This is a genomic window from Nocardiopsis mangrovi, from assembly GCF_042653925.1.
In the GTDB taxonomy this organism is placed as follows: domain Bacteria; phylum Actinomycetota; class Actinomycetes; order Streptosporangiales; family Streptosporangiaceae; genus Nocardiopsis_B; species Nocardiopsis_B mangrovi.
This window is the reverse complement of the sequence record NZ_JBHSFQ010000002.1, coordinates 229,667-345,009: the sequence shown is the minus strand read 5'-3', so window position 1 is coordinate 345,009 and position 115,343 is coordinate 229,667. Positions and strand designations below refer to the sequence as shown.

At 73.0% G+C, this 115,343-nt stretch carries 96 protein-coding genes and 1 pseudogene (1 of these 97 cut by a window edge); 47 read left to right on the top strand and 50 right to left on the bottom strand.

The genetic code is table 11. The features are described from left to right. On the bottom strand, positions 1–606 hold the 5' end (the start) of the coding sequence (gene dnaG, locus ACFO4E_RS03480; RefSeq protein ID WP_378571460.1) for a DNA primase. The gene continues 2,199 nt to the left of window position 1, outside the view; 606 of the gene's 2,805 nt are visible here — the first part of the coding sequence; it begins with the start codon at positions 604–606; its stop codon lies beyond the left edge, outside the window. A 169-nt stretch (positions 607–775) separates the two neighbouring features. On the opposite strand from dnaG, the gene ACFO4E_RS03475 reads away from it, so the two are divergent. The 3 genes from ACFO4E_RS03475 to ACFO4E_RS03465 are packed head-to-tail and all read left to right on the top strand — an operon-like array spanning position 776 to position 3,860. Then, the gene (locus ACFO4E_RS03475) at positions 776–2,128 is read left to right on the top strand and encodes an extracellular solute-binding protein (RefSeq protein WP_378571458.1); all 1,353 of its coding nucleotides are present in this window, start codon (positions 776–778) and stop codon (positions 2,126–2,128) included. An 11-nt stretch (positions 2,129–2,139) separates the two neighbouring features. Further along, positions 2,140–3,021, top strand: coding sequence for a carbohydrate ABC transporter permease (locus ACFO4E_RS03470; RefSeq protein ID WP_378571456.1), 882 nt, complete (start codon positions 2,140–2,142; stop codon positions 3,019–3,021). Next, positions 3,018–3,860, top strand: coding sequence for a carbohydrate ABC transporter permease (locus ACFO4E_RS03465; protein ID WP_378571454.1), 843 nt, complete (start codon positions 3,018–3,020; stop codon positions 3,858–3,860). Before ACFO4E_RS03470 ends, ACFO4E_RS03465 begins: the two co-directional genes overlap by 4 nt. Positions 3,861–4,037: 177 nt before the next feature. Here ACFO4E_RS03465 and mmsB read toward each other — a convergent pair whose 3' ends face one another. From mmsB to ppdK, 14 genes are all read right to left on the bottom strand, one after another. Further along, a complete protein-coding gene (gene mmsB / locus ACFO4E_RS03460; RefSeq protein ID WP_378571452.1) occupies positions 4,038–5,318 on the bottom strand; it encodes a multiple monosaccharide ABC transporter permease in 1,281 nt (426 codons plus the stop codon). Positions 5,319–5,325: 7 nt separating this feature from the next. Continuing rightward, positions 5,326–6,837 carry a multiple monosaccharide ABC transporter ATP-binding protein gene (gene mmsA / locus ACFO4E_RS03455; protein WP_378571620.1) on the bottom strand — a complete coding sequence of 504 codons (1,512 nt, stop codon included), beginning with the start codon at positions 6,835–6,837 and terminating at the stop codon, positions 5,326–5,328. 61 nt (positions 6,838–6,898) lie between these two features. Beyond that, a complete protein-coding gene (chvE, locus tag ACFO4E_RS03450; RefSeq protein WP_378571450.1) occupies positions 6,899–7,981 on the bottom strand; it encodes a multiple monosaccharide ABC transporter substrate-binding protein in 1,083 nt (360 codons plus the stop codon). Positions 7,982–8,025: 44 nt separating this feature from the next. Beyond that, a complete protein-coding gene (gene arfA, locus ACFO4E_RS03445; RefSeq protein ID WP_378571448.1) occupies positions 8,026–9,537 on the bottom strand; it encodes an arabinosylfuranosidase ArfA in 1,512 nt (503 codons plus the stop codon). Positions 9,538–9,610: 73 nt separating this feature from the next. After that, on the bottom strand, positions 9,611–10,468 hold the full coding sequence (locus ACFO4E_RS03440; protein ID WP_378571446.1) for a carbohydrate ABC transporter permease: 858 nt from the start codon (positions 10,466–10,468) through the stop codon (positions 9,611–9,613). Continuing rightward, positions 10,465–11,430 carry a carbohydrate ABC transporter permease gene (locus ACFO4E_RS03435; protein ID WP_378571444.1) on the bottom strand — a complete coding sequence of 322 codons (966 nt, stop codon included), beginning with the start codon at positions 11,428–11,430 and terminating at the stop codon, positions 10,465–10,467. The genes ACFO4E_RS03440 and ACFO4E_RS03435 overlap by 4 nt, the downstream gene beginning before the upstream one ends. Positions 11,431–11,479: 49 nt before the next feature. Continuing rightward, complete coding sequence (locus tag ACFO4E_RS03430; RefSeq protein ID WP_378571443.1) at positions 11,480–12,799, bottom strand: extracellular solute-binding protein; 1,320 nt, start codon at positions 12,797–12,799, stop codon at positions 11,480–11,482. 143 nt (positions 12,800–12,942) lie between these two features. Next, positions 12,943–14,301, bottom strand: a complete 1,359-nt coding sequence (locus tag ACFO4E_RS03425) for an L-arabinose isomerase family protein (protein ID WP_378571619.1) — start codon at positions 14,299–14,301, stop codon at positions 12,943–12,945. 35 nt (positions 14,302–14,336) lie between these two features. Beyond that, entirely contained in the window at positions 14,337–15,020 is a 684-nt protein-coding gene (locus ACFO4E_RS03420) for an L-ribulose-5-phosphate 4-epimerase (protein ID WP_378571441.1), read from the bottom strand. Positions 15,021–15,028: 8 nt separating this feature from the next. Then, complete coding sequence (araB, locus tag ACFO4E_RS03415) at positions 15,029–16,711, bottom strand: ribulokinase (RefSeq protein WP_378571439.1); 1,683 nt, start codon at positions 16,709–16,711, stop codon at positions 15,029–15,031. Between the two features lie 23 nt (positions 16,712–16,734). After that, positions 16,735–17,763: a LacI family DNA-binding transcriptional regulator gene (locus ACFO4E_RS03410; RefSeq protein ID WP_378571618.1), complete on the bottom strand. Its 1,029-nt coding sequence runs from the start codon at positions 17,761–17,763 to the stop codon at positions 16,735–16,737. A 312-nt stretch (positions 17,764–18,075) separates the two neighbouring features. Next, on the bottom strand, positions 18,076–19,335 hold the full coding sequence (locus tag ACFO4E_RS03405) for a deoxyguanosinetriphosphate triphosphohydrolase (RefSeq protein WP_378571437.1): 1,260 nt from the start codon (positions 19,333–19,335) through the stop codon (positions 18,076–18,078). Between the two features lie 44 nt (positions 19,336–19,379). After that, positions 19,380–20,438: a YdcF family protein gene (locus ACFO4E_RS03400; RefSeq protein ID WP_378571435.1), complete on the bottom strand. Its 1,059-nt coding sequence runs from the start codon at positions 20,436–20,438 to the stop codon at positions 19,380–19,382. A 227-nt stretch (positions 20,439–20,665) separates the two neighbouring features. After that, the gene (gene ppdK, locus ACFO4E_RS03395) at positions 20,666–23,344 is read right to left on the bottom strand and encodes a pyruvate, phosphate dikinase (protein WP_378571433.1); all 2,679 of its coding nucleotides are present in this window, start codon (positions 23,342–23,344) and stop codon (positions 20,666–20,668) included. Between the two features lie 446 nt (positions 23,345–23,790). On the opposite strand from ppdK, the gene trhA reads away from it, so the two are divergent. After that, entirely contained in the window at positions 23,791–24,537 is a 747-nt protein-coding gene (trhA, locus tag ACFO4E_RS03390) for a PAQR family membrane homeostasis protein TrhA (RefSeq protein ID WP_378571431.1), read from the top strand. A gap of 305 nt (positions 24,538–24,842) precedes the next feature. Here trhA and ACFO4E_RS03385 read toward each other — a convergent pair whose 3' ends face one another. Next, positions 24,843–26,231 carry a glycine--tRNA ligase gene (locus tag ACFO4E_RS03385; protein WP_378571429.1) on the bottom strand — a complete coding sequence of 463 codons (1,389 nt, stop codon included), beginning with the start codon at positions 26,229–26,231 and terminating at the stop codon, positions 24,843–24,845. Positions 26,232–26,414: 183 nt separating this feature from the next. Further along, positions 26,415–26,705, bottom strand: coding sequence for an antibiotic biosynthesis monooxygenase family protein (locus ACFO4E_RS03380; RefSeq protein ID WP_378571427.1), 291 nt, complete (start codon positions 26,703–26,705; stop codon positions 26,415–26,417). A gap of 102 nt (positions 26,706–26,807) precedes the next feature. Between ACFO4E_RS03380 and ACFO4E_RS03375 the strand changes: the two genes are divergently transcribed. Beyond that, on the top strand, positions 26,808–27,593 hold the full coding sequence (locus ACFO4E_RS03375) for a copper homeostasis protein CutC (RefSeq protein ID WP_378571425.1): 786 nt from the start codon (positions 26,808–26,810) through the stop codon (positions 27,591–27,593). A 46-nt stretch (positions 27,594–27,639) separates the two neighbouring features. On the opposite strand, the gene ACFO4E_RS03370 is transcribed toward ACFO4E_RS03375, so the two are convergent. Continuing rightward, on the bottom strand, positions 27,640–31,308 hold the full coding sequence (locus tag ACFO4E_RS03370) for a bifunctional glycosyltransferase/CDP-glycerol:glycerophosphate glycerophosphotransferase (protein ID WP_378571423.1): 3,669 nt from the start codon (positions 31,306–31,308) through the stop codon (positions 27,640–27,642). A 609-nt stretch (positions 31,309–31,917) separates the two neighbouring features. Between ACFO4E_RS03370 and ACFO4E_RS03365 the strand changes: the two genes are divergently transcribed. From ACFO4E_RS03365 to ACFO4E_RS03350, 4 genes are all read left to right on the top strand, one after another. Beyond that, positions 31,918–32,235, top strand: a complete 318-nt coding sequence (locus ACFO4E_RS03365; RefSeq protein ID WP_378571617.1) for a DUF6703 family protein — start codon at positions 31,918–31,920, stop codon at positions 32,233–32,235. A gap of 377 nt (positions 32,236–32,612) precedes the next feature. Continuing rightward, entirely contained in the window at positions 32,613–33,461 is an 849-nt protein-coding gene (locus ACFO4E_RS03360; protein WP_378571421.1) for a metal ABC transporter ATP-binding protein, read from the top strand. Positions 33,462–33,474: 13 nt separating this feature from the next. Next, a complete protein-coding gene (locus tag ACFO4E_RS03355) occupies positions 33,475–34,374 on the top strand; it encodes a metal ABC transporter permease (protein WP_378571419.1) in 900 nt (299 codons plus the stop codon). After that, entirely contained in the window at positions 34,371–34,763 is a 393-nt protein-coding gene (locus ACFO4E_RS03350) for a Fur family transcriptional regulator (RefSeq protein WP_378571417.1), read from the top strand. Before ACFO4E_RS03355 ends, ACFO4E_RS03350 begins: the two co-directional genes overlap by 4 nt. Positions 34,764–34,943: 180 nt before the next feature. Here ACFO4E_RS03350 and ACFO4E_RS03345 read toward each other — a convergent pair whose 3' ends face one another. The 3 genes from ACFO4E_RS03345 to recO all read right to left on the bottom strand — a co-directional run bounded on the left by ACFO4E_RS03345 (position 34,944) and on the right by recO (position 37,378). Beyond that, positions 34,944–35,741 (bottom strand): SGNH/GDSL hydrolase family protein, encoded by a 798-nt coding sequence (locus tag ACFO4E_RS03345; protein ID WP_378571415.1) that lies wholly within the window; start codon positions 35,739–35,741, stop codon positions 34,944–34,946. Between the two features lie 75 nt (positions 35,742–35,816). Then, on the bottom strand, positions 35,817–36,650 hold the full coding sequence (locus tag ACFO4E_RS03340; protein WP_378571413.1) for an isoprenyl transferase: 834 nt from the start codon (positions 36,648–36,650) through the stop codon (positions 35,817–35,819). Continuing rightward, a complete protein-coding gene (recO, locus tag ACFO4E_RS03335) occupies positions 36,647–37,378 on the bottom strand; it encodes a DNA repair protein RecO (RefSeq protein WP_378571411.1) in 732 nt (243 codons plus the stop codon). The genes ACFO4E_RS03340 and recO overlap by 4 nt, the downstream gene beginning before the upstream one ends. 307 nt (positions 37,379–37,685) lie before the next feature. Between recO and ACFO4E_RS03330 the strand changes: the two genes are divergently transcribed. Both ACFO4E_RS03330 and ACFO4E_RS03325 read left to right on the top strand, forming a co-directional pair. After that, positions 37,686–38,510: a CAP domain-containing protein gene (locus tag ACFO4E_RS03330; protein ID WP_378571409.1), complete on the top strand. Its 825-nt coding sequence runs from the start codon at positions 37,686–37,688 to the stop codon at positions 38,508–38,510. 97 nt (positions 38,511–38,607) lie between these two features. Beyond that, positions 38,608–39,264, top strand: a complete 657-nt coding sequence (locus ACFO4E_RS03325) for a hypothetical protein (protein ID WP_378571616.1) — start codon at positions 38,608–38,610, stop codon at positions 39,262–39,264. Positions 39,265–39,690: 426 nt separating this feature from the next. Here ACFO4E_RS03325 and leuA read toward each other — a convergent pair whose 3' ends face one another. The 5 genes from leuA to ACFO4E_RS03300 all read right to left on the bottom strand — a co-directional run bounded on the left by leuA (position 39,691) and on the right by ACFO4E_RS03300 (position 46,647). Then, entirely contained in the window at positions 39,691–41,406 is a 1,716-nt protein-coding gene (gene leuA, locus ACFO4E_RS03320; RefSeq protein WP_378571408.1) for a 2-isopropylmalate synthase, read from the bottom strand. A 268-nt stretch (positions 41,407–41,674) separates the two neighbouring features. Next, entirely contained in the window at positions 41,675–42,838 is a 1,164-nt protein-coding gene (alc, locus tag ACFO4E_RS03315; protein ID WP_378571406.1) for an allantoicase, read from the bottom strand. Positions 42,839–42,901: 63 nt separating this feature from the next. Further along, a complete protein-coding gene (gene gcl, locus ACFO4E_RS03310; RefSeq protein ID WP_378571404.1) occupies positions 42,902–44,623 on the bottom strand; it encodes a glyoxylate carboligase in 1,722 nt (573 codons plus the stop codon). Positions 44,624–44,781: 158 nt separating this feature from the next. Then, positions 44,782–45,672, bottom strand: a complete 891-nt coding sequence (locus ACFO4E_RS03305) for a 2-hydroxy-3-oxopropionate reductase (RefSeq protein WP_378571402.1) — start codon at positions 45,670–45,672, stop codon at positions 44,782–44,784. A gap of 171 nt (positions 45,673–45,843) precedes the next feature. Continuing rightward, entirely contained in the window at positions 45,844–46,647 is an 804-nt protein-coding gene (locus tag ACFO4E_RS03300) for a hydroxypyruvate isomerase family protein (RefSeq protein WP_378571400.1), read from the bottom strand. Between the two features lie 338 nt (positions 46,648–46,985). Here ACFO4E_RS03300 and uraD point away from each other — a divergent pair, with 338 nt between their 5' ends. The 4 genes from uraD to ACFO4E_RS03280 all read left to right on the top strand — a co-directional run bounded on the left by uraD (position 46,986) and on the right by ACFO4E_RS03280 (position 50,358). Continuing rightward, positions 46,986–47,522, top strand: coding sequence for a 2-oxo-4-hydroxy-4-carboxy-5-ureidoimidazoline decarboxylase (gene uraD / locus ACFO4E_RS03295; protein ID WP_378571398.1), 537 nt, complete (start codon positions 46,986–46,988; stop codon positions 47,520–47,522). Continuing rightward, complete coding sequence (gene uraH, locus ACFO4E_RS03290) at positions 47,519–47,860, top strand: hydroxyisourate hydrolase (RefSeq protein WP_378571396.1); 342 nt, start codon at positions 47,519–47,521, stop codon at positions 47,858–47,860. Before uraD ends, uraH begins: the two co-directional genes overlap by 4 nt. Before the next feature lie 86 nt (positions 47,861–47,946). Beyond that, positions 47,947–48,843, top strand: a complete 897-nt coding sequence (gene pucL, locus ACFO4E_RS03285) for a factor-independent urate hydroxylase (RefSeq protein WP_378571394.1) — start codon at positions 47,947–47,949, stop codon at positions 48,841–48,843. Positions 48,844–49,065: 222 nt separating this feature from the next. Further along, positions 49,066–50,358: a M14 family metallopeptidase gene (locus ACFO4E_RS03280; protein ID WP_378571392.1), complete on the top strand. Its 1,293-nt coding sequence runs from the start codon at positions 49,066–49,068 to the stop codon at positions 50,356–50,358. Between the two features lie 166 nt (positions 50,359–50,524). On the opposite strand, the gene allB is transcribed toward ACFO4E_RS03280, so the two are convergent. Continuing rightward, positions 50,525–51,883, bottom strand: a complete 1,359-nt coding sequence (gene allB / locus ACFO4E_RS03275) for an allantoinase AllB (protein ID WP_378571390.1) — start codon at positions 51,881–51,883, stop codon at positions 50,525–50,527. Between the two features lie 112 nt (positions 51,884–51,995). Then, on the bottom strand, positions 51,996–53,294 hold the full coding sequence (locus ACFO4E_RS03270; RefSeq protein ID WP_378571388.1) for a DUF6986 family protein: 1,299 nt from the start codon (positions 53,292–53,294) through the stop codon (positions 51,996–51,998). 376 nt (positions 53,295–53,670) lie between these two features. Here ACFO4E_RS03270 and ACFO4E_RS03265 point away from each other — a divergent pair, with 376 nt between their 5' ends. Continuing rightward, on the top strand, positions 53,671–54,405 hold the full coding sequence (locus tag ACFO4E_RS03265; RefSeq protein WP_378571615.1) for an IclR family transcriptional regulator: 735 nt from the start codon (positions 53,671–53,673) through the stop codon (positions 54,403–54,405). A gap of 54 nt (positions 54,406–54,459) precedes the next feature. Here ACFO4E_RS03265 and era read toward each other — a convergent pair whose 3' ends face one another. From era to ACFO4E_RS03235, 6 genes are all read right to left on the bottom strand, one after another. Continuing rightward, complete coding sequence (era, locus tag ACFO4E_RS03260) at positions 54,460–55,431, bottom strand: GTPase Era (protein WP_378571387.1); 972 nt, start codon at positions 55,429–55,431, stop codon at positions 54,460–54,462. A gap of 105 nt (positions 55,432–55,536) precedes the next feature. After that, complete coding sequence (locus tag ACFO4E_RS03255; protein ID WP_378571385.1) at positions 55,537–55,887, bottom strand: cytidine deaminase; 351 nt, start codon at positions 55,885–55,887, stop codon at positions 55,537–55,539. A 78-nt stretch (positions 55,888–55,965) separates the two neighbouring features. Further along, positions 55,966–57,237, bottom strand: a complete 1,272-nt coding sequence (locus tag ACFO4E_RS03250; RefSeq protein ID WP_378571614.1) for a hemolysin family protein — start codon at positions 57,235–57,237, stop codon at positions 55,966–55,968. A gap of 80 nt (positions 57,238–57,317) precedes the next feature. After that, a complete protein-coding gene (gene ybeY / locus ACFO4E_RS03245) occupies positions 57,318–57,818 on the bottom strand; it encodes an rRNA maturation RNase YbeY (protein WP_378571383.1) in 501 nt (166 codons plus the stop codon). A gap of 139 nt (positions 57,819–57,957) precedes the next feature. Continuing rightward, positions 57,958–59,019, bottom strand: a complete 1,062-nt coding sequence (locus tag ACFO4E_RS03240) for a PhoH family protein (protein ID WP_378571382.1) — start codon at positions 59,017–59,019, stop codon at positions 57,958–57,960. Between the two features lie 168 nt (positions 59,020–59,187). Further along, entirely contained in the window at positions 59,188–59,544 is a 357-nt protein-coding gene (locus tag ACFO4E_RS03235; RefSeq protein WP_378571380.1) for a histidine triad nucleotide-binding protein, read from the bottom strand. Positions 59,545–60,083: 539 nt separating this feature from the next. Between ACFO4E_RS03235 and ACFO4E_RS03230 the strand changes: the two genes are divergently transcribed. Together ACFO4E_RS03230 and ACFO4E_RS03225 are read left to right on the top strand one after the other, a co-directional pair. Continuing rightward, on the top strand, positions 60,084–60,614 hold the full coding sequence (locus tag ACFO4E_RS03230) for a SigE family RNA polymerase sigma factor (RefSeq protein WP_378571613.1): 531 nt from the start codon (positions 60,084–60,086) through the stop codon (positions 60,612–60,614). Beyond that, a complete protein-coding gene (locus tag ACFO4E_RS03225) occupies positions 60,611–61,336 on the top strand; it encodes a hypothetical protein (RefSeq protein ID WP_378571378.1) in 726 nt (241 codons plus the stop codon). The genes ACFO4E_RS03230 and ACFO4E_RS03225 overlap by 4 nt, the downstream gene beginning before the upstream one ends. A gap of 175 nt (positions 61,337–61,511) precedes the next feature. Here the strand turns inward: ACFO4E_RS03225 and ACFO4E_RS03220 are convergent, their stop codons facing one another. From ACFO4E_RS03220 to hrcA, 3 genes are all read right to left on the bottom strand, one after another. Then, positions 61,512–62,255 (bottom strand): 16S rRNA (uracil(1498)-N(3))-methyltransferase, encoded by a 744-nt coding sequence (locus tag ACFO4E_RS03220; RefSeq protein WP_378571376.1) that lies wholly within the window; start codon positions 62,253–62,255, stop codon positions 61,512–61,514. A 145-nt stretch (positions 62,256–62,400) separates the two neighbouring features. Beyond that, positions 62,401–63,555 carry a molecular chaperone DnaJ gene (gene dnaJ / locus ACFO4E_RS03215; protein WP_378571374.1) on the bottom strand — a complete coding sequence of 385 codons (1,155 nt, stop codon included), beginning with the start codon at positions 63,553–63,555 and terminating at the stop codon, positions 62,401–62,403. After that, a complete protein-coding gene (hrcA, locus tag ACFO4E_RS03210; protein WP_378571372.1) occupies positions 63,556–64,569 on the bottom strand; it encodes a heat-inducible transcriptional repressor HrcA in 1,014 nt (337 codons plus the stop codon). Positions 64,570–64,741: 172 nt separating this feature from the next. On the opposite strand from hrcA, the gene ACFO4E_RS03205 reads away from it, so the two are divergent. The 4 genes from ACFO4E_RS03205 (at position 64,742) to ACFO4E_RS03190 (ending at position 68,218) form a co-directional block, all read left to right on the top strand. Beyond that, positions 64,742–65,377, top strand: coding sequence for a hypothetical protein (locus ACFO4E_RS03205; protein ID WP_378571370.1), 636 nt, complete (start codon positions 64,742–64,744; stop codon positions 65,375–65,377). Between the two features lie 96 nt (positions 65,378–65,473). Then, positions 65,474–66,328 (top strand): DUF3097 domain-containing protein, encoded by an 855-nt coding sequence (locus ACFO4E_RS03200; RefSeq protein WP_378571368.1) that lies wholly within the window; start codon positions 65,474–65,476, stop codon positions 66,326–66,328. Positions 66,329–66,422: 94 nt separating this feature from the next. Next, on the top strand, positions 66,423–67,451 hold the full coding sequence (locus tag ACFO4E_RS03195) for a DUF4870 domain-containing protein (protein ID WP_378571366.1): 1,029 nt from the start codon (positions 66,423–66,425) through the stop codon (positions 67,449–67,451). A 155-nt stretch (positions 67,452–67,606) separates the two neighbouring features. After that, on the top strand, positions 67,607–68,218 hold the full coding sequence (locus ACFO4E_RS03190) for a DUF4870 domain-containing protein (RefSeq protein WP_378571364.1): 612 nt from the start codon (positions 67,607–67,609) through the stop codon (positions 68,216–68,218). A gap of 32 nt (positions 68,219–68,250) precedes the next feature. Here ACFO4E_RS03190 and hemW read toward each other — a convergent pair whose 3' ends face one another. The 3 genes from hemW to ACFO4E_RS03175 all read right to left on the bottom strand — a co-directional run bounded on the left by hemW (position 68,251) and on the right by ACFO4E_RS03175 (position 71,330). Continuing rightward, positions 68,251–69,483 (bottom strand): radical SAM family heme chaperone HemW, encoded by a 1,233-nt coding sequence (gene hemW, locus ACFO4E_RS03185; RefSeq protein WP_378571362.1) that lies wholly within the window; start codon positions 69,481–69,483, stop codon positions 68,251–68,253. Positions 69,484–69,565: 82 nt separating this feature from the next. Beyond that, positions 69,566–70,246, bottom strand: coding sequence for an MOSC domain-containing protein (locus ACFO4E_RS03180; protein WP_378571360.1), 681 nt, complete (start codon positions 70,244–70,246; stop codon positions 69,566–69,568). Positions 70,247–70,292: 46 nt separating this feature from the next. Continuing rightward, positions 70,293–71,330: a LacI family DNA-binding transcriptional regulator gene (locus ACFO4E_RS03175; RefSeq protein WP_378571358.1), complete on the bottom strand. Its 1,038-nt coding sequence runs from the start codon at positions 71,328–71,330 to the stop codon at positions 70,293–70,295. A 106-nt stretch (positions 71,331–71,436) separates the two neighbouring features. On the opposite strand from ACFO4E_RS03175, the gene ACFO4E_RS03170 reads away from it, so the two are divergent. The 4 genes from ACFO4E_RS03170 to ACFO4E_RS03155 all read left to right on the top strand — a co-directional run bounded on the left by ACFO4E_RS03170 (position 71,437) and on the right by ACFO4E_RS03155 (position 77,110). Beyond that, positions 71,437–73,068 (top strand): glycoside hydrolase family 13 protein, encoded by a 1,632-nt coding sequence (locus ACFO4E_RS03170; protein ID WP_378571356.1) that lies wholly within the window; start codon positions 71,437–71,439, stop codon positions 73,066–73,068. Between the two features lie 315 nt (positions 73,069–73,383). Next, positions 73,384–74,619: a sugar ABC transporter substrate-binding protein gene (locus tag ACFO4E_RS03165; RefSeq protein WP_378571354.1), complete on the top strand. Its 1,236-nt coding sequence runs from the start codon at positions 73,384–73,386 to the stop codon at positions 74,617–74,619. A 2-nt stretch (positions 74,620–74,621) separates the two neighbouring features. Beyond that, positions 74,622–76,241: an ABC transporter permease subunit gene (locus ACFO4E_RS03160; protein WP_378571352.1), complete on the top strand. Its 1,620-nt coding sequence runs from the start codon at positions 74,622–74,624 to the stop codon at positions 76,239–76,241. Next, positions 76,238–77,110, top strand: coding sequence for a sugar ABC transporter permease (locus ACFO4E_RS03155; protein WP_378571350.1), 873 nt, complete (start codon positions 76,238–76,240; stop codon positions 77,108–77,110). Before ACFO4E_RS03160 ends, ACFO4E_RS03155 begins: the two co-directional genes overlap by 4 nt. A 39-nt stretch (positions 77,111–77,149) precedes the next feature. Here ACFO4E_RS03155 and lepA read toward each other — a convergent pair whose 3' ends face one another. Further along, on the bottom strand, positions 77,150–78,991 hold the full coding sequence (lepA, locus tag ACFO4E_RS03150) for a translation elongation factor 4 (protein WP_378571347.1): 1,842 nt from the start codon (positions 78,989–78,991) through the stop codon (positions 77,150–77,152). Positions 78,992–79,149: 158 nt separating this feature from the next. Between lepA and ACFO4E_RS03145 the strand changes: the two genes are divergently transcribed. The 3 genes from ACFO4E_RS03145 to ACFO4E_RS03135 all read left to right on the top strand — a co-directional run bounded on the left by ACFO4E_RS03145 (position 79,150) and on the right by ACFO4E_RS03135 (position 82,041). Beyond that, positions 79,150–80,151, top strand: a complete 1,002-nt coding sequence (locus tag ACFO4E_RS03145) for a glycoside hydrolase family 18 protein (protein WP_378571345.1) — start codon at positions 79,150–79,152, stop codon at positions 80,149–80,151. A 355-nt stretch (positions 80,152–80,506) separates the two neighbouring features. After that, positions 80,507–80,779: a 30S ribosomal protein S20 gene (gene rpsT, locus ACFO4E_RS03140; RefSeq protein WP_378571344.1), complete on the top strand. Its 273-nt coding sequence runs from the start codon at positions 80,507–80,509 to the stop codon at positions 80,777–80,779. A gap of 272 nt (positions 80,780–81,051) precedes the next feature. Beyond that, on the top strand, positions 81,052–82,041 hold the full coding sequence (locus ACFO4E_RS03135; protein ID WP_378571342.1) for a phosphotransferase family protein: 990 nt from the start codon (positions 81,052–81,054) through the stop codon (positions 82,039–82,041). Positions 82,042–83,205: 1,164 nt separating this feature from the next. On the opposite strand, the gene ACFO4E_RS03130 is transcribed toward ACFO4E_RS03135, so the two are convergent. After that, positions 83,206–83,625, bottom strand: a complete 420-nt coding sequence (locus ACFO4E_RS03130) for a hypothetical protein (protein WP_378571340.1) — start codon at positions 83,623–83,625, stop codon at positions 83,206–83,208. A 159-nt stretch (positions 83,626–83,784) separates the two neighbouring features. On the opposite strand from ACFO4E_RS03130, the gene ACFO4E_RS03125 reads away from it, so the two are divergent. Together ACFO4E_RS03125 and ACFO4E_RS03120 are read left to right on the top strand one after the other, a co-directional pair. Beyond that, positions 83,785–84,531, top strand: coding sequence for a helix-hairpin-helix domain-containing protein (locus ACFO4E_RS03125; protein ID WP_378571338.1), 747 nt, complete (start codon positions 83,785–83,787; stop codon positions 84,529–84,531). 712 nt (positions 84,532–85,243) lie between these two features. Then, entirely contained in the window at positions 85,244–87,613 is a 2,370-nt protein-coding gene (locus ACFO4E_RS03120; RefSeq protein WP_378571337.1) for a ComEC/Rec2 family competence protein, read from the top strand. Positions 87,614–87,665: 52 nt separating this feature from the next. Here the strand turns inward: ACFO4E_RS03120 and ACFO4E_RS03115 are convergent, their stop codons facing one another. Together ACFO4E_RS03115 and ACFO4E_RS03110 are read right to left on the bottom strand one after the other, a co-directional pair. Continuing rightward, complete coding sequence (locus ACFO4E_RS03115; protein ID WP_378571335.1) at positions 87,666–88,136, bottom strand: VOC family protein; 471 nt, start codon at positions 88,134–88,136, stop codon at positions 87,666–87,668. A gap of 297 nt (positions 88,137–88,433) precedes the next feature. Beyond that, complete coding sequence (locus ACFO4E_RS03110; RefSeq protein WP_378571333.1) at positions 88,434–88,847, bottom strand: DUF3592 domain-containing protein; 414 nt, start codon at positions 88,845–88,847, stop codon at positions 88,434–88,436. A 314-nt stretch (positions 88,848–89,161) separates the two neighbouring features. On the opposite strand from ACFO4E_RS03110, the gene holA reads away from it, so the two are divergent. Continuing rightward, a complete protein-coding gene (holA, locus tag ACFO4E_RS03105) occupies positions 89,162–90,133 on the top strand; it encodes a DNA polymerase III subunit delta (protein ID WP_378571331.1) in 972 nt (323 codons plus the stop codon). Between the two features lie 135 nt (positions 90,134–90,268). Here the strand turns inward: holA and hutI are convergent, their stop codons facing one another. Together hutI and hflX are read right to left on the bottom strand one after the other, a co-directional pair. Beyond that, positions 90,269–91,477, bottom strand: a complete 1,209-nt coding sequence (gene hutI, locus ACFO4E_RS03100) for an imidazolonepropionase (RefSeq protein WP_378530591.1) — start codon at positions 91,475–91,477, stop codon at positions 90,269–90,271. Between the two features lie 281 nt (positions 91,478–91,758). Further along, positions 91,759–93,270, bottom strand: a complete 1,512-nt coding sequence (gene hflX / locus ACFO4E_RS03095; protein WP_378571329.1) for a GTPase HflX — start codon at positions 93,268–93,270, stop codon at positions 91,759–91,761. Between the two features lie 310 nt (positions 93,271–93,580). On the opposite strand from hflX, the gene aceB reads away from it, so the two are divergent. Next, positions 93,581–95,185, top strand: coding sequence for a malate synthase A (gene aceB / locus ACFO4E_RS03090; protein WP_378571327.1), 1,605 nt, complete (start codon positions 93,581–93,583; stop codon positions 95,183–95,185). A 50-nt stretch (positions 95,186–95,235) separates the two neighbouring features. On the opposite strand, the pseudogene ACFO4E_RS03085 reads toward aceB, so the two are convergent. Further along, positions 95,236–96,112 (bottom strand): annotated as a pseudogene (locus ACFO4E_RS03085) (IS5 family transposase). A 104-nt stretch (positions 96,113–96,216) separates the two neighbouring features. Between ACFO4E_RS03085 and ACFO4E_RS03080 the strand changes: the two are divergent. The 3 genes from ACFO4E_RS03080 to ACFO4E_RS03070 all read left to right on the top strand — a co-directional run bounded on the left by ACFO4E_RS03080 (position 96,217) and on the right by ACFO4E_RS03070 (position 100,640). Next, positions 96,217–97,680 (top strand): FAD-linked oxidase C-terminal domain-containing protein, encoded by a 1,464-nt coding sequence (locus tag ACFO4E_RS03080; protein ID WP_378571325.1) that lies wholly within the window; start codon positions 96,217–96,219, stop codon positions 97,678–97,680. A 136-nt stretch (positions 97,681–97,816) separates the two neighbouring features. Further along, entirely contained in the window at positions 97,817–99,061 is a 1,245-nt protein-coding gene (locus ACFO4E_RS03075) for an FAD-binding oxidoreductase (protein WP_378571612.1), read from the top strand. A 169-nt stretch (positions 99,062–99,230) separates the two neighbouring features. Continuing rightward, a complete protein-coding gene (locus ACFO4E_RS03070; RefSeq protein WP_378571323.1) occupies positions 99,231–100,640 on the top strand; it encodes a (Fe-S)-binding protein in 1,410 nt (469 codons plus the stop codon). Here ACFO4E_RS03070 and dapF read toward each other — a convergent pair. Further along, positions 100,606–101,430 (bottom strand): diaminopimelate epimerase, encoded by an 825-nt coding sequence (gene dapF, locus ACFO4E_RS03065; protein WP_378571322.1) that lies wholly within the window; start codon positions 101,428–101,430, stop codon positions 100,606–100,608. The genes ACFO4E_RS03070 and dapF overlap by 35 nt on opposite strands. A 73-nt stretch (positions 101,431–101,503) precedes the next feature. On the opposite strand from dapF, the gene miaA reads away from it, so the two are divergent. Together miaA and ACFO4E_RS03055 are read left to right on the top strand one after the other, a co-directional pair. Further along, a complete protein-coding gene (gene miaA / locus ACFO4E_RS03060; protein ID WP_378571320.1) occupies positions 101,504–102,469 on the top strand; it encodes a tRNA (adenosine(37)-N6)-dimethylallyltransferase MiaA in 966 nt (321 codons plus the stop codon). Positions 102,470–102,539: 70 nt separating this feature from the next. Next, complete coding sequence (locus ACFO4E_RS03055; RefSeq protein WP_378571318.1) at positions 102,540–103,319, top strand: VOC family protein; 780 nt, start codon at positions 102,540–102,542, stop codon at positions 103,317–103,319. Between the two features lie 112 nt (positions 103,320–103,431). On the opposite strand, the gene ACFO4E_RS03050 is transcribed toward ACFO4E_RS03055, so the two are convergent. Beyond that, positions 103,432–104,112: a class III extradiol ring-cleavage dioxygenase family protein gene (locus ACFO4E_RS03050; RefSeq protein WP_378571316.1), complete on the bottom strand. Its 681-nt coding sequence runs from the start codon at positions 104,110–104,112 to the stop codon at positions 103,432–103,434. Positions 104,113–104,253: 141 nt separating this feature from the next. On the opposite strand from ACFO4E_RS03050, the gene ACFO4E_RS03045 reads away from it, so the two are divergent. Continuing rightward, complete coding sequence (locus ACFO4E_RS03045; RefSeq protein WP_378571315.1) at positions 104,254–105,003, top strand: TetR/AcrR family transcriptional regulator; 750 nt, start codon at positions 104,254–104,256, stop codon at positions 105,001–105,003. Positions 105,004–105,022: 19 nt separating this feature from the next. Beyond that, a complete protein-coding gene (locus ACFO4E_RS03040; RefSeq protein WP_378571313.1) occupies positions 105,023–106,315 on the top strand; it encodes a cytochrome P450 family protein in 1,293 nt (430 codons plus the stop codon). An 87-nt stretch (positions 106,316–106,402) separates the two neighbouring features. Here the strand turns inward: ACFO4E_RS03040 and miaB are convergent, their stop codons facing one another. Further along, the gene (miaB, locus tag ACFO4E_RS03035; RefSeq protein WP_378571611.1) at positions 106,403–107,884 is read right to left on the bottom strand and encodes a tRNA (N6-isopentenyl adenosine(37)-C2)-methylthiotransferase MiaB; all 1,482 of its coding nucleotides are present in this window, start codon (positions 107,882–107,884) and stop codon (positions 106,403–106,405) included. Between the two features lie 265 nt (positions 107,885–108,149). Between miaB and ACFO4E_RS03030 the strand changes: the two genes are divergently transcribed. From ACFO4E_RS03030 to ACFO4E_RS03000, 7 genes are all read left to right on the top strand, one after another. Continuing rightward, complete coding sequence (locus ACFO4E_RS03030; protein ID WP_378571312.1) at positions 108,150–108,893, top strand: amino acid ABC transporter ATP-binding protein; 744 nt, start codon at positions 108,150–108,152, stop codon at positions 108,891–108,893. Between the two features lie 80 nt (positions 108,894–108,973). After that, positions 108,974–109,792 (top strand): glutamate ABC transporter substrate-binding protein, encoded by an 819-nt coding sequence (locus ACFO4E_RS03025; RefSeq protein ID WP_378571310.1) that lies wholly within the window; start codon positions 108,974–108,976, stop codon positions 109,790–109,792. A gap of 68 nt (positions 109,793–109,860) precedes the next feature. Beyond that, positions 109,861–110,535, top strand: coding sequence for an amino acid ABC transporter permease (locus tag ACFO4E_RS03020; RefSeq protein WP_378571308.1), 675 nt, complete (start codon positions 109,861–109,863; stop codon positions 110,533–110,535). Continuing rightward, positions 110,532–111,569, top strand: coding sequence for an amino acid ABC transporter permease (locus ACFO4E_RS03015; protein ID WP_378571306.1), 1,038 nt, complete (start codon positions 110,532–110,534; stop codon positions 111,567–111,569). The genes ACFO4E_RS03020 and ACFO4E_RS03015 overlap by 4 nt, the downstream gene beginning before the upstream one ends. A gap of 177 nt (positions 111,570–111,746) precedes the next feature. Further along, positions 111,747–113,834, top strand: coding sequence for a S9 family peptidase (locus ACFO4E_RS03010; RefSeq protein ID WP_378571305.1), 2,088 nt, complete (start codon positions 111,747–111,749; stop codon positions 113,832–113,834). Between the two features lie 80 nt (positions 113,835–113,914). Next, the gene (locus ACFO4E_RS03005; protein ID WP_378571303.1) at positions 113,915–114,037 is read left to right on the top strand and encodes a hypothetical protein; all 123 of its coding nucleotides are present in this window, start codon (positions 113,915–113,917) and stop codon (positions 114,035–114,037) included. Then, complete coding sequence (locus ACFO4E_RS03000; RefSeq protein ID WP_378571301.1) at positions 114,037–115,191, top strand: methyltransferase domain-containing protein; 1,155 nt, start codon at positions 114,037–114,039, stop codon at positions 115,189–115,191. Before ACFO4E_RS03005 ends, ACFO4E_RS03000 begins: the two co-directional genes overlap by 1 nt. The last annotated feature ends 152 nt before the right edge of the window (positions 115,192–115,343 follow it).

Here is a 115,343-nt window from a genome sequence, read left to right as displayed (position 1 = left end):
CAGGTCGACGTCCTTCTCGGAGTCGAGCTGGGCCATGCTGCCCGTTCCGGACCGCGTTCCGTCGCCGAAGGTGATCCCGTGGGCGACGCCGAACGGCGACGGAGTGGTGTTCTTGACCCTGCTGCCGGGAAACGTCCAGGCCAGGCGCTGGCCGGGGGTGAGATCCCGGGTGACGACCTCGCGCCTGCTGCGCCGGTCCTTCCCGGAGCGCACGAACCAGCGGTGCTCAGGGGTGGCGTGGATCTCCTTGGTCTGGCCGTTGCGGCTGAGGGTGAGCCGCATGAGCGGCTGGTGGCCGAAGGAGTGGAAGGGGGCGTCGACCCAGGTGGCGCCCGGGCCCAGCACGCGGTGGGTCCCCCCGGCGAGTTCGCGGATGGGCTTGACGCCGTCGGAGGTCAGGACCCGGGTCTCGCCCGCGAGGCAGTAGAAGAGTCCGCGGGCCGGGGTGACGTTGAACGAGGGGGACTTTTCGTCGTGGAAGGGGCATAGGCCCTTGAGGGAACCGCCTCCGGCGTTGCGGAGTTGGAGGTATTCGCCGATGAGATCGGCGATCGGAGCGCGCTCGCGGACGAGTGCGACGTCTTCGTCTTTGATCCGGCCGGCCACGTCCTCAGCGTAGTTCGCCGCGCGGGTGCGCCGCGACGGGGTGGTGGGGGCTGTGGACGGGAGCCGCGTACGCGCGGTGGATTCGGCGGCCCACTCCGTGCGACAGTTCGAAGTGATGCGCGTCACCCCCATCCCCATGCGCATCACGCGTTGCAGGAGAGGAATTCCGATGCATCGAGCGCCGATCTCCGTTTCCGCAGCAGCCCTCACCCTCGCCCTGGCCGCGGCCGGGTGCGGGGGATCCGATGACGATCCCGACACCATCACCGTCGCCTACCAGGACTACGGTGCCTTTCAGGCCGCCCACTCCCTGTTCGAGAAGGTCAAGGAGGAGTTCGAGGCCGAGAACCCCGGCACCACCGTGGAGCTGCGCCCGATCGAGGCGCCTCCCGAGGACTACCAGGCCCAGGTCAACCTGATGAACCAGTCGCCGAGCGAGGCGCCGGACATCATCTACGAGGACACGTTCACGATCAACCAGGACGTCGACGCCGGCTACCTCCTGCCCATCGACGACTACTGGGACGCCTGGCCCGACGCCGAGCAGTACAACGACCGGGCCGACGCCGGGGTGACCGCGCTCGACGGCAGCCGCTACGGCGTGATGCTGGGCACCGACACCCGCGGGCTCTGGTACAACACCGCCCTGCTGGAGCAGGCCGGGGTGGAGGTTCCATGGGAGCCCGAGACCTGGGACGACGTCCTCGAAGCGGCGCGCGCGGTACGGGCCGAGCACGGCGACGCGGTCGCCCCGCTCAACCTCTACTCGGGGACCCCCGCCGGCGAGATGGCCTCGATGCAGGGCTTCCAGATGCTGCTGAGCGGCACCGGGGACGCCCTCTACGACGAGGAGTCCCGCGAGTGGATCACCGGCGCACCCGGGTTCCTCGACTCCCTGGAGTTCGTGCGCACCGTCTACACCGAGGATCTGGGCCTCGACCCCCAGGACGCGCTGAACCCCACCGTCTCCACGATCAACAACGAGGAGCGCTTCCCCAGCGGGGAACTGGCGATCAGCCTTGAGGGATCGTGGGCCACCCAGAGCTGGATCGAGTCCGCGAACCAGCCGTGGCCGGAGTGGTCGGACACCATGGCGTTCGCGGCCATGCCCACCCGGGACGGCGGGGACCCCGGTACCACCAGCATGTCGGGCGGCTGGGCGCTGTCGCTCGGCGCCGCGAGCACCAACCCCGATCTCGCCTGGGAGGTCATGGCCCACGCGCTGAACCTGGAGAACGCCACGAAGTTCGCGGTCGAGGGCGCGCAGATCCCGCTCCGCGGCGACGTCGCAGCGTCCGAGGAGTTCACCGCCTCCGACCCCAACCCCGACCTGGCGACGGAGCTGGTCGACGTCACCCACTTCCGCCCGGCCTACGGCGAGTACCCGCGGGTGTCCCTGGCGATCCAGGAGGCCATGGAGGCGGTCATGCTCGGCGACGCCACCCCGGAGGAGGCCGCCGCCACCTACGCCCAGGAGGTCGAGGGGATCGTCGGCGCCGACAACGTGCGGCAGGGCGGCTGACGGTGGCCGCCATGACCGGGGGCGCCCGCGGGGCGGCCCTGCGCCTGCTGCCGCTCGCGCCGGCGCTGCTGTTGCTGCTGGCCTTCTTCGCGGGGCCGATCGTGTGGACCGTGTGGGCGTCGTTCACCAACGCCGCCCTCACCGGGGCCGCCGCGGCCCGGACCGAGTTCGTCGGCCTGGCCAACTTCGAGCGACTGCTGTCCGACCCCGCGTTCCTCGACTCCGCGCTGCTCACCGCGGTGTTCCTGATCGGGTCGGGGGTGGTGGGCCAGAGCGTGATCGGGCTGGCCCTCGCCCTGCTGATGCAGAACCGGGGGCGCGCGGTCCGCGCCACGGTGAGCACCATCGTGGTCGGCGCGTGGGTGGTGCCCGAGGTGGTCGCCGGCTTCATCTGGGTGGCGTTCCTGGAGCGCGAGGGCACCCTCAACGCGATCCTCGCGTCCTTCGGCGCCGAGCCGCAGAACTGGCTCTACACCGCCCCGATCCTCGCGGTGGTCCTCGCCAACGTGTGGAAGGGCACCGCGTTCTCGATGATGACCTACGCGGCCGGGCTCTCCGAGGTCCCCACCGACCTCAAGGAGGCCGCGCGGGTCGACGGCGCCGGCGGCGCCCGGGTGCTGTGGCACGTGGTGCTGCCGCTGCTGCGCCGCACCATCGCCACCACCCTGCTGCTGGTCACGCTCCAGACCGTCCAGGTGTTCACGCTGATCTATGTGATGACGGCGGGCGGGCCGGGCGGGCGCAGCACCACCCTTCCCCTGCTGATGTACCAGGAGGCGCTGCGGTTCGGCGACCTCGGATACGGCACCGCCGTGGCGCTCGCGCTGCTGGTGGTCGCCGGGCTGTTCTCGGCGGTCTACGTTCGCGCGCTGCGCCCGGAGGAGGTCCGATGACACGTTCCGTCGCCTCACCCTCGCGTGCGGCCGGGGCGGCCGTGGTGCACGCGCTGCTGGCCGCGCTGGCGGCGCTGTTCCTGCTGCCCGGATTGTGGATGGTGTTCGCCGCGTTCGACCCCGGGGCGTCCCTGCGCGCGCGGCCGCCGTCGGGGCTCACGCTGGACCACTTCACCGCCGTGCTCACCCCCGAGACCGTGTTCGTCCCGGTGGGCAACAGCATCCTGCTGTGCGGCGGCGCGGCGCTGGTGACCGTGGTGGTGTCGGTGCTGGCCGCCTATCCGCTGTCGCGCTACCAGATGCGGTTCAAGCGCCCGTTCCTCTACACCGTGCTGTTCGCGACCGGCCTGCCGATCACCGCCGTCATGGTGCCGGTCTACAGCCTGTTCGTGCAGGCCGGGCTGCTCGACTCCCGGCCGGCCACGATGCTGTTCCTGGCGGCGTCGAGCCTGCCGTTCGGGATCTGGCTGACGAAGAACTTCCTCGACGGCATCCCGATCGAACTGGAGGAGGCCGCCTGGGTCGACGGCGCGTCGGCCTGGCAGTCGCTGCGCCTGCTGGTGGTGCCCCTCATCGTGCCGGGCATGGCGGTGGTGGGGATCTTCACCGTGGTGGTCACCTGGGGCAACTTCTTCGTGCCCTTCATCCTGTTGAAGAGCCCGGAGAACCTGCCCGCCGCGGTGCGGATCTACACGTTCTTCGACCAGTACGGCACCGTGCAGTACGGGGAGCTGGCGGCGTTCTCGCTGCTCTACACGCTCCCGGTGATCGCCCTGTACCTGGGGGTGTCCCGGGCCCTGGGCGGCAGCTTCAGCCTGGGCGGCGCCATGAAGGGGTGACGGCGCCCCGCGCGTGAGGGAGGGGCCGCGCGCCGCCGCGCGCGGCCCCCTTCTCCGTTCCCCGCCTCACAGGGGAACGGAGGTCCTTGACGCGGCACCACACCGGGCCGCGGAGGCCCGGGTGGCGGTGAGGGCGCCGGTTCGCCGGCCCGCTGTCGCGGGGCCGGTCCGCGCGGGTCAGCCGGGTGTGGCCGATTGCGCGCCGGTGGACGCGGCCGGTCGCTCCTCTCCGTCGGACGGCGGCGAGGAGGCCCGTGCGGCGGCCGCGGAGCCCGCGCTGCGCCCCGATCCCACGCGCTTCTTGTTGTAGATGTCGAAGCCGACCGCGGCGAGCAGCACCAGGCCCTTGATGGCCTGCTGCCAGTCGACGCCCAGCCCGATCAGGGACATGCCGTTGTTCATCACGCCCATGACCAGCGCGCCCACGACCGCGCCGATGACGGTGCCCACACCGCCCGATGCCGACGCCCCGCCGATGAAGGCCGCGGCGATGGCGTCCAGCTCGAACATGGTGCCGGCGCGGGGGGTCGCGGCGTTCAGCCGGGCGGTGAACACCAGCCCGGCCAGCGCCGAGAGCGCGCCCATGTTCACGAACACCCAGAAGGTGGTCCGCTGCGTCTTGACGCCGGACAGCATGGCGGCCTTCTCGCTGCCGCCGACCGCGTAGATGTGGCGGCCCGCCGTCGTGGAGTTCATGACGAACGAGTAGCCGACGATCAGCACGATCAGCAGCAGCCCCACGACCGGGAGCCCGTTGTAGACGGCGAGGGCGTAGGCGAAGACCAGCACGACCGCCACCGTCGCCACGGACTGGGCCGCGGCCAGCCGCGGCGAGGCCACGGGCAGGTCGTAGCGCAGGTTGCGGCCGCGGGCCCGCCATTGCAGCCAGACCAGCACAGCGGCGGCGGCCACGGCCCCGGCCATGGTCAGCAGGTGGACGCCCGCGTCGGCGACGTCGGGGATGAATCCGCTGGCCAGGGTCCGCAGCGACTGCGGGAGGGGGCTGAGCGACTCCCCGCCGAGGACGACCATGGTGGCGCCGCGGAAGATCAGCATCCCGGCGAGCGTGACGATGAACGCGGGGATGCGCACATAGGCGATCCAGAACCCCTGCCAGGCGCCGATGAGCGCGCCCAGCACCAGGGCCAGCGGGACGACCACCGGCATGGGCAGGCCCCAGCTCGTCAGCATGATCGCCGACACCGCGCCGACGAAGGCCACCACCGACCCCACGGACAGGTCGATGTGGCCGGTGATGATGACGAGCATCATCCCGACCGCCAGGATCAGAACGTAGGAGTTCTGCATGATCAGGTTGGTGATGTTCAACGGGCGCAGGAGCAGCCCGCCGGTGAGCACCTGGAAGAGGATCACGATGATCGCCAGGGCGATCACCATGCCGTACTGTCGCGCGTTGTTCCGCACCAGGGTGCGGAGAACGCTGATGGTAGAGGTCATCGTCGGGTCACGCCCTCGTCATGGTCATGAGCTTCATCAGTGGCTCCTGGGCCGCCTCGGAGCGGGGCAGCTCGCCGGTGATGCGGCCCTCGCTCATGGCGTAGATGCGGTCGCACATGCCCAGGAGCTCGGGCAGTTCGGAGGAGATCAGCAGCACGCTCGCGCCCTGCGCCGCCAGCTGCCGCACGATCACGTAGATCTCGTACTTGGCGCCGACGTCGATGCCCCGGGTGGGCTCGTCGAGGATGAGCAGGTCGGGCTCGGCGAACATCCACTTGCCGAGCACGACCTTCTGCTGGTTGCCGCCGCTGAGGTCGCCGGTGGTCTGGAACACGTCGCGGCTCTTGACGCGCATGCGCACGCGCATCTCCTCGGCGGCGACCGATTCCCGGGCGGGGTCGATCACCGACCTCCGGCTCACCCGGCCCAGCCCCGCGAGCGTGAGGTTGCGGCGGATGTCCTCGTCGAGGATCAGGCCGAGTTCCTTGCGGTCCTCGGGGACGTAGGCGATGCCGTTGGCGATGGCGTCGCCGACGTCGCGGATGCGCAGCTCCGCGCCGTCCTTGAGCACCGTGCCGCCGACGTGGCGCCCGTAGGACCGGCCGAAGACGCTCATGGCGAACTCGGTGCGCCCGGCCCCCATGAGGCCGGCCAGCCCCACGATCTCGCCGCGCCGGACGGTCAACCCGGCGTCGTCGACCATGCGCCGGCCCACCTGGGTCGGGTGGTCGACCGTCCAGCCGCGGACCTCGAAGCGGACCTCACCGATGTCGCCGGTGCGCTCGGGGTAGCGGTGGTCCAGGTCGCGCCCGACCATGCCGCGGATGATCCGGTCCTCGTCGACGGTGCCCGCCGCCATGGACAGGGTCTCGATGCACCGGCCGTCGCGCAGCACGGTGATCCGGTCGGAGACCCGGGTGACCTCGCCGAGCTTGTGGGAGATGAGGATGCAGGTGATCCCCTGCCCCTTCAGCTCCAGCAGCAGCTCCAGCAGGTTGTCGCTCTCGGTCTCGTTCAGCGCGGAGGTGGGCTCGTCCAGGATGAGCAGCCGCACCTCCTTCGACAGCGCCTTGGCGATCTCCACGAGCTGCTGCTTGCCGACGCTGAGCGTGGCCGCCGGGACGGTGGGGTCCTCCTCCAGCCCGACCCGGCGCAGCAGCGCGCGGGCCTCGCCGGCGGTGCGGCCCCAGTCGACGACGCCGCGCGAGCGGGTGCGCTCGTTGCCGAGGAAGATGTTCTCGGCGACGGACAGCTGCGGGATGAGCGCCAGCTCCTGGTGGATGATGGCGATGCCGGCCCGCTCGCTGTCGCGCACGCCGCCGAACCGCGCCACCTCGCCGTCCACCAGGATGTCCCCGGTGTAGCCGCCGTGCGGGTACACGCCGCTCAGCACCTTCATCAGGGTGGACTTGCCCGCGCCGTTCTCCCCCATGAGCGCGTGGATCTCGCCGCGCTCGACCCGCAGGTCCACATCGGCGAGCGCCGTGACGCCGGGGAACTCCTTGCCGATCCCGCGCATCTGGAGAATGAGGTCGTTCACGGGCGACCACCGCCTCCCCGCGGGCGTTCCGGGCCCGCGCTCACGCGATGTCCTCGGGCTCGTAGAAGCCGCTCTCCAGCAGCTCCGCCTCGTAGTTGTCGATGTCGACCGAGACCGGCTCCAGCAGGTAGGCGGGCACGACCCTTTCGCCGTTGTCGTAGCTCTCGGTGTCGTTGACCTCGGGCTCCTCGCCGCGGACGACGGCGTCGGTCATGTTCACCGCGGACTCCGCGAGCATCCGGAAGTCCTTGAAGACGGTCTGGGTCTGCTCACCGCCGATGATGGACTTCACCGACGCCACCTCGGCGTCCTGCCCGGTGATCACCGGCAGCGGCCGGTCCTCGGTGCCGTAGCCCACTGCCTGGAGCGAGGAGATCACCCCGATGCTGATGCCGTCGTAGGGCGACAGCACCGCGTCCACCTCCTCGTCGGAGTAGTTGGCGCTGAGCAGGTTGTCCATGCGCGCCTGCGCGGTGGCACCGTCCCAGCGCAGGGTGGCGATCTGCTCCACCTCGGTCTGGCCGCTGCGGACCTCCAGGACGCCGTCGTCGATGTAGGGCTGGAGCACCGACATGGCGCCCTCGAAGAAGAAGGCGGTGTTGTTGTCGTCGGGCGAGCCGGCGAACAGCTCGATGGAGAAGGGGCCCTCCTCGTTCTCCAGGTCCAGGGCCTGTTCGATGTACTCGCCCTGGAGCACGCCCACTTGGTGGTTGTCGAAGGTCGCGTAGTAGTCGACGTTCTCGGTCCCCAGGAGCAGCCGGTCATAGGAGATCACGGGGATGTCGGCGTCGGCCGCCGTCTGGAGGACATCGTTCAGCGCCGAGCCGTCGATGGGGGCGATGACCAGGGCGTCGACGTCCTTGGTGATCATGTTCTCGATCTGGGAGACCTGGTTCTCCACCACGTCCTCGGCGTATTGCAGGTCGGTGCCGTAGCCGGCCTCCTCGAACTGCTCCACCATGTTGTTGCCGTCGGCGACCCAGCGCTCGGAGGACTGGGTCGGCATGGCGATGCCGATGAGGCCGTTCTCGCCGTCGTCGCGCGCGGCGTCGCCGACGCCGCCGCACGAGGTCGCCAAGAGGGTGGCGCCGAGGAGCACCGCGGCCGTGAGCTTTCCGTTCAATGTCGTCACCTCGTTGTGTCGGGACTACTGGGGGTCAGGCGCGCTCAATCGGCGAGCGCGAGCCTGATGACGGTCCAGGACACCGGGGGCAGGACGGCTGTGAGGCGGCCGTCCTGGAGCCGGATGTCCTTGTTGGGCCGGGGCACCACGCGGTCGGGTGCCTCGGCGGTGTTGGCGGCGTAGGCGTCGTCGTCGGACAGGGTCCGGCAGTCGGCGACGCCCCGCGCCTCCAGGCCGCGCAGGTCGATATCGAGGCTCACCTGCTCGGTGGTCGAGCGGTTCACCACGAACACCGCGGCCTGGCCGTTGTCGGGGTCGTGGGTGGCGACCGCGTCGATGACGGGGACCTCGCCGTGGCGGGCGGTCTCGTGGACGGGGGCGTCGGGCTCGACCCGCAGCACCTGTCCGGCCGCCGCCGCGGCGGTGATCGCGAAGGGGTGGAAGATCGTCTGGCGCCAGGCGGGACCGCCGGGCTCGGTCATGATCGGGGCGATCACGTTGACGAGCTGGGCCTGGCTGGCGGCGGTGACCCGGTCGCTGTGGCGCAGCAGGGAGATGAGCAGGTTGCCCACCACCACGGCGTCGGCCACGTTGTAGCGGTCCTCGATGACGCGGGGGGCGATCGGCCAGTCGGTGCGCGGCTCCTCGTCGTGGAAGCGGCTCTGGTACCAGACGTTCCACTCGTCGAACGAGAGCTGGATGCGCTTGGTGCGCTTGAGCCGGGCGCGCACGCTGTCGGCGGTGGCGACCACGGACTCGATGAAGTGGTCCATGTCCGCGGTGGAGGCGAGGAAGCTCGCGAGGTCGCCGTCGTGCTCCTGGTAGTAGGCGTGCAGCGAGATGTAGTCGACGCTGTCATAGGCGAGCTCCAGGACCTCGGCCTCCCAGGCGCCGAAGGTCGGCATCGCGGAGTTGGAGCTCCCGCAGGCCACGAGCTCCAGACCGGGGTCGCCGGCGCGCATGGCGGCGGCGGTCTCGGCGGCGAGCCGGCCGTACTCCCGGGCGGTCTTGTGGCCGGTCTGCCAGGGGCCGTCCAGCTCGTTGCCCAGGCACCACATGCGGATGTCGTGGGGGTCGGGGGCGCCGTTGGCGACGCGCCGGTCGGACAGGTGGGTGCCGCCGGGGTGGTTGGCGTATTCGAGCAGGTCGACGGCTTCCTGCAGGCCGCGCGTGCCGAGGTTGAGGGCCATCATCGGCTCGATGCCGAGCTTGCGCGTCCACCGGATGAACTCGTCGAGGCCGAACCGGTTGGTCTCGGTGCTGTGCCAGGCGAGGTCGCGGCGGACGGGGCGGCCGTCCTTGGGGCCGACGCCGTCCTCCCAGCGGTAGCCGGACACGAAGTTGCCGCCGGGGTAGCGCACGGTGGTGACGCCGAGTTCCCGGACGAGGTCGGCGACGTCCCCGCGGAAGCCGTCGCCGTCGGCGGTGGGGTGGCCGGGCTCGTAGATCCCGGTGTAGACGCAGCGCCCCATGTGCTCCACGAACGAGCCGAACGTGCGGCGGTGGACGGGGGCGATGCGGAAGGCGGGGTCGAGGGTCATCGAGGCGGTGAGCATGTGCGGCTTCCCCTGGAGGTCGGTGGCGGTCGTGGAGCGACGGGCGGCGGGACGGGGTGGGATCCGGGGGCGGTCACTTGAGCCCGGCGTCGGTGACGCCGCGGACGACTTGGCGCTGGAAGAGCAGGAACACGACGATGAGCGGGAGGGCTCCCAGGACGGCGGCGGCCATCTGCTGCGCGTACTGGATGCCGTAGGCGCCCTGCACCGTGCCCAGGCCGACGGGGACGGTCATGAGGGCGGGGTCGGTGGTGGCGATGAAGGGCCACAGGAAGTTGTTCCAGGACTGGACGAAGGTGAAGATGCCGACGGCCGCGAGGACGGGCGTGGACATCGGCAGCACGACGCTCCACAGGATGCGCGCGTGGCCGGCGCCGTCCAGCCGGGCGGCCTCCTCGTAGTCGCCGGGGATGGCGTCGAAGAAGCGCTTGAGGATGAACACCATCATCGGAGCCACCACCTGGGGCAGCGCGACGCCCCAGTAGGTGTCGACCAGCCCCAGGTAGGTCATCTCGTCGAACAGCGGCACGATGAGGACCTGCGGCGGCACCAGGATGCCCGCGATGAACAGGGCGAACAGCCAGGACCGGCCGGGGAACTCGGTCTTGGAGAACGCGTAGGCGGCCAGCGCGCACACCACGAGCGTGAGCACGGTGACCACGGTCGAGATCGCCACGCTGTTGACCAGCCACCGCTGGAGGTCGCCCTGGGCGATGACGGTCCGGTAGGCGGCGAAGGTGGGCCCCAGCGGCAGCCACCGGATGGGCACGGCGGTCGTCTCGCCCTCGGGCTTGAGCGAGGTCAGCACCGCCCAGGCGAGCGGGATGAGCCAGGCCACGGCCAGGAACAGCGCCGAGACGGTCAGGGCGGCGCCGCCGGGGCTCACCCGCGGCCGGGGGCGGGCCGTGCCGCGGGGGGTCGCGGTGGTCACAGGGTGTCCCCCTTCCGGGCGAACACGCGGAACTGGAGCACCGACACGACGACGATGACGGCGAAGAAGAGGTAGGAGATCGCCGACGCGTAGCCGATCCGCAGGCCGGTGAACCCGGTGTCGAACACGTAGCCGATGATCGGCCGGGCGGCGAAGTCGGGCCCGCCGGAGCCCGCCGTCATGAGGTACGCCTGGTCGAACAGCTTGAGCGAGGCCACCATCTGGAGCAGCACGATGAGGGCGGTGGTGCGGCGCAGCAGCGGCAGCGTGATCCGGGTCAGCCGCTGCCAGGCGCCCGCCCCGTCGAGCGCGGCGGCCTCGTGCACGTAGCCGGGGATGCCCTGGAGCGCCGCCAGGTAGAGCAGGAAGTTGAACCCCACCGTCCACCACACGGTCGTGATCGCCACCGCGATGAGCACGACGTTCTCGTCGGTCAGCCACGCCACCTCGCCCAGGCCCACCGCCGTGAGGGCCCCGTTGACCGCGCCGAACCCGGGCTGGTACATCCACACCCAGATCAGCGAGACCACGGCCACCGGCAGCACGTACGGCGCGAAGAACGAGAACCGCAGGAACCAGCCGAGCCGGGCCACGCGGTTGGTGAGCAGCGCCATCGCCAGGGCCACCAGCACCAGCGGCGGCGTGCTGACCAGGGTGAACAGCAGGGTGACCCACATCGACCGCCACATCGCGGTGTCGCCGGCCAGTTCCCGCCAGTTGGCCAGGCCCACGACGTCGGCGTCGGGGCGGGCCAGGCTGCGGTCGGTGAAGGAGGTCCACAGCCCGGCGGCCATGGGCCATACGAGGAACGCCGCGAACAGCACGGTGAAGGGCAGCACGAACCACAGGCCGGTGAGGGCGCCGGTGCGGCGGGCGCGGCCCGCCCGGCCGCGGCGCCCGGGGCCGGTGCCGGGGCGCGGAGGCGGTGTCCCCGCGGCCACGGTGTCGGCGTGAGCGGTCATGTCGGGCTCCCAGCGGGTACGCGGGGCGGAAGGGTGGGGGGTCCGGCCATCACACCGGCTCCGGGGTGTCGATGAGCCGCTGGGCGGCCCGTTTGAGCCGGTCCAGGGCCACTTCGGGGGTGACCGCGCCGGTGTGCAGGCCGCTCATGATCGCGGCGGCCTCGTTCTGCAAGGGGGCGGCCGAACCGCTGAACCACGCCTCGGGGTCGAACTGCACGTCGGCCGCCGCGTGCCGGTATTCGGCCTGGGGCCGCAGGTCGGCGTACTCCGGGCTCTCGGCCACCGGCAGGTAGGCCGGGGTGTGCCCGCCGCCGGCCCAGGTGATGCTGTTCTTCAGCATCCACGCGGCGTACTCCACGGCCGCGCGCACGGCGGCGTCGTCGCGGTCGCGCCGGTGCGGCAGGACCAGGGCGTGGCAGTCCCCTTGGCCGAGCTCGGGCCCGAAGATCGCCGGGAAGGGCCGCATGCCGAAGTCCATCCCCGCGTTCTGGAACGTGGCGATCTCCCAGTTGCCCGTGAGCAGCAGGCCGGCGATGCCGTTCTGGAAGTTGGCGGGGGTACCGGGGGCGTCGGAGGACTGCGGCGCCAGCCCCTCCGCGGAGAGGCGGCGCAGGAAGTCCAGCGACCGCAGCGCCTTGTCGTCGTCGATGCCCAGTTCGCCGTCGAAGGTCATCTCGCCGCCCTGCTGGCGGTAGAGCGACCAGAAGTGGCGCCAGGCCGCGATGGTCTCGATCGAGAGCGCGTACTGGCCGGTGACCTCCTTGACCGCGGTGAGCAGGTCGAAGAACTCCTCCGGGCCCGAGGTGGCGATCAGCTCGCCGCCGGCGTCGAGCACCCCGGCCTCGGCGCAGATCTCGCGGTTGTAGTAGGTGACCGTCAGGTGGGTGTCGAGCGGGACGGCGTAGAGCTCGCCGTCGACCACGCACTTCTCCCAGACGTTGGCCAGCACGTCGGCCTCTGTCACCCCGTACTCGGCGAGCAGGCCGGCGGGCACCGGATCGATGAGGGTGCCCGCGCCCAGGCCGCGCAGCCGCGACAGGTGCAGGGTGCCGATGTCGAAGGCGCGCCCGCCGGCGGCCCCCATGACGAACTTGGTGTAGTAGGGGTTGCCCCACAGGTAGGTGGTGGGCTGGAAGTCGATGCCGGGGTGCTCGCGCCGGTAGGCGTCGTGCATCTCGACCATGCGGGCGCCGTCGCCGCCGGTGAACAGGTTCCACTGGCGCAGCCGCGTCCGGCCGCCGCCCGGCAGGGGCCCGGCGGGGCCGCAGCCGGCGAGTCCGAGGCCGGCCGCCGCCAGCCCGCCGGCGAGGAACGCGCGGCGGCCGGGCCCGGCGGCCGGGGGCGGGGTCGGGGTGCTTCTGGTGCGCATGGCAACTCCTCTGCCTGGTGCTGCGCCGGTGCGGCCGTTCCCCCGGGGGCCGCGGTGGGTGGCGGGGCCGTCGCCCCTCTGTGGGCCGTGGCCCGGCCCGCCCGCCGCTGTGCGCCGCGGGTGGGCCGGGTCCGGTCCGCGGGTCAGACCCGCACGAACTCGATTCCGGTGAGGCGACAGAACACCTGCCAGTCGGCGGCCGTGCGGCCCAGGTTCATGACCATGTGGTGGGTCCCCCCGGCGCGCAGCCAGCCGTCCATGCACCCGCGGATGCCGGAATCGGGCCGGAACTGCCCGTAGGGCATCTCCAGGGACGGCAGCCGCTGGGAGTCGAGCACCTCCCCCTCGGCCACGACCAGCCGGAAGTCCTCCCCGCCGAGGGAGACCAGCGAGGCGATGGTGGCGGGCCCCGGCTTGATGCGGAACAGCAGGGTCGGCGGGTCGGCGAGGCCGCCGATGCCCAGGGGGCGCTTGATGAGCCGGACGGGCTCGTCGTCGCGGGCCACCTTCCAGTTGCCCTCCCCCATGTGGCTCATGAGGATGGAGTCGGTGGGGAAGTCCATCGCGTACATCTCGGTGAAGTGGCCGTCGCCGGCGAGCCGGTGCCCGGCGTGCACGACGGCGGCGGCCAGCACGTCGCCCTCCCCGGCGAAGCCGTAGCCCTCGGCCATGAGGCTGGAGGCGGCGGCCATGGGCAGCCGGGCGAAGCGGCCGTCCTCGGCGATGGCGTCGAAGTGCGTGGAGTACGCGCCGCAGCCGTGCTCGACGAGCAGCTTCTCGATGCCCAGCTGCATGCGGGCGTGGTCCTCACGCTCCTCCTTGGACAGACGCTCGTCGACCTCGAACGCGGCGTCCTCGCGCTCCATGAGCGCGGCCACGGCCGAGCCGGGCAGCTCCGCCATGGTGCGGTGCAGCTCCCCGGGGGCGATGACCTCGATCTCGGGGCCGAGCTTGCGCAGGAGGGCGGTCTCGTCGAACCGGGCGTCGCCCATCCCGTTCATGGCGTAGCCGAAGACGCCCACCCGGAGCCGCTTCCACGCGGTGGCCGCGCGGGCGGCGCGCGCCCAGCGCCCCACGCGTTCGGCGAACGCGGCGCTGGGCCACTCCTCGGTCACGACGTCGAACGGCAGCCCGGCCCGCACCATGGCGTTCGCGGTGTCCTGGGCGCCGTGGATGCCCTGGTTGTACGTCATGTCGTCCATGTCCCACGCCGGGGTGACCGCGGGCTCGGGCTGGATGTTGGCCAGGCAGACCGGCAGCCGCATCTGGTCGAACACGCGGGTGACGCGCAGCGAGGGGCCGTAGGTGAGCATGACGACGAGGACGCCGTCGAGGTCGTCGTTCTCGAACCCGCGGACCGCGCGCTCGGCGTCGGCGCGCCCGCGGACGGGCGCTCCGACCACGCAGTCGGCGACGTCGGCCAGGCTCTCCGCGATGCGGCGCGCGTAGGCGGCCTGGTGCTCGGTGATGCCGGGGATCATGTCGTCGTAGAGCGGCTGCATGATGCCGAGGATCCCGATGCTGGGCAGGCGTTCGGTCACGAGTCAGTTCCTCTTCTCTGGCCGTAGACGTTCTGGTAGCGGTCGTAGAGGGCGTCGATGTGGTGCTGGGGCAGGCGCTCGACGGGACCGTTCTGCCGCGCCAGGTGGACGGTGCGGGCGACGTCCTCGCACATCACCGCGGCCTTGACCGCGGCCTTGGGGTCCGGGCCGATGGTGAAGACGCCGTGGCCGCTCATGAGGACCGCGGGCGAGCGGTGCCCGGAGAGCGTCGCGACGATCCCCTTGCCGATGTCGTCCCCGCCGATCAGGGCGAACGGCCCGACGGGGATGTCGTCGCCGAACTCGTCGGCCATGGCCGTGATGGCGCAGGGGATGGGCTCGTTGCGCGCGGCCCAGGCCGTGGCGTAGGGGCTGTGGGTGTGCACGACCCCCCCGACCTCGGGCATGGCGCGGTAGACGTAGGCGTGGGCGTCGGTGTCGCTGGAGGGAGCGTGCCGCCCCTCGGCCACGGCGCCGTTGAGGTCGCAGACGACGATGGACTCCGGGGTGAGGTCGTCGTAGGTGACCCCGCTGGGCTTGATGGCGATCAGGTCGGTGCCCGGGATGCGGGCGGAGATGTTGCCGCTGGTCCAGGTGACGAGGTTCCAGCGCAGGAGTTCGGCGTGCAGGGCGCACACCTCGGCGCGGGTGTGCTCGGCTGCGGGGGGCAGGGCGGTCATGGCGTCCTTCAGCTGCTGAGGCTCTGGTTGCGGAGGGCGCGCAGGCGGTGCAGGGCGTCGCTGCCGCCGCGGCCGAAGTGGTCGTGGAGTTCGGTGTAGACGGCGTAGAGGTCGTCGTAGGCGGCGGAGCGGCCGGGGTCGGGCAGCACGGCGTCGCGGGTGGTGCTGCCCATGGCCGCGGAGGCGGCGGCGATGTCGGGGTGGGCCCCGGCGGCCACGGCGGCGTGGATGGCCGAGCCCAGTGCGGGGGCCTCGTCGGAGTCGGCCACGTGCAGCGGGCGGCCGAGGACGTCGGCGTAGATCCGCATCACGAACGCGTTGCGCTTGAGGCCGCCGGCGACCGTCAGCTCCGCCACCGGCACCCCCGATCCGGCGAAGGCGTCCAGGATGGTGCGGGTGCCGAACGCGGTCGCCTCGACCAGGGCGCGGTAGACGTCTTCGGGCCGGGTGGCCAGCGTCATCCCGGCGATGACCCCGGAGAGGTCGTGGTCGACCAGCACGGACCGGTTGCCGCTGTGCCAGTCCAGGGCGACCAGGCCGTGCCCGCCCACCGGCTGCGCGGCGGCGCGCCGGGAGAGCACGTCGTGCACGCTGATGCCCTGCTCGCGCGCCTCGCGGACGTACTCGGGCGGGGCGAAGCCCTCGGCCAGCCAGCCGAAGATGTCGCCCACACCGCTCTGCCCGGCCTCGTAGCCCCACAGGCCGGGGGCGATGCCGTCGCGGACGGCGCCGCACATCCCCGGGACCTCGGCGAAGCCGGTGCCGTTCATCACGTGGCAGGTGCTGGTGCCCATGACCGCGAGCATCCGCCCGGGTTCCACGGTCTGCGCCGCGGCCGCGGTGACGTGGGCGTCGACGTTGCCGACGGCGACGGCGGTGCCCTCGGGCAGGCCGGTCCAGGCGGCGGCCTCGGCGGTCAGCCCGCCGGCGCGGTCGCCGAGCTGCGACAGCGGGTGGGCGACCTTCTCCTCGGCGAACCGCGCGAACCGGGGGTCGAGTTCGGCGAGGTAGTCGCGGGTGGGCCAGGCGCCGTCCTGGTGGATGCCCTTGTACCCGGCGGCGCAGACGTTGCGGGTCTCGCGGCCGCACAGCTGCCAGACGATCCAGTCGGCGGCCTCGATCCAGCGGTCGGTGTGGTCGTAGACCTCGGGGTCCTCGCGCAGGACCTGGAGCCCTTTGGCGAACTGCCATTCGGCGGAGACGCGCCCGCCGTAACGGGGCAGCCACGCCTCGCCGCGCCGCCGGGCGAGGGCGTTGATCTCGTCGGCCTCGGCCTGGGCCGCGTGGTGCTTCCACAGCTTGGGGTAGGCGTGGGGGCGGTCGGCGAAACCGGGGAGCTCGCACAGCGGGACACCGGTGGCGGTGGCGGGCAGGACGGTGCAGGCGGTGAAGTCGGTGCCGATGCCGATGACGCGCTCCGGCGCGATGCCGCCGGCGGCCAGTGCCTTGGGGACGGCGTTGCGCAGCACCGCGCGGTAGTCCTCGGGGACCTGGAGGGCGGTGTCGGGCGGGAGCGGGGCGCCGGTCGCGGGCAGGGTCCGGGAGACGACGCCGTGCTCGTAGGGGTGGACGGCGGTGGCGAGTTCGGCGCCGTCGCGGACGCGGACGGCGACGACCCGGCCGGAGAGGGTGCCGAAATCGATCCCGATGACGACGGCATCGTCATTGTTAGCGCTAACATTCGCGTTCACGGGGGGCTCCTCGGTCCGTCGGGCTAGGGTCGGCGGTTCGCGGTACTGGCGCGGGGCACCAGGCGGGCGGGGACGACATGGTGAACGGGCCTGCCACCGCCGGCGCCCGCGGGCTGCCGGAGCAGGTCGAGCAGGAGGCGGATGCTGCGCTGGCCGACCTCGCTGAAGTCCTGGGAGACGGTGGTCAGCGGAGGGGTCAGGAATTCGGCTTCGGGGATGTCGTCGAACCCGGCGACGCTGACGTCCTCGGGGACGCGCACCCCCGCTTCGGCGAAGGCGCGCAGGGTGCCCAGCGCCATCTGGTCGTTGCCGACGAAGACGGCCGTGACATCGGGATCGCGGGCGAGTTCGCGCCCGAGCTCGTAGCCGGATCGGGGCCGCCAGTCGCCGTAGCGGACCTCGGGGACGGGCACCCCGGCCTCCTCCAGCGTCGCCCGCCAGCCGGTGATGCGGCCCTCGGCCTCCAGCCAGTTGCGGGGCCCGGAGATGTGGTGGACGGTGCGGTGCCCGAGGTCGAGCAGGTGGCGGGTCGCCAGGCGGGCTCCCCCGGCCTGGTCCACGCAGACCACGGGCAGGTCGGGTGCGTGCCCGCCCTCGACCGCGACCACCGGTCGGTCGGCGGGCTGGTCGGCCAGCCCCTCGACCACGGTGCGGTGCGGGGCGATGACGATGTAGCCCTCGACGGACTGCTGGGCGAGGTAGTCCATGGCCTCGCGCACGGCCTGCCGGGTGATGGTCTGGAGGGTGACGACGCTGAGGAAGTATCCATCGGCGCGGGCGGCGTGCTCGATCCCGGCGAGGGTCTGGGCCGGGCCGTAGAGCGTGGTGTCGAAGGCGACGGCCCCGATCACCTGGGTCCGGCGGGTCACCAGCGCCCGCGCGGAGGAGTTGCGGCGGTAGCCCAGCTCCTCGATCGCCGCCTGGACCCGCTGCTGGGTCTCGGCCTTGACATTGGGGTGCCCGTTGAGCACGCGGGAGACGGTCTGGTGGGAGACCCCCGCGAGCCGCGCGACATCCGCCATGACGGGGGTGCGCCCGTTGTAAACCGGCATGCGCAACACGACCTCATGATCGTCTCGGATGAAACGTCGACGTGACGTGAGCAACATTGTTAGCGCTAACAAATCCGACCGTCAAGAGGCGTCCACGGCTTCTTTCCCGACGCCCGCGCGCCTCCGCGCCGCAGATCCGCCGGCGACCGGCGCGGTCGGACGGTGCGTGTACGCACGGACACCCGACGCCACCACCGGCCGCCACGCCCCCGGACCCGGCCGCGGACACACCGATCCCGGCCAGGGACCGCGCAGCGGAACCGCACCGGTGCCCGGCCGCCGCCGCGGAGGGCCGCCCGGCGGCCGCGGCGGTCAGGGGGCCGTCAGGCGGGTGTGCCAGGCGGTGGCGGAGGTGTCGGTGAGGGAGGCGACCTGGTCGATGACGACGCGGAGGGCCTCGGCGTCGTCGGTGGCGGCGGCGTGGGCTGCGCGGAACGGGGGTTCGAGGGTGCGGGGCGCGCCCGCCGCCACGGCGTCGACGAGTTCCGCGATGAGTTCGCGCTCGCGCGCCTGGTACTCCCGGGCCTCCGAGCGCGCCATGACGTAGTGCGCGGCCAGCGCCTTGAGCAGCGCGCACTCCAGCAGGGTACGGCGCGGAACCTCCAGCTCGGCGGAGTAGCGGGTGAGCGGGGCGCCGCCGTGGGCCGCGCGGGTGGCGCGCTCGGCGGCCCGGCAGAAGCGCCCGATCAGCTCGCTGGTGAGGTTCTTCAGCGCCGCCAGCGACCCCAGTCCCCCGTCGAACCCGGCCGGCCAGAACGGCTCGGCCAGCAGGTCGCGGAAGACCTCCTCCAGCTCGCCGGCCGGGGCGTCGCAGTAGGCGGAGGCGGCGATGGCGCACACCTCGGCGCGCTCACCGGGCCCGCGCAGCGCGCCCACCCGGATCATCCCCGAGTAGAGCGCGTCCTCCAGGTCGTGCACCGAGTAGGCGACGTCGTCGGACCAGTCCATGACCTGCGCCTCGAAGCAGGTGCGCCCCTCGGGAGCGCCGTCGCGGATCCAGCCGAAGACGGGGGCGTCGTCGGGGTAGTGGTTGAACTTGCGGCTGCCGCCGCCCCCGCCTCGCGGCCAGGGGTACTTGAGGGTGGCGTCCAGCGTCGCCCGCGTGAGGTTCAGGCCGGCGCTGCTCGGGCGATCGCCGCCGCCGACGACGACCTTGCCCTCCAGCCGGGTGAGCAGCCGCAGGCTCTGCGCGTTGCCTTCGAAGCCCCCGCAGGCCGCGGCGGCGGCGTCCAGCGCGGTCTCGCCGTTGTGGCCGAACGGCGGGTGGCCGAGGTCGTGGGCGAGGCAGGCCGCCTCGACGAGGTCGGGGTCGCAGCCCAGCGCGGCGCCGAGTTCGCGCCCGATCTGGGCGCACTCCAGCGAATGGGTGAGCCGGGTGCGCGGGAAGTCGCTCGCGCCCGGCTGCACCACCTGTGTCTTGGCGGCGAGCCGGCGCAGGGCGAAGCTGTGCAGCACCCGCGCGCGGTCGCGCTCGAAGGGGCCGCGGGCGCGGTTCTTGGGCGGTTCGGCGGCCCAGCGCCGCCGGTCGTCCGGCCCGTATCCGGGCGGGACGGCCTCGGAGGTGTCTGCCATGGTGGGTCCTCGGCGCTCGTGCGGTCCGCGGGGCGGAGGCCGCCTCAGCTGGCGGCGTCGACCTCGATGTCGCTGCTGTCGCCGAAGATCCAGTAGTACCAGAGCGACGCGGTCTCGCGGGTGATGTACCAGAGCTGGGTCTCGCGCTCCAGCACCGCGGGACCGGAGCGGGACGGAGAGGTGGCGGCCTCGATGCCGAAGTCGTCGGCCATGACCTTCGACCGCAGGCTGTGCCAGGGGTCGCTGACGATCACCGCCGAGCCCCACCCGCGGTCGTCGAAGACGCGTGCCACGGCCTCGATGCTCTGGAGGGTGTCGCTGCCCTCGCCGATGGCGACGACCTGCGCGGCCGGGACGCCCCGGGCGGCGACCAGCCAGTCGCGGCCGCTGCCGGCCTCGGTGAAGTTGTCGCCCGGCTGGTTGCCGCCGACGGTGACGATGACGGGGGCGACGCCTTCGGCGTAGAGGTCGGCGGCGTGCTGGAGGCGGGCCTCGAAGATCGGTGACGGGTTCCCGTTGTACTGGCTGGCGCCCAGGACGACGATCGCGTCGGAGGTGGGGCGGTCGTCCATGCGGGCCGTGTACCACACCCAGGCCCAGGTGCCGGGGGGCAGGGCGATCGCCACCAGGACGACGAGGGCGACGAGCCGTCCCCACCGGAACCGGCGGCGGCCGGGCCGGGAGCGCGGCAGCGGGGGCCGCGCGGGGCCGCGCGGGGCGCGGCGGGTCTCGGGCCGGGTGAACGTGCGGGTGCGATCGGCGCCCGGATCGTCCTCATAGGGGTCGGCGGGCTCACCGCCGGCCGGCCGGGTGAACACGCGGGTGCGGTCGGCACCCGGGGCGTCGCCGTAGCGGTCGCCGGGGGCGTCGCCGGCGGGCCGGGTGAACGTGCGGGTTCGGAGGTCGTCGGCGGGTCCGCCCCAGGCGTCCGAGCCGCCGGAGGGGCCCTGCGGCGGCGCGCCGGGGGCGCGATCGCGGCCGTGCGCGGCGGTATCGCCTGCTCCGGAGGGGCCGCGGGTGAACGCCCGGGTGGCCTCTGGGCCGGGCGTGGCCGGACCGCCGTCCGGCGGCCCATCGCCGCGCTCATCCCCCGCTGTCCGCACCACTCACCCCCACACAGATGGACGGATGCCCTGACGATAGCCGACACCGGGGGCCGCCGGAGACGTTCCGGCGCCGCCTCCGGCAGGGCTCGCGGGGGAAAGCCGGCTCCCCGCGCGTCGCGGCCAAGTGTATGTCACGGCGAGGTCACGGCGCGATCGCGCGAGGGGCGCGTTCGCGCCGGGGAAAGCGCGGGGGCGCCGCACCGCGCCCCCGCTGGTCCCGCTCGTCAGCGGCGCGCCGCGGCCCGGCCCGCCTCCAGCCGCGCCACGGGCACCCGGAACGGCGAGCAGGACACGTAGTCCAGCCCGACCTGGTGGAAGAAGTGCACGGACGCGGGGTCGCCGCCGTGCTCGCCGCAGATGCCGAGCTTGATCCCGGGCCGCGCGGCGCGCCCCTCCTCCACCGCGATCCGGATCAGCCGGCCCACGCCGTCGATGTCCAGCGACTCGAACGGGGAGATCCCGAACACACCCTTCTCCAGGTACGCGGAGAAGAACGACGCCTCGACGTCGTCGCGGGAGAATCCCCAGACCGTCTGGGTGAGGTCGTTGGTACCGAAGGAGAAGAACGCGGCGTTCTCGGCGATCTGGCCGGCCGTCAGCGCCGCGCGGGGCAGCTCGATCATCGTGCCGACCGGGAAGTCCAGCTCGACGCCGTACTCTTCGCCGACCTCGCGCAGCACGCGCAGGGACTCGTCGCGGATGATCTCCAGTTCCTGCACGGTGCCCACCAGCGGGATCATGATCTCGGGGCGGGGCCGGCCGCCCTGGCGGGTGCGCTCCGCGGCGGCCTGGGCGATGGCCCGCACCTGCATGGTGAACAGCCCCGGGACGACCAGGCCCAGGCGCACCCCGCGCAGGCCCAGCATGGGGTTCTGCTCGTGCAGGCGGTGGACCGCTTGGAGCAGGCGCAGGTCGTTCTCGTGCTTCTCCCCCCGCGCCTCGGCCACGGCGACGCGCACCGACAGCTCGGTGATGTCGGGCAGGAACTCGTGCAGCGGCGGGTCGAGCAGCCGCACGGTCACCGGCAGCCCGTCCATCGACTCCAGGATCTCGATGAAGTCGTCGCGCTGGAGCGGCAGCAGCGAGGCCAGGGCCTCCTGCTGCTCCTTGTCGGTGTCGGCGAGGATGAGCCGCTCCACGAGCTGGCGGCGGTCGCCGAGGAACATGTGCTCGGTGCGGCACAGGCCGATGCCCTGGGCGCCCATCCGGCGGGCGCGGGCGGCGTCCTCGGCGCTGTCGGCGTTGGCCCGGACGTAGAGCCGGCGAGCGGCGTCGACGTAGTGCATGATGCGGTGCACGGCGCGCACGAGGTCGTCGGCCTGGTCGGAGGCGGGGTCGATCTCGCCGTCGAAGTAGCGCACGATCGGGGAGGAGACCACGGGCACCTCGCCCAGGAAGACCTCGCCGGTGGTGCCGTCGATGGAGATGACGTCGCCCTCTTCGATGGTCTCGCCGGAGGGGCCGGTGAGCCGCCGGTTCTTGGTGTCGACGTCGAGCTCCTCGGCGCCGCAGACACAGGTCTTGCCCATCCCGCGGGCGACGACGGCGGCGTGGGAGGTCTTGCCGCCGCGGCTGGTCAGGATGCCCCGCGCGGCGATCATGCCCTCAAGGTCGTCGGGGTTGGTCTCGCGGCGGCACAGGATGACGTTCTCGCCGCTGCGCGACCACTTGACGGCGGTGTAGGAGTCGAAGACGGCCTTGCCCACGGCCGCGCCCGGCGAGGCGTTCATGCCGCGGCCCAGGCGCCGGCGCTCGGCGGTCTCGTCGAAGCGGGGGAACATCAGCTGGGCCAGCTGGTCGCCGGTGACCCGCAGGACGGCCTCGTCCAGCGTGATCATGCCCTGGTCCACGAGCTGGTCGGCGATGCGGAAGGCGGCGGCGGCCGTGCGCTTGCCGACGCGGGTCTGCAGCATCCACAGCTTGCCGCGCTCGATGGTGAACTCGATGTCGCACAGGTCGCGGTAGTGGTTCTCCAGCGTCTCCATGATCGCCAGCAGCTCGTTGTAGCTGTGGGCGTCGAGGCGTTCGAGGTCGGCGAGCGGCACGGTGTTGCGGACGCCGGCCACGACGTCCTCGCCCTGGGCGTTCTGGAGGTAGTCGCCGTAGACCCCCTGCTGGCCGGAGGCGGGGTCGCGGGTGAAGGCGACGCCGGTGCCGGAGTCCATGCCCAGGTTGCCGAACACCATGGAGCAGATGTTGACGGCGGTGCCGAGGTCGGCGGGGATGCGCTCCTGCCGGCGGTAGAGCACGGCGCGCGGCGCGTTCCAGGAGGTGAAGACCGCCTTGACGGCGAGGTCGAGCTGGCGGCGGGGGTCGCCGGGGAACTCGCCGCCGGTCTGCTCGGCGACGATGCCCTTGAAGACCTCCACCAGCTTGCGGAGGTCGGCGGCGTCGAGATCGAGGTCGTTGGTGATGTTCTTCTGCGCCTTGACCTGCTCGATCGCCGTCTCGAACAGCTCGCCGTCGATGTCCTGGACGGTCTTGCCGAACATCTGGATGAGCCGGCGGTAGGAGTCCCAGGCGAAGCGCTCGTTGCCGGACTGGGCGGCCAGGCCCTCGACGGACTCGTCGTTGAGCCCGATGTTGAGGACGGTCTCCATCATGCCGGGCATGGAGAACTTGGCGCCTGAGCGGACGCTGACCAGCAGGGGGTCGTCGGCCTGGCCCAGCCGCTTGCCCATGGCCGACTCCAGAGTGGCGAGCGAGGCGGCGATCGCGTCGTCGAGGCCGTCGGGCATGGCGCCGTGCTCCAGGTAGTGGCGGCAGGCGTCGGTGGTGATGGTGAACCCGGGCGGCACCGGGAGACCCAGGTTGGTCATCTCGGCGAGGTTGGCGCCCTTGCCGCCGAGCAGATCCTTGAGGTCCTTGTTGCCCTCGCTGAATTCGTAAACGTACTTGGGCACGGGAGGCTCCCTGCTGCTAGAAGACCGGCCATGACCGGTGCTGCCACTCGACCTCGAATTGCGCGCGACTCTACCCAGAGCGGTCCGCAAACTCTTCCACGAGAGCCACCTAAACGGCGTTCTCCCAGTTCAGGCATCGTAGACAGGTGTAGACCAATGGTTCAAGAATGATCGCCGAAACCACCCCGTAACGGCGGCGGTGGAACCCCGACGGTCTCGACGAATCCCCAGGTCAGCGAGTTATGTAGCAAAGTAGCAGGCAGTGGGCGCCGACACTGGTCCACGAACCCGAGAGTCGCATCTTCGCTGTGCGGAGGACCACACGGATACCCACTGGTAACCTACGGTCCCGTAAGTAGAGTTCGGGGAGGCGGGACCGGCCGCGCCGGGCACGGCGCCCCCATCCCGGCCGCCCCCCCGCGACGACGCGATGGAGATGAGGACAGGTGCCCGCACAGCAGTCCGGCGACGCGGCCACACGCCACCACGACGACGCCCCCGGCGCACAGCATCCCCCCGCCGACGGCCCGAGGGCCGTCGCGGCCGACCTCCTCGAAGCGGTCAAGCCGCGATTGCGCGGCTGGCTGCACCTGGGGACCGCCCCGGTCGCACTGGCGGCGGGGATCGTGCTGGTCTGCCTGGCCCCCGGGACCCCCGGGCGCATCGCCAGCGCCATCTACGCGCTCAGCTCGGTGCTGCTGTTCAGCACCTCGGCGGTCTACCACGTCGGCCGGTGGTCGCGGCGCGGGATGGCGGTCCTGCGCCGCATGGACCACTCCAACATCTACTTCATCATCGCCGGGACCTACACCCCCTTCGTGGTGCTGGTCCTCGACGGCGCGCTGCGCACCGCGATGCTGGCGCTGATCTGGGGCGGGGCCGTCGCCGGGGTGCTGTTCAAGATGTTCTGGCTGAACGCCCCCCGATGGCTGTCGACGGCGCTCTACCTGGCGATCGGCTGGGTCGCGGTCCTGTTCATCCCCCAGCTGATCGGGGGCACGCACCCCGCGGCCTGGATCCTCGTCCTGGCCGGCGGCCTGCTCTACAGCGGAGGCGCCGTGGTCTACGGGGCGAAGCGGCCCGACCCCGCGCCGCGCTGGTTCGGGTTCCACGAGATCTTCCACTCGCTGACGATCGCGGCCTTCATCTGCCACTACATCGCGGTGTCGTTCGTCGTGTACTCCTCGGGCTGACACCGGGCCGCGGCGGTGCCGGCGGGCGCGGGGCGGGCGCGGTCCGCGTCACGATTCGCTCACGGGATGGGACGCCGGGGCGGAAACCCCCCGCCCCACGGCGCGTACCGGGCTAATTTGGAACCGGTTCTCCCGGCCGCCGCCGCGTGTCCGGGGATCCCCGTGAGGCGGCCGGAGACCACATCCCCCCGGGTCCGGCCGCCTCGCACTCCGGCACCCGCCCCCGCGACGGCCGAGGGGCGGACGGCAGCGAACGGTGGGCCCCGCCTGTGGCGGGGCCCACCGTTCGTGTTGCGAGCCGTCCGCTAGCAGCCGGGCAGGCGCTCGACCAGATAGGTCTCGACCTGGTCGAGTGCGACCCGCTCCTGCGACATCGTGTCGCGCTCCCGCACGGTCACGGCGTCGTCCTCAAGGGTGTCGAAGTCGACGGTCACGCAGAACGGCGTGCCGATCTCGTCCTGGCGGCGGTAGCGGCGGCCGATCGCGCCGGCGTCGTCGAACTCGACGTTCCACCGCTTGCGCAGCCGGGCGGCGAGGTCGCGGGCCTTGGGCGAGAGGTCGGTGTTGCGCGACAGCGGCAGCACCGCCGCCTTCACCGGCGACAGGCGCGGGTCGAGCCGCATCACCGCGCGCTTCTCCAGCTTCCCCTTGGCGTTGGGGGCCTCGTCCTCGCTGTAGGCGTCGAGCATGAAGGTCAGCAGCGCGCGGTCGACGCCGGCGGCCGGCTCGATCACGTAGGGGATGTAGCGCTCGTTGTTCTCCTGCTCGAAGAACGACAGGTCGGTGCCCGACGCCTCGGAGTGGGTCTTGAGGTCGTAGTCGGTCCGGTTGGCGACACCCTCCAGCTCGCCCCATTCGGCGCCCGCGAAACCGAACCGGTACTCGATGTCGACGGTCCGCTTGGAATAGTGCGAGAGCTTGTCCTTGGGGTGCTCGTACAGGCGCAGGTTGTCCTTTGCGATGCCCAGGTCGACGTACCACTGCAGGCGGGTGTCGATCCAGTACTGGTGCCACTGCTCGTCGTCGCCCGGCTTGACGAAGAACTCCATCTCCATCTGCTCGAACTCGCGGGTGCGGAAGATGAAGTTGCCCGGCGTGATCTCGTTGCGGAACGACTTGCCGATCTGGCCGATGCCGAACGGCACCTTCTTGCGCGCGCTCTGCTGCACGTTCATGTAGTTGATGAAGATGCCCTGCGCGGTCTCGGGCCGCAGGAAGGCCAGGCCGGTCTCGTCCTGCACCGGGCCCAGGTAGGTGCGCAGCAGGCCGTTGAACATCCGCGGCTCGGTGAAGGAGGACTTCGCGCCGCAGTTGGGGCAGGCGAGGTCGGCGAGGCCGGTGGCGGGCTCGCGGCCGTGCTTCTCCTCGTATGCCTCGAGGAGGTGGTCGGCCCGGAAGCGCTTGTGGCAGGACTGGCACTCGGTGAGGGGGTCGACGAACGCCTTGACGTGGCCGGACGCCTCCCAGACCTCGCGCGCCAGGATCACGCTGGAGTCGAGGCCGACGATGTCCTCACGCTCCTGGACCATGGAGCGCCACCACTGGCGCTTGACGTTGCTCTTCAGCTCGACACCCAGCGGGCCGTAGTCCCATGAGGCGCGCAGACCCCCGTAGATCTCGCTGGAGGGGTAGACCAGACCCCGCCGCTTGGCGAGGTTGACCAGGGTGTCCATAGCCTCTGACTTTGCGGCCATTGTTGTTCGACTCTCCATCCGGCTGGCGGTCGGCGGATCGCTCATCGCGATGCTCGTGTGTCACCTGACGGCGTCCCGCCGTCATGTGGACACAGCCTAGGACACCTACGGGCGGTGACGTGCACCAACGACGATACGCAGCCGAGGCGCCGGATCCGACCGATTAATCCCTGAAGGCCGGGTTCAGTGGGCGCGACCCGCCACGACCTCGAACGCGGTGGGTTCGTCGTGCGCCTCGGACAGCAGCGGCACGGCCGCCATGCGCACCTGGAAGTCCGACAGCGCGCGCCGGTAGTACCCCGGGCCGTCCCAGTCGGTCACCACGGTCCACAGCCCGGGCTCGTCGGCCGCCCGGCCGATCCACGAGCCCCGCATGCCCGGACGCGCGCGCAGCGCCTCCAGGGCCGTGGTGGCGCGCTCCACGAAGGCGTCGGCGTCCTCGGGGGCCACGGTGTAGCGGGTGATGACGATCACCGCCCCATCTTCTCACCCCGCGGCGGCGGCCGCGCACGCGTGTCGGCGGGGCCACCGTGGTCTACTGGTCCAGACCGGCAACCGATCGGAGGGGGACCGCACGTGGCGCTGACGTTCGAGATCGTCGTCGAGGGCACCGCGGGGGCCATCGCCGCCGAGCGTACCGGGGCCCACCGCGTGGAATTGGTGTCGTCCCTCGTCGATGGCGGTCTGACCCCCAGCCTGGGCATGGTGCGCACCACGCTCGACGCGGTGTCCCGGATCCAGGTGTACCCCATCATCCGCCCCCGCGGCGGTGACTTCGTGTACGACGAGCACGAGGTGGCCGCGATGGAGCGCGACATCCTCGCCTTCGCCGAGGAGGGCGTCCCCGGTGTCGTGCTCGGGGCGCTCACCCCGATGGGGGCGGTGGACCGGTCCGTGATGGAGCGGCTGCTGGCCGCGGCCGAGGGCCTCGCGGTCACCTTCCACCGCGCCTTCGACGTCGCGGCCGACCCGCGGGCCGCGCTGGACGACCTCATCACCCTCGGCGTGGACCGGGTGCTCACCTCCGGCCAGGAGGCCACCGCGGCCCAGGGATCGGCGCTGCTGGGCGAGCTCGTGCGGCGCGCCGAGGGGCGCATCACGGTCATGCCCGGCGGCGGGATCCGGCCCGACAACGCGGCGGGGCTGGTGATCGCCACCGGGGCCACCGAACTGCACTTCTCCGGTCAGGCCACCGTCCCCGCGCCGGCCGGCCACCGCAACCCGCGGGTGCGCATGGGCGCGGCCACGGTGCCGCCCGAGGACCGGCGCCGGGTGACGTCGGCGGAGCACATCGTGCAGATCATGATCGCCGCCCGCGACGGCGCCCGCCAGCGCGAGGCGGTGTCGGGCACGGGCTCGTGACCGCCCCTCGCGGCGCGGGCCGCGCCGCGAGGAAGGGTCGCTGCGGTCAGCCGTCGCCGAACACCCGGTCCACCACGCGGGCGGCGGCACTGCCGTCGTCCAGCGGGCAGAACCGCTCGGTGAACGCGGCGTACTTGCCCGCGTAGTCGGCCGCCACGGAGTCGATGCCCTGGAGCGCGCCGATCACGTCGTCGGACTCCAGCAGCAGCGGACCCGGCGCGGTCTCCTCGAAGTCGAAGTAGAACCCGCGCAGGTTGTCGCGGTAGCCCTCGATGTCGTAGGTGAAGAACAGCATCGGCCGGCCGGTGTTGGCGAAGTCGAACATCATCGACGAGTAGTCGGTGACCAGCACGTCGGTGACCAGGAAGAGCTCCATGATCTCCGGGTACAGCGAGACGTCGTAGACGAAGTCCTCGCCGACGATCGGCACGCTGTCGACCACCCGGGGGTGGCGGCGCACCAGCAGCACGTGGTCGTCGCCGAGCTTCTCGTACATCCGGCGCAGGTCCAGGTGCAGGTCGAGCTTGTGCTTGCCGCGCGTGTAGTACTTGTCGTCGCGCCACGTGGGCGCGTACAGCACGACCTTCTTGCCCTCGGGCAGGCCCAGGCGCGCGCGGGTGGCGGCCGCGATCGCGTCGCGGTCGGGCGAGAAGAAGATGTCGTTGCGCGGGTACCCGGTCTCCAGGATCTCCCCGTCGAACCGGAAGGCGCGGCGCAGGATGGGCGTGGCCCAGGGGCTGGGTGAGACCAGGTAGTCCCACTGCGCGGTCTCCCACGCCAGCTTCTCGTGGTAGTCGCGGGCCTTGCCGCGGATGTTCTCGATGTCGAAGCCGATGCGCTTGAGCATCGACCCGTGCCAGGTCTGCACCACGACCTGGCCGGGGCGGCGGGTGAACCAGGCGGGCTGGCGGGAGTTGGTCACGAGGTAGCGGGAGCGGGCCAGCGACTCGTAGAAGTCGCGCCCGTTGTGGCGCACCGCCGTGAGGTCGTCGGGCAGGTTCACCTGCCCGTCCTTGACCAGCCAGGACATCGCGTGGTCGGCCCAGCGCCCCTTGCGGCCGCGCAGCTCGGCGTAGATGCTGTGCGGGCTGTCGGAGAACTGCCGGCCGGTGTAGCTGTCGAAGAGGATCTCGTCGCGCAGCGGCTCCTCGCGCTGCGCGGGGTAGACGGTCTCGCGCAGGTTCTTCTGGGCGAACGAGCCGCGCTCCTCGGGGCGCAGGTCGGAGCCGACCTTGAGCACCGGGATCTCCGAGCCCGAGTCCTCGAACCCGAACTCGCGCTCGCGGGTCTGCATGCGCAGCGGCAGCCGCCGCACGAAGTCGGGGTCGATCTCGGCGCTGACGTCGCGGGCCTCGCCGCCCTCGGGGTGCACCCGCGCCCAGAGCTGGTAGCCGCCGGACGACAGCGGGAGGGTCCCCGACAGGGTCGGGATGCCGGCCGGCGTGAACGCGGCGGTGAACGCGCCGCCCTCGCGGTGCACGGCGACGGGGTGCTCCTCGTCGCGCCCCCGGGCCTTGAACACCAGCTCCATGCGGGCTTCGGCCGCGTAGTGGCCGGACAGCGACAGTTCGCGGCCGGCCCATCGGGCGTCCTGGATCACCGGGTGCGCCCACCCGGCGCGCAGCCGCAGGTGGCCGGTGCTGGTGCGCTGCACGGCGACCTCGTGGTGGCCGTCGCCGGCGGCGTGCGCGCGGACCTCGATCTCGTCGGGCAGCACCAGCGGCACCGCGTCGCCCGCGGGGGTGACCAGCGCCGCCTTCCAGTGCTCCTGGCGCAGCTGCCCGGGGCCTTCGTCGACGGCCTGGGCCAGCAGGTCGGCCACCGGCACACGGGCGGTGAACCGGCCCCCGGAGATGTCCAGCGGGTACTCCAGCCGCGCGGTCCCCGGCGAGCGGGTGAGGCGCAGCGCGCGGGACTCGGCGGCGGGCGGGGCCACCAGCTCGCCGGAGACCTCCAGTTCGGCGCGCCCGCCGGCGCTGTCGATCCGGTGCTCCACGACCCGGGCGCGCACGGGTTCGACCGCGATGGCGAGCTGGGAGTCGCGGTTCCAGATGGGCCGGATCCACACGTCGTCGGCGACCTTGCGGTAGGGCGGGCGCTCGGGGGGGCCGGCGACGGGGTTGGCGATGATGCGGCGCCGGACCAGGCCGCGGTTGATGACGACCAGCTCCAGCTTCCACTCCGTGGCCCGCCACTCCCCCGAGAGCCGCAGCCGGGAGGGGTCGACGCTGATCTCGAACCCGCCGTAGTCGTGGCGGGCGGCGTCGGGGAGGTCGGGCAGCCGGTACTCGGCCGCGTGCAGGACCTTGACGGGGACGGGGATGCGGCGGCCGCTGTCGGTGTTGACCGCGAAGGCCACGAGCTGCTGCTGCCAGCGGCGCCCCGCCCGCAGGTTGAGGATGCCCACGCGCCCGCCGACCACCAGCCGGCCGTCGCGCCATTCGATGCGCTCGGTCTTCTGGCGCACCTTCAGCTCGGCGTCGAGCCGGTAGACCTCGCGCGGGATCTGCGCCTCGGGGTCTTCGAAGAAGGGGTAGCGGATGAAGTAGTGCAGGCCGCGCCGGACCACCGGGGCCTTCTTCAGCTCCACGCTCTTCTGGAAGGTGATGGCCTCCAGCAGGCGCTCGGCCTGGCGCTTGCGCACCAGGACGTAGTTGAGCCGGTGCACCGGCGGGAGGGAGTCGAGCACCTTGCGGCCGACGGTGTCGAGGTAGGCGTTGACCAGGTCGAAGAAGCGTTCGCGCGCGTCGGGCCCGGCGTCGTCGAGGCGCAGCAGCACCGAGCGGACGTCGGTGCGCAGGGTGCGGCCGTCCCACAGGTCGCGGTCGGCGCCGCTGAGCGAGGCGGACAGCTCGGTGACGGCGGTGAGGCGGCGGGCCAGGGCGGCGGCCTCGCTCAGGTCCTCCCCGGAGGGCCGGTCGCGGACCAGGTACACCGGGGCGGGCAGGACGTCGATGGCGCCCGCCGAGAACAGCATCCGGACGACGGCGAGGTCGCTGTCAGCGTCGGTCGCCAGCGTCTCGCTCTCGGGAACGCGGTCCCAGAAGGAGCGGCGCCAGAGCTTGTTGCCGTAGAGCCGGTCGGCGAGCAGCGAGACGGTGGCGTGCACGTCGACGCCGGTGCGGCCCTTGGCGAAGATCTTCCGGTGGGCGCCGGAGGGGCGCGCCCCGAGGTCGTTGAACCGGTAGACGTTGCCGGTGGCGAGGTCGGAGCCGGAGGACTCCAGGGCGTCGGTGAGGTAGCCCAGGGCGTAGCCGGTCAGCGTGTCGCCGCCCGCGACGAACATCAGGTACTCCCCGGCCGACGCGGACGCCCCGATGCGGCGCGCTTCGGCGTGGCCGGCTGCGGTCGTCGCGTGCAGGCTCGCGGTGAGGCCCGCGGGCGGGTCGGCGGCGAAGCGGCGAGCGGTGTCGAGGCCCTCGGTGCGGGCGCTCTCGACCGCCTCGCTGTCCTCGTCCTCGCCGCCTTTGTCCTGTTCGTCGTCGGCGTCGGCCGCGGCGGTATCGACGTCGTCGGCACTGTCGGGCTCGCCCGTATCGGCGCCGTCGCCCGCGGGGGCGGCGTCCGGAGCCGGCGCGGCAGGGGCGTGGGCCACGGGTACGAGGACGACCTCGGTCCCACCGGGCGCACGGTCCTGCCGGCCCAGGGAGTCCAGGCAGTCTTGCAGATGCGGCTCGGTGACGTCGAAGGTGACGATGACGCTGAGCTTCGGCACGGAAAACAGTCTCCCGGTGTGTCTTCTGCGGAGCGGGTTCACAGAGACCGGGCGGTGGTGCGCCCGGTGGCAGTGGAGGGCCAACCTAGGTCACCGTGAGTAAGTGACCGGTAAACCCCTGTCGCGAACCCGGGGTCCCGGACCGGAACCGACCGCCGCTACAAAAATAGCCGCAGCCGCGAGTGCCGAGGCGCGCGCCACCACCGTGGACGTGCATTCTCCCCCGATCTTGACCGAAATGCTCCCGTGGCGAGACGGCGCACGCGCGCCGCCGCGCACCCCGCGGCGCGCGGCGGAATCCCGGGGGCGGTCGTGCGCGTCGCGCGGCGGGGTCCGGGGAGGGGCCCGTGCCCGGTGCGGGGCCCGGGGAGCGGCCGCGCACCCGTGCGGCCGAGTCCCGGTGAGAGGTCGTGCGCGCGGGGGCGTTGGCCATAGGCTTCGTGCGGGGCCGCCGCCGGGCGGATTCCCCCGCACCACAGCGCACGAGCAGGCCGGAGGAGCCGCGTGTCAGCCAAGGGCAGGAAGCCGCGCAAGAACCGTCCGAACCGCCCTGCCGGAGGCGGACCGACCGGAGGCGGCGCCGGCGGATCCGGCCGCCCGTCCCGGCCCCTGCCGCGCGGGGACAGCTTCTACACCCCCGACGCCGGCCCGCTGCGCGCGGAGATCGAGCGGCGCAGCGCGGTACCCCTGGTGTGGCTGCACAACGCCCCGCGGTGGGTCCTGCCGCTGGCCATGGCCGCGGTATTCGTCTCGGGGCTGCTGCTGGCGGGGCTCGCGGGGGCGCTGCTCCTGGCGCTGCTGGCGGCGTTCTTCGGCTGGCTGGCCTTCCTGGCCTGGCCGGGCCTGCGGGGCGGCGAGCGCGCCATGCGCGTGGTGGTCGTGGCCACGCTGCTGGCGCTCGGCCTCCTGCAGAGCGGCCTCTTCTGAGGCGGGCCGGCCGCGCCGGCGGATGACGGCGCGGGCACTGGCCCGTGGCCGGGCACGAGGCGGGGCCCCGGTGCGCGCGGGTGTCCACGTCCTCCGGGCCGCCGGGCGTCCGCCGGACCTCCTTCGGGCAGCGGGCCGCGCCCGCCGGGCCGGGACCCGCGCACACGGGTCATCCCCCTGAGGTCGCACCGCGACGGCCGCGGCCGATGTCCCGCCACGGCCCGCTCCCGCCCGCAGCCGCAGGCCGTTCGGCCCGGCCAGGGGGGGACGGGTCACCGCACGCCCGAATGACGGCCCCCGCCGACACGGCACTAACGGACATATGGCACGCTGGTGACTATTTTGACAATCATTTTCGTTTTCGGCACACTTGACACGTGTCCGCGCAACTGACCGGAATCCGGAACTCGCCCGCTTCCTCAGGGGCGTCCCGCGATCCGGACGCACCGCCCGCCTTCAGCGTCTCCGGCGCCGTGGTGGCCTACGACCGCACGCCCGTGCTCCACGGGGTCTCCCTCGACATCCGGGCGGGCGAGGTGGTCGCCATCCTCGGCCCCAACGGCTCGGGCAAGTCCACGCTCATGCGCGCCATGCTGGGCATCACACCGCTGGCCGCCGGGCGCGTCGAGGTGCACGGCACCGCTCTGCACCGCTTCCGCGACTGGGGCCGGATCGGCTACGTCCCACAGCGGCTCTCCGCGGGCGGGGGCGTGCCCGCGACCGTGGCGGAGATCGTGGCGTCCGGGCAGGTCGCGCGGCGCCGGCGGCTGCGCCCCGCCACCCGCGGGGACCGCACGGCGGTCGCCGACGCGCTCGCCGCGGTCGGGCTCGCCGACCGCGCACACCACTCGGTCCACGAACTGTCCGGCGGCCAGCAGCAGCGGGTGCTCATCGCCCGCGCCCTGGCCGGGCGCCCCGACACCTTCGTCATGGACGAGCCCATGGCCGGCGTCGACTCCGACAGCCAGCGCGCGCTCGCCGACACCATCACCCGGCTGTCCGGCGACGGCGCGACCGTCGTGCTCGTCCTGCACGAGCTCGGCCCGCTCGAACCGCTCATCGGGCGGGGCGTGGTGCTGTCCGCGGGCTCCGTCGTCCACGACGGGCCGCCGCCGAGCCCCACCGGCGCGTGCGCCCGGCCCGGCCACGAGCACCAGCACCCCCACCCCGGAGACGCGTCGCGCCCGCCCGCGCTCCCCGCCATCGACGTCCCCCGCTACGAATGACCGAGGCCCCATCGTGATCGAGATGCTCCAGCCGGACTTCATGCGCCGGGCGCTGATCGCCGCGGCGCTGGTCGGCCTGGTCGCCCCGGTCATCGGCACCTTCCTGGTGCAGCGCCGGCTCGCGCTGCTGGGCGACGGCATCGGGCACGTGGCGCTGACGGGGGTTGCGCTGGGCTTCCTCACCGGCACCGCGCCGGTGCTCACCGCCGCGGTCGTCGCCGCCCTCGGCGCGGCCCTCATCGAACTCGTGCGGGTGCGCACCCGCACGAGCGGCGACGTCGCGCTGGCCCTGCTGTTCTACGGCGGCATCGCCGGCGGCGTGCTGCTCATCGGGCTGGCGCCGGGCGCCTCCACCGCCACCCTGACCTCCTACCTCTTCGGCTCGGTGTCCACGGTGAGCACCGAGGACGTCTACACCGTCGCCGCGCTGGCGGTCGTCGTGCTCGGCGTGATCGGCTACTTCGGCCGCGAGCTGTTCGTCCTGTGCCAGGACGAGGACGTCGCCCGCGCCCACGGGCTGCCGGTGCGGTTCCTGAGCCTGGTCATCGCCATCACCGCGGCGCTGACCGTCGTGCTGGCCATGCGGGTGGTGGGCGTGCTGCTGGTGAGCGCGCTGATGGTGGTGCCGGTCGCCGCCGCCCAGCAGCTCACCCGGAGCTTCCGGGTCACGATCGGCCTGGCCATGGCGGTCGGGGTGGTGGCCGCCCTCGGCGGGCTGTCCACCGCCTACTATGTCGATGTCGCGCCGGGCGCGGCCATCGTGCTGATCGCCCTGGCCGTCTTCTGCGCCGCCGTCGGGGCCGGGTACCTGGTGCGCGGTGCACGCGGCCGGAGCCGCGCCCCCCTGGGCGGCGGCACGGCCGCTACGGTCGGTACGATGCCCCAGACCGAGCGGGGGAGCGTTTCCACATGAGTACACGACGCGAGGCCGTACGACAGGCCCTGAACGAGAGCACCGGCTTTCGCAGCGCGCAGGACCTCTATGCGGACCTGCGCTCCGAAGGCTCCAAGATCGGGCTCACCACCGTCTACCGGGCGCTTCAGGCGCTCAGCGACTCCGGTGAGATCGACGTGCTGCGCACCGACGAGGGCGAGGCCGTCTACCGCGCGTGCCTGACCGAGTCGCACCACCACCACCTGGTCTGCCGCCGCTGCGGCAAGGCGATCGAGGTCGAAGGGCCGACCGTGGAGAAGTGGGCCGAGGCGGTCGGCGCGCAGCACGGCTTCAGCGACATCTCGCACACCGTCGAGGTCTTCGGCACCTGCGCCGCCTGCCGGGCGGCGCTGTCGTCGACCGGCTGACCGCGGCGACGCCGGCGTGGGCGGCCGTGCCCGGAGCGCTCCGGGCACGGCCGCCCACGTGTATTCCGGCGGGCCGCCGCCGAGCGGACGGCGCGGACACGCGTCCCGACGCCACCGAGCGGCCGGAGGGGGCGGCGCGTCCCCGAGGCCGCCGTTCCGATGCGGTCCGGCGGCGCACGGTCAGCGCAGCGGCTCCAGGTCGGGGCGCTTGGCGGTACGGCCGTCGCCCGATGAGCGGCCGGTGAGGCGGCGGCCGATCCACGGCACCAGGAACTCCCGTGCCCAGTGCAGGTCGGCCTGGCGGGCCAGCCGCCAGTCGGGGGCCGGCAACGCCGGCCACGGCTCGTCCCACTCGCCCTCAGCGGGCACCCCCAGCACCTCGCAGGCCCGCAGCGCGAGCCGGCGGTGGCCTTCGGCCGACATGTGCAGCCGGTCCTCGCTCCACGCGCGGGGGTCGTGCAGCGCGGCCATGCCCCACAGGTCGACGACCGGGCAGCCGTAGCGGTCGGCGATGGCCCGCACGTGCATGTTGTAGGTGGCGATCCTGCCGCGCAGGTGCCGCATGACCGGCTGGGAGACGGTGTCGGCACCGGTGAAGACGACCACGGTCGCGCCCGTGGCCGTCAGCCGCCGCAGCGCCCCCTCGAACACCCGCGCGACCAGATCCGGGTCGCCGCCGGGGCGGAGGATGTCGTTGCCGCCCGCGCAGAAGGTGACGAGGTCGGGACGCAGCTCGACCGCGCGCGGGAGCTGGTCCTCGATGATCTGCCGGATCAGCTTGCCCCGCACGGCGAGGTTGGCGTAGCGCACCTCGGTGCCGGTATCGGCGAGGTGCTCCGCCAGCCGGTCGGCCCATCCCCGGTACCGGACGCGCGGCGTCCCGGCGCCGTCGGGGTAGGGGTCGTCCATCCCCTCCGTGAAACTGTCACCGAGGGCCACATAGGAGATGACGTCCTGCCTGATGTCGAAGCCGCTCATAGCAGACGACTATGCACCCCGGACCCGTGGTTACGCGACAGTAGGTTCCGCTTCCGGACACAGATGTATCCGGCATCACCCCGCCGACCCCGACGGGGAGGGCTCGACGGAGTTGGGGACGGCTCCGCCGTAGCGGCGGTCGCGGCTGGCGTAGATCTCGCAGGCGTGCCAGAGGTGGCGGCGGTCGAAGTCGGGCCAGAGGGTGTCGAGGAACACGAACTCGGCGTAGGCGGACTGCCAGAGGAGGAAGTTGGAGAACCGCTGCTCGCCGGAGGAGCGCACGAACAGGTCGACATCGGGGATATCGGGCTCGTCGAGGTACTTGGCGAGGGTGGCCTCGTTGATGCGGTCGGGGTTGATGCGGCCCGCGGCCGCGTCGCGCGCCATCGCCGCCGCGGCGTCGGTGATCTCGGCGCGGCCCCCGTAGTTGACGCAGAACTGGAGGGTGAGCGCGGTGTTGTCCTTGGTCCTCTCCTCGGCCGACTCCAGCTCGGAGATGACGCTCTTCCACAGCCGCCCCCGGCGCCCCGCCCAGCGGACCCGGACGCCCATGGCGTCCAGCTCATCGCGGCGGCGCCGGATGACCTCGCGGTTGAAGCCCATGAGGAACCGCACCTCGTCGGGCGAGCGCTTCCAGTTCTCGGTGGAGAACGCGTAGGCCGAGATGTTGCGGATGCCCAGCTCCAGCGCGCCTTCGATGACGTCGAAGAGGGAGCTCTCCCCCGCCTTGTGGCCCTCGGTGCGCGGCAGCCCCCGCTCCTTGGCCCAACGGCCGTTGCCGTCCATGACGACGGCCACGTGCCGCGGGATGAGTTCGGCGGGCAGCTCCGGGGGGCGCGCCCCGCTGGGGTGCGGTGTGGGCGGCCGGTATCCCCGCGAGGGATCTGACGAAGAGGTGAACAGGCTCAAGAACGCTCCACAAGACGCAGAGATCGGATTCCGTTTTCCAGGTGCCACTGGAGGTAGGCGGCCACCAGGCCGCTGCACTCGGTGCGGTGCCGGTCCTCGCTGGCGTCGGCCGCCGTCCAGTCGCCGCCCAGCAGCGCCGACATCAGCCGGGTGGACTCGGGGGCCGGAGCGGTGGAGCCGTGCGGCCGGCACACCGTGCACACCATGCCGCCCGCGTGCACGGCGAAGGCGCGGTGCTCGCCCCGCGAGCCGCAGCGCGCGCACTCCGCCAGCGCCGGGGCGTACCCGGCGACCGCCAGCGACCGCAGCAGGTAGGCGTCGAGGACCAGCCGGGGGTCGTGACCGCCCTCGCCGAGGGTCCGCAGGGCCCCGATCAGCAGCAGGAACTGGCGCAGAGCGGGGTCCTTCTCGACCACGATGATCTTCTCGGCGGTCTCCAGCATGGCCGTCGCCGCAGTGTAGCGGGGGTAGTCGGTGACGATCGACTCCCCGTAGGCGCGCACGGTCTCGGCCTGGGTGACGACGTCGAGCGTGCGCCCGGTGTACAGCTGGAGATCGACGTGGCTGAAGGGCTCCAGCCGGGCGCCGAAGCGCGACTTGGTGCGCCGCACGCCCTTGCCGACCGCCCGGACCAGCCCGGTCCGGCGGGTCAGCAGCGTGACGATGCGGTCGGCCTCGCCCAGCTTCTGGGTCCGGAGGACGACCGCCTCGTCACGGTAAAGGCTCACCCGTCCATTGTCGCGGATGCGCGGGCCGCGGTGTGCACAACAGGCAGCGGCGCGAAGGTGCGGCGCGGTGCCGACCCGGAGTTTCGGCCCCGCGGCGCGCAACGCGGGGTGTCCGCTGTCACCGGTCGTGAGCGCCCCCGCCCCCCGCCCGCCCCTCCCGGGCGCGGCCCCGGCATCGCGCACCGCCGTGAACTGGGACATCTCACATCAATCTCCCCTTCCGCCGCATTTTGCTCTACGATCTCGCGCGGGTAACGACACGCCCGGCAACGCATCCCCAGCCCCGACCGAAATGGAGCCGACGCCCATGGCGCGAGGACGACGGAGATACCGAAAACAGCGGGGCGAGCAGCCGCGCGCGCAACGCCGCCGCGACGCAGCCGAGGACCGGCGCCCGCGCCGCCGCTGGAACACGTCGCTGATAGCCGCCCTGGCCGCCGTACCGGTTGGCCTCGGGCTGGCCGCCTCACTCGTCCTGGCCGCCACGCCGCAGGGCCAGGGCCAGTCGGGGACCGCGGCGTCCGGCGCGTTGTCCGACGACCTGCTGCCCCCCGCGGACTCCGGCGACGACTTCTTCGCCCGGGACGACTCCTACACACCCGATCCGGACGAGCCGAGCCCCGAGCGCCCCCCGCGGCCCGACGGTCCCGCACAGGCGGACGGCACCATCACCGCCCCCGCGTCCCCCGCCCCCGAGGACACCCCCGATGCCCCTGAGACCCCCGACGAGCCCGCGGATCCCGCCCCCGGCGGCGGGTCCGGCGCCTCGGAACTGGCGCAGGAGGTCGTCTCCCTCACCAACGCCGAGCGCGAAGAGGCCGGCTGCGGCCCGGTGCGCGTGGACGACGACCTCACCCTGGCTTCGCAGCGGCACAGCGAGGACATGGCCGAACGCGACTACATGGCGCATGACACCCCCGAGGGCATCGGCCCGGCCGAGCGCGCGCTGGAGGCCGGCTACAGGGCCTGGTCCGGCGAGAACGTCGCCGCCGGCTACACCTCCGCCGAGGCCGTGATGGAGGGCTGGATGAACAGCCCCGGCCACCGCGCCAACATCCTCAACTGCGACAACACCGCGATCGGCGTGGGCGAGTCCGACGCCCGGTGGGCGCAGAACTTCGGTCGCGACTGATGCGCCCCTTGTCCGCGGCCCGGCTCCGGGCCGCGCTTTCAGGACGAAAACCCGTGGAACGGGCACGGCGCCGCCTGCTAGGTTCTCGCCCGTGAACATGACCCTCGGAGACGCCTTCAACCGGCGCAAGAAGCTCTCGTCCGACCTCCAGAGCTGGATCAACCGGCTCAACGTCGCCGGCTCCGAGCGGCGCACCTACCGGACCGCCACCCTGGAGGGCGACGCCGCGTACCGCCCCGAGCCGGGCACGGAGAAGGCCACCACGCGCAGCTACACGGTCGCGGAGTGCCGCGAACGGATCGACGCGATCCTCGCCGAGGACGAGCGGCTGGCGCTGCGCATCTCACGCACCAACCAGCAGGCCCGGGCCGAGATCGAGGACCTGAACGGCGACGTCCGGCTGCTCACGATCCCGGAACTGCTCGTCCTCAAGAGCGACACCATCCCCAAGCTGGAGCAGGCCGCCCGCGCGGTCCCGGTGCGCGCCGACAACGTCGGCGTCGTCGACTCCGGCGGCGACTGGGTGCGCTACCGCACCGTCAAGCGGGTCGAGCGCAAGCGCGAGTCCTTCAGCGACAAGGGGCTGAAGGTCGAGGAGACCGAGCTGCTCGGCTTCGACATCGTGGAGGTCACCGACTACGGGCTGCCCCAGCGCGGCCAGTGGGACGAGATCGACCGGATCGGCGAATTCGCCCAGCGGGTGAAGCAGGCGATCAACCGCGCCAACAAGACGGAGCTGGCCGAGTTGGACTGACGTCCCCGCCGGCTCCCCTCAAAGCAGCGGGGCCGGGGCACCGAAGTTTTGGTTTGCAAAAGGTAGCGGCGTAGCACGTCTTCCCGCCTATCCGCCTACCACTCACTCAGAAGGTGTGTCCGTTGCATACCCGTAGCGCGCGGCCCGACGCCGCGTTCGTCATCGGTACCCGGTAACACGTTTCCGGTAGACGGTAACAACCACTGAATGGGCCACCAAACGCCCAGGCCAGCCCCGGTTCCCGCCCTTTTCCCATCGGCGGTCGGCTCTCCGGGGGATCCTCCGGAGAGCCGACCGCCGCATGTACCGCGCACGGGGGTCTCCCTGCGCGGCGGACCATGGGCACGGGCAACGGGCCGCGCGACTCCGGCGGCCCGGGATCGGCCGGGCCGGCGCGGCCGCGCGGCCGCCTCGGTACGGAGTGGGTCAGCCCTTGGCGCGGTGGGCCTGGCCGACGGCGCTGCACACGGCCTTCAGGGAGGCCGCGGTGATGTTGTGGTTGAGGCCGACGCCCCACACGGTGCGGCCGTCGATGTCGGCTTCGACGTAGGCGGCGGCGCGGGCGTCGCTGCCCTCGCTGAGCGCGTGCTCGACGTAGTCGACCACGCGGACCTTGATGTCGATCCCGGCCAGCGCGTCGCAGAACGCCGAGAGCGGCCCCGGGCCGCTGCCCGTGATCTCCCGGATCTCCCCCTGGACCCGCACGTCGGCGGCGATGCGGTAGGTGCCGTCGGAGTCGGTCTGCGAGCGGTGCGCCAGGAAGCCCACCGGCCCGTTGTCGGCCAGGTAGGCGTCGGTGAAGATCTCCCAGATGCGCTCGCCGTCGAACTCGCCGCCCTCGGCGTCGGTGTAGGCCTGGACCTTGTGCGAGAAGTCGATCTGGAGCCGCCGGGGCAGGTCCAGCGCGTGGTCGCGCTGGAGGATGTAGGAGACCCCGCCCTTGCCGGACTGGCTGTTGACCCGGATGACGGCCTCGTAGTCGCGGCCGACCTCCTTGGGGTCGATCGGCAGGTAGGGGACCCGCCACGGGTACTCCGCAACGGGCACGCCGGCCTCGGCGGCGTCGCGCTCCAGGGCGGCGAGGCCCTTCTTGACGGCGTCCTGGTGGGACCCGGAGAACGCGGTGTAGACGAGGTCGCCGCCGTAGGGGTGGCGCGGGGCCACGGGCAGCTGGGTGCAGTGCTCGACGACGCGCCGGATCTCGTCGATGTCGGAGAAGTCGATCTGCGGGTCGACGCCCTGGCTGTAGAGGTTCATGCCCAGGGTGACGAGGTCGACGTTGCCGGTGCGCTCGCCGTGCCCGAACAGGCACCCCTCGACCCGGTCGGCGCCGGCCAGGACGCCCAGTTCGGCGGCCGCGATGCCGCTGCCGCGGTCGTTGTGGGGGTGGACCGACACGCAGACGAACTCGCGCCGGGTCAGGTTGCGGCTCATCCACTCGATCTGGTCGGCGTAGACGTTGGGGGTGGCGCGCTCGACGGTGGCCGGCAGGTTGAGGATGATCTCGCGGCCGGGGCCGGGTCGCCACTCGTCCATGACGGCCTCGCAGACCTCCAGGGCGAAGTCGAGCTCGGTGTCGATGAAGATCTCGGGCGAGTACTCGTAGCCGAAGTGGGCGGTGTCGCCGAGGTACTGCTCGGCGAAGCGCATCACGTGGCGGGTGCCCTCGACCGCGATGGCCTTGCAGGCGTCGCGGTCGACGCCGAACACGACCCGGCGGAACTCCGGCGCGGTGGCGTTGTACAGGTGCACGGTGGCGCGCTCGGCGCCGACCAGGCTCTGCACGGTGCGCTCGATCAGGTCCTCGCGGGCCTGGGTCAGCACCGAGATCTGGACGTCGGCGGGGATGCGGCCGGTCTCGATCAGGCCGCGGACGAAGTCGAAGTCGGTCTGGCTGGCGGCGGGGAACCCGACCTCGATCTCCTTGTAGCCCATGCGGACCAGCAGGTCGAACATCTCGCGCTTGCGCTCGTGGTCCATCGGCTCGATCAGCGCCTGGTTGCCGTCGCGCAGGTCGGTGGAGAGCCAGCGGGGCGCCGCGGTGATGGTCTTCGAGGGCCACGTGCGGTCGGCGAGGTCGATCGCCGGGAACGGACGGTAGCGCTGGAAGGGCATACCGCTGGGCTGCTGCTGCGGGACCATGGTGGAAGAGGCTCCTCTGGAGGGTTGCTCGCACTGTCGTGGCCGACGAAGAACACGCCGATTTCCCGCGGCGAGGGAGCCGACCGTTTAACGACCCCCGCCGCGGCCACTAAGGAGGAGCAGCTCACGCAGCATGACGCCACTTACGTTAGCAGATGGCGGGCTTGTCCCGCCAAACGGCGGTCGCCCGGACGGCCGCCCGACCTGGGCGGGCGCGGGTGCGGGTGCGCGGACGCCGCCGCACCGCCCCGCTCCGGCGTGGCGGCGGCTACCGCGGGTCCTGCGCCGCCAGGGCGGCGGGCAGGTCGCCGCGCGCGGTCACGGGCCGGGCGGCGTGTCCCGATGCCGTCTCGGCCGCCGTGGCGCCCAGCCCGGTCAGCGCCGCGTGCGCCTGGGCGTCGGGCAGGGTGTTGATCCAGCGCAGCCAGAGGTCCGCGTGCCCCGCCGCCGACAGCGTGCCGAAGGCCCGGAAGCGGGCGATGCCGCCGTCGGGGTAGACGTCCAGCCGCAGCCGGGTCGCCGCGCGGGGCCGGTCGACGACGAACCGGTGCCGGGTGTCGGGGCGGACGCCGGTGCGGTCGAGCAGGGTGAACCAGGAGCCGGGGTCGGCGGGGTCCGCCGCCGTGGTGTCGCACGCGCTGACCCGCACCGCGCCGGGGGCGTTGAACAGGAAGTAGGAGGTGTCGACCTCCAGCAGCCGCGCCTCGCCCGCTGCCGCGAGGGCGATCTCGACGTGGTCGTTGCCGTCGTCGCGGCGGCGCGCGTTCTCCCAGCCCTCCCCCATGGAGCGGGTGAGCCCGGGGGCGATCACGTTGGTGGGCGAGGAGTAGAACTCGTTGCTGCACGCGACCACACGGCCCCCGTTCTCCAGCGCGGCCAGGTCGAGGCCGCCGGTGACGAGCAGGCGCGGGTCGGCGACGGCTTCGCCGTGCACCCGGAAGCGCGCGATACCGCCGTCGGGGTACATGGTCAGCCGCAGGTGGGTGTAGCGGTGGCCGTCGTGCACCTCGAAGGCGTTGGCGGTGTCGCCGGCGACCGGTGAGCGGGGGACGAGCGTGGTCCACTCGGCGGCGTCGAGGTCGGCGGGCGCGGGATGGCCGTCGAGCCCGGCCGCCTCCACCGACACCTCGGGCGGGAAGTTGCCGGTGAACCAGGCGGTGTCGACGACGACGCCGCGCACGATCCCGGGGACGCCGAGCCGGACGACCGCGTGGTCGTGGCCGGGGGTGCGCCGGCGCCGGGTCTCCCAGCCGTCGTAGACCTTGCCCTTGTGCCCGAAGGCCGCGGGGTCGAAGCCGGCGGGGCCGGGCTTGATCAGGTTCTCCCGCTCGGCGAAGGACTCGTCGTTGGCGTGGACGACGGCGCCGCCGTGGCCGCGGAGGGCGAGGTCGGGGTACCGCAGGAACTCCTGGCCGCTCACGTGCTGCTCCATCTCCTCGTCGGACGGGCTCTCGGGCCGGGCGGCGGGTGCCGCCCGGCCCGAGAGGGACCGCGGTCAGGGTACGGGGTCGGGCAGCGGCTCGAACTCCTTGACGGCGTCGATGGCGGGTCCGTGCGGGGTGTTGGCCTCGCGCTCGATCATGATCTCCACCAGGACCGGGCGCGATGTGCTCACGGCCTGCTTGCGCGCCCATTGCAGGGCGTCGCGGATCTCGCCCGGAGCGGAGACCCGGCGGCCGGAGCAGCCGTAGGCCTCCATGATCTTGACGTTGTCGGTGCCGACCTCGTCGTAGTGGATGTCGACCTGGAAGTTCATGTCGAAGGGGATCTCGGCCTGGCGGATCAGGCCGAGGTACTCGTTATTGATCATGATGAGGACGATGGGCACGTCGTACTGGGCGCCGACGGCGAGTTCCTCGACCATGTACTGGAAGCCGTAGTCGCCGACGACGCCGACCACCTCGGCGTCGGGCTCGGTGTCCTTGAGGGCCTTCTTGACGCCGATCGCCGCGGGGATCTCCCAGCCCAGCGGGCCGGCCTGGCCGCAGATCTGGTAGTGGCGCGGCTTGTGGGCCTTCTGGTGCTGGCCGCCCCAGATCTGGTAGAGGCCGATGGCGGTGACGAAGTAGGTGTCGGGGTCGAAGACCTCGTTGATCTCCTTGTAGACGCGCGGGGCCTTGATGGGGACGGTGTCGAAGTCCTCGCGGCGGCCGAGGGTCGCCTTGAGCTCGTTGACCCGCGCCACCCACGCCCCGGGGGCGCGGCGCGGCCCCCGCGCGCGGGCCCGCTCGGCCAGGGCGCGCAGGAACAGGCGGGCGTCGGAGACCACGCCCAGATCGGGTTCGAAGACCTTGCCGATCTGGGTGGGTTCGATGTCGACGTGGATGAACGCGCGATCGCCGCGGTAGACGTCGAGGACGCCGGTGTGGCGGTCGCCGAAGCGCGCGCCGACGGCCAGCACGAGGTCGGACTCCAGGAAGGAGGCGTTGCCGTAGCGCTGGGAGGTCTGCACCCCGGTCATCCCGGAGTACAGCGGGGAGTCCTCGTCGAAGCCGCCCTTGCCCATGAGGGTGACCTGGACGGGGATGCCGAGGTACTCGGCCACCTCCTTCAGCTCCTCGGCGGCGTCGGCGATGATGACGCCGCCGCCGGCCAGGATCAGCGGGCGCTCGGCGGCCAGCAGCAGGTCCAGGGCGCGGTCGACGCGCGGGAGGTGGGGCTCCACGGCGGCCACGGGCAGCGGGGCGTCGATCGCGGGGTCGTACTCGATGGTCCGCTGGGAGATGTCGAGCGGCAGGTCCACCAGGACCGGCCCGGGCCGTCCCTCGCGGGCGATCCGGAACGCCTCGCGGAAGATCCACGGGGCCTGCCCGGCCTCCTTGAGCTGCACGGCCCATTTGGTGACGGGCTTGGCGATCTCGACGATGTCGACCGCCTGGAACGCCTCCTGGTGCAGCCGGGTGGACACCGCCTGGCCGGTGATGCACACGATGGGGATCGAGTCGGCGAGGGCGGTGTAGAGGCCGGTGATCATGTTGGTGCCGGCGGGGCCCGAGGTGCCGATGGCGACACCCACCTTGCCGGTGGTGCGGGCCCATCCGTCGGCCATGTGGGTGGCGCCCTCCTCGTGGCGCACGACGAGGTGCTCGATCCCCCCGACCTCGTCGAGGGCCTTGTAGAGGGGCAGGATGGCCGCGCCGGGGCAGCCGAAGGCGGTGTCGACGCCTTCGGACTTGAGGACCTGGACGACGGCGTTCATCGCGGGCATCTGTACCATTCGAATGAACCCTTCAGTGCTAGGGGGGTTGCGGGTCCGCCAGCGGGAACCTGGGTGCGGCCAACACCCGGGCCACCGGACCTCGCGCGGAGTACACGTCAGCCGCGAGGGCCGGCCGGCCAGTCCCGCCGGCGGATTCCGTCTTTCGCGGATGCCGGTCAGTCGGCGGTCGCCGACAGCTCCAGGACGATCTTCAGCAGCGCCGAGTGGTCCAGGCCGCCGTGGCCCTGCGCCTTGAGCGCGCCGACGAACTGCGCCACCAGGGCCCCGAGCGGGATCGCGACCCCGGCCTCGCGGGCGGCGGTCGTCACGATCTTCATGTCCTTGTCGTGCAGGGCGATCCGGAACCCCGGCTCGAAGTCGCGGGCGCGCATGGCGTCGCCCTTGCGGGTGAGCACGGTGCTGCCGGCCAGGCCGCCGTTGAGGACCTTCAGCCCGGCCTCGGTGTCGACCTCGTGCGCCTCCAGGAAGACCAGGGCCTCGGCGACGAGTTGGATGTTGCCGGCCACGATGAGCTGGTTGGCGGCCTTGACCGTCTGCCCGGCGCCCGAGGGGCCGACGTGGACCGGGGTGGTGCCCAGGACGCCGAACACCGGCTCGGCGGCGGCGAACACCTCGGCGTCGCCGCCGACCATGATGGACAGCTTGGCCTCGATGGCGCCGGCCTCGCCGCCGCTGACCGGGGCGTCGAGGACCCGGAAGCCCTGCCGCTCCCCTTCGGCCGCCACCGCGCGGGAGACGTCGGGGCGGATGGTGCTCATGTCGATGACGAGGGCGCCGGGGGCCGCGTTGGCGAACACGCCGTCGGGGCCCAGGAGGACGGCTTCGACGTCGGGGGAGTCGGGGACCATTGTGATGACGGTGTCGGCGCCGTCGACGGCCTCGGCGATGGTGGCGGCGGCGCGGCCGCCGTTGGCGGCGAGCTTTTCGGCGGACTGGGGGCTGAGGTCGTAGCCGGTGACGCGGTGGCCGGCGGCGGCGAGGTTGACGGCCATGGGCAGGCCCATGATGCCGAGCCCGATGAAGGCGATGGTGCGCGCCTGGGACATGTGGTTTCCCTTCGATGCGGCGGGTTCGTGGCGGGGTCGCGGTGGGGCGGGGCGGGCGGATCCGTGCCGGCGGGCGGTGCGGTGCCCGGGGCCGGCCGGCGGCGCCCCGCCGGGCGGCCCGTGGCGGGGCGGTCCGTGGCGGAGCCGGTCGTGGCGGAGCGGGGGCGGTGGTCAGCCGGTCTTCAGCCAGCCGAAGCTGTCGGCACTGGGCACGGTCGGCGCGTACTCCAGCCCGACGCGGCCGGTGTAGCCGCCGTCGCGGGCGGCGGCCAGCAGCGCGTGGACCGGCAGCGAGCCGGTGCCGGGCTCGCCGCGGCCGGGTGCGTCGGCGATCTGGATGTGGCCGAACTCGGCGGCGTGGTCGCGCACCACGGCGGCGACGTCCTCGCCGTTGACGGCGAGGTGGTAGAGGTCGGCGAGGAGGGCCACGTTGGGGGCCCCGGCCGCGCGGGCCCGTTCGACGAAGGCGAGTGCGTCGGCGGCGGTCTTCAGGGGGTAGTCGTCGGCGCCGCTGATGGGCTCGATGAGGACGGTGCCGCCCAAGGGGGCGAGTGCGCGCGCGGCGGCAATGGTGTTCTCCAGTGCGACGCGGTCCTGTTCGGCCGGGTCGGTGCCGTCCCGGCGCCGGCCGTAGAGCGCGTTGAACCCGGTGCACCCCGTGCGCCGGGCGATGCCGGCGACGGCGTCGATGTTGTCGCGGAACTCCCCGACTCGATCGGGGTGGGAGAGGACGCCGCGGTCGGGGCCGGGGAGTTCGCCGGCGAAGAAGTTGAGTCCGGTGAGGCGCACGCCGGCGTCGTCGATGGCGGCGATGAACGCCTCCGCCTCGGCGTCGCCGGGGACGGGGGCCGCGAAGGGCCACCAGAACTCGACGGCCTCGAACCCGGCGGCGCGGGCGGCGGCGGGGCGCGCGTGCAGGGGCAGTTCGGTGAACAGCAGGGAGCAGTTGACCGTGGGGCGCAGCGCGTTGCTCATCTCTCGCCTCCAAGATTCTATTCCGTATCATGGAATTTAGTTTTCACTTTAAGGAATATGATGAGTTTGCGTCCCCCGAGATGCCATGTCAACCACCCCTCCGCCTCCTCTCCCGCCCAGGGGAGCCCCGCGGCGGGCGACACCTCCCGGAATCACCGCGGTGACGGTTGACAACCGCACCTCAGCGGGGATTAGAGTCCGATATGCAGAACGCTGTTTCTGCGATACGAAACATGGCGGAAACACGGGGATCCGGCACGACGACGCGGGACACGGCCACGGCGCCGGCGGCACCGCCGCGGGCCGACGCCCGCCGCCGGACCGACGGGAGCGCGCCGATGCCCGACAGCACCGCCCCGGCGGGGGTCGCGGACCCCGGCGTGCGGCGCGTCAACGGACTCTCCGACGCCCGCTTCCGGACGGAACTCGCCCAGTGCCTGGACGTCGACCGCTGGGTGAACGCCCTGCTGCGCGAGCGCCCCTTCGCCGACCGCGCCGCGCTGGTCGCCGCCGCCGACGCCCACGCGCGCGCGATCACCGACGACGAAGCCGCCGCCGCGCTGGCCCGCCACCCGCGCATCGGCGAACGGGCCCCGGGCGCGGACACCGCGGCCGGCTGGTCGCGCGCCGAGCAATCGGGGTTCGCCCGCGACGAGCCGGCCGTGCGCGAGGCGTTCGCGGCCGGCCAGGCGGAGTACGAGCGCCGGTTCGGCCGCATCTACCTCGTCTGCGCGAGCGGGCTCTCCGGCGCCGAACTCCTCGACGGCCTGCGCGAGCGGATGGGCAACAGCCCGGCCGCGGAGGCCCGCGTCGTCGCCGACGAGCTCCGCAAGATCGCCCTGCTGCGCGTCGGAAAGGTCGCCGATACCCCATGAGCCTCGTGACCACGCACGTCTTGGACACCGCCCTGGGCCGCCCCGCTGCCGGGGTCCGGGTGGTACTGGAGGCCGCCGACGCGAACCGCACGAGCTGGTCGCCCATCGCGTCGGCGACCACCGACACCGACGGCCGCATCGCCGACCTCGGGCCCGGCCGGCTCGCGGCCGGCGTGCACCGGCTCGTCTTCGACACCGGGAGCTACTTCGCCGACAGCGGGCTCAGCGGGTTCTACCCCGAGATCACCGTGGTCTTCGACATCACCGACGGGGACGCGCACCACCATGTCCCGCTGCTGCTGAGCCCGTTCGGATACTCCACCTACCGCGGCAGCTAGCGGCCCCCGCCCGCCGCTCCCCTCCCCGGTCCGCGTCCGCCGCGGCCCGGCGCATCCCCCTCGACACCAGCAAGGAGCCGACCGCCGTGGGCATCAGACTCGGGGACAACCAGTACGGCAAGGCCGAGGTACGCCTCGTCCACGTCGCCCGCGACACCGCGGTGCACCGCGTCAAGGACGTCAGCGTGACCTCGCAGCTGCGCGGCGACCTCGACGCCGTGCACACCGCCGGCGACAACAGCCACTGCCTGGCCACCGACACTCAGAAGAACACGGTCTACGCGCTGGCCAGGGAGAACGGCGGGGTCGGCGCGGTCGAGGACTTCGCGTTGCTGCTCGCGCGCCACTTCGTCGGCGCCCACGACTACATCCACGGCGCCCGCCAGGAGATCCACGAGTACTCCTGGGAGCGGATCGCCACCGCCGAGGGGCCGCACGACCACTCCTTCGTCCGCTCCGGCACGGAGACCCGCACGACCGTCGTCACCAAGGACGGCGACCGGGAGTGGGTGGTCTCGGGGATCGAAGGGCTGACCGTCCTGAAGTCCACCGGGTCGGAGTTCCACGGATTCCCCAGGACGCCGTACACGACCCTGGCCGAGACGACCGACCGCATCCTGGCCACCGACGTGAAGGCCCGGTGGCGCTACATCGGCACCGACGTCGACTGGGACGCCGCCTACGCCTCGGTGCGGGCCCTGATGCTGGAGTCCTTCGCCACGACCCACAGCCTCGCCCTCCAGCAGACCCTGTACGGCATGGGCACCGCGGTCCTGGAGGCCCGCCCCGAGATCGCCGAGGTGCGGTTCTCCATGCCCAACAAGCACCACTTCCTCGTCGACCTCTCCCCTTTCGGCCTCGACAACCCCGGCGAGGTGTTCGTCGCCGCCGACCGCCCCTACGGCAAGATCGAGGCCGCTGTCGAACGCGACGACGCCCCCGCTCCCGGCCGCGCATGGGAGTCGGTCCCGGGCTTCGTCTGACCCACCGCGCCACACGGGGGCACGCGACCCGTCGTGGCCACATGCGGACAGAGTGTGCGCCGCCGGGCCGGCGGGCCGCTCAGGGTGGGAATCGGGCCAACCGCGGATCACGCGGTGATATCACGTCAAAACGTCATATTGACATCACTCGCCGTGAATCACTCCAATAAGAACACCGGTAGTTCGGCGCCCTATCCCCCGCACTCCCCCACAGGAGCCACTGTGCACCGACGCAGGCTGTTCTTCACCACCCTCCCCCTCGTCCCGCTGCTCGTCGCCTCGACCCTGGCCGGGGCCGCGTCGGCCGACACGGCCGCGGAGGCCGCGCCACGGCAGTACGAGGTCGACGGACCCGGAACGCCGCAGGAACGGACGGAGGTCGCCGGGACCGGGGCCGCCATCGACGAGGCCCGCGACGGATCGGTCGTCATCACCGCGGCCCCGGGCCAGGCCGCGGCGGTCGAGGACCTCGGCTACGAGGTCACCCCGCTGCCCGGCCCCGGCGCCCCGGGTGGCGTCGGCACCCGGGACTTCCCGCCCGCGGACTCCCGTTACCACAACTACGACGAGCTCACCGACGTGGTCGACCAGGTCGTCGCCGACCACCCCGACATCGCCCTGAAGACCAGCGCGGGCACCTCCTACCAGGGCCGCGACCTGATCGCCGTCAAGCTCAGCGCCAATGTCGGCACCGATGAGGACGAGCCGGAGGTGCTGTTCACCCACTCGCAGCACGCACGCGAGCACCTGACCGTCGAGATGGCCGTCTACCTGCTCGAAACGCTCACCGACGCCTATGGCAGCGACGCCCGCATCACCGAACTGCTCGACGGCCGCGAGATCTGGGTCCTGCCCAACGTCAACCCCGACGGCAGCGAGTACGACATCGCGACCGGCTCCTACCGCAGCTGGCGCAAGAACCGCCAGCCCAACCCGGGCAGCAGCGCGATCGGCACCGACCTCAACCGCAACTGGGCCTACAACTGGGGCTGCTGCGGCGGCTCGTCGGGCAGCCCGTCGAGCATCACCTACCGGGGGTCGGCCGGGGAATCGGCCACCGAGGTCGACCGGGTCGCCGACTTCGTGCGCGGCCGGGTGGTCGGCGGCGAGCAGCAGATCACGGCCGCGATCGACTTCCACACCTACAGCGAGCTGATCCTGTGGCCCTACGGCTACACCTACGGCGACGTCGCGCCCGGCATGACCCAGGACGACTACGACGCCCACGCCGAACTGGGCCGGCTCATGGCCGACGGCAACGGCTACACGCCCCAGCAGTCCAGCGACCTCTACATCACCGACGGGTCGATCAACGACTGGCTCTGGGCCGACCAGGGCATCTTCTCCTACACCTACGAGATGTACCCGGGCAGCGCCGGCGGGGGCGGCTTCTACCCGCCCGATGAGGTGATCGAACGCGAGACCGCGCGCAACCACGACGCCGTGCTCGACCTGATCGACTACGCCGACTGCCCCTACCGCATCATCGGCGAAGAGGCGCAGTACTGCTCGTGACCGCCGCCGGGCCGGTCCCCGCGTCTCCCGCGGGCCGGCCCGCGCACCGCCTCCGCGCCCCGGTGCCCCCGCGATCCGCGGGGGACGCCGGGGCGCCCGCGCAGGCGGTCCCGGACCGCCCGACGGCGGGGCCGGCCGCCGGCCGCGCGCACCCGCACCGGACCGTTCAGCGGCGGGCCAGCAGGCGGCCGCGCGGGGTGCCCGCGGCGGCCCCGGCCGGTTCCCCCCGCAGCAGGGTGCGGCGCACCGCCCCCCGCAGTTCACGGCCGTCGTAGGCGCTCACCGGATTCCGGTGCCGCAGCCGGGCGGCGTCCACGCGCACCGCGGCATCGGGGGCCACGAACGCGAAGTCCGCGTCGTTTCCGGCCGCGATCGCGCCCTTCCCGGCGATCCCGGCGATCTCCGCGGGGCGCCGGGCCATCCACCGCACGACGTCGGACAGCCCGTGCCCGCGCGCCGCGGCCTCGGTCCACACCGCGGAGAAGCCCACCTGGAGCCCTGAGACCCCGCCCCACGCCGTCCCGAAATCGCCGGTGTCCAGGTTCTTCAGGTCGGGTGTGCTGGGCGAGTGGTCGCTGACGACGCAGTCGACCAGCCCGTCGGCCAGCGCCCGCCACAGCAGGTCCCGGTTGGCGGCGCCGCGGATCGGCGGGCAGCACTTGAACTGCGTCGCTCCGGCCGGCACCTCCTCCGCGGCGATGGTGAGGTAGTGGGGGCAGGTCTCGACCGTCAGCGCCACGCCGTCGGCCTTCGCGCGCGCGATGAGCGGCAGGGCGGTGGCCGAGGACAGGTGCAGGATGTGGGCGCGCACCCCGGTCGCCCTGGCGGTCTCGATGACGAGCCGGATCGCGGCGTGCTCGGCCGCGTCGGGGCGCGAGGCGAGGAACGCGGCGTAGTCCCGCCCGGCGGCGGCCGGGGCCGCGTCCAGCACCGATGGGTCCTCGGCGTGCACGATGAGCAGCCCGCCGAACCCGCTGATCGCGGCCGCGGCGGCGCGGAACCGTCCGGGGCCGAGGTGGCCGAACTCCGCCACACCGGAGGGCGACAGGAAGCACTTGAACCCGTGGACGCCCTGGTCGTGCAGTGCCCGCAGCTCCGCGTGCGCGCCCGGCCCGCTGTTCTCGGGCACGGCGCCGCCCCAGAACCCGACGTCGACCGCGATGCGGCCGCTCGCAGCCGCGCGCTTGGCCGCCAGTCCGGCGGCCGTCGTGGTGGGCGGGATGCTGTTGAGCGGCATGTCCACGATGGTGGTGACCCCGCCGGCGGCCGCGGCGCGGGTGGCGGTGGCGAACCCCTCCCATTCGGTGCGGCCGGGCTCGTTGACGTGCACGTGGCTGTCGACCAGCCCGGGCAGCAGCACTTCGTCGGCGGCGGTTTCGAGGGTGCGCGCGGCGGTCATCGCGGCCCCCGGGTCCGCGACCGCGGCGATCCGGCCGTCGCGCACGCCGATCACGGCGGGCCGCTCCCCGTCCGGCAGGACGGCGCGGTGTGCGCGGATGACGGTGTCGAAGTCGTGTTCTGGCATGGTCCTCTGTCCCGCTGGTCGTCCTTGCCCGGATATGCCCGGCGGCGTGGTCCGTCCAGGGTGCGGCCGGCCGGCGCGCGCCCGCCACCCCGCCGGCGCGTGAGCGGTGTCGCTACCCGACGCGCCGGGCGGCGAATCCGGTCAGGACACGGGCGGACACCCCGGTGGCCTCGGCGACCTCCGCCTCGGCGAGCGCGCCGCACCGCACCCCCCGGACCAGTGCCGCGGACAGCGCCTGGGCTGTGGCGGGCTCGTCCAGGACGCCGCCGTCGCCGGCGCCCAGGTAGGCGCGGAGCCGGGCCGCGGCCGGGGGGAACGCCTCCCGGTAGAAGGCATAGGTGGCCAGATAGCGGGTGGGCAGCTGGTGGGGGTGCAGGTCCCAGCCCTGGTAGAAGGCGCGTTCGAGGGAGCGGCGGACCAGCCCGGCGTGCAGCCGCCAGGCGGCGTGCACGTCGGCCCCGGTGCCCACGGGCAGCACGTTGGTGGAGCCGTCGGAGAGCCACACGCCGGTCCCCGCGGCGGCGAGCTGCATGACCGCCTTGGCGTGGTCGGCCACCGGATGGGCCATGCTCTGGTAGGCGGCGGTGACCCCGCACGCGGCGCTGTAGTCGTAGGTGCCGTAGTGCAGGGCGGTGACCCTGCCCCGCCCGGCGTGGACCATGCGCGCGACGGCGGCGCCGCCATCGGGGCCGAGGATCGACTGCGGGGTCTCGATCTGCAACTCGAAGCCCAGGCGCCCCCCGACCAGCCCGAGCCGTTCCTCCAGCCGCTCCGCGGTCCAGGCCATGGCCTCGACCTGGTCGACCGAGGTGATCTTGGGCAGGGTCAGCAGCAGCCCGTCGGGCAGATCGCCCGCGGCCTCCAGCAGTGTCCGCAGGAACAGGTCCAGGCTGCGCACGCCGCGGCGCCGCCCGGCGGCGTCCATGCCCTTCATCCGGATGCCGAAGTAGGGCGGCGCGCCGCCTTCGGCCAGGTCGGCGGCCACCGCGCGGGCCGCCGCGGCCACGTGGGCGTCCTCCTCGCCGTCGGGCCGGGTCCCGTAGCCGTCCTCCAGGTCGATCCGCAGGTCTTCGACGGGTTCGCGCGCCAGCTTGTCGAGGACGCGGGGCAGCGACGCCGCGACGGCGGCCTCGTCCAGGCCGGTCGCCGCGGCCAGCGCCGCGGGATCGGGGGCGAACGCGTCCAGCGCCGCCAGCGCCTGCGCGCCCCATTGCGCGGCGGTGCCGCGGCCGACCCGGTCGGCCGGGATGTAGACGGTGTGCACCGGCTGGCGGCGCGCCTGCTCGCCCGGATACCGCCGCAGCAGCCGCGCGTCGGCATCGGCGAGCCGGCCGTCAAGGGCCGCGTGGAGGTCGTCGAGGCCGGTCCCGGCCGCGTCCACCGCGCCGTCGGTCACGCCGTGCTCATCCATCGCCTGCGTCCCTTCTCGGAAATCCGGGCCGTTCGGGTTCCGGGGGATCCGAAGGACACCGGAAAACTGTATTCTGTATACCGAGCATCGACTTCTGCAATCCGGAACACGCGACAAACAATAGTCAGCGCGGCCCCTCGGCCCCCCGGCGCCACCCCAGCCGGCGGCCGGCCCGCCGCGATCAGCGGAAGTAGGGACCACGCACGCTTTTCGTATCGCAGAATGAATAGGTCGGAGACAGTGGTCGCCCCCGCGACACCCAGCGGGCCGGCCGCGCGATGGGAGCTTGAGACCTTTGGCATCGTCACAGTCAGCGGCCGGTGGAGGCACCGGCGACGTCCACCCCGGGCCCGCCGCCCGGCCGCGCTCGGGCGGCGTGCAGTCGCTCGACCGCGCCTTCGCGCTGCTGGAGATCATGGCCGAGGCCGGCGGGGAGATCTCGCTGAGCCAGCTCGCCGAGTCCTCCGGCCTGCCGCTCCCCACGATCCACCGGATCATCCGCACCCTGCTGGGCAACGGCTACGTCCGCCAGCTCCCGTCGCGGCGCTACGCCCTGGGACCGCGGCTGATCGGGCTCGGCGAGAGCGCGTCGCGGATGCTCGGCACGTGGGCGCGCCCGCACCTGGCCCAGCTCGTCGACGACCTCGGCGAGACCGCCAACCTCGCCATGCTCGACGGCGACAAGGTGGTCTACGTCGCCCAGGTGCCCTCGCCGCACGCGATGCGGATGTTCACCGAGGTCGGCCGGCGGGTGCTGCCGCACTCCGCCGGTGTGGGCAAGGCGCTGCTCGCGCAGCTGCCCGAGCAGGAGGCGCTGTCCATGGTGCGCCGCACCGGCATGCCCGCGGCCACCGACCGCACCATCACCTCCCCCGAGGACTTCGCCAAGGAGCTGGCGCGCATCCGCGAGCAGGGCTACGCGATCGACGACGGCGAGCAGGAGATCGGCGTGCGCTGCCTCGCCGTCCCCGTCCAGGGCGGGCCGGCGATGATGGCGGTCTCCATCTCCGGCCCCGAGGCCCGGGTGGGCTGGGAGTTCGTGGAACGGGCCGCCCCCATCGTCCAGCACGCCGCCCTCAGCCTCGCCGGCGACCTCAACCACCAGAGCTGACCCCCGGCGGGCGCGGACCGCCCGTGCCGCTCCGCGCCCGGGCCGCCGGGCGGCTCAGACCTGTTGGTCGAAGCCCAGGCGGCGGAGCTGTTTGGGGTCGCGCTGCCAGTCCTTGGCGACGCGGACCCGCAGGTCGAGGTAGACGCGCGTGCCGAGCAGGCCCTCGATCTGCTTGCGGGCCGCGGTTCCGACGTCGCGCAGGCGGGCGCCCTTGCTGCCGATCACGATGGCCTTCTGGCTGGGGCGCTCCACGTAGAGCGAGGCGTAGATGTCGACCAGCTCGCGGCCGGGCCGGGTGTTCTCCCGCTCCTTCATCTCGTCGACCACCACCGCGATGGAGTGCGGCAGCTCGTCGCGGACGCCCTCCAGGGACGCCTCGCGGATCAGCTCCGCCACCAGCATCTCCTCGGGCTCGTCGGTGAGGTCGCCGTCGGGGTACAGCGGCGGGCCCTCGGGCAGGTGCGAGCACAGGACGTCGGCGGCGGTGTCCAGCTGGAACCCGCTCTCGGCCGACACCGGGACGATGTCGGCCCACTCGCCCAGCCGGTCGACCGCCATGAGCTGCTCGCCCACCGCCGCGCGATCCACGAGGTCGGCCTTTGTGACCAGTGCCACCACCGGGGTGTTGCCCTGTGCCGCCAGTTCGCGGGCGATGTAGGTGTCGCCCCTGCCGATCGGCTCGTCGGCGGGGATGCAGAACCCGATCACGTCGACCTCGACCAGGGTCGACCGCACCAGGCTGTCGAGCCGCTCGCCCAGCAGCGTGCGCGGCTTGTGCAGCCCCGGCGTGTCGACGATGATCAGTTGCGCGTCCTCGCGGTGCACGATGCCCCGCACCGTGCGCCGGGTGGTCTGGGGCCGGTTGCTGGTGATCGCCACTTTCTGCCCCACCAGGGCGTTCATCAGGGTCGACTTGCCCACGTTGGGCCTGCCGACGAAACAGGCGAACCCGCTCCGGAAGCCCTCCGGGGCGGAGGGCAGGGGCGGCAGCGGCACCCGCAGCTTGTCCAGGTCGAGGTCGTCCATTACTCCAGTTTCACGTGCTCCCGGGGGTGGTCGCGACCATCCCGGGGATCGGCGGGGCCCATCCCCCGGCGGGTGCCCCGGTGCGGGGCGGCCCGACCGCCCTGTTCAGGTGCTGGTGACGCGCCGCGGGACGCCGTCGGTCCCGGCGAGCACCACCAGCGGCGCCTTCAGGTCGGCGGCGACCGCGAGGTCGGCCGCCGCGAGGGTGTCGGAGGAGGTGACCACCGCGGCCGCCTCCAGCTCCTCCGCCCCGCTGGAGACCGCCGCCGCGACGGCGGCCTGGAGCGCGGTGAGTCCGAGCGAGGGCAGGGAGACCGTGGTGGCGACGTAGGTGCGCCCTGTCTCGTCGCGCACGGCGGCGCCCTCGGGCGCTCCGTTGCGGGCGCGCGAGGCGCGGGCCAGCGTGATCAGCTTCTCGTCTTCGGGGCCGATGCCCTCGGTGGCCGTCTCGGTCACGGGTCGCTACTCCTTGGCGGGCGGGGGCGGCACCGCGCGGTCGGCGGGCCGGGCGGGGCACGGCGCCCCGCCTGAGGGTCAGACCTTCTCGACCAGCACTGTCGCGGTCCGGTTGCGGCGGCCCGCCGGGTCCTCGGCGGTCAGCCGCAACCCAGCGTAGACGGCCTGCGAACCCGTGATGGGCACGCGGCCCAGGGCGTAGGCGAGCAGGCCGCCGACGGTCTCGACGTCGGCCACGTCCAGTTCGGTCTCGAACAGCGCCGCCAGCTCGCCCAGCGGCAGCCGCGCGGTGACGCGCGCCCGGCCCTCGTCCAGGCGCTCGATCGGCGGGATCTCGTCGTCGTACTCGTCGGTGATCTCGCCGACGATCTCCTCGACGATGTCCTCGATCGTCACCAGGCCGGCCGTGCCGCCGTACTCGTCGATCACGACCGCCACGTGGATCCGCTGCCGCTGCATCTCGCGCAGCAGGCCGTCGATCGGCTTGGAGTCGGGCACGTAGGTGGCGGCGCGCATGATGTCGTGCGCGGGGACGTGCCGCGCCTCGGCGCCGTCGCTGCGGTCGGCCCACTCCTCGCGCATGCGGGCGATGACGTCCTTGAGGTAGAGGATCCCCACGACGTCGTCGACGTCCTCGCCGGTCACGGGGATGCGGGAGAACCCGCTGCGCAGCGCCAGCGACAGGCAGTCCTCGATGTCGGCGTCGCCGTCGACGAACACGATGTCGGTGCGCGGCACCATCACCTCGCGCACCATGGTGTCGTCGAGCTTGAACACCGAGTGGATCATCTCGCGTTCCTCGGCGTCGATCACGTGCCCGCGCTCGGCCAGGTCGACCAGCCGGCGCAGCTCGCCTTCGCTGCTGAACGGGCCCTCGCGCTCGCCCTTGCTGGGCGTGAGCGACCGGCCCAGCCGCACCAGCAGCTCGGCGACCGGGCCCAGCACCGGTGTGACGGGGGCCAGGACGGTGACGCTGCCCATGGCGATGCCCTGCGCGAACTGGCGGCCGAGGATGCGCGGCGTGACCCCGATGAGCACGAAGTCGACCGCGACCATCACCAGGGCGGCCACGGCCAGCGCCACCCAGCCGAAACCGAACCAGCAGATCACACCGGCCACCAGCGACAGCGCGGCGACCGCCTCGCAGGCCACCCGGAGCAGGAAGAGGAGGTTCAGGTGCGGAGCGGGGTCGGCCGCCACCGCCGCCAGCCGGCGAGCGCCCCGGTGCTCGGGGTCGGGGGCCGGCTCGCCGCCGAGCCCGGTGGCGCGGGTGACCGCCACCTCGGCCGCGACGAAGAACGCGGCGAGCGCCGCGAAGACCACGGCCGCCGCACAGAAGTACAGCGGCAGCAGACCGCCCTGCCCGGCGCCGATCAGCGGACCGGTGGCCCGGACCGCGGCACCGGCCAGGAAGCCGGTATGACCGGGGATCATCGTGTGGCGTCCTCGCCCGAGGGCGCCTGGCGGGCCTCGGCGTCGCCGAGCGACGCGCGCCACCCCGCCAGCAGCTCGCCCTGCAGCCCGAACATCTCCTTGTGCTCGTCGGGCTCGGCGTGGTCGTAGCCGAGCAGGTGCAGGATGCCGTGCGTGCACAGCAGGTCGATCTCGTCCTGGGCGCTGTGCCCGGCCTTCTCGGCCTGGCGCTCCGCCACCTGCGGGCAGATGATGACGTCGCCGAGGACACCGGGCTCGGAGGGCCGGTCCTGGCCACCGGGCCGCAGTTCGTCCATGGGGAACGACAGCACGTCGGTGGGGCCGGGCTCGTCCATCCAGCGGACGTGCAGCTCAGCCATGGGTTCCTCGTCGACCAGGACGACCGACAGCTCCGCCAAGGGGTGGACCCGCATGGCGTCAAGCACGAAACGGGCCAATCGCGACAAGCGGGTCTCGTCCGCGGGGACGCCGGACTCGTTCGCGACGTCAATACTCATTGCTCAGGACGCCTATCTGCTGTTCATGGTGGGCGGGGCCGCCTCGGCGGCGGACCCCGCGGGGCGCGCCCCGCGGCGGCGGAGCGGCCCTGCGGGCTCCCGTGCGGGGCGGTCGGGCCCCGCACGGGGTGTCGTCGGATCAGGCGCCACCGGGGGCGCCGTTGGACTGCGCGTGCGACGGGCGCCCGCGGGCGCCCTGCCCGTGTGCCTGCCCGTTGGGCCGGTTCAGGCTGTCGTACCGGCCGTAGGCGTCGACTATGGCGCTGACCAGCTTGTGCCGGACGACGTCCTTGCTGTTCAGCCGGCAGAACCCGATGTCGTCGATCCCCTGGAGGATTCCCTCGATGGTCCGCAGCCCGCTGGACTGGCCGCTGGGCAGGTCGACCTGGGTGACGTCGCCCGTGACCACGATCTTGGAGCCGAAGCCCAGCCGCGTCAAGAACATCTTCATCTGCTCGGGCGAGGTGTTCTGCGCCTCGTCGAGAATGATGAACGAATCGTTCAGGGTGCGGCCCCGCATGTAGGCCAGCGGCGCGACCTCGATGGTCCCCGCCGCCATGAGCTTGGGGATGGAATCGGGGTCGAGCATGTCGTGCAGCGCGTCGTAGAGCGGGCGCAGGTAGGGGTCGATCTTCTCGTAGAGGGTGCCGGGCAGAAAGCCCAGGCGCTCCCCTGCCTCGACCGCCGGCCGGGTCAGGATGATCCGGTTGACCTGCTTGTTCTGGAGCGCCTTGACCGCCTTGGCCATGGCCAGGTACGTCTTTCCGGTACCGGCGGGGCCGATGCCGAACACGACCGTGTGCTCGTCGATGGCGTCGACGTAGCGCTTCTGGTTGAGCGTCTTGGGCCGGATGGTGCGCCCGCGCGCCGAGAGGATGTTCATCGTCAGCACGTCGGCGGGGCGCTCGGCGCCGGGGGTGTCGTTGCGCAGCATGCCCAGGGTGCGCTCGATGGCGTCGGGGGTGATGTCGGCGCCGCTGCGGACGAGTTCGATCAGCTCCTCGATCAACCGGACGACCAGTGCGGTCTCGTCGGGACTGCCGCTGATGGTGATCTCGTTGCCGCGCACGTGGATGTCGCTGTCGAAGGAGCGCTCCACGGTCCGCAGGAGTTCGTCGCCGGATCCGAGCAGGTTGACCATCGTGTGCTCTTCGGGCACCACGATCTTGACCTGGGTGCTGGAATGTGTTGACTCGACCATGGTGTGGCCTCGCGGCCGTCTCGCCCCTGCCTCTCGATCGTCGTCCGCGGCGTGCGCGGCGGGACCGCTGTGCGCCGGTTGTGATCACCGTGGTCGCAGTGATCTCGGTGAACCGCTGTGGTCCCTTCGAATTCTACCAACGCCCCCCGCCGCGGCCCGAAGCGTTTTCTACCCGGGCGGCCACTCCAGGCCGCGGCCGCCGAGCAGGTGGCCGTGCACGTGGAAGATGGTCTGGCCGGCACCGGCGCCGGTGTTGAACACCAGCCGGTACCCGGTATCGGCGATCCCCTCGGCGACGGCGACCTCGTGGGAGTCGCGGGCGATGTCGTCGACGATCCCGGCGCCGGCCCGGGCGGCCTCCCCGGCGTCGGCGTAGTGCTCGCGCGGGATGACGAGGATGTGGGTCGGGGCCTGGGGGTTGATGTCGCGGAAGGCGACGGTGCGCTCGCCCTTGCGCACGATCTCAGCGGGCACCTCGCCCGTGACGATCTTGCAGAACAGGCAATCGGGTCGGCTGGCGGCCACCTGCTGGTCCCCCTCTGTCTCGGTGCGCGGGCGTCCCGCCCGCCGGTCCGCCCCCATGATGCCGCAGTCGAAAGGGGCGCGGGCGCGGATGCCCGCGGCCGGGCCGGGGGCCGGGCGGTTCCCGGGGGGACGGGAGGGGCGTGCACCGGGGGGAGCGTGTGCCGATTCGTCCGTGGATTCGGCCGTACGGGTATCGCCGCGGGCGCGGATCTTCTACGGTGGCCACGGTGCGGCCATCCGCGGCGGGTGTGGCGCCGCCGTGACAGCGAACCCTCTCCCGAGAGGGGTTCGCTTCACCCGAACGGACCGCCCAGCCCTTGCGGCGCGGGCTATTCTGTTCCTTCGCGTGGCATCATCCAAGCCGTCCCTTTTGCCGGTGGTGTACGGAGCCGCCGGCCGGCGACGCGGATGGGCCGCACGCGGTTTCCCCCGAATGATCAGGTCAGGCGTCGGACCCCAGAGCTGGAGCGAGAAGAACAGGTATGCCCTTTCGTAAACCCGGCGACAAGGGCGCGCGTCCTACGGACGTGACTGAAACAATGGTCGCCGGCGCCGCGGCGGCACCGGCGACGGCCGAGTGGGACGCCGACCAGGCCGTGACGCAGCTGTACAGCGCGCACTACCGGCCGCTGGTCCGGCTCGCCACCCTGCTCGTCCGCGACTACGCCACCGCCGAGGAGGTCGTCCAGGACGCGTTCGTCGCCATGCACGGCGCGTGGCGCCGTCTCCGGGACCCCAACAAGGCGCTGTCCTACCTGCGCCAGTCGGTGGTCAACCGCGCCCGTTCGGTCCTGCGCCACCGGGCCGTGGTCGAGAAACACGCCCCCAAGGCGTTGCCCGACGCCCCGAGCGCCGAACACGGCGCGCTGGGCGAGCTGGAGCGCGCCGCGGTGATCGAGGCCATCCGCAGGCTCCCCACCCGTCAGCGTGAGGCCATCGTGCTCCGGTACTACGGGGATCTCTCCGAGGCCCAGATCGCCGACTCGATGGGGATCAGCCGCGGCGCCGTCAAGAGCCACACGGCGCGTGGCATCGCCGCACTTCGCTCGGTTCTGGAGCAGACGACATGACCGATCCGTTCGACGCATCCTTCGAGGAGCGGCTGCGCTCGGCCCTGAGAGCCGAGGCCGACTCCGTGGACCCGTCGCCCGAGGCGCTGGGCAAGATCCGCGCCCGCACCGCCCGCAACCCGGTCTCCGCCTGGTTCGGGCTGCCGTGGCTGCGCCCGGCCCTGGCCGCCGGCGCGGCGGCGGTGATCGCCGGGTCCGTCCTCCTGGGCACCCCGCAGGTGCGCGAGCAGCTGCTGCCGTCGTCCCTGAACAGCCCCGCGGGCGATGGGGGCGGCGCGGGTGGCGACGGCGCCGACGGCCATGCCGAGGATGGCATGAGCGGCCCCGGCGCCGCGGGCGCCGACGGCCGCGACCCCTCGGCCTCTCCGCAGTCCGACGGCGGGACGGCCGACCCCGAGTCCGAGTCCGCCGAGGGCGGCCCCGGTGTCGCCTCGCTGTGTTCGGCCCCGCCCTCTCCCGAGCCCAGCACCACCGCCCCCAGCGCGGCCGAGTCCGACGAGCCCTCGCCCGATCCCGGGGAATCCGCCGACGACGACTGCGTCCCCAGTCCCGGCCCCTCCGAGCCCGGTGACACCGGCGCGGGCGACCCCGCCGACCCCGCCGCGCCGGAGGAGCCCGGCGACGACGGGGGCGGCGAGGACGGCGACGACGTCGACGGCACGCCGAGCCCGCCCCAGACCCTGCCCGGCGACACCCCCGACGGGGCCTCCCAGGTCCAGTAGAGGGGATCCCGCCCCGCCTCCGGAGCGCACAGGGCCCGGGGGGCACCGCTTTCGGTCCTCCCCGGTGCCCGCGCGGCCCGCGGGGGAGTCTCCGGCGACGGCAGCGCTCCGGAGCGCCCGGTGCCGGGCGTCCACCCTTGCGCGGATCTCCGCAGCCGGTCCGCGCCCGCCGGGGCTACCAGCGTCCGCAGCGCGCCTGGAGGACGGAGAGCGCGGCGACCCCGGCGGTCGAGGTGCGCAGCACAGTGGGTCCCAGGAGCGCCCGGACGGCGCCCGCGCCGTCGAGCGCGGCCAGCTCGGCGTCGGACAGCCCGCCTTCGGGGCCGACCACCACGACGATGCCGGGGCCGTCCGCGGTATCGGGAAGCGGGAGCGACGACAGCCGGTCGTCCCGGGCGCCCTCGTGCAGGACGATCCCCAGGTCGGCGGCTGCCACGAGCGCGACCACGTCGCGCGTGGCGGCGAGGTCGGCGACCTCGGGGAGCCGGCTGCGCCGGGCCTGCTTGGCGGACTCGCGCGCGGTCGCGCGCCACTTGGCGACGGACTTCGCCGCCCGCTCGGACTTCCAGCGCGTCACGCACCGCTCGGCCGCCCAGGGCACGATGGCGTCCACACCCGCCTCCGTCATGACCTCGACGGAGAGTTCGCCCCGATCGCCCTTCGGCAGCGCCTGGACGACCGTGATGCGGGGGGACGGCTCGGGGTCCACCGACCGCTCCTCGACGGCGCAGACCACGCTGTCCTTGCCGACGTCGGCCACCACGCAGCGGGCGCGGGTCCCGGCGCCGTCCACGAGGTCCACGACCTCGCCCGCGGCGATGCGGCGCACCGCGGCGGCGTGCCGGCCCTCGGGGCCCGACAGCACCACGCGGTCGCGGTCGAGCTGCCCTGCTTCGGCGAGGAAGACGGGAGGCGTCACGGGTTCCCTTTCTCGGATGGGCGGCCGGCCCACGGCACCGCGGCACGGACGGCGGCCGCGGGACGGCGAGGGCCCCGCGGCGCGCTGCCGGGGGCCCTGACGTGTCCGTGGTGCCGGCGCGGCCCCGCCGCGCCCTCTGTGGGGCTCAGCGGGCCCCGAAGGCGTCGCGCAGGCGCGAGAAGAGGCCGCCGTGGCCGGGGCTGAACTTGCCCGGCGGGTGGTCCTCGCCGCGGAGCTCGGCGAACTTGCGCAGCAGCGCCTCCTGCTCCTCGTCGAGCTTGGCGGGGGTCTCGACGTCGACCTGGATCATGAGGTCGCCCCGGCCGCCGCCGTCGAGGTGCTTGGAACCGCGGCCCCCGAGCGTGATCACATGCCCGGATCCGGTACCGGGGCGCAGGTCGATCTCCTCGGTGCCGTCGAGGGTCTCGAACGTGAAGGAGGCGCCCAGCGCCGCCGCGGTCATGGGCACCGTGATGGTGCAGTGGAGGTCGTCGCCGCGCCGCTCGAAGATCGGGTGCGGGCGCTGGACGATCTCCAGGAAGATGTCACCGCGCGGGCCGCCGTTGGGGCCGACCTCGCCCTCGCCCGCGAGCTGGATCTGCGTGCCGTCCTCGACACCCGCCGGGATCTGGACCTTGCGGGTGACCTTCTCGCGCACCCGGCCCTCGCCCGCGCAGTCGGCGCAGGGGTCGGTGATGATGCTGCCCTGCCCCGCGCACTGCGGGCACGGGCGCGAGGTCATGACCTGGCCCAGGAAGGAACGCGTGACCTGGGAGATCTCACCGCGTCCCTGGCACATCTCGCAGGTGTGGCGGTGGGTGCCCTTGGCCGTGCCCTCGCCCTGGCAGGTGGTGCACAGGACCGCAGTGGGGAAGGTGACGTCCTTGGTCACGCCGAACGCGGTCTCGGAGAGGTCGAGTTCGATGCGCACCTTGATGCTGCGTCCGCGGCGCACGCGGTCGCGCGGGCTGCGCCCGGCGCCCGGCTGGCCGCCACCGAAGAACGCGTTCATGATGTCGTCGAACGGGAAGCCCGCGGCGCCGCCGCCGAACCCGCCGGGGCCGCCCGCACCGCCGCCGCCCGGAGCGAACGGGTCGTGGCCCATGTCGAACATGCGCCGCTTGTTCTCGTCGGAGAGGACCTCGTAGGCCTGGGTCACTTCCTTGAAGCGCTCCTGGGTCGTGGGGTCCGGGTTGACGTCGGGGTGGAGTTCGCGGGCCAGCCGCCGGTACGCCTTCTTGATCTCGTCCTTCGTCGCCTCGCGACGAACCCCGAGGATCGCGTAATAGTCCCTCGCCACTTACTGTCCCGCCAAAATCGTTCCGACGTACCTGGCCACAGCGCGCACCGCTCCCATCGTTCCCGGGTAATCCATTCGAGTCGGACCGACGACGCCGAGCTTGGCCAGCGACTGGTCGCCGAAGCCATAGCCGGCGGACACGATCGAGGTGGATCTGAGGCCCTCGTGGGAGTTCTCCGCGCCGATCCGTACCGTGAGCATGGACGGGTCGCCCACCTCTCCGAGCAAACGGATGAGGACCACGTTTTCTTCCAGCGCTTCGAGTACGTCACGAAGGCTAGCGGAGAAATCCACCGCCGCGAGATTCGCGGTCCCTCCGAGGACGATCTTCTCCTCGTGCCGCTCCACCAGGCTCTCCAGGAGCACCGACAGCACCGAGACCGCCATCCGGCGATCGCCGGTGGGCACCTGCGCCGGCAGGTCCTCGACGGCGGTGGGGACGTCGGTCAGCCATTTGCCGCCCAGCGCGCGGTTGAGCATCTGCCGCAGGTTCTCGACGGAGTCCTCGGTGACCCCGCCGAGGCCGTCGATGACGCGCTGCTCCACCCGCCCGGTGTTGGTGATCAGCACCATCATCACGCGCTGGTTGCCCAGGGGGACGAGTTCGACGTGCTGCACCGACGAGCGGGTGAGCGAGGGGTACTGCACGATCGCGACCTGCCGGGTGAGCTGCGCGAGCAGGCGCACCGTGCGGGCCACGATCTCGTCGAGGTCGACGGCGCCGCCGAGGAAGGTCTCGATGGCGCGGCGCTCGGCCGAGGACAGGGGCTTGACCGTGGACAGCCGGTCCACGAACAGCCGGTACCCCTTGTCGGTGGGCACCCGCCCCGCGCTGGTGTGGGGCTGGGTGATGTAGCCCTCCTCCTCCAGCGCCACCATGTCGTTGCGGATCGTCGCCGGCGACACCCCGAGGGTGTGGCGGTCGGCGAGGGCCCTGGACCCCACGGGCTCGTTCGTGGACACGTAGTCCTCGACGATGGCACGCAGGACCGCGAGTTTGCGGCCGTCGAGCACGCGTTCACCTCCCTGGCACTCCGTGGTCGTAAGTGCTAATTCTATGCCGTCGCGCAAGGGCGGGCCGGAACGCGGGACCGCGGTTCGGGCCGGCACCGCCCCGGCCGCCGTCCCGGCGCGCCGCGCGCAGCGTTCCGGGGCGTCTCCGTGACGCGGTGCGACAATGATCGCCATGGCCGTCGATCCCGCACCTCCGCGCGTCGACCCGGCGCGGCTGCGCCCGGTGCGGGCCTGGTACGGGATCGGCGCGGCGATCGCGGTCTGCGGGCTGATCGCCGGGGCCATGGGGTTCGTGATCGGGCTGCTGAACTCGGAGTCCCTGCCGCACTTCCGCGCTCAGTTCGGCGACGACGAGACCGCGATCGTCGACTTCGACCACGCGAATCAGGGCACCCACGCGTGGCTCATCTACACCGACCGCTACACGACCGACGACGAGATCGCCGCGTTCTGCACGATCGACGGGCCCAGGGGGCCGGTCACGGTGAGCCCGGCCCATGACCAGCACTCCGACGGCTGGTTCCTGGCCGGCCGGATCGACGCGGCCGAGGCCGGCGACCACACCCTCCGCTGCCACAGCGGCGAGGGCCTCCGCTACGCGGTCGGCTTCGGAAACGACGCGCACGGCGTGTCCACGGGGGTGCTGTGGACCGTCGCCGCCGCTTTCGCCCCGGCGGTCGCGGGGGTCCTCATCGGCGCCGCGGTGCTCATTCTCACCGCTGTCCTCCGCGCCCGCGACGGGCGGCGCGTCCTCGCCGGCGGGCAGCCGCGCGACGGCGCGCGGCGGCGGGGAGGAAGGGTGCCCTGACGGCGGCCCCGCTGCGGCCGCCCCGCCACTGGACGGGCAGGGGGCACGGTGTCCGGTGCCCCGCCGGAGGGCCCGGCGCCGCTAAGATCGCGGGCCGTGGGCACTGACTCTGGCAAGCGGCGCGGCAGGCGGTACGGGGACGACGTCCTGGCGGGCGACTGGCGGCGGCCCCGGAAAGGGGCGGTCCCCGAGGTTCCCGTGGAGCACGGACTGGTGGTGGAATCCGCCGACGAGGGGTTCTGCGGCGCGGTCGTGGCCTGGGACAAGGCGACGGTGACCCTGGAGGACCGCGCGGGCCGGCGCCGGGTGTTCGACCTCGCGCCGGCGGCGTTCCTGGTCGACGGCCGGCCGGTGACCGTGGTGCGTCCGGCCGCGGCGGCGCCCTCGGGACCTCTGCGCAGCGCGTCGGGGTCGGTCGCGGTCCGGGGCGCGCGGGCGCGCGTGGCCAGAGAAGGCCGCATCTACGTCGAGGGAGCCCACGACGCGGAGCTGGTCGAGAAGATCTGGGGGCACGACCTCCGGGTCGAGGGCGTGGCGGTGGAGTTCCTCGAGGGCGTGGACCACCTGCCCGAGATCGTCGCCGCGTTCGCCCCCGGGCCGGAGCGGCGGCTGGGGGTGCTGGTGGACCACCTGGTGCCGGGGTCAAAGGAGTCGCGGATCGCCGAGCAGGTGTCGTCCCCCTATGTGCTGGTCGCCGGCCACCCGTTCATCGACATCTGGCAGGCGGTCAAGCCCGCCGTCCTCGGTTTCGCGGCCTGGCCCGCGGTGCCGCGCGGCACCCCCTGGAAGGAGGGGGTGCTGGCCGCCCTCGGCCGGCGCGAGGAGCCCGGTGAGGCATGGCGGGGCATCCTCGGCCGGGTCCGGACATTCGCCGATCTGGAACCGGAACTGCTGGGCCGCGTCGAAGAACTGATCGACTTCGTCACCGCGCCCTACGTGGTGCGAGACTAGGACGCGTCCGCGCCGACCCCGCGGTGACGGCGTGCGGCGGCAGGACGCGCCGGACGGCATAATCTGCTCCACGCAATCGGCACAGCCAAGGGACATGATGAGCGAGACCCCGCCCCACCGACCACAGCCCCAGGACGAGCCCGCGGGAGGGCAGCCCGTGCCCGGCCACACCGCCCCCAGCGGCGGCCAGCCCGGACAGGGGCAGCAGGCCGGCACCGGGGCACAGCCGGGGTACGCCCAGCCGCCCCACCCGCCCCAGGCGCCGCAGCAGCCCTATGCGCAGCCGGGCCAGGGCTACGACCAGCAGGGATATCCCCAGCCGGGCTACGATCCGGCCCAGTACGGCCGGCCGGCCTACGGGCAGGCCCAGCAGCCGCCGAACCCCCCGCAGCCGGGATACGGCGTGCCGCAGGCGCCACCGCAGCAGCCCGGATACCGCGCCCAGCCCCAGCAGCCCGCGGCCCCCGCCTACGGCCAGCCGACCGGCGGGCAGCCCGGGTACGCGCAGCCCTCCGGTGAGCAGCCCGGGTACGGCCGGCAGCCCTACCCGCCGCAGCCGGGCCCCGCCGGGCCGCAGGCCCCGCAGTCCTACGCGCCCCAGGGATACGCGCCCCAGGGGCAGGAGCAGCAGGCCGCCGCGGCGGCCCAGCAGCAGCCGGGCTACCCCCAGCCCCAGCAGCCCGGATACCCCGCCCAGCCCCAGCAGCCCGCGGCCCCCGCCTACGGCCGGCCGGCCGGCGGGCAGCCGTTCCCCCAGCAGGGGCAGACCGCGGCCGACGACCCCACCTGGGCGATGATCGCGCACCTCTCCGGGGTCATCCTCGCGTGCTTCGGCTGGCTGCCCGCGCTGGTGGTGTACTCGGTGAAGAAGAACCACTCGCCGTTCGTCCGCCACCACGCGGGCGAGGCGCTGAACTTCCAGCTCACCCTGTTGATCCCCTACCTGCTCACCTCGGCCGCCTATATCGCGCTCGGCGTCTTCGCCCCGACGACATCGTGGATCGGCTCCGTGTTCATCGCGGTGATCTGGGTGCTGTCGATCGTGTTCGGGGTGCTCGCCGCTCTCGGCGCGAACAAGGGCGCCTGGTACCGCTACCCGGTGTCGGTCCGCTTGGTGAAGTGACCGCGGCCGCCGCCGCGCGGAACCCGCGCGGCGGCCGGGCCGTCCCATCGGGGCGGGCCGGTGCCCCCGAACGCCCCCGAACGCCCCCGAACAGCCAGCTACCGCACGGCCCGCGGCCCGACCACCGGGCCCGGGCGGCAGAGACCGAGGAGACCATGAGCTACCCACACCCGCCGAACCCCTCCTACGGCGAGGGCCAGGGCGGATACCAGCAGCAGTACCCGGGCGGCTACGGCCCGCCGCCCGGAGGCGACCACGGCTACGGCACGGGTCCGCAGCCGGGCCAGTACGGCCAGCAGGGCCAGCAGGGCTACCCGGGGTACCAGGAGCAGCAGCAGGGCTACCCGGGCCAGGCTCCGCAGCCCGGCGCGCAGCAGCCCTACGCCGCCGCGCCCTATGGCCAGTACGGGCAGTACCAGCAGCCCCACCAGCAGCAGGGCGGCCAGGTGACGGCGGACGACCGCCAGATGGGCCTGCTCATCCACCTCGGCGGGGCGATCCTGGGCTTCCTCGTGCCGCTGGTCTTCTACTTCATCAAGAAGGACGAGTCGCCGTTCCTCCGCCACCAGGCGGCGCACGCGCTCAACTTCCAGATCATGCTGGCGATCGCCTACTTCGTCTCGGGCATCCTGATGATCGTCATCATCGGCTACCTGACGTTCCTCGCCGCCTGGATCCTCGGCCTGGTGTTCGGCATCATGGGCGGCCTGGCGGCGAACCGGGGCGAGTGGTACACGTACCCGTTCAACCTTCCGATCGTGAAGTAGCGGCCGCCGACCGCGGCAGGGCCGGGCGGCGCTCAGGTGAGATCGCGCACCACGGCGTCGGCCAGCAGGCGGCCCCGCCGGGTGAGCACCGCACGGCCACGGGCGTGGGCCGAGGGGTCGAGCAGGCCGTCGGCCACAGCTCGCTCGGCCGCGGCGCGTCCGGGGCCGTCGAGCAGGTCCAGCGGGCATCCCTCGGCGATGCGCAGTTCCAGCAGGATCCGCTCGAACCGCCGGTCGGCGTCGCCGAGGACCTCGCGCGCGTGACCGGGCGAGACGCCGTCGGCGATGCGCGCGGCGTAGGCCGCTGGGTGCTTCACGTTCCACCAGCGGACCCCGCCGACATGGCTGTGGGCCCCCGGGCCCACCCCCCACCAGTCGCCGCCGGTCCAGTAGAGCAGGTTGTGGCGGCTCCGGGCCCCGGCGCCGCGCGCCCAGTTGGAGACCTCGTAGGCGGTGTAGCCGGCGGCGCCCAGCGCGTCGTCGGCCATGAGGTAGCGGTCGGCCATGGTGTCGTCGTCGGGTGCCGCGAGCTCTCCGCGGCGCACGCGGGCGGCCAGCCGGGTGCCGTCCTCCACGATCAGCGAGTACGCCGAGACGTGGTCGGGGTCCGCGCCGACCGCGGCGTCGAGCGACTCCTTCCAGTCGGCGTCGGTCTCGCCGGGCGTGCCGTAGATGAGGTCGAGGTTGACGTGGTCGAACCCGGCCTCGCGCGCCCAGGCGACGCAGAGCTCCGGCCGTCCGGGGGTGTGGGTGCGGTCGAGGATGCGCAGCACCCCGGGGCGGGCGCTCTGCATCCCGAAGGAGACCCGGGTGAACCCGGCGTCGCGCAGCCGCAGCAGGTAGTCGCGGTCGACGGTCTCGGGGTTGGCCTCGGTGGTGACCTCGGCGTCCGCCTCCAGGCCGAATTCGGCGTCGATCGCGGCGAGGACCCGGCCGAGGTCCTCGGGGGGCAGGAGGGTGGGCGTGCCGCCGCCGAAGAACACCGTGCGCACGCGGGCCGCGCCGGCCCCCATGGCCCGGCGCGCGAAGCGGACCTCGGCGGCGGCCTGGTCGGCGTAGGTGGCGGGTGAGGCGACCGCGCCGCCGTCGCGGGAACGCAGTTCGGCGGCGGTGTAGGTGTTGAAGTCGCAGTAGCCGCAGCGTGTGACGCAGAACGGCACGTGGACGTAGAACCCGAACGGCCGGCTCCCGGCGCCCGCGAGGGATCCGGCGGGCAGCGAGCCGTCCGCGGGGACGGGGTCGCCGTCGAGTACGACTGAGGGCATGCGTCGAGACTATCCGCCCCCGTACCCGCCGGGTGCCGGGCGCGGAGCCCGCCCACCTGCGGCCGCGCCGCGGCAGGAGGGCTCAGGAGCGCAGGAGGCCGGCCTCCCGGTCGCGCTCCAGGCCGCGTTCCACCTTGGCCGCGAGCTCGGCCCATTTGTCGGAGCGGCCGGGGAGGGCGAGCACGCGGCGCAGCAGGTCGATGTCGCGGTCCAGCCCGGCACGGAATCCGGCCATGACGGTGATGCCGTGGCCGGGGCGGTGCACGATCTCGACGGGGTCGCCGGCGCGGACGTCGCCCTCCTCGCGCACCCGCAGGTAGACACCGGTGCGGGCCTCCTGGGTGAAGCGCTTGATCCAGCCCTGCTCGGCCAGCCACGTCTGGAACACGGCGCAGGGCGTGCGGGGCAGGACGACCTCGAACAGGGCCGTTCCGATCCGCCACGTCTCGCCGATCAGGGCGCCGTTGACGTCGAGCCCCGTGGTGGTCAGGTTCTCGCCGAAGGCGCCGTCGCGCAGGGGGCGGCCCAGCCGCTGCGACCAGTCGTCGAGGTCCTCGCGCGCGAAGACGTAGACGGCCTGGTCCGGGCCGCCGTGGTCGGCGCGGTTGGCCTGCTCGTCGCCGTCCAGTCCGAGCGCGGCCGCGCGCACAGGGCCCTCGACGGGCCTCTTGTCGATGGCCGTGCGCCCCGGCCCGGGCGCCCAGGGCGCGTCGCCGGCGCGGCCGGTGCAGACCGATTGGACGATGGTGCTGGTCTCCCCCATGGGAGAACCGTAGAACACCCGGCCCGGGGCCGGAAGCGCGACGCTCTCACACCGCGTGCACCGGGTCGGGCCCGGTGCTCTGCACAGGGACCGCCCCGGTGGACCCGCGCACCACCAGCTCCGGGTCGAACAGGTACTCCGCGTGGGAGACGCTGTGCCCGGCGATCTCGTCGCACAGGGTGCGCGCCGCGGCCAGGGCCATGGACTGGATGGGCTGGCGGACCGTGGTGAGCGGGGGGTCGGTGAAGGCGATCAGGTGGGAGTCGTCGTAGCCGACCACGGAGAAGTCCCGCGGCACCGACAGCCCGCGCTGGCGCGCGGCGCGGATGGCGCCGAGGGCCATGAGGTCGGAACCGCAGGCCATGGCGGTGACGCCGCGGTCGAGCAGCCGCGTGGCCGCCGCGTGGCCGCCTTCGACGCCGAACAGGGACAGCTCCACCATGCCGTCGCTGGCGAGCCCGTGGCGCGCCATCGCGCCGTGGAAGCCTTCGAGCTTGCGCCGGACCGGCACGAAGCGGTCGGGCCCGCTGGCGAAGCCGATGCGGGTGTGGCCCAGCGCGGCGAGGTGGTCGACGGCGAGCCTCCCGGCCTCGCGGTCGTCGGCGGAGACGAACGGCGCGGACACCCGGTCGGCGAAGCCGTTGACCAGGACGATGGGCAGCCGCCGCGCGACCAGCCGGCGGTAGCGGTCGTGGTCGGCGGTGGTGTCGGCGTGCAGGCCGGAGACGAAGATGATGCCGGAGACATTGCGATCCAGCAGGAGCTCGACGTATTCGTCCTCGGCGATGCCGCCCGGTGTCTGGGTGCACAGCACCGGGGTATAGCCGTGCTGTGCCAGTGCTCCTTCAGCGGCTTGGGCGAACATCGGGAACACGGGGTTGTCGAGCTCGGGGACGACCATGCCCACCAGCCCGGCCGAGCGCTGGCGCAGGCGGGCCGGGCGCTCGTAGCCCAGGACGTCGAGTGCGGTGAGCACGGCGGTGCGCGTGGCCGCGCCGACACCGGGCTTGGAGTTGAGGACGCGGGAGACGGTCGCCTCGCTGACACCGGCGTGCCGCGCGATGTCGGCCAATCGTGGACCCATATGAGCACTCTAGTGGAATTCGCCTGTTATTTCTCTGCAAGAACTAGGTAATCTTTCGCAAGCGGTTTCAGAACACGCACCGCTCTGGCGATATGGAGGGACACCCATGCCGATTCCCCCCGAGTCCGGGACGCAGGCCGGCACGACGCAGCGGGAATGGTGGCGCGACGCCGTCATCTACCAGGTCTACGTGCGCAGCTTCGCGGATTCCGACGGCGACGGCGACGGCGATCTGCCCGGCATTGCCTCCCGGTTGCCCGAACTCGCGGAACTGGGGGTCGACGCGGTCTGGCTGACTCCGTTCTACGTCTCCCCGCTGGCCGACGGCGGCTACGACGTCGCCGACTACCGCGACGTGGACCCGCGCTTCGGCACGCTCGCCGACTTCGACGCGCTCGCCGCCGCGGCCCACGACCTGGGCCTGCGGGTGATCATCGACATCGTCCCCAACCACAGTTCGTCGCAGCACCCGTGGTTCCGCGAGGCGGTGGCGGCCGAACCGGGCAGCCCCGAGCGGGCCCGCTACATCTTCCGCCCCGGCAGGGGGCCCGGCGGCGACCTGCCGCCCAACAACTGGCAGTCGGTGTTCGGCGGGCCGGCGTGGACCCGGCTGACACGGCCCGACGGCACCCCCGACCAGTGGTACCTGCACCTGTTCGACCCCGCCCAGCCCGATCTGGACTGGACCCTCCAGGAGGTCCACGACGAGTTCGACGACGTGCTGCGCTTCTGGCTGGACCGGGGCGTGGACGGCTTCCGGATCGACGTCGCGCACGGCATGGTCAAGGACCCCGCACTGCCCGACATCGCCGACGGACAGTCGGCCGACCTGCTCGACGGCGTGACCCGGCTGCCCTATTTCGACCAGGACGGGGTGCACGAGATCTACCGCCGTTGGCGCCTGATCGCCGACTCCTACCCGGGGCAGCGGGCGCTGGTGGCGGAGGCGTGGGTGGAGGACGCCGACCGCGTCTCGCGGTACCTGCGCGCCGACGAACTCCACCAGGCGTTCAACTTCGAGTACCTCCAGACCGGCTGGGACGCCGGAGCGCTGCGCCGGGTCATCGACCGGTCGCTGGCCACCAACGAGAAGGTGGGGGCGCCCACGACCTGGGTGCTGTCCAACCACGACGTCGTCCGGCACGTCACGCGCTTCGGCGGCGGCGAGGAGGGGCTGCGGCGCGGGCTGGCGGCCACCCTGCTCATGCTGGCCCTGCCCGGCTCGGCCTACCTGTACCAGGGCGAGGAGCTGGGCCTGCCGGAGGTCACCGACCTGCCCGAGGACGCGCTCCAGGACCCCACGTGGGAGCGCTCGGGCCACACGGAGCGGGGCCGCGACGGCTGCCGGGTGCCGCTGCCGTGGGAGGGGTCCGAGGCGCCGTTCGGGTTCGGCCCCGCGGGAACGGCGCCGTGGCTGCCCATGCCGCCGGCATGGTCCGGGCTGACCCGCGAGCGGCAGAAGGCCGACCCGGGGTCCCCGCTGGCGCTCTACACCCGGGCCCTGCGGGCGCGCCACGAGCTCGCGGCGCTGGGCGAGGGGGCGATCTCCTGGATCGACGCGGGCGACGGCGTGCTGGCGTTCCGCCGGGGGCGGTCCTTCGTGTGCGCGGTGAACCTGTCCGGCGCACCGGTGGAGCTGCCGCTGAGCGGCGAGGTGGTGGTCGCCAGCGGACCCGTCACCGCGGGGGGCGGCCGGATCGCGCTGCCCGACGACACGGCGGTCTGGCTGCGCACCTGACCTGCCCTCCCCCGTCCTGAGGGCGCCGCGCGAAGCGCCCGGTCCGGCCCGGCCACCCGTGGGGTGCCGGGCCGTTCGCATGCCCGCTGCGCGGCGGCGGGGCGCCCCCTCCGCTCCGCCCGGCCGGCCGGGGCCGGCCGCACCGCCGCGGAGGGCCCGTTGCGCCGCGTTTCACCCGCAGCGCTGAAAATCCCCTGAATCTCCTGCAAAATCTTTCAAATCTTTCAGTCTGTTGCTAACGTCACATCACCGCACATTCGCGACGGGCCGTGACGTGCGGGGGGTCCCACGGCCCCGTGCCCGAAGGGGAGAGCCATGAGAATCCATCGCGCCGGTGTCGTCGCCGGCACCGCCGCCCTCACCCTCGCCGCAAGCGCCTGCGGCGGAGGCGGCGCGTCCGAACCAGAGGCAGGGGGAACCCTGGTGATCTGGTCCGACACCGAACGAGGCGAGGCACTGACCCCCTTCGCCGAGGAGTTCGGCGAATCCAACGGCATCCGGGTCGACGTGCAGACCTTCCCGGTCGACACCCTCCAGGCGGACTTCGTGACCGCCCACGAGGCGGGGTCGGGCCCCGACATCGTCGTGGGCGCCCACGACTGGATCGGCAACCTCGTCCAGAACAACGCCATCGACCCCGTCGAACTCCCCCAGGACACCGCGGACGGCTTCAGCGCGACCTCGCTCCAGGCCGCCACCTACGAGGGCCGGCTCTACGGCGTCCCCTACGCGCAGGAGAACCTCATCCTGCTGCGCAACACCGAACTCGCCCCCGACGCCCCCGGCACCGTCGAGGAGCTCGTCGAGACCGGCAGCGCCCTGGTGGAGGACGGCGACGCCGAGGAGGTCCTGGGCCTCCAGGTCAGCCAGACCGGCGACCCCTACCACCTCCAGCCGTTCTTCACCTCGGCCGGCGGCTACCTCTTCGGCGCCGATGACGAGGGCGGCTACGACCCCTCGGACCTGGGCATCGGCACGCCCGAGTCCATCGAGGCGTTCGAGCGGATCGCGGAGCTGGGCGAGGACGGAGCCGGCGTGCTGAAGCGCTCCATCGACTCCGACAACGTCGCCGGCCTCTTCGAAGAGGGCCGGACCCCCTACTTCGTCACCGGCCCCTGGTCGCTCGCCGGTGTCGAGGCCGCCGGGGTGGACTACGGCATCTCCGCCGTGCCCGGGTTCGAGGGCGCGGAGGCGCCCCGCCCGTTCATCGGCGTCCAGGCGTTCTTCGTCGCCTCCGGCGGCGCCAACAAGGTGCTGGCGCAGGAGTTCGTGACCAACTACGTGGCCGACCCCGAACTCGCCGTCGCCCTCTATGACGCCGACCCCCGGCCCCCGGCGCTGACCGCCGCCTACGAGCAGGTGAGCGCGGACAACCCCGACATCGCCGCGATCGTCGAGGCCGGGGAGGGCGGCGAGCCCATGCCCGCCATGCCGGAGATGGCCGCGGTCTTCGACCCCTTCGGCAAGGCGCAGGCGGCGATCATCGGCGGCGAGGACCCCGAGGACGTCCTCACCGCCGCCGCCGAGAACATCCAGGACGAGATCGGCTGATCGTGTCCCCCACGCACCCCGGCTCCGCGGGCGCCCCCAGGGGCGCCCGCTCCCGGCCGCCCCTTCCCGGCGGCTCGCTCGCCCCCCGCGGCTCGCTTGCCGGGCAGGTCGCCAAGACCGGCCTGCTCGGCCTCGCCGCGGCCCTCGGCGTATGGGCCGCCCTCCCCCTCTACGTCCAAGGCGAGTGGGCCGGCCTGGCGGTGGTCGCCGCGGTCACCGCTCTCATCTTCGGCGTCTACCTGTCCAAGCGGGCGATCCCCGCGAAGTACCTGCTCCCCGGCACCCTGTTCCTCATCGCCTTCCAGATCCTGCCCGTGCTGTTCACCCTGAGCACCTCGGTGACCAATTACGGCGACGGCCACCGCGGCGAGAAGGAGCAGGCGATCGCCGCCATCGAGGCGGCCTCGGTCACCCGCGCGGAGGACGGCACCGAGTACACGCTGACCGTCGCCGCCCGGGGCGGCGCCGACAGCGGCGAACTCGCCTTCCTGCTCACCGACCGGCAGGGCCGGGCCTACGCGGGCACCGCCGAAGGGCTGGAGCCGCTCAACGGGGTCACCCCCGATGGCGCCGGCAAGATCACCACGGCGCCCGGCTATACGATCCTGACCCCCGCCCAGGTGGGCGTGCGCGGTACGGAGGTCGAGGAGCTGGCCGTGCCGAGCGGCAGCGGATCGGGCATCCGGGCCGGCGGGCTGTCCACCGCCTACGAGGGCCGGGCAACGCGCGTCTACGACGCCTCCTGCGACTGCATCGCCGACACCGCCACCGGCGAGGTGTTCACGGCCGACGACGAGCGGGGATCCTTCGTCGCCGAGGACGGCACCCGGCTGTCCCAGGGCTGGCGCGTCGACGTGGGGGCGGGCAACTTCCTGCGCTTCCTGACCGACCCGTCGGTCAGCGGGACGTTCTTCTCGATCCTGGGCTGGAACATCGGCTTCGCCGGCGGCACGACCGCCCTCGTCTTCGCGATCGGCCTGGGGGTGGCGCTCACCCTGCACACCCGGCACGCGATGCGCGGCCGCTCCCTGTACCGGGTGCTGGTGGTGCTGCCCTACGCGATGCCGTCGCTGGCGATGCTGCTGCTGTGGCGCGACATGTTCAACGCCGACTTCGGCCTGGTCAACCGCCTCTTCGGGGTGGACGTCGACTGGTTCGGCGACGCGTGGACGGCGCGCGCGGTGGTGCTGCTCGTCAACGTGTGGCTGGGGTTCCCCTACATGTTCCTCGTGGCCACCGGGGCGCTCCAGGCCATCCCCCGCGAGCTGCTGCACGCCGCGAGCATCGACGGCGCCGGCGCCTGGCAGGCGTTGCGCACCGTCACCCTGCCGCTGCTGATGGTGGCGATGGCGCCCATCCTGATCTCGACGTTCGCCTTCAACTTCAACAACTTCAACGCGGTCTGGCTCACGACCCAAGGGGGCCCGTTCCCGCCGGACGATCCCACCGCGGGCGCCACCGACCTGCTGATCACCTACACCTACCGGCTGGCGTTCGGCGAGGCCGGGGCGCAGTACGGGTTCGCGGCGGCGGTCTCGGTGTTCATCTTCCTGATCGTCACGCTGATCTCCGTGGTCGGCCTGCGCAGGAGCCGGGCCCTGGAAGAGGTGGACGCCCGATGACCCCGACGACCCCGGCCCGCCGCGCGCTCGCACGGGTCCGCAGGGACGGCTGGCGGCACGCCGTCATGTGGCTCGTGCTCGCCTTCGCGCTGTTCCCCATCCTCTTCGTCGTCTCGGCGGCGCTCAACCCGCTGGGAACGCTCAGCAGCTCCCGGCTGCTGCCCGCCTCGGTGGGACCCGACAACCTGGTCCGGCTGTTCACCGACACCCCGTTCGCCGCGTGGTACGCGAACTCGCTGCTGATCTCCCTGGCCAACGCGGCGGCGACCGTCTTCCTCTCGGCCCTGGCCGCCTACGTGTTCAGCCGCTTCCGGTTCGCCGGCCGCCGCGTGGGGCTCTACGGGCTGCTGCTGATCCAGATGTTCCCGCAGTTCCTGGCGGTCGTGGCGATCTACCTGATGTTCAGCCGGGTCACCGAGCTGTGGCCGCGGATCGGGTTCGACACCCCGTGGGGCCTCATGCTCGTCTACCTGGGCGGCGCGCTGAGCATCAACACGTGGCTGATGAAGGGGTTCTTCGACACCGTGCCCCCCGAGCTCGACGAGGCCGCCCGGGTCGACGGCGCCACCCACGCCCAGGTGTTCTTCCGGATCATGCTGCCGCTGGTGACACCGGTGCTGGCGATCGTGGGGCTGCTGGTGTTCATCTCCACGATCAACGAGTTCCTGCTGGCCAGCGTGTTCCTGCGGGATCCGGAGGCCAAGACGGTCGCGCTGGGCCTCTACCAACTGGTGGCCGACCAGCGCAACACCAACTTCGGGATGTTCGCCGCGGGGACGCTGCTGCTGTCGGTCCCGGTGCTGTCGGTGTTCTGGTTCCTCCAGAGGTACATCGTGGAGGGCCTGACCAGCGGATCGGTCAAGGGCTGACGCCCGGGAGCGGGCCGGGGACACCCGGCCCGCCCGGCGCTACTTCTTCTTGGCGTCCTTCTCGCCGCCGTCCTCGGTGGACAGCGCGGCGATGAACGCCTCCTGGGGGACCTCGACCCGGCCCACCATCTTCATCCGCTTCTTGCCCTCCTTCTGCTTCTCCAGCAGCTTGCGCTTGCGGCTGATGTCGCCGCCGTAGCACTTGGAGAGCACGTCCTTGCGGATGGCGCGGATGTTCTCGCGGGCGATGACACGCGATCCGATGGCGGCCTGGATCGGGACCTCGAACTGCTGCCGCGGGATGAGTTCGCGCAGCTTCTTGGTCATCTCGACGCCGTAGGCGTACGCCTTGTCCTTGTGCACGATCGCCGAGAAGGCGTCGACGGTCTCGCCCTGGAGCAGGATGTCGACCTTCACCAGGTCGGACACCTGGTCGCCGGTGGGCTCGTAGTCGAGCGAGGCGTAGCCCTTGGTCCGCGACTTCAGCTGGTCGAAGAAGTCGAACACGATCTCGGCGAGCGGGAGCGTGTAGCGCATCTCGACCCGGTCCTCGGACAGGTAGTCCATGCCGAGCAGCGATCCGCGCCGCGCCTGGCACAGCTCCATGATCGGCCCGACGAAATCGGCCGGCGCCAGGAGCGTGGCCTTGACGACCGGCTCGTGGACCTGGTCGATCTTGCCCTCGGGGAACTCGCTGGGGTTGGTCACCACGTGCTCGCCGCCGTCCTCCATGACCACCCGGTAGACCACGTTGGGCGCGGTGGAGATCAGGTCGAGGTTGAACTCGCGCTCCAGGCGGGCGCGGGTGATCTCCAGGTGCAGCAGGCCCAGGAACCCGCAGCGGAACCCGAAGCCCAGCGCCGCCGAGGTCTCGGGTTCGAACACCAGCGCGGCGTCGTTGAGCTGGAGCTTCTCCAGGGCGTCGCGCAGCACGGGGTAGTCGGTGCCCTCGATCGGGTACAGCCCCGAGAACACCATGGGCTTGGGGTCCTGGTAGCCCGACAGCATCTCGGTGGCGCTCCGGGCGGCCGAGGTGATGGTGTCGCCGACCCGGGACTGGCGGACGTCCTTCACCCCGGTGATCAGGTAGCCGACCTCGCCGACGCCCAGCCCGGCCACCTTGGTGGGCTCCGGGGAGATGACGCCGACCTCCAGCATCTCGTGCGTGGCGCCGCTGGACATCATGGAGATGCGCTCGCGGGTGGACAGCGCGCCGTCGACCACCCGCACGTAGGTGACCACACCGCGGTAGGTGTCGTAGACCGAGTCGAAGATCATGGCGCGCGCGGGGGCGTCGGCGTCGCCCACCGGAGCGGGCACCTGCTGGACGACCTCGTTCAGCAACTCCTCGACGCCCTGGCCGGTCTTGGCGCTGACCTTGAGGACGTCAGAGGGCTCGCAGCCGATGATGCCGGCGAGCTCGGCCGCGTACTTCTCGGGCTGGGCCGCGGGCAGGTCGATCTTGTTCAGCACCGGGATGATCGTGAGGTCGTTCTCCAGCGCCATGTACAGGTTGGCGAGGGTCTGCGCCTCGATGCCCTGGGCGGCGTCGACCAGCAGGATCGCGCCCTCACAGGCGGCCAGGGAGCGCGACACCTCGTAGCTGAAGTCGACGTGGCCGGGGGTGTCGATGAGGTTGAGGACGTAGACGGTGTCGTCGAGCGCGGTGAAGGGCAGCCGCACCGCCTGCGACTTGATGGTGATGCCGCGCTCGCGCTCGATGTCCATGCGGTCGAGGTACTGCGCGCGCATCTGGCGGTCATCGACGACGCCGGTCAACTGGAGCATGCGGTCGGCCAGAGTCGACTTGCCATGGTCGATGTGCGCGATGATGCAGAAGTTCCGGATCAGCGCGGGATCGGTCCGGTTCGGCTGTGGCACCGTGCTCCGTTCACGTTGGTCTCGGGGGCGGGGACCGCGGGACGCGGTCAGCCGCGGAGGGGTGTACCCCATGATCCCATGGTCGCCGCGACGCCACCGCCACCGTGCAGAATGGGGCGCGGCACCCCTCAGGCTATGCGACCCCGGAAGGCTTTCGGATGAAGTGGTTCCTCCAGCGCCTGTTCGCCGCCATCGCCGCGATCGTCGTCGTCCTCGCCGGCGCCGCGGCGCTGATCCAGTACCAGTATTCGGGTGAACCGGCGGAATGGGCGGTGTCCAACGGGACCAACGCTCTGTGGATGGGCCACGACTGGGTCGACGGCGGCAACGGGGACGCCGAACTGGCCGGCCTCGCCCCGCACATCAGGGCGGGCGAGATCAGCGACGTCTACGTGCACGTGGGACCGCTGGAGTACGACGGCACCCTGGACCCCGCCCTCTACCCCGAAGCGGGCGCGTTCCTCGAACGGTTCCGCGCCGAACTTCCCGATGTCCGGGTGTCGGCCTGGGTGGGGCAGCGGGTGGAGGCGGGCGAGCTGGACCTCTCCGACGAGGACAGCCGGGCGCGCGTCCTGGACGGCGCGGCCGACCTGATGGACGCCGGATTCGATGGGATCCACTACAACTTCGAGCCGCTGCCCGACAACGGGGAGGACTTCGTGTCCCTGCTCGCCGAGACCCGCGACGCGATCGGCGACGACGCGCTGCTGTCCACCGCGGTTCCGCAGGTCGAGCCGCTGGCCGGGATCTCCTTCGGCGTCCGGCTGTTCGCGGGGAAGGACAAGTACTGGTCCCCGCTGTACCTGAAGCGGGTCGCCGAGTCGGTCGACCAGGTCGCGGTCATGTCCTACGACACCGCCATGCCGATGGAGGGGCTCTACGGCGGGTTCGTCGCCCGCCAGACCCGCCTGGCGCTGGACGCGGTCCCCGAAGAGGTCCAGTTGTTCATGGGCGTGCCGGCCTACCCCGACGAGCACGCCACCCGCGACCCCGACGCCGAGACCCCCGAAACCGCGACCCAGGCCATCCGCATCGGCCTCTCCGACGCCGCCGAGCGGCGGGAGCGCTTCGGGACGGCGCTGTACGTCGACTTCACCGCGACCGACGAGCAGTGGGCGGCCTACCGGGACGGCTGGGTCAGCCCGCCGGCGGAGGAGTGAGCAGGGGGCGCCGGAGGAGGGTGGGCGGCCCGCCGACCCGGCTCCGGCGGGCACGGCCGAGCGGCCCGGCGAGCGCGGTCCGCGCGCTCTCGCCGGGGACGGCCGGCGCGGCCTCCGCCGGCAAGGACCGGGGCGGCCCCGCGCCGGGCAGCGGTGGTCGAAGCAGTCGCCGGCCGCCTGCATAATGGAAGTCCGTGTCTCGGACATCCGCGTTCGGTTGTTCGGTTGAGCCCCTCGGTCTCACACACCCGGCGTCGGCGTTCGCCCGGCCCTCCAGCGGAACGGCTGCCCGCGGAGGATGCCCAGGCGCGTGCCACCGGCGCACTGATCACAGCAAACTGGAGCACGTTTTCGCATGGCGAACATCAAGTCGCAGAAGAAGCGCAACCGGCAGAACGAGAAGGCCCGCGTGCGCAACCAGGCGGTGCGCTCGTCGCTGAAGACGGCCATCCGCAAGTTCCGCGCGGCCGCCGAGACCGGGGACGCCGAGCAGGCCACGCAGCTGCAGCGCGCCGCCGCGCGCCTGCTCGACAAGGCCGTGAGCAAGGGCGTCATCCACCAGAACCAGGCCGCGAACCGCAAGAGCGCGATCGCCAAGCGCCTGGACCAGGTGCAGCAGGCCGCCTAGGCTTCCCGTTCCACGGCGAAGGCCGTCCCCATCAAGGGGGCGGCCTTCGCCGTCGTCGGGCCCGCCTCAGCGCTCCAGGGACGGGCTCCCCGCTGTGGGGCGTGGGTTTCTCCGCTGTGCGGGCGGGCGCCGCCATTGTGGGAGCAGGCGCCACCGTCGACGGGGCGGGGCTCCACCCCTCAGGGGGGACGTCCGCCGCGTCGCGACGGCGACCGGCGAAACGACGCAAAAGCGCTGTGGCGCCTCCGAGGGCGCGCATTAGCGTAGTCTCCGTGAACTTCACGCAGCTGCGCCTCGACCTCTGGGACGATCCCGCCCTCCGCAACGAACTCATCGCCTGGATCGACGGCCGCCTCGCCGAACACGACGCGTACCTGCTGCCCGAGCCGCCCCAGGTCCGGGTGCGGCCCTGGTCGACCACCGCCCGCCTGGCCACCACCCTCGGACCCCTGTGGTTCAAGGCCGACGCGCCCGGAGCGGAGTTCGAGGCCGCCCTCGCCGGGGCGCTGTACTCGTGGGTCCCCGGCCGTGTGCTGACCCCGCTGGGGGTCGACGCCAAGCGCGGCTGGTCGCTGTTCCCCGACGCCGGCACCACGCTGCGCGACCAGATGGCGGCGCTCGACGACTTCGCGGTGTGGGAGGCGATGCTCGGGACCTACGCCGAGACACAGCGGGTGCTCAGCGCCCACGTGCGCGACCTGCTCGCCCTCGGCGTCCCCGATCTGCGCCCCTCGGCGCTGGGGCGCCGCCTCGACACCTTCCTGGCCTCCCCGGGGATCGCCGGGGTGCTCGGCGACGACCACGACACCCTGATCCGCCGGCGCGGCGAGTTCGACCGGCGCTGCCGCGCGCTCGACGAGAACGCGGTCGGGGTGTCACTCGACCACGGCGATCTGCACGTGGGCAACGTCTTCATGCTGGAAGGCGGGTACCGGTTCGCCGATTGGGGCGATGCCGCCGTCGCGCACGCCTTCTGCAGCCTCCTGGCGCCACTGCGGTTCGCCACGCGGGAGCTGAACGCGGACGCGCGCGCCCTGGGACGGCTGCGCGACGCCTACCTGGAACCGTGGACCGCCGCACACTCCCTCGCCGACCTCCGCTCGGCGGCCCGGCTGGCCACCGACCTCGCCGCCCTCAACCGCGCCCTGGCGTGGAACCGCGCCTTCCCCGAACTCGCCCACGCGGTCGCCCCCGCTCAACACGACCACATCGCCCGCTGGCTGCGGACCCTCATCGGCAGAGGCGACGGCACCGAACTCTGACTCCACCGCCGCCCGCTCCCGAGGCGGCGGCGGTTCCGGCCCGGTCGCGGCGTCCATGTGGCGATGCGGACCACCAGGCGGTGCCGACCACGCTCCAAGGGCCGGCCGAGCCGGCCGTCCACCGATGGCTGCGGCGCAGTCGCGGAAACGCGGCATGTCGCGAGTCGCCGCGCGACGGTCCCCTGCCGACCGCCGGCCCAAGCCGCCCAACGCTCACCGCCCGGCCCCACCGCTCTCATCCGCGTCCGCGAGCAGCTGGCGGGTCGCAAGGGGGGGAAGGCGCGGGCAGGGCCGCGCCGTGTTGACGTGGCCGCCGCCGGGGCCCGCTGGGGCGGCCGGCACTTGAGTTGTCCACAGCCACGGAATTCCTCCTGGCAGCCTCCGGCCATGATTTCTACCGTGGGTCACATGTCGCCTACGCCACGGAACCGCCGGCCCTTCGATCCCTCGACCCTGCGGAGGCTGCGCGCCCTCACCGCCGGAGCGGCACCGCACCCCACCACCTCCGATCCCGTCGCCGGCCCCACCCCGGAGACCGGCGGGACGGGGCCGCTGCCCGCCTCCCCGCTCATCGGGCACATCCCCGTCCCGCCCTACGCCCTGTCCCCCGACCCTCGCCCGGCCATCGCACCGGCCCCCGTTGCCGCCGACGAAGGCGACACCGCGCCGTTCCCCCCACCACTCCATCCCGGTCCCCCGCACCGGAACGTTCCCGCAGCGCTTCCCGTACCCGCCCCCTCACCCGGCAGCGATCCCCCTTCCCCAGCACCCCATGCGGCGGGGTACGGTCCTCCGGACCACGTCGCACCACCCCCGCCCCGCACCGCCGCCCAAGAACCCTCCCCCGGTGAACCCGCAGGTCTCCCCCTGCCGGGCACGACCACCGCCGCGAACCGCCTCATCGCCCCAGAGCCGCCGACGCCTTCCTTCGCCGATCTCCGCCCCCCGACGACCACGCCGAGCGCCCGCCACTCCCCCAATGCGGTGCCGCACCCGGGCGTCCCGCCCTCCCCGGGGCGACCCGTCGCCGCGCCCGTCATCCGCCACGCCGGAGCCCGCTCGGGGGAGCGACCGGTCCACCGTCCCGGTTCCGCCGATACCCGTCATGGCCGCGGTTCCGCACCGGTCTCGGGCCCTCCCGGCTCCAGCCGCCTCCACCCGTCGTCAGCGGGTCCCGGGGCGCCCTGGTCCCGGGTTTCCGAGCCTCGATCGGACGCTCTTGCGGAACCCCGACCCCATGCCCCTGCGGATCGTCAAGGGTTCGACCGCCTGCTCGCCCTCGCCGCCCCCGCTTCCCCAGGGCCGCACCCCGGCTCCCTCGCCGAGCGAGCGCGGCGCCCGAACCGCGCCGACCGACGCGATGGTCAGGACGTGCCCGGCCGTTCCGAGACACCGGACGAAGCCGACCACCTCGGCCCGCCCCCGCCACCGCAGCGGCGCGAGCCATCCCGCCGGCCCGGCCCCGTCGTCTCGGCGCACTCCGGCGACCTCGGCGCCGACTCCGGTGACCGTCCATCCGATCCGCCAGGCGCCGTTGCTGATCACCCGCAGGGACCCGCCGGGGGTGACGACCATCGACGGCACGGCCGGCACCGAAGGCCCGAAACGCCCAACGCCGGCCCTGCCCCCCTCCGCCGCCCGTTCGATTTCGACCCTGTTCGCGTCGACCGCCCGCCCACGGATCGGCGTCGACGCCGGCCCCCACCCCTCCCTCTCGATGCTCCTCCGCGCGGCTACATCGAGGTGGCTCCCGAACCCGGCCCCTCGGCACCGGCCGGCCCGGGGCTCCGTCCCCGCCTGTCGGCGATCCTGGAGCGGCTGCCGCCCACCGTCCGGGACCAGCCGCTGTTCGGCCGGGCGGGTATCCACGGACTCGTCGCGGTCTGCGTGGTCGCCGCCATCGCCACCGTGTGGTTCTTCCTGCACGCCCGCCCGGAACCCCAGCCCCCTCCCGAACTCCGCGCCGGATCCGCCCGGGCCGACACCCCCGGCGAGCCGAGCGCCGCCCCCGTCCCCACACCTACGGGCGCGGCCCCCGCATCCACCGCCGAGGTCACCGTGCACGTCGGCGGCGACGTCGGCAGCCCCGGCGTCTTCACGCTCCCCGCAGGCTCCCGGGTGGCCGACGCGATCGAGGCCGCGGGCGGTCTCACCGACGACGCCGAGACCGGCTCCCTCAACCTCGCGCGCCCTCTGGCCGACGGCGAACAAGTACTGGTCGGGGCCGATACCGCCCCCACAACAGCACCCGCCGACACGGCGGCCCCGCCGGGCGGGGCGCCGGAAGCCCCGCTCGATCTCAACACCGCCACCCCGGAACAGCTCGAAGAGCTCCCCGGCATCGGCCCGGCCCTGGCCGGCCGGATCATCGACTACCGCACGGCCAACGGCGGCTTCACCACCGTCGAGCAGCTCCACGACGTCAGCGGTATCGGCGAGAAACGCTTCACCGACCTCCGTCCCCTCGTCCACGTCAACGGCATCAGCTGAGCCGCATCCGCCGTGACCCGGACGGCTGCCGAACGCGAACGCCGCCCTACCGCGTCCGCCGCCGGTCCCGACCCGACAGAGAGTGCGTCCCGCTCCGGCGGCTCGGGATCGCTCGGGGAACCCCGATCCGACCCACGCCCCCCGGGGCTCGCAGTGTTCCCCTCCCCCAGGCGACCCACATCGCACACCACCGACACCGCTCCCACCTCCACACCGCCCACCACCGACCCGCACCGACCCCCCGGCGGTCGACGGCACGACCCACCCCACGACACCACGGCCGACCCCGCCGACCCCCGCAGAAAACTCGTCCGGCACCCCCAACCGACTCAGGAGGCTGCGCCTTGGATGCCCACCGCCCCCGGCCGACCCTCCACGGGTGCACCGATCCGTCGCGGGCGGACCGCCCGGCGGCAGCCCCTGTCGGGTCTCCAGCGATCCCGCAGGCGCCTCGATCGCGCCCGCCCGACCGCCTGATCAGCGGGGGCGCTCGGCTCCGGCGGCTCCCGCTGCGGGGTCGGCCCACTCACCACACGGTGCGCGTGCGCGCGCATCCCACCCGCGCTCACCGGTGCCACGCGGACGCCACCGCGCCCGCTCGTCCGATGGGGAGCCGCACCCTCCGGCTTCCATCCGCACCCGAGGTCGCGGCCGGCTCCGGAGCCCAGGGCATCCCGGGTGCGGCCGGCCTTCGCCTGCGGGGTGAGCGGACGTGCTGAACCAGCTCGGGACCGATGCCGTCGATCCCGACCCTGATCGTGTCCCCGACCTCCGGCTGGTCGGACCCGCCATCGGCACCTGGGTGTGCGCGGCCCTGCTGCTCGGCGGCGACTCCCGCGAGGCGCTGCTCGTGGCCGCAGTGGCCGGCGCGATCGCGATGCTGCTCCTGCCGGCCCTGCGCCTGCCCTCCGCCGAGACTTGGGCGGCTCCGATGGTCGCGGTACTGGTCTGCGGGGCCGGGGCCGCGCTCGCCACCGGCGGACGGCTCGCCGGGGTCGAGGCCAGTCCCGTCACCGAGCTCGCGACCGACGGGAGCCGGGTCTCGCTCCACGCGGTCCTCACCGGCGATCCGCGCCCGCGCGCCGGGCCGCTCACGCCCGGGCAGGCGGAACTCGTCATCGACGCCCGCACCACCTGGGTCGCGCGCGGCGCCGACCACCCACGGGAAACGTCCCGGGTCCCGGTCGTGATCCTGGCCTCCGGCGAGGAATGGGCCCGCCTCCTCCCCGGCCAAGGGGTCACCGTCGCCGCCAAGCTCGTCCCCGCGGGGGACGGCGGCCTGGTCGGCGGGCTGGTCCTGGCGCGCGGTCCACCGGATCGGATCGACCCGCCGCCCGCACGGCAGGCGTGGGCCGGCCACGTCCGCGCCCGGCTGCGCGAGGCCGCCGCCGTCCTGCCCGCCCCCGCCCGAGGTCTCCTGCCGGCCATGGTCGTCGGCGACACCTCCGGGCTCGACGCCGCCACCCAGGAGGAGTTCAACGCCACCGGAATGACGCACCTGCTCACCGTCAGCGGCGCCAACCTGGCCGTCCTCACTGCGGTGGCGCTCGGGCTCGGTCGCTGGGCGGGGTGGCCTCCATGGGCGACCGCGCTCGCGGGCGCCGCCATGATCGCGGTGTTCATCCTCATCGCGCGGGCGGAACCGAGCGTGCTCAGGGCCGCGTTCATGGGCGCCGTCGCCCTCGTGGCCCTCGCCCTCGGGCGGCGCAGGGCCGGCCTCTCCGCGCTGGCGGCCACGGTCATCGGGCTGCTGCTGTTCGACCCCGGACTCGCCCGCTCCTACGGCTTCGCCCTGTCGGTCCTGGCGACGGGCGGGATCATGGTCCTCGCCCCCGGATGGCGCGACCGCTGGTCCCGGCGCATGCCGCGGTGGCTGGCCGAGACGGTCGCCGTCGCCCTGGCCGCGCACGTGGCCTGCGCTCCCGTTCTGGTGCTGCTGTCGCAGGAGGTGAGCTGGGTCTCGGTGCCGGCGAACGTGGCGGTCGGCCCGCTGATCCCCATCGCCACGGTCGGCGGTTTCGCGGTCGCCGGGCTGGCCCTGATCTGGCCGGCGGCGGCCGCGCTGCTCGTCTGGGTGCCCGGTGCGGTCGTCGTCTGGGTCGGCGCCGTCGCCCGATTCGGGGCGGCTCTTCCGAGCGGCGCGCTGCCGTGGCGCGGCGATGCCTGGGGCGCCATCGGTCTGGCCGCGGTCGTGGTGGCGGCCCTGGCCCTGCGGGGCCGCGCCCGGCGCGCTCTATCGGCCGTCGGCGGCACGGTGCTGGTCGCGGCTCTGGCGGTGCGCTGCGTCGCCCCCGCGTGGCCGCCGTCCGGGTGGGCGCTGGTGGCGTGCGATGTCGGGCAGGGGGATGCGCTGGCACTGTCGACCGGTGACGGCCGCGCGGTGCTGGTCGACACCGGGCCCGACCCGTTGGCCGTCGACCGCTGCCTGGACGACCTCGGGGTGCGCGAGATCTCCCTCCTGGTCCTCACCCACGGCGACATGGACCACGTCGGCGGCACCCCCGGAGTGGCCCCCGAGCGGCGCGTCGCGGCGGCGCTGGCACCGCCCGGAGTGGGGTCGCACGAGCGCCTAGGGGTCCTGGAGAGCTCGGGAACCGACCTGCACACCGCCGCCTCGGGGCAGAGCTGGCGGGTCGCCCCGTGGACGTTCGACGTCCTGTGGCCGCACGCGGGCTCAGCGGCCGAAGGCAACGACGGCGGCGTCGTGCTGCTCGCGGCCTGGTCCCCGCCCGAGGGCTCGGCGGCCGCCCCGATGCGCGTGCTGCTCACCGGCGACATCGAGGAGTCGCCGCAGCGGGCGCTCCTGGGCTCGCCCGCGATCCGCGGCGTCGACGTCCTCAAGACACCGCACCACGGCGCCGAAGGCCAGGAGCCGGCGTTCCTGGCGGCCACCCGCCCGCGTATGACCCTGACCTCGGTGGGTGCCGACAACCCCTTCGGCCATCCCGCCCCGCGCACGTGGGACATCCTCACCGGCCTGACGCCGGCCAACCATCGGACCGACGATCACGGAGACATCGCCGTAATCCCGGGGGCCGACGGCCCCTCCGCGGTCCGCCGCGGCCCCCTCGGCCGCCGATAGCGCTGAGCAGGTCCCCCGTGGGCCGCGACCGTGGCGGTCGGCGCCGCAGGCGCTATCCGCGGGCCCCGTCGCCGCCCCCGGGCACGTCGGTCTCGATCGCCGGCCGGTCGAACTCCGGGATCCGCCCGAAAATGTCCAGGTAGTGCGGGTTGTACATGACGCCCAGGACGTTGCCGAACGGATCGACGACCGAGGCCGTGGTGAAGCCCGCTTCGCGCGCGGTCAGCGGCTCGTTCTCCTCGGCCCCCGACGACGGCAGCCGCTCCAGCGCCGCCGCCACATCGTCGACGTGCCAGTAGACGACCGCGCCGCCCGTGCCGGGGTCGGCGCCGGGTGCGTAGCGGCGGTCGATCAGGCCGAGTTCATCCTGGAAGTCCCCCAGCCGGAACTCGGCGTAGGCGAGCCGTCCGTCCGGCCCGGAGCGCTCGAAATACGGATCGACGCCCAGCAGCCCGGTGTACCACGCCTTCGCCGCTTCGACATCGTCCGCCCAGAAGCAGACCGTGGCCATTCCCCGCAGCATGCGTTCCTCCGGTTCCGTGGTCGCCCCGGCTTCGCCGGCGGCCGTCCGAAGGTTAGGAACGGTGTAGGACCCGGTGCTTCCCAGATGCCTCCCGGAGCCCGCCCGAACACCCTCTGCGCGGCTGGCGCACGGCCGCGCCCGTCCGGGGCGCGAGCGGCAGGCCGCGCGCCGTGGCCGACCGCGAAGGCAGCGGCGACGGCGGCCTCGGGCCGTCGGCCGGCCTCGCGGACCGGACTCCGCCGGGCGAGGCCATCGGCCAGGCGAGCCGTCGGCCGGGTCGGAGCCGCCGCTCCCGGCCTAGAGGACCATGGCGACGACGACCGCGGCCGCGATTCCGGCGAGGGAGAAGACCGAGCCGATGAACAGGAACATCACGGCGCCGACGAGTGTCGCCTTGGCCTCGACGATCTCGGCGCGCTCCGGGTGGTCGGGGTCGTAGGCCACCGTGACCGCCTGACCGCCGCGCAGTGCGCCGAAGTTGGTCGAGATCCGCTGCTTGGTCCGGATGTGTCGGCCGTCGCGGGTGTCGAACTCGAACACCGCCGCCGACGTGCCGTTCCGGCCGCCTCCGCTCCGCCGCCCCGTGACGGTGCCCGGCACGCGGACCCCGTGGCGGCGCAGCCAGGTGATGGTGCGCAGTTCGCGGACGCCGACGAAGACGAGAATGCCGCCGAGCAGGAGGGCGAGGACCGGGATCCAGATGGGGGTCACCGGCCGACCATATCCGCCCGTACCGCACCTCCGCCATGCGCACCGTCTCTCATCAGCATGTATCCCCCGCCCCACAGCGCACCGCGGCGGCCTCCGCGGTCCGGCGCACCGGGGCGGCGGTCGCACACGGCCGTCGCGCTGTCGGCGCGGCCGGCCGCCTCTCGCGGTCGCCTCACAGCGGCCTCTCACTGCGGCCTCCCACAGCCGCACCCCACGGCCTCCGGGCGCGGTCGCCGGCGGAGCGAGGGTCCCTCCGCCCGCCCGTCCGCCGCGATGGCGCGGCCGAGGTCTCCGGGCCGTGGCATGCTGCTTGTATGGGCTCCACCTCCGTCACCCCGCTCACGGCCATCGTCGGCGATGAGGAACTGCTCGTCGACCGCGCCGTGGCCGAACTGGTCGCCGCCGCGCGCGCCGACGATCCCGACGTCGACGTGCACGACCTGGTCCCCGGCCAGGTCAGCGCCGCCAAACTGGTCGAGGTCACCTCCCCCTCGCTGTTCGGGGAGCGGCGTGTGGTGGTGCTGCGGTCGGCCCAGGACCTCACCAAGGACATCGCCGCCGTGGTCACCGGCCATATCACGGACCCGGCCGACGACGTGCTCCTCGTGCTGGTGCACGCCGGCGGCGCCAAGGGCAAGGCGCTGCTCGACACCGCCGTGAAGGCGGGGGCCACCCGGATCACCTGCGCCAAGCTCACCAAGGGCCCGGAGCGCCTGGCCTTCGTCAAGGGCGAGTTCGCGCGCGCGGGCCGGCAGATCGCGCCCGACGCGGCGCAGTCGCTGCTCGACGCGGTGGGCACCGACCTCCGCGAGATCGCGGCGGCCTGTACCCAGCTCGTCGCCGACACCGACGGCCGCGTCGACGCCGCCGCGGTCGCCCGCTACCACTCGGGCAAGGCCGAGGCATCGGGGTTCACCGTCGCCGACCGCGCCGTCGAGGGGCGGCTGCCCGAGGCGCTGGAGCAGCTGCGCTGGTCGCTGTCCGTGGGCACCGCCCCGGTGCTCATCAACAGCGCCCTCGCCTCGGCCGTGCGCGGCCTGGCGGTGGTCGCCCAGCCGGCGCGCGGCGGCAGCGAGGCCGACCTCGCCAAGCGCGCCAAGGTCCCGCCGTGGAAGCTGAAGTCCCTGCGCCAGCAGGCCCGGGGCTGGAGCCCGCAGGGGCTGGCGCGGGCGATGTCGGTGATCGCCGAGACCGACGCGCTGATCAAGGGCGCCGGCCGCGACCCTGCCTACGCCCTGGAGCGGGCCGTGATCGAGATCGCGACCGCGCGGAGCCGCCGCGGGTGACACCGCCCCGCCCGTCCCAAGAGGCCCGGCAGGCGCCGCCGCGCCGCACGGCACCGCGAACGGGAGCGCCCGGACGGCGGTGCGGCCGTCCGGGCGCTCCCGGGGAACAGGGTCCTGCTGGTCGTGGGCGTGTGGTCAGCGGATGGTCTCGCCGCCGCGCCAGACCCGCAGTGTGTTGAGTCCGTAGGACCACGCGAACGCGCCCTCGTGGTCGGCGTCCCACTGGACGATGTCGGCGTACTGGCCCGGAGCGAGCAGGCCGCGGTCGGTGGCGCCCAGCGCGTAGGCGCCGCCGACGGTCGCCGCGCGAAGCGCCTCCAGGACGCTCATGTTGAACATCGAGATGGCCATGGAGATCGCCAGCGGCAGGGACATCGTGCCCGACTGGCCGGGGTTGTGGTCGGTGCCCAGCCCCACGGGCACGCCGTGGTCGAGCAGCGACCGCACCGGCGGGTGCCGGTGCTCGTGCAGCGAGGTCGTGGGGCAGACGACGACCGGCGTGCTGGTCTTGGCCAGCGCGAGGATGTCGTCCTCGTCGGTCTCGTGCACGAGGTCGACCGAGGAGCACTGGAGGTCGGCCGCCATGCGGATGGCGCCGTGCCGCGGCCGGGTGCAGGCGTGCATGTGGGTCTGGAGCCCCACCGAGCGGCCCGCCGACAGCAGCATGCGGGCGTCGTCGGAGGTGAACTGCTGGTTGTCGCAGTAGACGTCCACGCCGTCGGCCCCGGCCCGGGCGGCGTCGGGCAGCCACGAGCACACGGCGTCGACGTAGTCGCGCGGCCGGCCGAAGTACTCCGGCGGCACCGCGTGGGCGGCGAAGAAGGTGACGTGCAGCCGCGGCATGCCGGGCTCCTCCTCCAGCGAGCGCAGCAGCCGGACGTCGGCGAGTTCGCCGTCGCGGGTGAGGTGGTAGCCGGTCTTGGCCTCGACGGTGGTGCACCCGGACAGCACCCAGTGGCGCAGCCGCTCGCGGACCGCGTTGCACAGGGTCCAGGGATCGGTCCCGCGGGTCACGGTGACCGTGGAGGCGACCCCGCCGCCCGCGCCGACGATCTCGGCCTTGGACGCGCCGCTTGCGCGCATGGCGACCTCGGCGTAGCGGTTGCCCGCGTACACCGGGTGGCAGTGGGCGTCGATCAGCCCCGGGGTGACCAGTCCGCCGCCGAGGTTGTCGACTTCGTCGACGTCGACGATGTCGTCGATGACGCCCGGAAGGCTCTGCGGAAGGTCCGCGGCGGCCCCGACCCACGCGATGCGGTCGTGGTGGATGAGCATCGCCGCGTTACTGAGGAGATCGGTCCCGGTCCACAACCGCCCGATGTTCGTCAGTAGTCGTACAGTCATCGTCTCACCGGCCCGCCTTGGGGGTCATGGCCGCGAAAACGCGGATATCACAGCAGGTCGGAGCAGGCGGGCAGACATAGGCGACCTCGATCTCGGCTGGTCTGGCGGGGGGAAGGAGCGGTGCGGCCGGGGGCCGGCGCCTCACGGACTCGTGCCAGTGATTCAAAACCGTAGTTCATCCGCGGACACCGTGTACACCTCTTCGGGTCCTAAACACACCAACGGCAGAACCCCACCTGGGGTTCCGCCGTTGAAGTGACCAAATCGTCAGGACGGGATCCTCAGCCGGCGGGCACGGCGAACTCCTCCAGTTTGCCCGCGAGCAGCTGCGGCACCCACGCGTGCAGCGCGGTGCCGTCGCCCGTGTGCTCCTCGCCGAGGATGCGGCCCTCCTCGTGGACACGGGAGACCAGGTCACCGCGGTGGTAGGGGACCACGACGCGCATCTCGCGGTCGAGCAGCGGCAGGGCCCCGCTGACCGCGCCGATCAGGTCGGCGATGCCCGCCCCGGTGCGCGCGGAGACCTCGACGGCCCCGGGTTCGCGGGTGCGGAGCTGCTTGAGTACCACCGGGTCGGCGGCGTCGGCCTTGTTGAAGACGATCAGTTCGGGCACGTCCTGCGCGCCGATGTCGGCGAAGACCTCGCGCACCGCGGCGAGCTGCTGCTCGGGGTCGGGGTGCGAGGCGTCGACGACGTGCAGGATGAGGTCGGAGTCGGCGACCTCTTCGAGCGTGGAGCGGAACGCCTCGACGAGCTGGTGCGGCAGGTGGCGCACGAACCCGACGGTGTCGCTGAGCGTGAACGCGCGGCCGTCGGGGGTGCGGGCCTGGCGGACCGTGGGGTCGAGGGTGGCGAACAGGGCGTTCTCCACCAGGACCCCGGCGCCGGTGAGCCGGTTGAGCAGGCTCGACTTCCCGGCGTTGGTGTAGCCGGCGATGGCGACCGCGGGCACCTGCCGGGTGCGCCGCCGGTCGCGCTTGACGTCACGCGCCGTGGACATCTGGGCGAGCTGGCGGCGCAGCTTGGCCATCTTGGTGTTGATGCGCCGGCGGTCGGTCTCGATCTTGGTCTCACCGGGGCCGCGGAGGCCGACGCCGCCGTTGCCCCCGCCGCCGCTGCCGCCGCCCTGCCGGGACAGGGAGTCGCCCCAGCCGCGCAGGCGCGGCAGGAGGTAGGTGAGCTGGGCGAGTTCGACCTGCGCCTTGCCCTCGCGGCTGCGTGCGTGCTGGGCGAAGATGTCGAGGATGAGGGCGGTGCGGTCGACGACCTTGACCTTGACGACCTCTTCGAGCTGGCGCAGCTGGCCGGGGGCGAGCTCGCCGTCGCAGATGACGGTGTCGGCACCGGTGCTCTCGACGATCTCGCGCAGTTCGTCGGCCTTGCCGCGGCCGACGTAGGTGGCCGGGTCGGGCTTGCCGCGGCGCTGCGTGACCCCTTCGAGCACGAGCGCGCCCGCGGTCTCGGCGAGCTGCTTGAGTTCGGTCAGGGAATTGTCGGCGTCGAGCTGGGTGCCGCTGGTCCACACCCCGATCAGAACGACGCGCTCCAGGCGCAGGGCGCGGTATTCGACTTCGGTGACGTCGGTCAGCTCGGTCGACAGGCCCGCCACCCGGCGCAGGGCGTGGCGGTCGGCGAGTTCGAGCTCGCCTTGGTCGGGTTCACCGCCGGCCCGGGCCGCGTGCAGCAGCGCGTCGGCGTCGAGATCGCCGACGGCGATCGCTTCACGGTTCATGGGCCCTCCGTGGGTGTGGTCGGTCGGCCGGGTGAAACCGTGGTCGTGAGCAGTATTCATATCCCTCCAGCAAGGGCAACGCCGCGATGGGGCGGCTTGTTCCCCCTTGGGATGGTGGCACGGTCGCGCCGTCCGGGCATCCGATTTTCCCGCCGGGGAACGCGCGTGTCCATCCGTGGCGGCCGCCACGGGGCCGGCCGGGCGGTGGAAGCGGGCCCCGTCTGCCTACCTGCAAATTCCCGGATTCTTCCGCGCCGCGGAAAGTCGCTGTGTTCGCGGTGGAGCCGCCGTTGACCCGGCTCCCGACCGCAGAGTAGCGTCTTATTCCACATAACAGAAGCAAGTTCCGCTTTGTGGAAGGTTTTCTCTCATGGGCTCCACGAACGGGGTCGAGGTCACCGGCCCCCCGCACGACAGGTTCGACGAGATCCTGACCCAGGACGCGCTGGAGCTGGTCGCCGACCTCCACCGCCGCTACGAGGACCGCCGCCAGGAGCTGCTGGCCGCGCGCACCCGCCGGCAGGCGGAGATCTCCGCGGGCGCCGACCTCGACTTCCTCCCCGAGACCCGCGCGATCCGCGAGGACCCGGACTGGCGGGTCGCACCGCCCGCACCGGGGATCACCGACCGCCGCGTGGAGATCACCGGCCCCACCGACCGCAAGATGACCATCAACGCGCTCAACTCCGGCGCCAAGGTGTGGCTGGCCGACTTCGAGGACGCCAACACCCCGCTGTGGGAGAACATGGTCGGAGGGCAGCTCAACCTGCGCGACGCCCTGGACCGCGCCATCGACTTCACCGCCCCCGGCGGCAAGTCCTACGCCCTCAAGGACGACGCCGAGCTGGCCACCATCGTGGTCCGGCCCCGCGGCTGGCACCTCGACGAGAAGCACATCCTCGTCGACGGCCGGCGCGTCGCAGGCGGCATCGTGGACTTCGCCCTCTACTTCTTCCACTGCGCCCGGCGCCAGCTCGACAAGGGCAAGGGCCCCTACTTCTACCTGCCGAAGATGGAGAGCCACCTCGAAGCGCGGCTGTGGAACGACATCTTCCGCACCGCCCAGGACCACCTGGGCATCCCGCAGGGCACCATCCGCGCCACCGTGCTGATCGAGACCATCCCCGCTGCGCTGGAGATGGAGGAGATCCTCTACGAGCTGCGCGAGCACTCCGCCGGGCTGAACGCCGGACGCTGGGACTACCTGTTCAGCATCATCAAGGTCCACCGCACCCGCGGCCGGAGCTTCCTGCTGCCCGAGCGCAACGCCGTCACCATGACCGCGCCGTTCATGCGCGCCTACACCGAACTGCTGGTGTCCACCTGCCACCGGCGCGGCGCCTTCGCCATCGGCGGCATGGCCGCCTTCATCCCCAGCCGGCGCGACCCCGAGGTCAACGAGCTCGCCCTCGCCAAGGTCCGCGACGACAAGGCGCGCGAGTCCGGCGACGGGTTCGACGGCTCGTGGGTCGCCCACCCCGATCTGGTCCCCGTCGCCGGCGAGGTCTTCGACGGCGTTCTCGGCGACCGGCCCAACCAGCTCGACCGGCAGCGCCCCGATGTCGAGGTCACGGCCGCCGACCTGCTGTCCGTCGGCACCGCCGGGGGCGGCATCACCGAGAACGGCCTGCGCGCCAACATCGACGTCGCCCTCCGGTACCTCACGGCCTGGCTCGGCGGCAACGGCGCGGTCGCCATCCACAACCTCATGGAGGACGCCGCCACCGCCGAGATCTCCCGGTCCCAGGTCTGGCAGTGGCTCCACAACGGCGTGATCCTCGACGACGGGCCCGCGGTCACCCGCGACCTCGTCGAGCGCATCATCGCCGAGCAGGAGGACGCCATCCGCGCCGACGCCGGCGACGCCTTCGACGAGGCGCTGTTCGCGCAGGCCAAGGAGCTGTTCACCACGGTCGCCCTGGCCGACGACTACGCGGATTTCCTGACCCTGCCCGCCTACGAGTCCATGCCCTGACCGCACACGGCGGGCCTTGCCCCCGTTGGGCAGGTGGGAGAGAGTACGCCCTAGGCAGTGTTTTTTGAACGAGTGAGATCGCGTAGCCAGATACGGATGGAGGCGACTTGTACGGTCCCGTCATAGACCACGGCCCTCTTGTCGTACCTGGTCGCGACCGCCCGGTTCTGTTTCAGCAGGTTGATGGATCTTTCGACCGTGTTGCGGTCCCGGTAGGCGACGCGGTCGAAGGCCGGGGGCCGACCACCCCGCGTCCGCGCCTGCGGCGGTTCTCGCGCTGGTCGCGGGGCTGGGCGATGGTCGCCTTGATGTTGCGGGCGCGCAGGTGGGCGCGGATCGCCGCCGAAGAGTACGCCTTGTCGCCCAGCAGGCGGTCGGGACGGGTCCGGGGCCGCCCGGTGCCGCGGGGCAGCCGAAGTGCCGCCATCAGCGACTCGAACATGCGGGTATCGCCCCGCTGGCCGGGGCTGGTGGCGATGGCCAGGGGCCGGCGGCGCTGGTCTGCGAGCAGGTGGATCTTGGTGGTCAGCCCACCCCGGGACCGCCCGAGCGCCTCCGATCCGTCCGGTTCGTCCCGGGCGGCGTCCCCTTTTTCGCCGCCCCGGCGGCGTGGTGGTGGGCGCGCACCATGGTGGAGTCGATGCCGACGTCGAGGGATTCGCCGGTGGCGGCGTCGATGCGCAGCCGCTCGGCGATCCTGTCCCAGGTGCCGTCCAAGGACCAGCGGCGGTGTCGGCCTGCGGCGGTCTCCCAGGGGCCGTACCGTTCTGGCAGGTCACGCCAGGGGATACCGGTTCTGGTCCGGAAGAGGATGGCGTTGATGACCTTGCGGTGGTCGGCCCACTGGCCGCCCTTGGGCGGGTCGGCGGGCATGAGCGGGGCGAGCAGATCCCACTCGGCATCGGTGAGTTCATGGCGTCGGACCATGTCACCCGACGATTCCAGAGCACCGGCCCACCCCGCAGACCTTTCAAGAAACAGGACCTAGCGGGCCCGGCCCCGGGCCCGCACGGACGGGGAGGCGAGCCCCCATGCCGGAACCGCTCCACGCGCTGATCCCGCGGCTGCGCGAGATCTGCGGCGCCGACGGTGTCGTCACCGACGCCGCCGCCCGCCGCACCTATGAGAGCGACGGGATCACCTACCACGCGGCCGTCCCCGGCGTCGTCGTGCTGCCCACCACCACCGCGCAGGTCGCGGCGGTGGTGCGGCTGTGCGCCGAGCACCGGGTGCCGTTCGTCCCGCGCGGCGCGGGCACCGGCCTGTCGGGCGGGGCGCTGCCCCGCACCGACGGGGTGCTCATCGCGACCTCGCGCATGCGCCGCATCATCGAGATCGACGCCGCCAACGAGCGCGCCGTCGTCGAGCCGGGCGTCGCCAACCTCGACATCACCCGCGCGGCGGCGCCCCACGGCTACTACTACGCGCCCGACCCCTCCAGCCAGCAGGTGTGCTCGGTGGGCGGCAACATCGCCGAGAACTCCGGCGGCGCCCACTGCCTCAAGTACGGGTTCACCGTCAACCACGTCACCGGCCTGGTCGTCGTCACCCCCGCGGGCGAGGTCGTGCGGCTGGGCGGCAAGGCCGCCGACGCCCCCGGCTACGACCTCATCGGCGCGTTCATCGGCTCCGAGGGAACACTGGGCATCGCCACCGAGATCACCGTCCGGCTGGTGCGCACCCCGCAGAAGGTGAGCACGGTCCTCGCGGCGTTCGACACCATGGACGCCGGCGGGGCCGCCGTGTCGGCGATCATCGCGGCCGGGGTGCTGCCCGCCGCCATCGAGATGATGGACGCCCTGTCCATCGCGGCGGCCGAGGCCGCGGTCGCCTGCGGCTACCCGCCGGGCGCGGGGGCGGTGCTGATCGTCGAGCTCGACGGCCCCGAGGCCGACGTCGACGCCCAGTTCGACGAGGTCACCCGGTTGTGCCGCGACGCCGGGGCGTTCGGCATCCGGACCGCGAGCGACGCCGCCGAGCGCGCCCGCATCTGGAAGGGCCGCAAATCGGCGTTCGCCGCCGTGGGGCGCATCAGCCCGGCCTACATCGTGCAGGACGGGGTGGTGCCCCGCACCGCGCTGCCCGAGGTGCTGCGCGACATCGCGCGGCTGTCGGCGGAGTCGGGCATCCGGGTCGCCAACGTCTTCCACGCCGGCGACGGCAACCTGCACCCGCTCGTCCTCTTCGACGATTCCGAACCCGGCGCCGCGGAGCGGGCGGCGGAGGTGTCGGGGGCGATCCTGGACCTGTGCGTGGGCGCGGGCGGCTCCATCACCGGCGAACACGGGGTGGGCGTGGACAAGGCCTGCCAGATGCCCGCGATGTACGGCCCCGACGACCTCGACACGATGGACCGGTTCCGCCGGGCGTTCGACCCCGACGGCATCGCCAACCCCGAGAAGCTGCTGCCCACGCCGCGGCTGTGCGGCGAGCGGCCCCGCGTGAACAAGGGAGCGCACCCGCTGGTCGCCGAGGGCCGGGCGGAGCTGTTCTGAGGCCAGGTGGCCCGTTGCCAGCGGCCCGTGCCGGAACCGGCGCGGGCGGGACGGACCGACGAAGGGAGCGTGCGGTGTGAGCGGCGGACGGAACGCGGGCGGCACCGGGGCGGCGGTGGCGGACGACGCCGCCGTCATGGCGGAGCTGGGCGCGGGCGGCACCCGGGTGCGCGCCGGGACGGCGGGCGACGCGGTCGGCGGCCGGGTGCCGCGCTTCGTCGCCGCGCCGCGCGACCTGCCGGGAGCGTCGGCCCTCATGGCCGCCGCCGCCCGGCACGGATTGGCATCGGTGGCCCGCGGGAACGGCACGAAGGCCGGCTGGGGGTCCCCGCCGCTCCGCTGCGACCTGGTGGTCGACACCACCTCGCTCTCCCGGATCGAGCACGCATCGGGCGACCTCGTCGCCGAGGCGGGCGCCGGGACGCCGGTGGCCGAACTGGAGGAGGCCCTGGCGTCGGCCGGCCAGCGCCTGTCCGTCGACCCGGTGATCGCCGGATCCACGGTGGGCGGCCTCGTCGCGACCGGGCTGTCGGGGCCGCGCCGGATCCTGCACGGGCCGATACGCGACCTGATCATCGGCATGACCGTGGTGCGCGCCGACGGGGTCGCCGCCGCCTCGGGCGGCCGGGTGGTGAAGAACGTCGCCGGCTACGCCCTGGGCCGGCTGCACACCGGGGCGCTGGGGACGCTGGGGCTGATCACCTCGGTGACCTTCCGGCTGCACCCGCTGCCGCCGGCCGTGCGCGTGGTGTCCGGGACCACCCGCGATCCCGGCACGCTCGCCGCCTGGCGGCGGGCTGTCGCCGCTTCGGCCACCGTTCCGGCCGCGGTCGAGCTCGACTGGCCCGCGGACGGCCCGTTGCGCCTGCACGTGCTGCTGGAGGGGGCCGCGGGCGGGATCGGGGCGCGCGCCGCCGAAGTCGCCCGGCTGCTCGGCGACGGCGCCACCGCGCCGGACCCGCCCGCCGACTGGGGCGCCGCGCCGGGGGACCCCGCCGACACCCTCCTCATGATCGCCGTCCCGCCGGACGAGGCGGTGGCGGCCGCCTCTGCCCTGCGCTCGGCCGCGCACGGCGCGGGGCTGCCGGTGTCGGTCCGCGGATCGGCGGCGGCGGGATCGCTGCTGGCGTCGCTGCCCGCCGACGCGCCCCCGGAGGCCGCCGCGCGAACGATCGGCGCCGCCCGGGCGGCGATCACCGGCGGGTCGGCGGGCGCGCCGGGCGGCGCACTGACCGTCCGGCGCGCGGCCCCCGCTCTGCTGGAGCGCGGCGGCGCCGACCTGTGGGGCGACGTGCCCGGCCTCGCTCTGATGCGCGCGGTCAAGGACCGGTTCGACCCCGACCGCCTGCTGTCCCCGGGCCGCTTCGCGGGCGGCATCTGATGGCCGCCGCCGCGACGGCACCCGGGCTCCGCGAATCCGCCGCACGGACGGCTCCCCCGCCCCCCGCGCCCGCGCCCGCCGACAGACATCCCGCGCGGGCCGCGGTGGCGGTGCGGGGTGCGCTCTGCTCCCGGGGCGGCCCCGGGGAACCCATACGAGGAGGTCTCAGGTGACCGACGGCGGCTGCGCCCACGACACCGCCCCGGAGGGGGCGCCCCGGTCGTTCGACGACGTGCTCGGCGACTGCGTCCACTGCGGGTTCTGCCTGCCCACCTGTCCCACGTACGTGCTCTGGGGGGAGGAGATGGACTCCCCGCGCGGACGGATCCACCTGATGGGGCAGATGCGCGAGGACGACGTCCTCAACGAGGCCTCGGTGGGCCACTTCGACAACTGCCTGGGCTGCCTGGCCTGCGTCAGCGCCTGCCCTTCGGGCGTGGCCTACGACGCGCTGATCGAGACCACCCGCGCCAAGGTCGAGGAGGAGCACCGGCGCGGTCCGGCCGAGCGGGGACTGCGCTCGGCGATCTTCGCCCTCTTCCCCTACCGGCGGCGCCTGGAGCTGCTGCGCGCCCCCTTGCGCGCCTACCAGGCCAGCGGGCTGTCGCGGCTGGTCCGCGGCTCGGGTGTGCTGGAACGGATCTCACCGTCGCTGGCCACGATGGAGCGGGTGGCCCCTCCCCTGCGCGGCGGCGTGCCGGCGCTTCCGGAGCGGCTGCCCGCCGTCGGCCGCCGCCGCGCGGTGGTCGGGATGCTCACGGGGTGCGTCCAGGGGGCGTTCTTCCCGCAGGTCAACACCGCGACCGCGCGGGTGCTCGCCAGCGAGGGCTGCGACGTCGTGATCCCCCGCTCCCAGGGGTGCTGTGGCGCGCTGTCGTCGCACGCCGGGCGGGCCGCCGAGGCGGCCGACCTCGCCCGCGCCACAATCGACGTCTTCGAGGCGGCCGGGGTGGACGCCGTGGTGGTCAACTCCGCCGGCTGCGGCGGCACCATGAAGCACTACCCGCGGCTCATCCGCGAATCCGGGGGCTCACCGACGGCGGTCCGGCGCGCGGAGGCGATGTCGGCGCGGGTCGTCGACTTCTCGGAGTACCTGGCCGCCCTCGGCCCCCGGGCCGAGCGCCACCCGCTGCCGGTGCGGGCGGCCTACCACGACGCCTGCCACCTCTCCCACGGCCAGGGCATCACCGCCGAGCCGCGCTCGCTGCTGCGCGGCATCCCGGGGCTGGAACTGTCCGATGTCCCGGACCCCGAGATCTGCTGCGGGTCGGCGGGGGTCTACAACCTGCTGCGGCCCGGGCCTGCCGCCGAACTCGGCGACCGCAAGAGCGCCGCTGTGCGGGAGACCGGCGCCGGACTGCTCATCGCGGGCAACCCCGGATGCTCGTTGCAGATCGCCTCGGCCATCGAACGCTCCGGCGGGTCCATCGCGGTGGCCCACACCGCCCAGGTGCTCGACGCGTCGATCCGCGGCCTGCCCGCCACGGCTCTGACCGGCGGCCGATCCGCGCGGTACGGCCGGGCGCCCGGTTCCGGCGACCGGCTCAGGGGAGGCGGGTCTCGCCCTCGGCGACGATGACGGCGGGACCGCGGAGGCGGGCGCCCTGGGAGTCGAGGAAGACCGTGCACTCGCCGCCCGGCACGCGGACGAGCCAGGTGGCGCCCTCGCCCGGCGGCGTGGCGGCGGCCGCGGCCGCGACGATGCCGGTGCCGCACGAGCGGGTCTCGGCGGACCCCCGCTCGTACACGCGCATCTGGAGCGTGCCCGGGGCGACCTCGGCGAAGACCTCCACGTTGGCGCCCTCGGGGAACTCCGCGGGGTCGAGCTCCGGGGCGGCCGTGAGGTCCATGGCCGCGACGGCGGCGGAGCCGCCGTCGACCCGGCACGCCAGATGCGGGTTGCCCACGGAGATGCGCAGCCCGCGCACGTCACCGCCGGCCAGCCGGGCCGCCCCCTCACCCAGGACGCGGGCGGCGCCCATGTCGACGGTGATGTCGCCGTCGTCCTCGACGACGATGCCCCGCGCCCCGGCCCGGGTGCCCACGGAGAACGCCGGGGCCTTGGCGAGTCCCTGTTCGACCAGGTAGCGGGCGAAGACCCGCACGCCGTTGCCGCACATCTCGGCGACGCTGCCATCGGCGTTGCGGTAGTCCATGAACCATTCGCACCCCGCCGCCGAGGCCGCGGCCCCCGCCGGCTCCCCGCCGAGGGCTGCGGTGCGCACGACGCGCAGCACGCCGTCGGCCCCGATACCCGCCCGGCGGTCGCACAGCGCGGCGACGGCGGAGGGGGCGAGGTCGAGCCGGCCATCGGGATCGGGGAGGATCACGAAGTCGTTCTCGGTACCGTGGCCTTTGGCGAAGCGCATGGGCCCATCCTAGGGCGTGCCGACCCGGCCCGCCTCCGCCGCGAGCACCGCCCGCCGCTGGCAGACTGGTCGCATGAGCAGCACGGACATTGAGGACAGCGCGCCGCCGGTGATCGCGGTCGTGGGACCGACGGCCGCCGGCAAGTCGGATCTGGCCGTGGACCTCGCGCTGCGGCTGGGCGGGCCCTCCGCGGGCGCCGAGGTGATCAACGCCGACTCCATGCAGCTGTACCGCGGCATGGACATCGGCACCGCCAAGCTGCCCGTCGCCGAGCGCCGCGGAATCGCCCACCACCTGCTCGGCATCTGGAACGTCACCGAGACCGCCAACGTCGCCGACCACCAGCGGCGGGCGCGCGCCCTCATCGACCGGCTGCGCGCGGCCGGCGACACCCCGCTGCTCGTCGGCGGATCGGGCCTCTACATCCGGGGCGCACTGGACGAGCTGGAGTTCCCCGGGACCGACCCCGAGGTGCGGTCGCGGCTCGAAGCCGAGCTGGCCGCCTCCGGCCCCGCCCCCCTGCACGCGCGCCTGGCCGGCCGCGACCCCGTCGCCGCCGAGGCCATCCTGCCCACCAACGGCCGGCGCATCGTGCGCGCGCTGGAGGTGATCGAGCTGACCGGGGGGCCGTTCACGGCCACTCTGCCCGAGCACACCTCCCGCTACCCGTGCGTGCAGATCGGGCTGGAGGTCCCGCGCCCGGAGCTGGACGCGCGCATCGAGGCGCGGGTCGACCGCATGTGGCGGGAGGGGCTGGTCGAGGAGGTCCGGGAGCTGACCGGGCACGGCCTGCGCGAGGGCCGCACCGCTTCGCGCGCGCTGGGCTACGCCCAGGTGCTGCGCTTCCTCGACGGGGAGTACGACGACGCCACCGCGCGCGCCGAGACCGTCCGCGCCACCCGCAGGTTCGCACGCCGCCAGGACTCCTGGTTCCGGCGCGACCCCCGGATCCACTGGCTGCCCTACGACGCCCCCGATCTCACCGACCGCGCTCTGCGCCTGGTGGAATCGGCGGGGGCCGGCGCCCCCGGTCGCTGATGCGGCGGGCCGCCCTGGTTTTTACCTGATCGGCCGGTCCGCCCCGCCCGTCACGGGTACGGGGTCCGCCATGAGGCTCTCCGCGTCCACGGCGTCCGCGCGCTACCCGGTGGGGGCTCCGGTCTGGTCCGATCTCGTCGTTCCCGACTTGGAGCGCGCGACGACGTTCTACCGCGCGCTGCTGGGCTGGGACTTCGAGGGCGAGGGGTATGTGACCGCGACGCTCGACGGACGGCGGGTCGCCGCGTTCTCCGAGCCGTGGGGTGCGGCGAGCGACCCCACGGAGCGGTGCAACTGGACCACCTATCTGGCCACCGACGACATCGACGAGGCGCTGCGCGCGGTCGAGGAGGTGGGCGGCGTGATCGTCGTCGGCCACCAGGAGATCGGCGACACCGGCGGGATGGCGATCGCGCGCGAGCCCGCGGGGACCGTCTTCGGGCTGTGGCGGCCGGGGCTGCTGCGCGGCGCGGAGGTCCACAGCGTACCCGGCGCCCCTGTCTGGGCCGAGGTGACCAGCCCGGACACCGAGACGACCAGCGCCGCCCTGACCCGGGTGTTCGGGTACACGACCGAACGCATGGCCGGGTTCGACTACACCACGCTGAACAGCGGCGGCGCCCCGGTATGCGGGGTCTACGGCGGCGCCGACGAGCGGGTCAGCGAGGGACACGGCGCGTGGCTCACCTATTTCGGGGTGAGCAGCGCCGACGCGGCGGTTCGGGCCGCGGAGGAGCGGGGCGGGCGGGCGCTGCGCGCCGCGGCCGACTCCCCCTATGGGCGGTGGGCGATGATCGCCGACCCGTTCGGGGCGCACTTCGCGGCGATGGAGGTCGCCGCCGCCGGGTAGCGACCGCCGGGCACGGGCCCAGGGCTCCGGCGCGGAGCACCACCCCGCCGCTGGACGCGCCGCCATCGGTACCGGGCACGGCGGCGGGAGCGGTGCGGGAACGAACGCGGGCTCAGCGCCACAGGGCCGTGAGGTAGCCGACTCCGTAGGGCGCCTCGTGGGCCAGCAGCTCGCCGGAGAGTCCCGCCCCCTCGGCGGCGCCCGCCAGGGTCTGCCACGCGGCGCGGCCCCCGGCCATCAGCAGGTCGGCCAGCAGGGGGTCGAGCGCGGCGAGGGCGGCGGTGTCGGCGGCGGCGAGCGCGGCGGCGACGGTGTTGTCGAACGCGACGGCGCGCGCGTCGAACCGGCCCGGGGCGGCCGTGGTGCGCCGGGCGCTGCCGTCGCCCATGGCCAGCAGCGCCACGCGGGGTGCCGCGGCGGCGATGCCCGCGCCGTGCACCAGGCAGGTCTCGGAGCGGGCCGAGGAGGCGACCTCGACGAGCCGCGCGGGCCGGATGCCGCCGCGTTCGGCGAGCCACCGGCCGATGGTCAGCGACAGGGGCAGCACGGCCGGGGGCGGCCCGACCCGCAGGCGCACGCCGTAGGAACGCAGGTCGCCGCCTGCCCCGGGACCGTGGACGCGGTCTCCCGCCCCGCCGCCGACCACCACGAGCACGTCGGGTTCGGCCTCTGCCAGCCCGGCGACGGCGCGGTCGCAGGCCGCGCGCAGCCCGTCGAGTTCACCCGACGCGCCGCGGGCCACCTCGGGCACGAGCAGGGGCGGATGGGGACAGACGGCGGCGGCGATCAGCACAGGCCGAGGCTACCGCCCGCGTCCGGGTCCTGACGCGTTCCCTACGCCCGCACCGCTTGCCGTGCGGGCGCTCCGAGCGTAGCCTTGACTTTGTGACCAGATTTCAAATCTGGTCACGCAGTCAAGATCCAGAATTGCACCATGACGAAAGAACGGAACGTGACGTGGTCCGCCGGCTCCCCCGCCTCGGCAGGCGAGGCCGAACGCGAGATGCGCGCCGAGCGCATCCTCGACGCGGCGGCCGAGCTGCTGGTCGCATGGGGGTACCGCCGCGTCACCATCGACGAGGTCGCCCGCCGCGCACAGGTCGGCAAGGGCACCGTCTACCTGCACTTCCGCACCAAGACGGTGCTGTTCATGACCGTGCTGATGCGCACGCAGGCGGAGACGATCGAGCGGCTCCTGGACCTCATGGCCGCCGAACCGGCGACCATCCTGCCCAGCAGGCTGGCCCGGCAGCTCTTCGTCTGGGTGCACGAGGAACCGATCATCAGGGCCGTGGTGATCGGCGACAACGACACCCTGGGCACCCTCGCGCGCGACGCCATGAGCGTCGTCGGAGACGTCGTGGAGCGGCGGGTGGCGACGCTCGGCGCCTACTTCGAGCTGCTCCGCGACCAAGGCGTGCTGCGCACCGACTCCTCACTCGAACAGCAGATCCACGCGTTCACCGCGGTGATCATGGGCTTCCTGACGGTGGACAGCGTGCTCCCGGTGGGGCCGATCCCCCTCGAAGCCAAGGCCGACTCCATCGAGCGGACCGTGCACGACGCCTTCGAGACCGCCGGCGCCGGCGCGGAGGTCGCCACCGCGGCCCCGGAGGTCATCCGCTACTACCGCGAGCTGCTGGTCCACATCCGCGCCGCGGTCGACAAACAGACCCACACCTGACGCCCAATGGAGGGCAGCAATGACCACACCGGCCGAATCCACCACCGGCACCACCGACACGACCGCGAAGTGTCCGGTGAACCTCGGGGACCCCGCGCTGCTGAGCGACCCGTTCGGCGGCTTCTCCCGGCTGCGCGAGCAGTCCCGGGTGGTCGAAGCGGCCTTTCCCGGCCTCGATCAGAGGTTCCACCTGGTCACCAGGTACGACGACGTCCGGGCGGTGCTGAGCGACCCCCGCTTCGTCAACAACCCGGCCTCGGTCCCGGGCTCCGACACGGTCAACTACCGCGCGGCGTTCCTCACCCAGTACGGCGTCCCGGACGACTACCTCCCCTACTTCGTCTCGTCGGTCCTCGACACCGACGGCGCCGACCACACCCGGCTGCGCAAGCTGGTCTCCCGCGCGTTCACCGTGCGCCGCGTCAACGACCTGCGCCCCCGGGTCGAGCAGATCACCGAGGACCTGCTCGGTGCCCTGCCCTCCCACGCCGAGGACGGCACCGTCGACCTCATGGAGCACTTCGCCTATCCCCTGCCGATCACGGTGATCTGCGAGCTGGTCGGTGTTCCCGAGCGCCACCGGCCCCAGTGGCGCGACTGGGGTCGCCGACTCGTCTCGTTCGGACCGAACGCCGACTTCGCCGGCGCTACGGTCGAGATGGTCGACCACATTCACGAGCTGATCAGGGAGCGGCGCGCCGCACCGGGCGACGACCTGCTCACCGGCCTCATCCGCACCCACGACGAGGACGGCGACCGGCTCAGCGACAGGGAGCTGGTCACGATGGTGATCTCGCTCGTCATCGCCGGGCACGAGACCACCGCCCACCTGATCGGCAACGGCACCTTCGCGCTGCTGACCCACCCCGACCAGCTCGCCCGGCTGCGCGCCGAACCGGAACTGGCGCCGCGGGCCGTGCACGAGCTGATGCGCTGGTGCGGCCCGCTGGTGCAGGCCCCGCGGGCGCGCTACGCGACCGAGGACGTCACGATCGGCGACACCACCATCCGCCGGGGCGAGACGGTCACCCCCATGCTGGCCGCCGCCAACTACGACCCGCGGGAGTTCGACGACCCCGAGCGGCTGGACATCACCCGCGAACCCGCCGGGCGGCGCGAGACCCACGTCGGCTTCAGCCACGGCCCCCACTACTGCCTGGGGGCGGCACTGGCCCGCCAGGAGGGGGAGGTCGCCTTCACCGCGCTCCTGCGCCGCTACCCCGGCCTCGCTCTGGCGGTCGACCCGGCCGACGCCGAGCGCCTGCTGATGCCGACGATGTGGCGGCTGCAGCGGCTGCCCGTGCGCCTGTGAGGCCGGCCCACCCCTGATGCACCGGTGCCCGGCCCCGGAGACGGACGGGGCCGGGCACCGGTACCGATGTCGCGGTGGGGGGCGGGGTCAGGCCCCCTGGCAGCCGCCCGCCGGGGCGGGCTCGGGCGCGGGCGCACCGATTCGCGGCATGCCCAGCAGCACCCCCGGTACCTGCGGCGCGCGGCCGTTGCGGGCCGCCCAGGCGTCGCCGGCCCGGGTGCGGCGCACCGCCCGCACCCCGGAGTCGGCCACCAGGTGGTGGGGGGCGGCGGCGGTGACGCCGACGGTCACGATGTCGCCGGGGCGCGGGCCCTCCCCTTCGGCGGGGCCGCCGCCGGGGGCCGCGGTGGCGAAGTGCACGAGCCGGTTGTCGGGGGCCCGCCCCGACATGCGGTCGCGGGCGCCGTCCTTGCGCCCTTCGCCCTCGGCCACGAGCAGGTCGACCTCGCGGCCGATGAGGGCGCGGTTCTCGGCCCAGGAGATCTCCTCCTGGAGTGCGACCAGCCGTTCGTAGCGCTCTTGGACGACCGCCTTGGGAAGCTGTCCCTCCATCGTGGCGGCGGGGGTGCCGGGCCGCTTGGAGTACTGGAAGGTGAACGCCGCCGCGAAGCGCGCCTCGCGCACCACGTGCAGGGTCTCCTGGAAGTCCTCCTCGGTCTCGCCGGGGAAGCCGACGATGATGTCGGTGGTGATCGCGGCGTCGGGCATGGCGCGGCGCACGTTCTCCACGATCCCGAGGAACCGCTCCTGGCGGTAGGACCGGCGCATCGACTTCAGCAGCCCGCTCGACCCCGATTGCAGCGGCATGTGCAGCTGCGGCATGACATTGGGGGTCTCGGCCATGGCCTCGATGACGTCGTCGGTGAAGTCGCGCGGGTGCGGCGAGGTGAAGCGAACGCGCTCCAGGCCCTCGATCTCCCCGCAGGCGCGCAGCAGCTTGGAGAACGCCTGCCGGTCGCCGAACTCGCTGCCGTAGGCGTTGACGTTCTGGCCCAGGAGGGTGACCTCGACCGCGCCCTCGGCGACGAGCGCGCGGATCTCGGCGAGGATGTCGCCGGGGCGGCGGTCCTTCTCCTTGCCGCGCAGGGCGGGGACGATGCAGAACGTGCAGGTGTTGTTGCAGCCCACCGAGATCGCGACCCACGCGGCGTAGGCGGACTCGCGCCGGGTCGGCAGGGTCGAGGGGAAGGTCTGGAGGGACTCCTCGATCTCGACCTGGGCCTCGCGCTGGACGCGGGCGCGCTCCAGCAGGGTGGGCAGGGACCCGATGTTGTGCGTGCCGAAGACGACGTCGACCCAGGGCGCGCGGCGGACGATCTCGCCGCGGTCCTTCTGCGCCAGGCACCCGCCGACGGCGATCTGCATGCCGGGGTGGGCGTCCTTCACCGGGCGCAGGTGCCCGAGGTTGCCGTAGAGGCGGTTGTCGGCGTTCTCGCGGACGGCGCAGGTGTTGAACACGACGACGTCGGCGGTGCTGTCCTCGGCTGCCCGCACGTAGCCCGCGTCCTCCAGCAGTCCGGACAGGCGCTCGGAGTCGTGGACGTTCATCTGGCAGCCGTAGGTCCGCACGTGGTAGGTACGACTCTGGCTCACCACTCCAGGCTAGTCGCTGCGTGCCGCCCAACCGACCGTCCTCACCGTGGGCCGCCGGGGCATGACAGGGAGCCATATTTCAGCCGTATGAAGATCACGCTACGGCCGCGGGCATCGTTCCCGCATTGAGCTGCCCCAGCGGGAATTTACGCCATAACGGCCTATAACAAATCCGCTACTACCAGGACCGACGACCGGCGCGATGGTGACAAACCGCCACCGCTAGGGCTAGGTTCCGCCCATGACCGCTACTGCTCTCGTCGCGTTGGAGAACGTCAACAAACACTTCGGCGATCTCCATGTACTGCGCGATATCAACGTCTCCGTCAACCGCGGAGAGGTGGTCGTGGTGATCGGCCCGTCCGGTTCCGGCAAGTCGACCCTGTGCCGGACCATCAACCGGCTGGAGACCATCGACTCCGGAGTCATCTCCATCGACGGCCAGCCCCTGCCCGCCGAAGGGCGCGGGCTGGCCCGCCTGCGCAGCGACGTCGGGATGGTCTTCCAGTCCTTCAACCTCTTCGCGCACAAGACCGTGCTCGAGAACGTCACCCTCGGCCCCGTCAAGGTCCGGGGGAAGAAGAAGGACGAGGCCCGGAAGAGGGCCCTGGAGCTGCTCGACCGGGTCGGTATCGCCTCCCAGGCCGACAAGTACCCGGCCCAGCTCTCCGGCGGCCAGCAGCAGCGGGTCGCGATCGCCCGCGCGCTCGCGATGGACCCCAAGGTGCTGATGTTCGACGAGCCCACCTCCGCACTGGACCCCGAAATGGTCCAGGAGGTGCTGGACGTCATGACCTCGCTGGCCAAGGAGGGCATGACCATGGTCGTCGTCACCCACGAGATGGGGTTCGCCCGCCGCGCCGCCGACCGGGTCATCTTCATGGCCGACGGCGAGGTCGTCGAGGAGAACACCCCCGACGAGTTCTTCACCCAGCCCACCTCCGAACGCGCCAAGGACTTTCTGTCGAAGATTCTCAGCCACTGACCGGTTCCATCCGGTCCCTCCCCCGAGTGCCGCGTGCAGAGCGCGCAGCACGACCGCAACCCACAAGGTGAAGAGGAATCATGCGAGTTCGATCGATCAGTTCGGCCGTGGCCGGGGCGGCGGCCCTTGCGCTCGCCCTGACCGCCTGCGGCGGCGGTGGCGGCGAGGACGACGGCACCATCACCATCGGTGTGAAGTACGACCAGCCCGGCCTCGGCCTTGAAGAGGGCTCCGGTCAACCCGTCGGCCTTGACGTTGATGTCGCAACCTATATCGCCGGAGAGCTCGGTTACGAGCCCGAACAGATCACCTGGACCGAGGCCGCTTCGGCCAACCGCGAGACCTTCCTCCAGCAGCAGACCGTCGACATGGTCGTGGCCACGTACTCGATCACCGACGAGCGCAAGGAGCTCGTGGACTTCGCTGGGCCGTACTACGTCGCCCAGCAGGACATCCTGGTCCAGGAGGGCAACGAGGACATCACCGACGCCGAGAGCCTGTCGGGCAACGTCCTGTGCTCGGCCTCTGGCTCCCGCTCGGCGGAGACGATCACCGACACCCTGGAGATCGACGCCGAGACCCGCGAGGCGCAGAACTACTCCGAGTGCCTCCAGCTGCTGACCGACGGCCAGGTCGACGCGGTCACCACCGACAACACCATCCTGGCCGGCTTCGCCGCCCAGCAGCCGGGCACCTTCCAGCTGCTCGGCCAGGAGCTGCAGGAGGAGCGCTACGGGGTCGGCCTGCCCAAGGGCAGCACCGAGCGCTGCGAGCAGGTCAACGCCGCGATCACCCAGATGTACGAGGACGGCTCCGCCGAGGAGTTCCTGACCACGGCCTTCGGCGAGGCGAACTTCGAGTTCAGCACCGAGGCGCCCGAACTCGACACCTGCGCCTGACCATCCGCCCGCCTGTGGCCGCCCGGTGACCTGCGTCCCCGGGCGGCCATCTTGAACGGCTTGGACACATGGAAGCCTTTCTCGACAACTCAGACGCCGTCCTGGAGGGTTTCTCCTGGACGGTGCGGCTGACCGCGATCAGCGCATTATTCTCGTTCCTCCTCGGCATCGTCCTCACGGCCATGCGGGTCTCGCCCGTGCCGCTGCTGCGGCTCATGGCCACGGTCTACGTCGAGGCCATCCGCAACACCCCTCTCACGCTGGTGCTGCTCTTCTGCGGGCTGGGCCTCAACAGCGCCCTCGGGCTGAGCTTCGCCGAGAGCGTGGAGTGGAACGTCTACTGGCTGGCCGTCCTGGGGCTGTCCGCCTACACCGCGTGCTTCGTCTCGGAGGCGCTGCGGGCGGGCATCAACACCATCCCGTTCGGCCAGATCGAGGCGGCGCGCTCGCTCGGCCTGACGTTCATGCAGAACATGCGGCTGATCGTGCTGCCGCAGGCGCTGCGCGCGGTGATCGGCCCGCTGGGCAGCGTCCTGATCGCCCTGACCAAGAACACCACCGTGGCATCGGTGGCGGGCCTGGGGGTCCAGGAGGCATCGCGTCAGATGAAGCTCATGTTCGACCAAGGGGTGGTCCCGGTCGTGCCGACGTTCGTCGGCTTCGCGCTCGGGTTCCTCGTCCTGTGCCTGCCCATGGGCTGGATCTTCGGCCGGCTGAGCAAGCGACTGGCGGTGGCACGGTGAGCATCCTGCGAGCAAAGGAACCCAGCCGCCTCTTCGACACCCCCGGCCCCAAGGCGGTGGTGCGCCAGCGCCTCTACAGCGTGGTCGCGGTCCTCATCGGGGCCGTCCTCGCGGCGTGGGTCTACCTCGGGTTCAACCAGACCTGGGAGACCGTGAGCGCCGACCCCGGCGCGCTGCTCACGCCCGACGTGTGGCGGGTCAGCGAGACCGGCCAGTGGGCCGGGCCCAAGTGGGAGCCGTTCCTCGACCCCGCCCTGTGGACCGGCATGGTCCTCCCGGGCATGCTGGAGACCCTGAAGGCGGCGGGCATCTCGATCGTCCTCGCCTTGGTGTTCGGCCTGGTGTTCGGCATCGGCCGGCTCTCCGAGCATGCGGCGATCCGGTGGGTCTGCGGGGCGGTCGTGGAGTTCTTCCGCGGCATCCCGCTGCTCATGCTGATCTTCTTCGCGCTGGCGTCCCCGCTGGCGGCCAACCAGCTGCTGGGGGTGCCGTTCGGCACCTTCGTGGTCGACCCGCTCACCGCGGTCATCGTGGGCCTGACCCTGTACAACGGGTCGGTCCTGGCCGAGGTGTTCCGGGCCGGCATCAATTCGGTGCCCAAGGGGCAGTCCGAGGCCGCCTACTCGCTGGGCATGAACAAGACCCAGGTGATGGGCCTCATCCTGGTCCCGCAGGCGGTCTCCAGCATGATGCCGGCGATCGTCGCCCAGCTCGTGGTGCTGCTCAAGGACTCCGCGCTGGGCTACATCGTGGCGTTCCCCGAGCTGCTGCGCAGCTTCTCGCTGGTCGGCACCCGGTACCAGAACGTCATCCCGGCGGCGATCGTCTGCGCCGTCATCTACATCGTCATCAACGTGGCGCTGAGCCGGCTGGCCATCGCGCTGGAACGGCGCAACGCCCGGCGCGGCAAGGCGACCGCGAAGGCGACGGTGGCACCGGGCGTCCCCGATGTCGCGCCCACGGGCGCGGCGGCCGGTGGCGCCGGCGCCGCGGACGGCGCCTCCGCCACCCCGGAGGACCCGCCCAAGCCGTGACCGAAAGGTCGCCGACGTCCCCGCCGCCGCGTGCGCCGGGGACGTCGGCGTCTCCGGGCCGTCCCCAGCGGGCCGGAGTCGGCCGTGCGCATCGCGTCACTCCACTGCCGCGCACCCGTTTCGCCTACTAAAGTCGACATGTCAGTCCATTCGCCCCACGAACTGCAAAGTTTCGATATGACCGACCGTGTGACGGCCCCGTACGGCGCCTGGCCATCGCCGATCGCTGCAAGCGACGTCGCCCGAGGTGAACGACGGCTGGGGTTCCCCTCTGTCGTGGGCGAGGAGATCTGGTGGGAGGAGTCCCGCCCCGAGGAGGACGGCCGCACGACCGTCATGCGGCGCGGCGCCGACGGCACGTCGGCCGAACTGCTGGCCGCTCCCTGGAGCGCCCGCACGCGGGTGCACGAGTACGGCGGGCGCTCCTACCTGCCGGTCCCGGGCCGCGGCGGCGCGTCCCCCGCCGGCCACGGCATCGTCTTCGCCGACCAGACCGACCAGCGCCTCTACCTGCTGGAGCGGGACGCCGAGGCGCCCGTCCCGCTGACCCCCGTCCCCGGCCAACGGGGCGGCCTGCGCTATGCCGACATGGTCCTCGGCCCCGGCGGCGACCACGTCATCTGCGTCCGCGAGGCCCACGGCGACGACGCGCGCCCCACCCGCGCCATCGTGTCCGTGCCGCTCTCCGGCCGCGCCGCCGACGACCCCGGCGCCGTGGCCGAACTCATGACCGGCGCCGACTTCTACGCCTCCCCCGTGGTCTCCCCCGACGGCGCGCACCTCGCCTGGGTCTCCTGGAACCACCCGCGCATGCCCTGGGACGGCACCGAGCTGCGCGTGGGCGCCCTCGACGGCGGAGCGCTCAGCGGCGTGTACACCCTCAAGGGCGGGGTCGCGGAATCCGTGCTCTACCCCTCCTGGCGCGACGCCACCCACCTGTACTTCGTCTCCGACTGGCCCGGATGGTGGAACCTCTACGAGATCGGCCTCACCGGGCAGGCGATCGCGCTCTACCCGGCCGAGGAGGAGTTCGCCGGGGGCTTCCTGCTGGGCTGGGAGCCCTACCGGCGGCTGGCCGACGGCCGGGTCGTGGCCCTTCACGGCGGCGCCGACCTGCGCCCCGGCCTCTACGACCCGGAGACCGCGGAGCTGACGGCGTTCGACACCCCGCTGACCACGTGGGAGACCCTCGCCTCCGACGGCGGCACGGTGGTCGGCCTGGCGGCGGGCCCCACGACCCCCCAGAGCCTCGTCCGCCTCGACCCGGCCACCGGCGCCACCGAGACGCTGCGGCGCTCGCGCGACGACCTGCCCGACCCCGCCTACCTGCCGGAGCCCCGGGCGGTCACGCTGAGCGGGCGCTACGGCGCCGAGATCCACGCCACGGTCTACCCGCCGTCCAGCCCCCGGGCCGCCGGCGAGGGGCCCGCCCCCTTCGTGGTGTGGGTGCACGGCGGGCCCATCGCCCGCGCCACGACGGAGGCCGACCTCGCCAAGGCGTACTTCACCAGCCGCGGCATCGGGATCATCGACGTCAACCACGGCGGGTCGATCGGGTTCGGCCGCACCTACCGGGAGCGGCTGCACCAGCAGTGGGGAGTCGTCGACGTCGAGGACGCCACGGCGGCGGCCCGGTCCCTGGTCGACGACGGCCTGGCCGACCCCGCCCGGCTCGCGATCCGGGGCGGCAGCGCGGGCGGGCTGACCACGCTGCTGTCGCTCACCGGCGACACCTTCGCGTGCGGCACCTCGCTGTTCGGCGTCACCGACCTGCTTCGGCTCGCCAAGGAGACCCACGACTTCGAGTCGCGGTTCCTGGACTCCCTGGTCGGCCCGCTGCCCGGCTACGCCGCCGCCTACCGCGAGCGGTCACCGGTCGACCGCGCCGACGAAGTGGGGGTTCCGGTGCTGCTGATCCAGGGGGCGCTGGACACGGTGGTCCCGCCCGCCCAGGCCCACGCCTTCGCCCGGGCCCTGGGCGAACGCGGTGTCCGCCACGCCTACCTGGAGTTCGCGGGCGAGGGACACGGGTTACGGGCCGCGGAGTCACGCGAGCGCGCACTGGAGGCCGAGCTGGCGTTCTACGGCGAGGTGTTCGGCTTCACCGCCCCGGGCACGCCAGGGATCGACCTCGTCACCGAATTCCACGCCCCCGACCCGGAACCCGACCTCATCGCCGAACCCCTCCCCCCTCTGGACGGCACCCCCACCGAGGCACCGGCGCCGCCGCCCCTGATCGGCCAGGAGGGCGCCCCGCGCGGATGACCTGGTCCGGCCACCGTCGTCACGGTCGGCGATCGCCGAGTTACCGTGAGATCGGTACCGAGACCAGCAGGAGGTTTCCGTTGGGGAAGCACGCCAATGCCGACCAGGACGGGCACGACCCCGACCGCCCCATCCCCCCGCCGTCACACGACGGCGGGGGCAGCAGTGGCGGCAGCCACGAACGCGATGAGGACGACGAGTAGTGGCCCTGGCCGCTGAGCGCCTCCGCACCCGCTTGGCCGACTCCTTCCCGTCGGCCTGGCGGGCCATCGCCGCGCGGGTCCCCCGCCACGCGTTCATCCCCGACACGGTCTGGATCGAGGACGGCGACGGGCCGGTCCCCATCCGGCGCGGCGACGACCCGGAGCGCTGGCTGGACGCCTGCTACGCGGACCGGCCGCTGATCACCCAGCTCGACGACGGCGATGACTCCGGACGCGGCTACATCACGTCGTCGGCCTCCAAGCCGTCGATCGTCGCCGACATGCTCCAGGCGGCCGAAGTGCGGCCGGGGATGCGGGTCCTGGAGATCGGAAGCGGCACCGGATGGAACGCCGCGCTCCTGGCCGCCCGCACCGGACCGGACCGTGTCACCACGATCGAGGTCGATCCCTCCCTGGCCGACCACGCCCGGAGATCGCTCGGCGCGGCCGGGTGGAGGGTCGCCGTCGTCACCGGCGACGGAACCCGGGGACACGCGCCCGGTGCGCCCTTCGACCGGGTACTGTCCACCGCGGCCGTCCAGAGGGTGCCGTCGGCGTGGGTGGAGCAGACCGCCGCGGGCGGGCAGATCCTCACCCCGTGGGGAACCACCTTCCACAACGGTGTCCTCGCGCGCCTCGCCGTGCACGGCGACGGCACCGCCTCCGGCCGTTTCACCGGCAACGCGGCGTTCATGTGGATCCGGGGCCAGCGCCGCCCACACGCGGTCGTCGAGGAGCAGGTCCTGCCCGAGCACGACTACACGGAGCACCGCACCGACCTGCACCCCTACGAACCGATCGGCGACTTCGACGCACGCTTCGCCATCGGGCTGCGCATGCCCACGGGGGCCGGCGAGGTGGTGGTCTTCGACGGCGACCGGCCGGGCGACCCGAACTTCACGGTGTACCTGATGGCGCCGGAGACGGGATCATGGGCCGAGTGGCGGATCACACCGGACAGCGCCGGGGCCTACCGGGTGCGCCAGCACGGACCGCGTCGGCTGTTCGACGAGCTGTGCGCCGCCTACCAGTGGTGGCAGCGCCTCGGCCGCCCCCGGCGCGACCGGTTCGGGCTGACGGCGACCACCGGCGGCGACCAAACGGTGTGGATCGACGACCCGGCACACCCGGCATCGGAAACGGACCGCCACTGACGGAGACGCCCCCTGCCGACCGTTCGAGAAGAGCGCCGTCGGACCTACGGGAGGTGCGAGGCAGCGGGGCACTGCTCGGCGAACAGCGTGCCTTGACGGGAAGACCGCCGCGGCCCGGTTCCTTCGCGCCGATCCCGCACCGGCACCGCATC

Bases quoted from the DNA above. Each gene is read 5' to 3' on its own strand.
- ACFO4E_RS03190 (WP_378571364.1), top strand. From the start codon at position 67,607: ATGAGCTACCCACACCCGCCGAACCCCTCCTACGGCGAGGGCCAGGGC.
- ACFO4E_RS03115 (WP_378571335.1), bottom strand. From the start codon at position 88,136: ATGCTGCGGGGAATGGCCACGGTCTGCTTCTGGGCGGACGATGTCGAA.
- ACFO4E_RS03045 (WP_378571315.1), top strand. From the start codon at position 104,254: ATGACGAAAGAACGGAACGTGACGTGGTCCGCCGGCTCCCCCGCCTCG.
- ACFO4E_RS03175 (WP_378571358.1), bottom strand. From the start codon at position 71,330: ATGGGTCCACGATTGGCCGACATCGCGCGGCACGCCGGTGTCAGCGAG.
- ACFO4E_RS03145 (WP_378571345.1), top strand. From the start codon at position 79,150: ATGAAGTGGTTCCTCCAGCGCCTGTTCGCCGCCATCGCCGCGATCGTC.
- ACFO4E_RS03240 (WP_378571382.1), bottom strand. From the start codon at position 59,019: ATGGTCGAGTCAACACATTCCAGCACCCAGGTCAAGATCGTGGTGCCC.
- ACFO4E_RS03075 (WP_378571612.1), top strand. From the start codon at position 97,817: ATGGCGGAGCTGGGCGCGGGCGGCACCCGGGTGCGCGCCGGGACGGCG.
- ACFO4E_RS03010 (WP_378571305.1), top strand. From the start codon at position 111,747: ATGACCGACCGTGTGACGGCCCCGTACGGCGCCTGGCCATCGCCGATC.
- ACFO4E_RS03195 (WP_378571366.1), top strand. From the start codon at position 66,423: ATGATGAGCGAGACCCCGCCCCACCGACCACAGCCCCAGGACGAGCCC.
- ACFO4E_RS03230 (WP_378571613.1), top strand. From the start codon at position 60,084: ATGGTCGCCGGCGCCGCGGCGGCACCGGCGACGGCCGAGTGGGACGCC.
- ACFO4E_RS03350 (WP_378571417.1), top strand. From the start codon at position 34,371: ATGAGTACACGACGCGAGGCCGTACGACAGGCCCTGAACGAGAGCACC.
- ACFO4E_RS03225 (WP_378571378.1), top strand. From the start codon at position 60,611: ATGACCGATCCGTTCGACGCATCCTTCGAGGAGCGGCTGCGCTCGGCC.
- ACFO4E_RS03475 (WP_378571458.1), top strand. From the start codon at position 776: ATGCATCGAGCGCCGATCTCCGTTTCCGCAGCAGCCCTCACCCTCGCC.
- ACFO4E_RS03300 (WP_378571400.1), bottom strand. From the start codon at position 46,647: ATGAGCAACGCGCTGCGCCCCACGGTCAACTGCTCCCTGCTGTTCACC.
- ACFO4E_RS03420 (WP_378571441.1), bottom strand. From the start codon at position 15,020: ATGACCGCCCTGCCCCCCGCAGCCGAGCACACCCGCGCCGAGGTGTGC.
- ACFO4E_RS03055 (WP_378571318.1), top strand. From the start codon at position 102,540: ATGAGGCTCTCCGCGTCCACGGCGTCCGCGCGCTACCCGGTGGGGGCT.
- miaA (WP_378571320.1), top strand. From the start codon at position 101,504: ATGAGCAGCACGGACATTGAGGACAGCGCGCCGCCGGTGATCGCGGTC.
- ACFO4E_RS03170 (WP_378571356.1), top strand. From the start codon at position 71,437: ATGCCGATTCCCCCCGAGTCCGGGACGCAGGCCGGCACGACGCAGCGG.
- ACFO4E_RS03465 (WP_378571454.1), top strand. From the start codon at position 3,018: ATGACACGTTCCGTCGCCTCACCCTCGCGTGCGGCCGGGGCGGCCGTG.
- arfA (WP_378571448.1), bottom strand. From the start codon at position 9,537: ATGCTCACCGCCTCGATGACCCTCGACCCCGCCTTCCGCATCGCCCCC.
- era (WP_378571387.1), bottom strand. From the start codon at position 55,431: ATGGACGACCTCGACCTGGACAAGCTGCGGGTGCCGCTGCCGCCCCTG.
- ACFO4E_RS03345 (WP_378571415.1), bottom strand. From the start codon at position 35,741: ATGAGCGGCTTCGACATCAGGCAGGACGTCATCTCCTATGTGGCCCTC.
- ACFO4E_RS03325 (WP_378571616.1), top strand. From the start codon at position 38,608: ATGACCCTCGGAGACGCCTTCAACCGGCGCAAGAAGCTCTCGTCCGAC.
- ACFO4E_RS03165 (WP_378571354.1), top strand. From the start codon at position 73,384: ATGAGAATCCATCGCGCCGGTGTCGTCGCCGGCACCGCCGCCCTCACC.
- ACFO4E_RS03270 (WP_378571388.1), bottom strand. From the start codon at position 53,294: ATGGATGAGCACGGCGTGACCGACGGCGCGGTGGACGCGGCCGGGACC.
- uraH (WP_378571396.1), top strand. From the start codon at position 47,519: ATGAGCCTCGTGACCACGCACGTCTTGGACACCGCCCTGGGCCGCCCC.
- gcl (WP_378571404.1), bottom strand. From the start codon at position 44,623: ATGGTACAGATGCCCGCGATGAACGCCGTCGTCCAGGTCCTCAAGTCC.
- ACFO4E_RS03330 (WP_378571409.1), top strand. From the start codon at position 37,686: ATGGCGCGAGGACGACGGAGATACCGAAAACAGCGGGGCGAGCAGCCG.
- ACFO4E_RS03180 (WP_378571360.1), bottom strand. From the start codon at position 70,246: ATGGGGGAGACCAGCACCATCGTCCAATCGGTCTGCACCGGCCGCGCC.
- ACFO4E_RS03025 (WP_378571310.1), top strand. From the start codon at position 108,974: ATGCGAGTTCGATCGATCAGTTCGGCCGTGGCCGGGGCGGCGGCCCTT.
- ACFO4E_RS03410 (WP_378571618.1), bottom strand. From the start codon at position 17,763: ATGCCGGTTTACAACGGGCGCACCCCCGTCATGGCGGATGTCGCGCGG.
- ACFO4E_RS03470 (WP_378571456.1), top strand. From the start codon at position 2,140: ATGACCGGGGGCGCCCGCGGGGCGGCCCTGCGCCTGCTGCCGCTCGCG.
- ACFO4E_RS03435 (WP_378571444.1), bottom strand. From the start codon at position 11,430: ATGACCGCTCACGCCGACACCGTGGCCGCGGGGACACCGCCTCCGCGC.
- hflX (WP_378571329.1), bottom strand. From the start codon at position 93,270: ATGAATACTGCTCACGACCACGGTTTCACCCGGCCGACCGACCACACC.
- ACFO4E_RS03405 (WP_378571437.1), bottom strand. From the start codon at position 19,335: ATGGCAGACACCTCCGAGGCCGTCCCGCCCGGATACGGGCCGGACGAC.
- ACFO4E_RS03425 (WP_378571619.1), bottom strand. From the start codon at position 14,301: ATGCAGCCGCTCTACGACGACATGATCCCCGGCATCACCGAGCACCAG.
- hutI (WP_378530591.1), bottom strand. From the start codon at position 91,477: ATGACTGTACGACTACTGACGAACATCGGGCGGTTGTGGACCGGGACC.
- ACFO4E_RS03080 (WP_378571325.1), top strand. From the start codon at position 96,217: ATGCCGGAACCGCTCCACGCGCTGATCCCGCGGCTGCGCGAGATCTGC.
- ACFO4E_RS03020 (WP_378571308.1), top strand. From the start codon at position 109,861: ATGGAAGCCTTTCTCGACAACTCAGACGCCGTCCTGGAGGGTTTCTCC.
- rpsT (WP_378571344.1), top strand. From the start codon at position 80,507: ATGGCGAACATCAAGTCGCAGAAGAAGCGCAACCGGCAGAACGAGAAG.
- leuA (WP_378571408.1), bottom strand. From the start codon at position 41,406: ATGGTCCCGCAGCAGCAGCCCAGCGGTATGCCCTTCCAGCGCTACCGT.
- ybeY (WP_378571383.1), bottom strand. From the start codon at position 57,818: ATGAGTATTGACGTCGCGAACGAGTCCGGCGTCCCCGCGGACGAGACC.
- aceB (WP_378571327.1), top strand. From the start codon at position 93,581: ATGGGCTCCACGAACGGGGTCGAGGTCACCGGCCCCCCGCACGACAGG.
- holA (WP_378571331.1), top strand. From the start codon at position 89,162: ATGGGCTCCACCTCCGTCACCCCGCTCACGGCCATCGTCGGCGATGAG.
- dapF (WP_378571322.1), bottom strand. From the start codon at position 101,430: ATGCGCTTCGCCAAAGGCCACGGTACCGAGAACGACTTCGTGATCCTC.
- ACFO4E_RS03155 (WP_378571350.1), top strand. From the start codon at position 76,238: ATGACCCCGACGACCCCGGCCCGCCGCGCGCTCGCACGGGTCCGCAGG.
- mmsA (WP_378571620.1), bottom strand. From the start codon at position 6,837: ATGCGCGGGATCGGCAAGGAGTTCCCCGGCGTCACGGCGCTCGCCGAT.
- ACFO4E_RS03040 (WP_378571313.1), top strand. From the start codon at position 105,023: ATGACCACACCGGCCGAATCCACCACCGGCACCACCGACACGACCGCG.
- uraD (WP_378571398.1), top strand. From the start codon at position 46,986: ATGCCCGACAGCACCGCCCCGGCGGGGGTCGCGGACCCCGGCGTGCGG.
- allB (WP_378571390.1), bottom strand. From the start codon at position 51,883: ATGCCAGAACACGACTTCGACACCGTCATCCGCGCACACCGCGCCGTC.
- ACFO4E_RS03030 (WP_378571312.1), top strand. From the start codon at position 108,150: ATGACCGCTACTGCTCTCGTCGCGTTGGAGAACGTCAACAAACACTTC.
- mmsB (WP_378571452.1), bottom strand. From the start codon at position 5,318: ATGACCTCTACCATCAGCGTTCTCCGCACCCTGGTGCGGAACAACGCG.
- ACFO4E_RS03430 (WP_378571443.1), bottom strand. From the start codon at position 12,799: ATGCGCACCAGAAGCACCCCGACCCCGCCCCCGGCCGCCGGGCCCGGC.
- ACFO4E_RS03385 (WP_378571429.1), bottom strand. From the start codon at position 26,231: ATGGCCGCAAAGTCAGAGGCTATGGACACCCTGGTCAACCTCGCCAAG.
- hemW (WP_378571362.1), bottom strand. From the start codon at position 69,483: ATGCCCTCAGTCGTACTCGACGGCGACCCCGTCCCCGCGGACGGCTCG.
- alc (WP_378571406.1), bottom strand. From the start codon at position 42,838: ATGGAGCAGCACGTGAGCGGCCAGGAGTTCCTGCGGTACCCCGACCTC.
- ACFO4E_RS03205 (WP_378571370.1), top strand. From the start codon at position 64,742: ATGGCCGTCGATCCCGCACCTCCGCGCGTCGACCCGGCGCGGCTGCGC.
- ACFO4E_RS03305 (WP_378571402.1), bottom strand. From the start codon at position 45,672: ATGTCCCAGGCGCGCACCATCGCCTTCATCGGGCTCGGCATCATGGGC.